The sequence below is a fragment of the Prosthecobacter sp. genome (assembly GCF_044222565.1).
GTDB lineage: Bacteria > Verrucomicrobiota > Verrucomicrobiia > Verrucomicrobiales > Verrucomicrobiaceae > Prosthecobacter.
In genome coordinates, this window is the sequence record NZ_JBGANA010000003.1 from 343,759 (window position 1) to 459,101 (window position 115,343).

The window sequence follows — 115,343 nt, forward strand, 5'->3', positions numbered from 1 at the left end:
GTCGGTGAGGGATTCAAAGAAGTCGCTCTGCTCCTCGCAAAGGGTGACGATGCTGCCGAGGCGGGCATAAGCGTCGGGCTGCTGCCAGTGGAGGCGATGCCAGGATGGGGGCTGATGAAAGCAGACGATGAGACGCTTCTGCAACTCTTCGGGTGCATTGCAAAAAGTGGCGCCGAGCTGGTTCTCTCCGGCGGAGAGAAGGGCGAGAGACTCGGGATGATCACGCAAGAAACGCAGCACCTTCACTGCGGCGATTTCGTGGCGGACACCGACGAAGGGGCTGGGGGCGGGAGATGAAGAGCGCTCAAGACCGGCGATGCGGCGGAGCTTTGCCACCATGCGCGTGAGCGTGCCGGGAGGCGGCGGCTCAGCGGGCAGGGGCAGGTCAACCACCTCGGCGGGGTGCTGGGCCTTCAAGGCGGTGAAGAGGGCGTCGAAACCGCTGACGGCGGACATGTGGCCCCAGGTCTCACGGACATAACCGAGATGGGAGATGAATGAATTCATTTGGAAGAGCGGTTGAAGGCGGAGCGCAGATCGCTGCGCCAGCAGGTGTTCATTTCCTCGACGGCGGCGACGGCCTGACGCGCGCCTTCCTGAACGGCGGCGCGGTCGTCGATGTATTTGTGGCAGGCGGCGGTGAAGTCCGCGCTGGAGTCGGTCATTTCCAAGCCTCTGCCGACGTAGTCCTCGATGCCTTCACAGGCGATGGAGGTGCCGATGGTGGCGCGACCGTAGGCCATGGACTCGATGGTCTTGATCTTCAGGCCCGTGCCAGCCTGCATGGGATTGATGGTGAAATCCACGCTGTCGTAGAAGCTGCGAGTGGAGGACACCGGGCCGAGAAGCCTGCCGCCTGCGAACGGAGTTAACGCGCGGCAGATGCCACCGGCGACGTGAAGCTCAGCGGAGGGGGTGCGGGCATGGACCTGAGGCCAGACTTCATTCAGGAACCATGTGAAGGATTTGACGTTGAGCGGGTTGTCCGAGGACAGGTAGCCGATGCGAGGAGGGCCGCCTGCCGGAAGCTGCAAGGGCTGGGTCTCGCTGATGTGGCCCACGGTGAAGACGGCGGCCTGCTCGCCAGCGAGGGAGCGGAAGAAGCCCGCCTCCTTGTTTTGGATGGCCAGAATGCGGTCGGCGCGCTTCAGGGCGTGGGCTTCGTCCGCCTCGTGGGTGGAGAACCACTGATCCGCGATACCAGCTTCTGCCAGACGCTGGTTTCTGTTGGAAAAAACATCATGAGTGTCCAGGATGCGAAGGCTGCCGGGGAAGCACTCGAGGAAGGCTGAGTGGAAGACGTACTCGACCAGAACGACGTCATATTTTTCCCGGCGTTGCAGTTTTTTGGCTTCATCCATCCAGCGATGTTGCATCCAGCGGTCCACGGAGACGTCGGTGCCCTGGCGGAGGTTTTTGTCGCTGCCGTTGAGCTTGTTCCAGCGGCGTTGGAGACGCTCACCGATGGTGTTTTTCCCAGCAAAGGCGAAGTCCCAGGCCCAGCGGTCCACGCAGGGCAGGGTGCCCGCCTTTTCCTCAGGGGTCATGTTCACCCCGGCGAAGTGGAGCTCAAAGCCAAGCGACTTGAGCTCAGCAATCAGGGATTTGACCCGAGCGCGGTTGCCCAGGAAGGGCGGGCCGCAGCCCACTTCCGAGATCAGCAGCAGCTTGGAACGGTGGTTCATGAGTGCGCGTCCGGGGTGTGGCGATCAAGCGGCTTTGGCAAGCAGAGCGTCGATCATTTCGAAGTTCTTCAAGGCGAGGGCCTTCTGTTTGACGGAACCCTTTGCCGCCGCCGCAGCATAGGCCTCGCGGTTCTGCCAGGCGTTGTCGAGCTTGGCAAAGGCGGAGGGGACATTGAAGAGATCTGAGACGGGGATCACGAGATCGGAGGAGTTCAGGGATGATCCTTCCATGACGGCGGCGGTGATGCCCTCCGCCTTGATGGAGTAGCCGACGGGGACGGTGCAGCGGCCAGTGGAAAGACCGGCGATGGCGGCATGCATGCGCTCGGCAACGACCATCTCACTGCGGGAGACGAGGCCTTTGAATTCGGCGGCGCTGAGATCTTCTGCAAACACGCGGACGCGGCGGTCAAAGCCAAGCTCGCGAGCGATCCAGGAAGAGACGACGCGGTCATCGGCACCGGGTTCCTGCACATGCGGGATGATGGCGACGCGCACGTTCCACCGATCAAGCATGAGCTTGATGAGCTGCACCCATGCCTCACGATGCGCTTCGTAATTGTTGCCGGTCCAGCCGCAGATGGATTCGCTGATGGAGAGGGCGACCCAGGGGCCTTCGCTGGCAGGCATGTGCTGATCAGCGATGGTGGTGTCGGGGTCGAGGAGGAATGCGGTGTCCGCGGTGACGGGCAGGCGATCAGCGGGAGAGCCGAGCTTTTCAGTGAGGTAATTGCGGGAGCTGGCTTCGCGCAGGGTGATGAGCGAGGCGTTCTTTTCGGCTTCGTTCCAGATGGCGGCGTCTTCATCGCATTTGAAGCGACCGACGGACTGTCCGATGAGCGCGATGGGGACGTCGTTTTGCAGGGCCCAATGAACGGGCGAGCAGAAGTGATTCAGAGAGGCGGTGCCGTAGTCCGAGCTGAAGAGGTCTCCGCCGCTGACGATGACGAGATCCGCCTTGTCGAAGGGCATATCGAGATCGGGTTTGCCGGGTTCTGCCTTTTTAGGTGCGGCGGGTTTGAGGAATTTCTGAGAGGCGCGCTTGGCGACGAGCTGCATCAAGGTGGGGCCGGTGGAGCCAGCGGGCTTGCGCCAGCTGCCACTCTGCAGGTAAGAGTCCTGCACGTAACTGACACGGGAATCGGGAAGGCGAGCCGAATCATAAGCGGGCGACCAGGTGACGATTTGAATATTGGCGTCTGGATAACGCGAGGTGAGCTGGTTCACGGTGGGGCGAACGAGCGCCTCTACACCCCGATTGCGGAATCCGGTCACGCCGGTGATAATGATGTTCATAGGGATAAGAGTGGTGGTTGAAGGAGATCAAGCCGCTGTCAGAGCGGGACGGGGAGCCTTTTTGATCGCACGCATGAAGGGCAGTTCGATGTAGCGGTAAGACAGGGTGGCCAGACCCAGGACGAGAGGGAGGCTGATGGCTCCGGTGGCCAGGAAACAGGACTGCCAGGTGTGAATGCCGAAGTGCCGAACCGCTGCCCATTCCACAAAGATGATCACCGGATTGTGCAGCAGGTAGATGCTGTAAGAGATGCTGCCGACGAAGAGCGCGAGGGGGGACTCCAGCGTCCGTCTGGCGAGCTTGTTCAATAGGCCGGTGTTCCCTGCGTCGCTGTCAATCATGTAGCATAACACGAAGGTCCAGACCACAAGAGGCAGCGCATCTCCGATCACTTCTTCGAAGCCGATTCCGAGCAGCTTTACCGCATGGCCACGGGCGAGCAGCAGGGACAGCACAAGGGCCACGGGAAGGAGGGGGACCTTGATGAAATCCTGAAGGCGGGCCTCCAGGCAATACGAGCGCAAATGGTAAGACAGGATGCCGAGCAGGAACCACTCAATGTTGAAGGGAAGAAAGGCGCCGTGGGTACTCCATGGCAGACCATTGGAGGGCGGAAAGATGAAGCTTCTGAACAACATCACCGCGAAGACGCCGAGGCAGACTTTGACCAGGTGCCTGCGCAACGGCTGCAAAAGGTAGCAGAGAAGCGGAGCGATGAGGTAGAACTGAAACTCGAGGGAAAGGCTCCAGGCAACCCCATTGAAGGCAACCGAGACGTAGGGCAGGACGGAGTTTGGAACGACACCGTTCGTCATCGTGAAATCGCATGCTGCGTAGGCGATGATGTTGGAGTCAAATGCCTGCCAGCATTTGTTGAAATAGGAGAGAAGGTCCTGATCAAAAAAAGCGGGCCACCAGGTGGTGAGCAGTTCTCCGCGCATGGGATGAACAATGATGCCGAGGAGCACACCAAAGAACAAAACCGGGTAGATCCTGAAGAAACGGCGGCGCACATAAGAGCCGTATGATTCAGGGCGCTGGTGGACGAGGAGAGCGATGACAAAGCCGCTCAAAATCATGAACAAATTCACCGCGTGATGACCGCTGGTTAACAGGCTTATGACGGGAAGTCCCAAAAGGGGATGGCCGCTGAACTGAAACAAGTGAGTGACGACGACCCACATGGCCAGATAGCCGCGAAGGCCTTCGAGGGCTTGGATTTTGCCGCGCGATGAGGATTCAGACATGACAGTGTTCGGGGTTACGGCAGGAGCTTGCGGCGCATCTCCAGAGAAGGGAGTTCGCAGGCGTCGCCACTCTTGAGCGGCATGAGGTGGCGCCAGCGTGCGACCCTGCGATAGATGGCGTCGCGGACGAAACGGGGGACGACGGTGGCGAGAGCGGCGATGTCCGCCCATAGGGAGGTTTTGCCGAGGACGTGGAGGACGGCGTCCGAGCGCTCCATGACCCTGCCATCGTCAACGACGATGATGGTCCACTCGGCGCGCTGCTCAGGAAGCTCGATGCGGTGCTCGCGGGCGGTCATGCCATTGAGGGGGGCGAAGCGGATAAGTCCGGCCTTGTCTGCCTTGGCCACGTGGCGGATGAAGCCGTCGCAGAGGCCGCAGGCGGCATCGTAGAAAACGAGCAAAGGTTTGCCGGACTCGGTGGCGGGCTGCCACTTGCGGTCCACATACCAGCCCATGACAGGAAGAAGCAGGAGAAGCATGTTCTGCCAGAAGAAGATGTTCATGGTCAGAAGAATCGAGGCATGGAAGAGCCAGAGGGAGAGGACGATGGGCCAGACCAGGCGGCGAACCAGGACCGCGAGAGGGGCGGCGAGCTCCAGAATGGTGGCCATGGGGAAGGCGACTTTGAGGAAGAGCTCGAAGAGGGGCTGGTGAAGGAGATCGCGAGCGAGGCTGAAGTCCCAGAAGTTCCACTTCGTGCTGTGCTGGAGGGCGTAGAACGTCATGGCATTGGTGCCATAGACGCGCCAGTCTGAGGTCTGCAGGCGAGCGACGCCGATGAAGAAATAAGTCAGCAGGATCATGAAGCAAAGACTGCGCAGGAGGACACGGCTGACGGTGCCGGCATCCTCCAGAGGAGTATTTTTCCAGAGCAGCGAATTTAAAGAAAAGGCGGCGAAGGAGTGACTGCTGAGGAAGAAGAAGAGCACATGAAGCCCCAGAAGCTCCTGATGATTGACATGACCGCCGAAGCCACGTGCGATGCCGTGGAAAAAGGTTGTGCCAAGCAGGGCGAGGCCGGTGACGAGCCAGGCCCTGCCAAGACCCAAGAGCCCGAGCAGCAGGACGACACCATAGGCGAGGGAGAAACCATGGAGGAACGAGCCCTGAAGCATGGAGTGAAGCCATGAAGCAGGCAGCCAGGCCAGGACACCACGCGGGAGAAAGGCCGCCGCGGGCATGGCGGCAAGAGCCGGGACATTGTCGAGGAGGAGGTCCGCCAGAAGAATGGTATAAACTAATACCCTGGCGATACCGAGGTGGGCGGACGTGCCTTGTTTAAAGATCATGGCTGGTCTGGGGAGCAGGTGTAAACCCTTTTGCTGCCTGGCACAGCAAAGGCGGCGGGAACGACGGTGCCCGGCTGAAGGGGGAGTGTGCGCTTCCAGAGCTCGATGCGGATCACCTGCTGCTGAGGATGCAGCTGGTTGTGACGCACGAGAATTCCTTCAGCAAAAGCATCCAAAGCGCGAGTGACCGCAGGGTCCGCCGGCTGATTATCAAGGGGGAGCTGATCGCCGAGTGCGTGAGTTTTGGAGAACAGAACCACGGCATTTGTGGTGAGAAACAAGTGGGCGGGATTGATCTCGACAGGCTGTCCCGCAGCAGTGATGCCGCGCCAGTCATAGAGGCTTGCAGAATCCAAGGAATGGGTGAACCCGGCAAACATGGCCCAGCGGGTGAAGGGGAAGGGCTCGTGCTTTTGAGGATACTTGTATTGATCGCGCGTCGTGATCTGCGCGGTGGCCTCGACCACGAAGAGGGCGGCGACTGCGATGATGACAGGATGAAAACGGGAGAGCTGACCGCGAGCCTTCTGCATGGCGGGATGACGCCAGAAAAGGAGGAGAATGCCGAACACAGCAACGGCTTCAGCGACGAGCTTGGCGTTTTCGAAGATCAGCATTTTCATAAGAAAATCAGGCGGCGATTTTGGTTTCGATCTCGCGGACGGGCATTTTGTAGGCGCACCACATGTAGGGCGCGCCTTCGACGGTGACCTGCGCGTAGCCGACGGCGTGGACGAGGGTTTCCTGCTTGTTGCTGGCGAAGATGGCCAGATTTAAAGAGTAGATGCCGTGGGCGAGATCGACGCGGTCGATGGTGAGAGCGAGTTCGGAACTGCCTTCGGGGATTTCTTCGAGGTGTGCTGAGAAGTCTGCCTGACCGGAGGTGGTGCCGGCGAGGTCGATGAAATTGACGAAGGCGATGCCGACGGGCAAACGCTGCTCTGACTTGACGCGAAGCTTGATGACGAGAGAGGAGCCGGCCTGCACCTTCATCTGAGCGGAACTGTCGTCGAAGGTGACGGACTGGATGGAGTCGTGCGTCTGCAGGGTGCACTGGTTGCTGGATTTGGCGGCCTGCAGGTTGTTGTAGCGGTCGATGGCTTCGTTGGTGGTGCCGTAGTAGAGGCTGCGTCCTGATGCCATGAGCATGGCGGCGGTGCAGATGCGGGCCATCTGGCTCTGATCGTGCGAAACGAAGATGATGGCGCAGTCGCGTGCGATGGAGCCGATGCGTTTGAAGCATTTGGCGCGGAAGGCGGCATCTCCCACGGCGAGGACTTCATCGAGGATGAGGACATCCGGCTTCATGGCGGTGGCGACTGCGAAGCCGAGACGAACCTGCATGCCGGAGCTGTAGGTCTGGACGGGGGCGTCGATGAATTCGCGGATCTCGGCGAAGTCGATGATGCTGTCGAGCTGGGCATCGATCTCCTTCTTGGTGAGGCCAAGGATGGCGGCGTTGATGTAGATGTTTTCGCGACCGGTGAGAATGGGATTAAAGCCGGCACCGAGCGCGATCAGGGCGCCGACGCGGCCGCGCATGGTGATGGAGCCGGAGTCCGGCTTGATGAGGCCGTTGAGAATTTTGAGCAGGGTGGTCTTGCCCGCGCCGTTGTGACCGATGAGACCAAGGCACTCGCCACGGCGGAGCTGGAAAGAGACATCATGGACGGCCCAGAACTCGCTGGGGCGCAGATCGTCTTCATTTGGCAGCGCGGCGGCTGTGTTGGAAGTGGTGGCTCTCTGCCATGGGTTCATTTCGGTGAAGACATCCTTGATGCCGTACCAGAGGGAGCGCTTGAGATCGCGGCAGAATTTTTTGGAGACATGCCGGACATCGACCAGCACATCGTCTGACCGGGCGGGCGCTAGGGCGGCGGCTCCGGAGGAACGGCTTGCGTCCAACGGTTTCTCAATGGGAGTGGTGGTGGTCAGCATGACGGTGATGGGGGGGAGGGTGCGAGCAGCGGCGTTTGAGGGGGACCCAGTTGCGGCGCAACTGGGCTACTTTAACCACCCATGCGGGCGATGAGGTGGGGCATGGCGAGGCGGAAGGCGATGAGTCCGGCGAAGGCCACGATGAGGGAGGCGAAGGTGATGATGGTGAAGGGCAGGAGCAGAGTGAGATCCTGGCCAGAGAGGGTTTCGCGGGCGGTGACCATGAGAGGGGAGATGGGATTCCAGGTGGCGAGCATACCAGCGAGGCCTTCCGTCCTGGCAGGATATACCACCGGGGTCAGGAGCATGAGGAACTGGGCGAAGATGGGGATGCTTTTGGAGACATCTCCATAAAGGGTGCCGATGGGGGCCATGGCGAGGCCGATGGCGCTGCCGCAGAGGAGGAGGCCGCCGAGCGCGACGGGGAAGAAGGCCAGGGTGGCATTTACTGGCACCTGCCACCAGATCATGACACCCACGAGCAAAACCATGCGAACTGCGAAGTTGAAGAGCACCATGTAGAAGCCTGCGAGCAGGATCGCCTCACGCGGGAAATTGATTTTGGCGAGCATGGATTTGGCCGCGTTGAGGCTCTGCACCGGCCCGGTGACGGCATCCACGAAGCCCTGCCAGAGGAGTGTGCCCATCATGGCAAAGGCGGGGTAGGGGATGCTGCCGGTGTCGATCTCGACGATACCCTGGGAATTCAGGAAGATGAATGTCAGGGAGGCGACGAGCGGCGGCAGGAAGGCCCAGACGTAGCCGAGGCAGGTCTGGCGATACTGCGCGCTAAGATCACGGACAAACAGACGCCAGGCGAGCTCGCGTCCGGCCATGATGTCTGCGAACAAGGCCTTGAAGAGCTTGAGGGGACTGCCGAGCAAAGGCTCGGGTGAGTAGGTGCGTTCGGCCAAGGGCATGGTGATAGAGCATGGGTGTCCCATAATTTTTTGATGAGTGAGCGAGTGGTAGCGCGATCTGCCGTTTCGCGGAGATCTATTGAAATCGACCCTGTCGAGCTGAGGGACTAGGCCTTCAGTTCAACCGGCAGCGGTTTGCCGATGCTGTACACTTTGAAGCCGATCTGACGGAGCTTCGCGTGGTCGAGCAGGCTGCGGCCATCGAAGATCCAGGCGGGTTTCACCATGGACTGATAGATGGCTTCGAAGTCGAGCTGACGGAATTCATCCCACTCGGTGAGGACCAGCAGGGCATGTGCACCTACGGCGGCCTGAGCTGCGCTGGTGGCGAACTCAACGTTGCTATTGGTGCTTTCGATGCCGAGGTCCGCGCAGATCTGCGCAGGTCCGACTTTGGGATCGTAGATGGAGAGATTGGCGCGCTCCTCGAGGAGATCCTGGCAGACGAAGATGGCGGCGGATTCGCGGGTGTCGTTCGTGTCCTTTTTGAAGGCGAAACCGAGGACGCCGATGCGCTTGCCAGTGACGGTGTTGAAGAGGGTGTGCAGAACGCGTTCCGCGAAGCGATGCTTCTGCCAGTCGTTCATCTTGATGACCTGGTCCCAGTAGGCGGCGACTTCCGGAATGCCGAAATGCCCGCAGAGGTAGACGAGATTGAGGACGTCTTTCTGGAAGCAGGAACCGCCGAAGCCGACGGAGGACTTGAGGAACTTGGGTCCGATACGGGAGTCCGTGCCGATGGCGCGTGCGACTTCATCGACATCGGCGCCGGTTTTTTCGCAGAGGGCGGAGATGCTGTTGATGGAGGAGATGCGCTGGGCGAGGAAGGCATTGGCGACGAGCTTGGAGAGCTCCGAGGACCACAGGTTGGTGGTGAGGATGCGCTCGCGGGGAACCCAGTTGGCGTAGACGCTGACGAGGGCCTCGACGGCGGCGAGGCCGCCTTCTGTCTGCTCGCCACCGATGAGGATGCGGTCCGGCATGGTGAGGTCTGCGACGGCGGTGCCTTCGGCGAGGAACTCTGGATTGGAGAGCACCTGATGCTTCAGGCCTTTTTCACTGGAGGTGAGAATGGTCTGGATGGCCTCTGCGGTGCGCACAGGAATGGTGCTCTTTTCAACGATGATCTTCGGAGTCTCGGCGACTTCCGCGATGGTGCGGGCGACGGATTCGACGAAGCGGAGGTCGGCGGCGCGGTGGGCACCGACGCCGAAGGTCTTGGTGGGGGTGTTGACGCTGACGAAGATGATGTCGGCGGCCTTGATGCCCTCTTTGACTTCGGTGGTGAAGAAGAGGTTCTTGCCGCGTGAGCCGCGCACGAGGTCGTCCAGGCCAGGCTCATACACGGGGAGTTCGTCTGAATTCCAGGCGGCGATACGCTGGGCATTGAGGTCCACCACATCGACGCGGATGTGGGGGCACTTGGCGGCGATCATCGCCATGGTAGGTCCGCCGACGTAGCCGGCACCGATGCAGCAAATTCTCATAAGGGGTTTAGAGAGGGTAAATTAGTTAAGGGTCAGCTTTTTGAGCGGGGCTTTCATCGGGCGGGGCTGTTTGGCCGCCGGGCCGGAGAGCAGTTGCGCGAAATAAGCAATGGTGCGGTCCAGACCTTCGGACAAGGGGATTTTAGGCTCCCAGCCTAAGCGGGTCTTGGCGAGCGTGATGTCCGGCTGGCGCTGCTTGGGATCGTCCGCAGGGAGGGGGCGGAAGACGATCTTGGATTTGCCGCCGACTTTGGCGAGGACGAGTTCGGCGAGCTCGAGCATGGTGAATTCGCCGGGGTTGCCGATATTGACGGGGCCGGTGAAGTCATCAGTGTCCATGAACTTCATGAAGCCGGCGATTAGATCGTCCACGTAGCAGAAGCTGCGGGTCTGCTGGCCGTCGCCGTAGATGGTGATGTCGTTGCCTTTGAGGGCCTGGACGATGAAGTTGGAGACGACGCGACCGTCGTCCGGGAGCATGCGGGGGCCGTAGGTGTTGAAGATGCGGACGACGCGGATGTCCACGCCGTTTTGGCGGTGGTAGTCGAAGAAGAGGGTTTCGGCGACACGCTTGCCTTCATCGTAGCAGGAACGGGGGCCGATGGTGTTGACGTGGCCCCAGTAGCTCTCGGGCTGGGGGTGGACTTCGGGGTCGCCGTAGATTTCTGAGGTGGAAGCCTGGAAGACCCGGGCCTGGAGGCGGCGGGCGAGGCCGAGGACATTGATGGCGCCCATCACCGAGGTCTTGATGGTTTTGATGGCGTTGTATTGATAGTGGGGAGGGGAGGCGGGGCAGGCGAGATTGTAGATCTGATCGACCTCCACATTGATCGGCTGGGTGATGTCATGACGCATGAACTCGAAGTTCGGGTGATTCATGAGGTGGGCGATGTTCTGCTTGCGACCGGTGAAGAGGTTGTCCGCGCAAATGATTTCGTTTTCCTGCTCGAGGAGGCGTTCGCAGAGATGGGAACCGAGGAAACCGGCTCCGCCAGTGATGAGGATGCGCTTTTTCATGGGATTAGTTCGAGTATTTAGTTATTTAGGAGAGGAAGGGCGCTGGAAGGCGGTGCTGGCCGGGGGACGAGGCGGTTGATTTACCCGTTGAGAGGCTAGAGTTAAAGCACAACTTCATAATCAGCGGTGGCTTGTTGTAACGTTTCCTGAGCAAATTCAATCAAGCTGCCGCCATTGGTTGAGGCTGTGCTCCCCCCGGCTTGCTTTTGAACTTCCATAAGCATCCGTTACCGTTAGAAGAACTCCACTCACTGACGGTTCAGATGTCGCTAAGGGTAGTCTTAGTGCTGGTCAGGTTGACCGCAGGGGAGGGGTGGGGGCAGACTGGTGCATCACCAACCTCATCTCCATTTTTCGCTTTATTGCGCTCGCTTCAGTTGCGTTGCTTGTGTGTGTATTGCCCGGGTCCAATGAGAAACTGCCGGGGTCCACCCATTCCCTCCTGGCATGGATGGCGTGCGCAGGATTTACGTGCTGGGTGATCGCGAGGTGTCTTGAATGGAAAGCCCCCCGTACGCACGAGAAAGCGGTGTGGGGGATCGCAGCAGGGATCGCGGGGTATGGATGGGTGATGACGTGTTTTCCGAGAGCAATGGCCGAGCGAGCTACGGGTGCGATCCTGGAACTGGATCAAAGCTGGTGGATGGCGTTTGGGACACTGGATCAAACAGCTTCCATTCAAGCCATGATTTCCATATCGATTGCGATCATGGTTTTCATCATGGCGATGGATTTTGCGTCAGAACGGTTGGCACGGTATGTTTTGGCGCTGGCCGTGACGGCGGCGGGTTTTATCACCGCAATTGCGGGACTTTGTCTTCACTCATCGGGAGAGCTGACGGCACTGTGGCAGGTGAAGCATGTGCCGGATTCGGTTTTTGGGCTGTTTTGGTACCACGGCAATGCGGCGGCGTTTTTGAACCTGACCTGGCCGGTGGGCGTGTGGCTGGGGGCGCTGCTGCTGCAACGGGGGCTGAGAAATTTCAAGCAGCAGATGATGCTGTCGCTTCTGGTGGTGGCGGTGATGCTGCAGGTGATCGCGGTGTTTGTGAATGTGTCGAAGATGGGGCACCTGCTGCTGACCGCGGAGATGGTGATGCTGGTGGTGTCGGGACTGCTGGTATGGAAGCCGGACATGGCGGCGCTGCCGTTCGGGAACTGGAGGACGCTCTTGCTGATCTTGATCGGCCTGGGGCTGCTGGGAGCGGGGGCGTGGCTGAGCGGCGCCGGGGCGGGGCTGGAGAGGTGGAATGTTTTTGCGACACGGCATTTTGATGATCCTGCCAGGAGACATGCGGCAATCATGGCACTGCAGATGGGGTGGGACCATGGGTGGACTGGGACGGGGCCGGGGACTTTTGAATGGGTCTCGGTGCATTATTCGGCGCTGGATCCGATCCTGGCGCCGGGGAGATGGCGGCATGCTCACAATGACTACACGGAGTTTTTTGCCGAATGGGGATGGCCGGGGGTGATGTTCTTTGTGCTGCTGCTGGCGTTTCCTGTGAGGCGGTGGTGTTTGACTCTGCGGCAGGTGTTTTCAAAAAATCCACGGCTCGGGATGTCATTCCAGCGCAAGGCTGGACAGATCTGCTTTACGGTGGCGATTGTTTCGACGCTGCTGCATGCGTTCGTGGATTTTCCACTGCAGATCGATGCGACGCGTCATCTGTTTGCGGTGATGATGGGAATGGTGATGGCGATGACGACATCGTCCGCGCCCAATCCTTCGAAGAGGGAAACACCAAGGCGTGAGTGGCTGACGCAGGCGGAGATGGGCGAGGATTTGAGCAGGCCGCTTACCACATATCTGAGGGTGGACTAAAGGATTGCTGATTGGAATGTAAGGACTGCGATTCTGGAATTTATAGTTGCTGCGGGGGAAGGTTGCTGCATGCAAGACGCCCTTAATCAAAGAGTCAGTGGATGGACCCCCTTCTTTATCCTGGTGGATGGAATTGCGACGGCGAGCGCCTATTTCGGAGCTTTTGTCCTTGCCCAATTGCTGCCGCCTGACAGCCTGAATCTGGTGCTGGCGCCGCCTTCCAAAGAAGGGGTGCTGCTGGCGCTGGGCATCATCGGGCTGCTGCTGCACACGCTGATCTGGTCCCGAGACGGCCACTACATGTTCCAACTGCTGAACGGGAGGATGCTGAGAATCTGCGCGGCACAGATTTTGTTCGTGGCGCTGACGGTGTTCTTTTACCTGGGGATCTGGCGGAACTATGACATGTCCCGCAAGCTGATGCTGACCTTCCTGGCACTGCTGGGGCCATGCCTGCTGGTGGGGAAGGTGATGTTCATGAAAATGCTGCGTGCTATGGGGGCAAGAATCCAGCCGAGGCTGCGGATTCTGGCCGTGTGTGACGAAAATGGTGAGGCTGCGACCCGGCAGTGGTTCAGCAACAAGACGCTGCTGGGCATTCACCTCTGCGATGTGCTGGCCATCGAGACGGACGCGAGCCAGGAATCGTTCCTGGAGCACCAGTTGGAAGAGGCGCTGAAGCGTGATCGTCCGAATCTGCTGATCTGGCGCCTGCCCACGAACGCGGCACGCACGGAGAGGATCCGGCAGATTGCAGAATCGCACGGCACACATCTGGCGGTGGATCTGCTGCCGATCGTGGGGGAAATGGGAGCGGTGCAACTGATGGAGTACTCGCAGATGAAGCTGGTGAGCCTGCACAAGCATCCGCTGGTGAGTCCGGCACACCGTTTCCTGAAGCGCACGCTGGACATCTGCATCAGTCTGCCGGTGGTGGTGCTGGTGCTGCCCTTCCTGTGCCTTGGCGTGTGGCTGGTGCACCGGTTCTTCTCTCCCGGCCCACTGTTCTTCAAGCAGTCGCGCTCCGGGGCGGACGGCCAGATGTTCAAGATTTACAAGTTCCGCACCATGACGGTGAACCATGGCCGCGAGAGCGTGCAGGCCCGTGCCAATGACTCGCGCATCTTCACCGGTGGCGGGCTGATGCGGAAGCTGAGCATCGATGAGATGCCTCAGTTCCTGAACGTGCTGTTTGGAGACATGTCCGTGGTGGGGCCCCGGCCGCACATGGCGGAGCACGATGCGTTGTTTGCCCTGGAATGCAGCCAGTATGCCCTGCGCCACACGGTGAAGCCTGGAGTGACCGGCCTAGCCCAGGTGCGTGGTCATCGCGGACCGGTGGATAACTCCAGCGAGATCAAGCATCGTGTGACTTCGGACATCGAGTACTGCCAGAACTGGTCGTTCTACCTCGATCTGGAGATCATTGCCCGGACCTTTCTGCATGTGTTTTCGTTTCATGCGAAGTCCTGCTGAGGAGTGTGCGAGTGTTTCTGTTGAGTGAGTCAGTCAGTGGTGAACAAGAACAGTCCAGCTGCCCGCAGCTGGGCTGTTTTGTTTTTGGACCTGAGCGAGCATACAACCTCACTCCCCGATCTGGACCCACAAGTGGCCTAGGGCTTTCTCTCCGCGGGTGTTGGTGTGCTGGACGGTGACGATGTAGTCGCCGGGTTTGGCGAAGGTGTGGTTGGTGATGGCGTAGCCGTCTTTGGCGAGGGCTTTGGCGTTGCCGTCGGACTTGACGGTGACGGGGGCGGTGCCGTCGCCAAAGTCCCAGGTCTCGCCACCGGCATCGCGGAAGGTGCGGACCTTGAAGGTGATGTCCTGGCCGGGCTTGAGGTTCATGGTGGGGAAGAAGCTCGGGTGGATGGCTGGAGGGATGTTCACGAGGTCGTCTCCGATGACCTGCACGATGGCAAAGTCGTAGCTGGTGTGGCCGGCGTCGTCGGTGATCTTGAGGATCTCGCTGGTGCTGCCGGGTTTCGTGTAGGTGCGCTCAAAGGTGGCCGTGTTCTGTTTGGTGCCGTCTGAGAGCGTCCACTCATAGCTGGCGATCTTGCCGGAGGCGGCCCAGGATTTGGAGGCATCGAGCGTGATGGTCTCGCCGACACGGATGAAGTGATGCGGGCGCGCCACGGCGATGACGGCGGGCTTTTGCTCACGCAAGTAGCTCTGCCAGGCGAAGGCGTAGGCGTCCTGCGTGCCCCACTTGCCGGAGGGCAGGCGGCTTTTGATGCCGAAGTGCAGGTGCGACCAGCCGCCGCTGGCGCCTTCCTTGCCCAGCAGGCCCATGCGCTGGCCCATCTGCACGCGGGTGCCGGGCTGGATGGCGTCATCAATGCTGTGGAAGTGGCTGTAGCGGTAATACCAGCCGCGTGAGTCGAGCACATAGACGACGTCATAGCGCGGACGCACGGGCGTGAGGGAGTAGCCGTCGAGTGTCTTGTCGCGTGCGCTGACGACGAGGCCATCGGTGGCGGCGACGACTTCCACGAGGCCTTCGCAGCCGCCGAAGTCGAGGTCGTTGTGGTAGTAGATCTTTTTGCGATCGGGCTTGTCGCCGCCATCCACGTAGGTGGGCTCGTTGGAGAATTGAGTGCTGGTGGCAAACCAGCGCTGCTTGAGCGGATAGACAAAGGTGCCGGGCTCGATCCATGGCGAGCCCGCGGGCCATAGGCGCAGGCGTGCATCGGCCTCCAAGCCCCAGGAGTCCTCGCTGCTGTTCGCATTGTAGCCGCGGGTGATGGGGCAGTCGATCTGCACACCGCCGACCGATTGTGGCAGGTGGTAGGTGGCGCTGGTGAGCCAGGCCTCCTTGCCATTCACCTCCACCTTCACGCGGGCCTCGCGCACGGCGTGGGCCATGGAGTCGGTCTTTTCCTGGAGGTCGAGCAGCTTCACTTTGGCGATGCTGCCGTCGGCGAGTTTGACCTCGGCGGCTTCGCCGATGCGGAGGTCCACGGCGCGAAGGGTGGGCTGGGCTGTGGGCTCGGGTGGCGCGGCATGCAGCGGTAGCTGGCAGAATGCGGTGGCGATGAGGGCCAGAATGGGACGTGATGTTTTCATGGAAGGTGGCAGTTCAAAAGGGGCTCGCGCGGTCAGGCTGTGACATGGGCGAGCGGTTGGCTCTGTGAGCAGGCATAGAACGCACTTCGCGAGGCGGCTTTATTCCGCGTCAGTGTCTTATCCGTGTCTTTGTTGCTGACCGCGGGATGATTGCAAAGCTATGATGGCGTTGCTAAGAGTACGGAAAAAGATGATCGGCAACCTGCGCAAGCAACAACACACCGCACGAGTGATCGAATGGGATGCGGACAAGGGGTATGGGTGGCTGAAGTTTGAGGACAAGCGACTGTTTCTGCATCGCCGGGATTTTTCCCGGTGGCACCATGTGCCGAAGGTGGGGGAGGAGATCCGCTTCACCTGGGGGCTGGATGCCAAGCAGCGTGCGTGCGCCCAAAATGCGGTGCAGGTGCGTGAAGTGGCTGCGGTGAGCGTGTGGGCGCTGCTGGTGCTGGGAGCGCTGCTGGTGGCGCCTGTGTATGCTTGGCGGCAGACGGGCTGGGAGATGTGGATGCTGGCGGCCTACGTGGGCGTGGTGTCAGTGATGACTTATGCGGCGTATCGAAGTGACAAGCGGAAGGCGCGCAAGAATGCGTGGCGCACCCCTGAGACGATTCTACATCTGCTGGAACTCGCTGGCGGCTGGCCGGGGGCGTGGGTGGCGCAGCGGAGGCTGCGGCACAAGTGCTCCAAGAAGTTTTACCAGTTCGAGTTCTGGCTGATCATCTGCCTGCACCAGTTTGTGGCGTTCGATTCGCTGCAGGACTGGAAGTATTCCCAGTTGCTGAAGCGGGAGCTTTTTGAGGATCATCGGACGCCGAGTGCGATGCGGAGGGGGTGAACCAGCAACGGGCGGATGTGTGGATCGTGAGATTTCGAGATGGCGGGGCGTTCTTGCCGAGGCGGGGCATATTGCAGACGCTGCTGGGGGACGCTGGGGTGCAGCGGAGTGCTGGCTTTGCTTTCCCATTTGCCTGCGGTAACCCAGGGTCGCCTCGCTGAGGCTCGGCTGACCCTGGGCTGTAATACGCAGCCCCTTCAGGGCTGGTGTGAAGTGAAAACGATGCTGGCGGAAGGCGATTCAGCGGTTCAAAACGCGACGCGAAAAGCACTGGGCTCATCTCGGCGGAGCGAGATGGCTACTGTACCTTCAATCCCAGATAGGCCTTCGCATTCGAGTAGCAGATGTTTTTGATCATGCTGCCGACGAGGGTGTCGTCGTTGGGGATGAGGCCGGATTCGATGTCGGTGCCGAGGAGGTTGCAGAGGGTGCGGCGGAAGTATTCGTGGCGGGGGAAGCTCATGAAGCTGCGGCTGTCTGTGAGCATGCCGATGAAGCGGCTGAGGAGGCCGAGATTGCTAAGGGCATTGATCTGCCACTCCATGCCTTCCTTTTGATCGACGAACCACCAGCCGGAGCCGAACTGGACTTTGCCGGGCGTGGTGCCGTCTGCGAAGTTGCCGGCCATGGTGCCGAAGACGTAGTTGGCATTGGGGTTGACGTTGTAGAGGACGGTCTTGGGCAGGGCGTTTTCGGTGTCGAGGCGGTCGAGGAAACGGGAGAGGGTTTCGGCTTGTGGCCAGTCGCCGATGCTGTCGCAGCCGACGTCTGCGCCGATCTCGCGGGCGAGGCGGCTGTTGTTGTTGCGGACGGGGCCGAGGTGGAGCTGCATGGTCCAGCCGCGGGCGGCATTGAGGCGGCCGACGTGGAGCATGATGTTGCTGGCAAACTGATCCTGTTCCTGGGCGCTGGCGGCGGTGCCGGAGCGGGCTTTCTGGAAGATGCGCTCGGCTTCGGAGTCGCTGACGAAATTGGCGTGGCAGTAATTCAGGCCGTGGTCGCTGAGGCGGCCGCCGACGCTGTGGAAGAAGTCGTGGCGTTGCTTGAGGGCATCGAGCAGGGTGGCGTAGCTTTTGACTTCGATGCCGCTGGCGGCGCTGAGCTTGTCACACCAGGCGTTCCAGGCATCGGGGAGGTGGACGGCGAGTGCTTTGTCCGGGCGGAAGGTGGGATAGACGCCGACGTCGAAGCCATCCGCGGCGCACTTTTGATGGTGGGCGAGGTCGTCGATGGGATCGTCGGTGGTGCAGAGGGCTTTGACTTTTTGCGAGTGGAGGATGCCGCGGGCGCTCATCTCGGGCTTGGCGAGGGCGGCCTCGGTCTGCTCCCAGATGGCGGGGGCGGTCTTTTCATCGAGGAGGGTGTCGATGCCGAAGTAGCGCTTCAGCTCAAGGTGGGTCCAGTGGTAGAGGGGATTGCGCAGCGTGTGGGGGACGGTTTTGGCCCAGGCGAGGAATTTGTCGCGAGGGGAGGCCTTGCCGGTGATGAACTCTTCGGGGACGCCGTTGCAGCGCATGGCGCGCCATTTGTAGTGGTCCCCTTCGAGCCAGATTTCGAAGAGGTTCTTGAACTGGCGGTCCTGCGCAATGTCCTTGGGCGGGAGGTGATTGTGGTAGTCCAGGATCGGCTCGTCCTTGGCAAAGGTGTGGTAGAGGCGGCTGGCGGCCTTGGAGGAGAGCAGAAAATCGTCGTGGATGAAAGACATTGCTGTTTGTCGGTTGGTGGTGACGTGCCTACACTGGCAGGATGATGAAAACACGCAACTGGTTCGCGCTCCTACCCGCTCTGGCCTTGTGCGCGTGCAGTACGGTGAAATTTTACACGCAGGCGGTCGGCGGGCAGACGGAGATCTGGCGGAAGTCGCGGCCGAATGACAAGGCGCTGGCGGACCCGAGCGTGAGCGAGCACGTGAAGCAAAGGCTGCGGCTGATCGAGGAACTGCGGGCGTTTGCGGCGAGCGACCTGCATCTGCCGACGAAGAGCTTTGGGAAGTATTGCGACCTGAAGCGGCCCTACGTGGTGTGGGTGGTGTATGCGGCGGAGGAGTTTTCCAGCGAAGGAAAGACGTGGTGGTATCCGCTGGTAGGGAAACTAAAGTATCGCGGCTTTTTCAATGAGAAGGATGCGAAGGTGGAGGCGGAGCGGCTGAAGAAGCAGGGGTATGATGTGTTTGTGGGTGGTGTGGAGGCCTACTCGACGCTGGGCTATCTGGCGGACCCGGTGCTGAACACGTTTCTGCATCGCGATGAGCCGGAGCTGGCGGAGCTTATTTTTCATGAACTGACGCATGCGAAGGTGTTCATCCCCGGGGACACGGATTTCAACGAGGCCTTTGCCACGGCGAATGCGCAGGACGGGGTGCGGCGGTGGCTGCGGTCCAAGGGGGACCTGAAGAGGCTGCGCGAGTACGAGGAGCACCTGAAGAAAAACATGCGGGTGATCGACCTGATGCTGCAGACTCGTGAGAAGCTGAAGGTGGTGTACGGCGACACCTCGACGGATGTGGCTGCGAAGCGCGTGGCGAAGCAGCGTGTGTTTAAAGGCATGCTGGAGCAGGCGCTGGAGATCAGCCCGCACAAGCCGACGCACATCCACTACCTGCCGAAGACCTGGAACAATGCCCGCATCAACACCGTGGCGACGTATTACACGATGGTGCCGGGGTTTGAGCGGCTGCTGAAGGAACAAGGCGGCGACCTGGAAGCGTTTCATCGCGAGGTGGCCGGAATGCGAAAGCTGAACAACGAGCAGCGTATGAAAATTCTCGGCACCCGTTCTTCGACTTCATCATCTTCTTCAACTTCCCAACATGACTGACCATCGCGCGATCCATTCCTTGATGTTTCTTTTCCTGCTGAATTTCTGCGGCGTGGCAGTGGCGCAGCCGTCAGCGAAATGGACGGAGGCTTTTCCGCCGCACAAGATCGCGGGGAATTTGTACTATGTCGGATCGGCGGACCTGGCATCCTATCTGATCGCGACGCCGGAGGGGCACATCCTGATCAACAGCAGCCTGGAGGAATCAGTGCCGCTGATCCGTGCGAGTGTGGAGAAGCTGGGGTTCAAATTTACGGACATCAAAATCCTGCTCATCAGCCATGCGCATTCGGATCATTGTGCGGGCAGCGCGGAGATCGTGAAGCAGACGGGGGCGAAATACTGGGTGATCGAGCAGGATGCCGATGCGGTGGAGAATGGTACCACGGAAAAGCAGCGGCTGGGGAAGGGGGATTACAGGCAGTTTCCGCCTGCGAAGGTGGACCGGCGGCTGAAGGATGGCGAGGAGGTGAAGCTGGGCGGCTCTGTGCTGGTGGCGCGGCTTACGGCGGGGCATACGCAGGGCTGCACGACGTGGACGATGAAGGTGGAAGAGCAGGGAAAACCGCTGAATGCGGTGATCATCGGCAGCCCGAATGTGAACCCGGGCTATGTGCTGGTGGGGAACAAGAACTACCCGGGGATCGCGACAGACTATGTGAAGACTTTTGAAACGCTGAAGGCGCTGCCGGTGGATCTGTTTCTGGGGGCGCATGGGGTCTATTACGACATGGAGGCGAAGTATGCGCGGCTGGGGAAAGAGGAAGGGAATCCGTTCGTGGATCCGGCTGGGTATCTGAGGTATGTGGAAGACCGGGAGGGGGCGTTCCGGAAGGAGTGGGAGAAGCAGAAGGGAAGCAAGTGAAGAGGGCAGGGAAGCAAAAACGTTCGCTCTAATCGGCCGGCGTTTCTGTGCGAAAAGACTGATTATCTGCCTGGATCAGTTTTTCACATCGCGCCGGCCTTCAATCCTGCTTGTTTTGCTTGTTCGGTCACAACGTAAAGGGCATATTAACAGCTAATGCATTGACTCAGAATCCCGCGGTCACCTGCTATGAATTCAGAACCGCTCATCTGTAGACGCCCCCCGGCCTTCTTTCCGGTGGTCTGCGGTGGGTATGCATTGCTTGGGGGCGCTGTCACGCTTTTCGGCTGGCTCGCTAACGTTCCAGGGCTGACTGACTGGGACGGGGACGGCATTACGATGTTTGGCAATACCGCACTGATGGCGATGGCTGGCGGCGCGGCAGTGTTGCTGCAGGCTTCAGGGAAACGATGGGCCGTGGTGGCAAGCCGTATTCTTGGGATACTCATCACTCTGCTGGGGACTGCCACGCTGATTGAGCATCTGGCAGAGACAGATCTCGGGATCGACCAGCTCTTTGTTCGGGCCAAGTGGGGCGACAGAGCCGCCATGGCGCCGGGCCGTCCAGGTCCTCCGGCGGCCATTTCCTTCGCCCTGCTGGGCCTTGCTCTGACACTGCTCTCATGCGGCGCGAGGGCACGCCGTTTCGTTCCCGGCCTCGGCATTTTCATCATCGCGATCGCGGGTTTGTCACTGGTGGGATATGTCTTCGATGCGGACCGCCTGTATGCAGTTTCACGCTTCACGGGCATTGCGATGCAGTCCGCGACGATGATTCTGGCACTGGCACTGGGGATCACCGCAGCGGTGTCTGAGAGGCAGCCCATGCGGGCATTGTTGGAGTCCAGCGCGGCCGGTGCCCTGGCAAGGCGCGCCCTGCCAGGCATTGTGGGCATACCCGTGGTGCTCGGCTGGTGGCGTCTGAGCGGGCAGCGTGCGGGTTTGTTTGACCTCAACATGGGGACTGCGCTGCTGGTGATCTCCCTCATCGCTTTGCTGTGCACCCTTCTGTGGTGGTGCGTCGCCATTGTTTCCGGCCACGAGAAAATCCTCCGGGCCAAAGAGATCGCGCTCATGCAGGAGATCGCCGAGCGCAAAAGGACAGAAAAAGAGCTCTGCCTGGCGGCGGATCAGGCTCGAGAGGCCTCCCGTGCCAAAGACGACTTTCTGGCTGCGCTTAGCCACGAGCTGCGCACCCCGCTTTCCCCGGCGCTCATGACTTCAGCCGCCTTGGAAAATGATCAATCTCTTCCTGACGGCGTTCGTGAGCAACTGACGGTGATCCGGCGCAACATCCAGCTTGAGGCCCGGTTGATCGACGACCTGCTGGACCTCACGCGGATCAGCCATGGCAAGTTGTTGGTGCATCCGGTGCTGACCAATCTCCATGATCTGATCCAGCACGCGCAGAACACCCTCAGCGAGGAAATTCAACAGAAGTGTGTCGAGCTGCGGTTCGAACTGGAGGCGGCAGAAACTTATGTCCAAGCCGACCCCACGCGGCTCCTGCAGGTGCTGTGGAATCTTCTCAAGAACGCCATCAAATTCACGCCAGCCGGCGGATGCGTCACCATCAGCACATACAATCCCGTGCCCGGACGTGTTGCGGTTCGGGTCAGGGATACAGGCATCGGCATCCCTGAAACGGACATCAAAAGCATCTTTCTTGCGTTCAACCAGGGTGGGCTCACGGGCAGGCATCAGTTTGGTGGTCTTGGGCTGGGGCTTTCGATCTCCCGAGCGATCGTGGACGCACATGGGGGCGAGATTGTGGCTGAGAGCGCAGGCTCGGGCAAAGGTGCGGTTTTTACCATGTTGATAGACGCTGCGCCGGGGCCCGCCAATGAACACGCCCCCTATCCAAGAAACGACGTCCAGCTGCTTCCGCTGCGCCTTCTCCTCGTGGAGGATCACCTTGAGTCTCTGAACGCCATGAGCCGCCTTTTGGAGCGAGACGGGCATTTCGTGGTCCGCGCCACAAACATGCAGGAAGCGCTCGCACAAGCGGCCGCCAACCAATGCGATGTCGTCATCAGCGACATCGGTCTGCCAGACGGTGACGGGTACGCTGTTATGTCGCAGATTCGTGAGCGATTTGGGCTGCCGGGCATTGCCCTCAGCGGCTACGGAATGGAAGCCGACCTTCGAAAGTCGAGCGCGGCCGGCTTTGCCGCGCACCTCGTCAAACCGATCGAATTAGCGCGGCTTCGTGAGGTCATCGCTTCGGTAATGAACAAGTTCCAGCCTTCCCAGGATGTGCACGGCTGATAAATGAGGGGTAGCAGATCCGCCCGGATCACTCCCCGACCTTGATGGTCGAAATTCACAGGAACTCGATGCACTTCCGTGTCGGCATGGTTGCCCCCGCTGGCGGGTGAGACCGTCGGAAGCGCAACTTCCGGCGATGAGTTTGGCAAATCGCGATGCCGCCTGAGAAAGCTTGCATCCAGGGGCTGAATGCTGCGATAATCGGGGTTCGTTTTTGATTCCCTTGATGAACCGTTGTTTTGCTTTTTTCGTATTTGTGAGTGCGGTGGGCGCCGCACCGCTGCCTCCGGTGGTGCCTTTTTTGGAGAAGCACTGTACCGAGTGCCATGATGGCGATGTGAAAAAAGGCGGGCTGGATCTAACGGCGCTGGAGTTCAAGCCGGAGGAGAGGAAGAATTTTGACCTGTGGGTGAAGATCCATGATCGTGTGAGCAAAGGGGAGATGCCGCCGGCGAAGAAGACGCAGCCGGAGGCCGGGGAGGTGAAGGGATTTTTAGCGACGCTGAAAACTCCGCTGCGAGGCCATGAGGTGGCGGAGCAGAAGGCCAATGGGCGCACGGTGCTGCGGCGGCTGAACCGCACGGAGTATGAGAACACGGTGCATGATCTTCTGGGAGTGTCCCTGCCGCTGAAGCACATTCTGCCGGAAGACACGCCGCTGCATGGCTTTGACACGGTGGCGGAGGGGCTGCGCTTCTCGCAGCTGCAGATCGAGAAGTATCTGGAGGCTGCGGATGCTGCGCTGGATGCGGCGATCGTGCTGAGCAGGCGGCCGGTGGCGATCAACCAGCGTTACAGCTACAAAAATGAGCAGGGGATTCGCAAAAATCTGGATACGCCGCCAGGCACTCTGTCTGACCCTACCAATCCGAAGAGCGGGCATCGGGTGATGTTTCTGGAGAACGACAAGGAGGTGATCATGTTCACCACGGGCGACTATCTGGTGGGGCTGAAGCAGTGCCGGCTGCCGGGGCCGGGGAACTACCGCATCAAGCTTTCCGGCAACGCCTTTCAAAGCGAGGGGCAGCCGCTGACGCTGATGATCTACAGCAACAACTACAAGAACAAGCGGCTGCTGAGCTACTGCGAACTGCCTGCGGACAAGCCGCGGGAGTATGAGTTCACCACACGGCTGGATGGCAGCGAGCATATCGTGATTAATTGCGACAGCGTGGGCAAGGACCGGAAGGGGCAGAACATTTACAATGTGGGAGCGGGTGAATTCAAAGGCACGGGGCTTGCCATGCAGTGGATCGAGGTGGAAGGGCCGCTATCCTCGGAATGGCCGCCAGCCAGTTTGAAGAAGGCGCTGGGGGATGTGCCGCTGAAAGAGGTGGACGAGAAGCAGAAGAAGTTCCGTGATGGCAAGCCGCTGGGATATGAACTCGCGCCAGCGGATGTGAAGCAGTCGATCGCGAGCGGCCTGAGCGGTTTTGCGGCGCGTGCGTTCCGGAGGCCGCTTGAGCAGGATGAGGCGGCACCTTACATCGCGCTGGCCACGCAGGCGGTGGATGAGGGGCGGAATTTCGAAGAGGCGATGCGGGTGGGCTTGAGGGCGATTTTGACTTCCCCGGCGTTTCTGCTGCTGGAGGAGCATCCGGGCAAGCTGAGTGATCTCGCTTTGGCAACGAGGCTGTCGTATTTCCTCACAAGTTCGATGCCAGATGAGGAGCTCATGAGGGTGGCGGGAGAGGGCAGGCTGAGCCAGCCGCAGGTTCTGAAAGCGCAGACGGAGCGACTGCTGAAGGGACCGAAGTCGGTAACGTTTGTGACGAATTTTGTGGGTCAGTGGCTGGAGCTGCGGAACATCGATGCGACTGCGCCTGACATGAAGCTCTACCCCGAGTATGACATGCTTTTGAAGCTGGGCATGGTGACGGAAACGGAGGCGTTTTTCAGCGAGATGCTCAAGCAGAACCTGCCGGTGGCGAATCTCGTCCACAGTGACTTTGCGATGGTGAACAACCGCATGGCCGAGCACTATGAACTCGAAGATGTTTCGGGAGAACAGTTTCGGCGGGTGTCATTGCCGGCGGGCAGTCCGCGCGGTGGCGTACTGACGCAGGCTAGCGTGCTGAAGGTGACGGCGAACGGGACGGTGACTTCTCCGGTGATCCGTGGCGCGTGGGTGATGAAGCACCTGCTGGGGCAGCCGCCACCGCCGCCACCCGCGAGCGTGGGGGCCATCGAGCCGGACACGCGGGGCACGACGACGATTCGTGAGCAGCTGGCGAAGCATCGCGACAGCGAGAGCTGCGCCTCCTGCCATAAGAGCATCGACCCGCCCGGATTTGCGCTGGAGTGCTTTGATGTGATCGGCGGCTACCGCGAGAACTATCGGTCCAATGAGAAGGGGGCGAATACCAAGCGCAAGCTGCATGGGCAGAACATCTGGCAATACAAGGAAGGCCTGCCGGTGGATGCCAGCGGTGAGCTGGCGGACGGGCGCAGATTTCAGGGCATCGTGGAATTCAAGAAGCTGCTGCTGGACCAGCAGGATCAGGTGATGCGGGCGCTCGCGGGCAATCTGGTGACCTATGGCACGGGTGCAGGCATTCAATTTGCGGATCGCGATGCGGTCGAGTCGATTGCGAAGCAGGCAAAGGCCGAAGGGGCCGGGCTGCGCTCGCTCGTACATGCGGTGGTGCAGAGTCCGCTGTTTTTGAGCAAATAATCCGCGTTTCAATTCGAACTTATCACATCTCATGATCACACGTCCTGCTCTTTCCCGCCGTTCCTTTTTGCATGGTTCTGGTGTCTCGCTGGCTCTGCCGTTTTTGGAGGCGATGATGCCGAGGCTTTCGAGTGCGGCGGCTGCAACGCCACCGAAGAGGATGGTGTTTGCCTGTGCCTCGCTGGGGATCTATGGGCCGTCGTTGTTTCCTAAGGAGACCGGTCGGGGATATGCGCTGACGCCGTACCTTGAGGCGCTGAAGGATCATCGGGAGGATTTTACGGTGCTGTCTGGTGTGTGCCATCCGGATCAGGCGGGGGCGGACGGGCATACGTCTGAAATGACGTGGCTGACTTCTGCACGCGGGCCGGGGCTGGGAGGATTTCGCAACACGGTTTCGATCGACCAGTTTGTGGCGGAGAAGATCGGGCATGAGACGCGCTATCCTTCGCTGGCGCTGAGCACGGCGGGGCAGGGCAGCCAGAGCTACACGCGCAGCGGGGTGATGGTGCAGGCGCAGTCGAAGCCTTCGCAGGTGTTTGCGAAGCTCTTCCTGGATGGCACGCCGGGGGAGATCAATAACCAGATGCGCAAGCTGAAGGAAGGGCGCAGCATCATGGACACCGTGCAGGCTGAAGCGAAGCGGTTTGAGAAGCGTGTGGGCGCGGCCGACAAAGAGAAGCTGGATGAGTATTACACGTCTGTGCGCGAGATGGAGGAGCGCATGCTGAAGTCTGAAGCTTGGGTGCAGAAGCCGAAGCCGAAGGTGGATGCGAAGCCGCCGACGGATGTGGAAAACGAGGCGGACCTCATCGCAAGGATGAAGCTGCTGTTTGACCTGATCCCACTAGCGCTGCAAACGGACAGCACCCGGGCGATCACGGTGCTGGTTCAGGGGCGTGGTGATGTGCCGCTGATCAACGGTGTGACGATGGCGCACCACAACCTTTCGCATCACGGGCAGGATCCGATGAAGATCGAGCAGTTGCAGCGGATCGAGCGTGCGGAGTTTGAGGCGTTGAACGGTTTGTATACGGCGCTGAAGGCGAAGAAGGAAGCCAACGGCAGTCTGCTGGACAACACGATGGTGCTGTTTGGAAGCAACCTTGGCAATGCGAACAGCCATGACTGGCACAACCTGCCGCTGGTGTTTGGCGGTGGTGGTTTCAAGCACGGACAACACCTGGCGTTTGATGCGAAGAACAACCAGCCGATGTGCAATCTGTTTGTGCAGATGATGCAGCGCATGGGTATCGAGGCGGATGCGTTTGGATCTAGCTCGGGGACGAGTTTGCCGGGGCTGGTGGTGTAAGGGAAGTACGATGGACACTCCTGTCCGTCGATCAGCGGCACCGCCAACATTGTGGCGCACTACTCACCACCAATGGGGACGATGGGGGGCCATGCCGCTGCTGTGGCGACATCACTGGATTGGTTGAGGCTTGTGGGTTTTGGAGGGGGCGCTGATCCACAGACGAGGAGTGTCTATCGTACTGATCCAGTCTTACTTCTTCGGACTGTCCTTCTTCGGGCGGGGCTTTGGCACAGTGTCTCTTTTGGGAGTGTCTTTCCTGGGTGGGCGTGGTTTGGGCGGGGTGCTGGAGAGGATCTTTTGGGGAAGGGTGGCTTGGATGATTGCGGGCGGGGAGGGTTCGGCGGAGGCGGACTTCTTTTTGTCCTTGGGGGGCTCCGGCTTCTTCTCTTCCTCTTTGCCGTCTTCGGGTTTCACGGGGGTGCGGACCTGGAAGTTGGTTTCTTTGCCGAGGTTTTTGGTGACGGTGGCGGGGTAGTCCCAGGCGGCTTTGTCGGGAGCGTAGATGATGGTGCGGGTTCGCATGGCGGCCATGGCGGCGGCCTGGGGGATGTCGAGGTATTTGAGGACATTGAGCAGCGCGGGGCCGGTGGCTTCGGGGTCGCCAGAGACGGTGCCGTTGTGGGTGAGGGGCAGGTCGTGGAGGTCGAGGCGCTTGATGCCGTCTTCAAACAGGGAGGCGTAGAGGGAGTCGACGGCCATGTCGCGATGGGCCTGGATCCAGAGCGGTGTCTCGCCAAAGCCGGGGATGGCGCGGAAGGTTTGCACGGTGCGGCGGATGTCCCACACGCGCATGCCATCGAGCGTCTGGCCGAGGAGGTAGAAGCGGCGCAGGCGCTGGGTTTGGGCCTTGGGGCTGCCGGTCCAGGCGGTGGGGCCGACGCCACGGGGGCAGATGTAGGCCATGCCCCATTTGAAATTGGTGAACATCTTCTTTTCCTGCTCGAAGGCGGCATCGTCCTTTGGCGAGCCGGGGAAGACTTCGATGAGCTTGCCAAAGCGTGAGTGGTAGGCGGCGCAGAATTCATCCCAGCCCGCTTCATCCAGCACATTGAGGGCGACGAGATGCAGATCCTCCGCGCGAAGGCCGTCACGGTGGACGATGTAGAGGCGAAGGCGATAAGGAGACTGGCTTTCGAAATCGTAGGCAGTCATGCGGATGCCATCCACCTCGGCGCTGCTTTCCTTTTGAGGATTGACGGAGGCGATGTCCTTGGGCCAGCCGTTGAAGACCTTGTCTTTGAGGCTCTGCATCCAGCTGTCGTTTTGTTTCTCCCAATCGGCGGCATTGGTGGCAGGAGCGGGGGCTTTGGCCATGGGGACGAAAGTTTCGTCGGCCTTGGTGTTGATCTCATCCTTGGGGAGGCCGTCGGTGAAGACGCGGAGGTCGGCAGGCTCGATGGTTTTCTTGGCGCCTTCATCGAGGACGGCCATGGAGTCGGCGCCTTTGAGGAAGCGCTCGAACCAATGGAAGGCGCCGATGTTCAGCGGCTGCAGGTCTTTGTGCGGACCTTCGGCGACTTGCAGGCCGATGTTTCCTTCTTTGCCGAGGAGGGAGTAAACGCGGCGCACGTTTTGGTAGATGCGGAAGACGCCATCGATGGGGAAGATGCTGTCTTTGTCGGTATTAACGATGAGAAGCGGGCGCGGTGCGGCAAGAGCGACCATGCGCTCAAAATTCCAGCGGTAGGTGTTCACGAAAAACATGCAGTCGCAGTGGCCTTCGACACAGCCGTCAATGACTTGGTTCTGCATGTCGGTGACGCCGGCGGTGGGGGCGCTGGCTTTGATGCGTTCATCGAGGGCGGTGATCCACCATGAGTAGGCTCCGCCTCCGCTGCGACCGGTGACGCCGAAGCGGGTCTTGTCCACTTCAGGGCGTGTTTCCAAATAATCCAAAGCGCGGATGCAGCTCCAGGCCTCCAGGCCAGCGGGCGTGTAGCCGCGGGAGAACCACCACCAGCGGCCTTTGCTATAGGTGCCATGGTGCTCGCCGCGGATCTCGCCAAGCTGGACGGTATCGATGATGAGGCAGGCGTAGCCGTGGCGTGCGTACCAGACGCCGTGGTGCTCGTAACCGGTCTTGTTGCCGAGGCTGATGCCGTCCTTGACCACATTGGCATGGCCGCAGACGTAGAGGATGGTGGGCAGAGGCTTTTCGACTTTTGCGGGACGGTAGAAATTGGCGGTCACATAGAGGCCAGGCATGGACTGAAAGTGCATTTTTTCCACGACGTAGCCCTCGCCTTTGACCTCGCCGGTCTTGGTGGGCTGCAGAGGCGTCTTATCTGGCAGGGGATCGAGGCCAAGCATCTCAAACATCTGGCGGCGGTATTCCGGTGCCTGGGCCTTCCAGTCTTCCGCCGAGGTGATGTGCGCGAGGCCGTTTTCTGCCGTGATCTCCCGGGTCTGTTCCGCGAGGTAGCGGTCGAGCAGCCGGTTTCCTGGCGTGTCCGGGGTCTTTTCGGGGTAGGCCGCGAAAACAAGGGTGGGCAGCAGGTAGAGGAGCAGGGAAGGGCGCATGAGAAGAGATGACAGCCAAAACGCGCGGCGAAGGCAAGAGTGATCCTTCTTTTTGAGAACGGGTCCGCAGAAAGGCGAAGAAGTGCAGAAAAAATCAAAACATTGGTTGCATAAAAACTGAGTCGTCTATATTCGCGGCCCCTGATTTTCAGCACCTGCTCGGGTGGCGGAATTGGTATACGCGCAAGACTAAGGATCTTGTGCCGAAAGGCTTAAGGGTTCGAGTCCCTTCCCGAGCACCACTCTTTGAGGTACAAAGAGTTAAGCGGGGTGAAAACTGTCTTGCCAATATCGAGGGTCACGAGTCTGATGGCAATCTGGTGGCATTTTGTCTGGCCAAGAACTCTCCTTGGTTTCGTGTATTCGAGCTCATGGGGTCAGACGAGCTGGAGGTGAATTGGCTTTTAAATGCTCCCACTCCGAAAAAATAATGGAAAGGCGATGCGGGTGATGGGACTGAGTTGCTTTGTATTCGCGATCTCCCCTCCGAGCAGGAAAAAGAAACAGTGGGCAAATGCGATTGAGCGGCAGCCAAAAAAAAATAGCATGAGGTACCCCTTCACCCGGTTTGCTGTATTCTTTGGTGTGCTGGATGAGCTGTTCCATCGCATCCTCCCTTTTGGATGTGTTCTCTACTGGGTTGCCAAGATTGCTTTTGAGGTGTAGCCCACAAACATGAGACGGCTTCCCAGAGATCAGCAGCTTGGCATAAGCATAGCCACGGGGAGCATGGGCTCAACCCCTCTTCCATGACTCAGACCATGCAGAATTGGCCTTAAATCGGGAAAGAATGGTGATTTGTTGTTCTCCCAGCTTGTGGCGTGAAACTGTCGAGGAATCGACTGGTCACATGCATTGAGAAGCCAGGCATCAGCTTCGCCAGACGTTGAGCAGCTTCATCATTCCTGACCTCCTCCAAAACGACTAACGGGTGCAGGTGTTTCTGCGAGCCGTTGGAAATGAGTTATTTACAAGCTGTCTGAAGATTCGTTCTTTCGGCAATCCGATCGACGAGAACCGCGCCCCAAAATAAAAGTTCGCCCTGAGAATCCAACTGACCAAACAGTCAATAAGATAAATAATGATTTGGGATGTCCCGGTGGGCGCTGGATGGCATGAGAAAAAAATGAAGGCGGTCTTGGAAAATTTTCTTTCCATTTTCACTGCCCGCTGGTAAACCGCGAAATATTTCAGTGAAGCTTAAGGAAAATATTTAGCAATGAACCGACTCCGCATTTGGTCTAGGCAATCATGGCTTCTCCATGTCTATCTACTTGCCACATTGTTTCTGCCGCCTTTCCCGGTGGCAAACGCTTACTGGACAAACATTGGAGGTGTCAAAACGGAGTTGGCCAATCCAGAGCAGGGCGACTCTTGGTGGGACCAGGATTCGGACAATGACAACGCGAGCAACGCAGACGAAGTAGCGTTTGGCTCTGATCCCTACTCGCTGGACGGTGATTTTGACGGCCTGGGCGACTACGTGGAATTCTTTTATTCGCAGACTGATCCGTGGTTGTGGGACAGCGATGGCGATGGCTACTCGGACTTCGATGAGTACTACCAGCAGATTCAGGGGTACACGCCGGTGATCAACTATGCAGCATTGCAGGCTGGCACGTATTACAGCTACTCAGATGCTGACGGTGATGGGATCAAAAACTTTGAGGACAGCGACCCGCAGAACAATGATCGAGATGGCGACGGAGTCCTTAACTGGAATGAACCGGCGGGGCTGATGGATGATCCGGGTGTGATCATTGGCGGAAATCAGTATGCAACTGGGACATTGGACAGTGATAACGACGGAACGCCCGATCAGCTTGATCCTTTTCCATACGGCAGCTTCACTTATCAGGGCACTGAGTACGGCGGGTCGTGGAGTGACCGTGACAATGACGAGATTCCCGACCCGGCTGATTCGTTTCCGGATGGCAGCTACTGGTATGAGGGAGTGGAATACGCCGCGCCATTCGTGGACCAGGACGGGGACGCCATACCTGATGTCGCTGATCAATGGCCGACGATTGCGTGGGGATATGTGTACAATGGTGTCATCTACCCTGGGAATTGGAGCGACATGGATAATGACGGCATTCCTGATCCGGCTGATCCAATTTTTTCAGGAACTGGCAACAGTTACTGGTGGCAGGGCGTCGAATATGCAGGCCCCTGGATGGACGCTGATAGCGACGGCATTCCCGATGCCTTTGATCCATTTCCGCAGATAGCGGGAAGTTTCTGGTATCAGCAGGTAGAATACCCTGGATGGTGGTCTGATAGAGACACTGACGGCGTTCCTGATGCCGCAGATTCCTGGCCCGACGACGGTTGGAATGGAGCCCCTCATTACAACTACCTAGGGAACGAATATTCTGGCTACAGCAGTGATGACCGCGACTCGGACGGCATCCCAGACAGCGCCGATGTCTATCCCGATGACCCGACCAATCATGCGGACAGCGATGGCGATGGACTTTGTGACTACGATGAAAATACGCAGTACCACACGGATCCGGCGAAGCGGGACACGGATGACGACGGCCTGTCCGACAGTGACGAGCTGTTTACCACCCATACCGATCCCCTCCAGGCCAGGACGAATCCCAACCAGATCTACAACGACTACCAGCTGGCCGATCAGACAGACACAGACAGCGACGGCATCCCGGACCGGGTGGAACTGTTTTACGCCAGCCAGTCCTATGGCATGAATCCGAACGACCCGGCGGATGCCGGAGGCGACCTGGATGGCGACGGCTACACAAACATCCAAGCGTGGCGCAATGGCTGGAGTCTGGTGGCGAGCATCAACAGCTATGATTACGACCACGATGGCATCTTTGATGTGCTGGAAGATGCCTGGAATGCCGTTTATCCGGGTATCTTGAGCAACAGCACCGCCGCCGACGCAGTCCTGGACTTTGATGGCGACGGGTTGATGAACTTCGAGGAGATCGCCCTTGGTCTCAATCCTGGCAGTCCGAACAGCCGCAGCGCCAGCATACATGACAGTCAGGAGTGGGTCTGGCGGGGTCTGCTGGGTGGCAATACGGGTGGGGTTTCGTTCCATGGAGCCAGGTTCGTGGGTGGCTTGGCGACAGAATCGCGCGTGATGGAGGATGGAAATGCGGATGGTGTGCCGGATGGCTTGATGAACTTTGTGTCGTTCCTCAGCAGCAACCCCTCGCTCCTCACCATGCCGCAGCGGATGGCCAGCGGGGACTACGATGGCGACGGCATGCCGGACTGCTGGGAGCACCGCTTCAACTTCGACCTGCGCAATGCAGCGAATGTGGTCAGCGATCCCGATGGCGACGGTCTCACCAATCTGGCGGAGTGGCGGTTTAAGAGCAATCCGCTCGTGAGGGCGACCAACCTGGATGATGTGTCTGATTCCAAACGCCTGTACGAGAAAACACACGCAACGACGACGGGCGGGGGTGGGCTCATGAGCCGTTACCGGGCGCAGATTGCGCAGGATTTGGGGGCTTCGACCAATTTGAAGAACTTCAATCTGCAGCAGGGAGGCGGGGGTGATTTGCCGGAGTATTTGAATCCGCCAATATTTAGCATACACGCCGAAGAATTGAAAGTAACCCTCAACGATTCAGGTGATGTCCAATCCACGGTGCTAACTGGGTCATCTAGAGATGGAATACTACCTAATAGGCTTTCAGCTACAAGCCCTTCTGGTGGTGGCGGTGGTGATCCCGGTGAGGGAACTCATCTCTGTGACTATCAAGACTGTCATTATTGCGAAGGGGGGTATAACACATGCCCAGATTGTAAAGGCAACAAATACCTGGCATGTCCCGGTCATGAGACGAGTTGCACTCCCACTATGATCGTGGGAACTTGCCAAGGTCACACAGCGCAATGTCCCGGGGACCATATCTATTCATGTCCTGTCATACAGCACTACGCCAGCACGCTCAGCACTGTGTGCGGAATTACTTACGACCATACACATTCACAAGAAGCTGGGTGTTATGAAACCTTTACCGATCAAGAAGGCAATATAAGCTATGGAGATTTGATCTGCACACTGCACGTGCACGAAGATTCCTGCAATGGGTACAAGCCGTTGAGTCATTTGGAGTATGGCTGCGGTCACGGACTACCATGTAATTGCGCCAAATACGGCTGCAGCGGCATCATTTCTATCGATTGCCCCGGACCTAATATATGTCCGTATCTGACCGAGCAGACCTGCACTATCTGCAATGGCACCGGAACCAAAACCATTCCATGTTTCTACAACCCGCTTAGCTCCTGCCCGAATAGACCGCCCTGCACTACCTGCAACGCAACAGGACAGGTGCCTTGTACGAACAGTGACTGCGAGCAGGGACACTTGAAACAATGTGCCTGTAACGTAAACGGCTGCGAATGCTACGGCCTAAACACTGCGACGGACAGTGGCAGATGTCCAAACAACCACATTGGGGAAGGCGGTGGACAGGGGGCAAGGACATATACGACGGAGAAAGGCACCGTGACTGTGGCCTATTTTCCAGGTGGTGACCAGCGATCTTATCAGTTGCTTCTTAATGGTGTGCCAGGAGGGGAGTTTAGTCCGGATACTCAGAGTATGTATATAGATGCTCCAGGCGCCGGAGGCACCATCGACGTTACAGTTGAAGTCATCGAGGACGTCGAGGACGTTGAAATGGCCAAACCGGGCGAGGTGGGGTTTCATGATTCGGCGGGCAGTCGCTATCGCAAGATTGGGTTGAACGGCCTTCCCATACCGGATTCCAAACCGCAGGTGCAGGATGAATCCGGAGAGCGTTCGGAGGAGACTTACATCGATGCCTTCACGCGGCAGTTGCGTCATTCGGTTTCGGACATTTATGCCAATGCCGAGGGCAGTTTGCTGCCACTGGCGGTGCGAAGGGATGTCTCCTCGGAAATCTGGACGCTGCATACCGGGCTGCGGCCAGAGGAAAAGCCGAATCTGCCTTTCGGGCCAGGATGGACTTCGAATTTGTGCTCGCACGTCAAGTTTGAAACCCAGATGGACACCTCCCTGCCAGGAGGAGCGGATGCGCAGTCTGTGGCCGACTGGCTGCTCAATTCAAGCTCGCAAAAACACATCGCCACCGTGGTGGACGAGCAGGGCGGCAGCATGAGTTATGTCCTAAAAAGCCCTGGTTTATGGATTCACAGCGGCGAGGAGCAACTCGACGCCAAGACGGCAAAGAACACTTTTGATGGCACGATGCTGGTCAAAAAGTTCGGAACCAAGTGCTTCTATGAGGACGCGGGCATCCAGCAGATCATGCCAGCCAGCCGCGTGGGTGGCAGCAACATCATGATGCATGTGCATTATTCACGGTTGCTGGAGGTCTGGGATCGGGAGGGGAACCGGCTGCGCTACGAGTATGCGGGGCCGGGCACACTCATCCCAGAACGCATTTATGACCCTGAGCGGCCAGGGCGCTGCATTCAGATCCTGCAGGAAAACGGCCGCGTGGTGGCGGTGCGGGGTCCGGACGGCCACACCGTCAACTACAACTACGCCGGCCTTTGCCTGGACAGTGTGGAGCGTGGCGGCACTTCGGTGCATTATGGCTACCAGCAGACCTGGGAAGCCGCCGCCAATGGCAACACGGATCTCAACCACCGGACCAACCACATCGATGTTCAGTCCATCACCGACGAACTGAACCGCCAGTATGTTTTCATCCGGGATTTCGATCACAGCCGCCTGCTGACGCATTACACTTTGCATCCGATGCCAGGGCTGCCCCGTGTCCTTACGGGAGTGACCACACCTGCGGGCACCATGCAGCTGACAGCCTCGTGGGCGGGGAACCGTTCGATGGTCCTCGGAGGCGACAATGTGTATGCGGACTCCTCCATACGCACCTGCACTGCGCTGGATGGCACCGTCACCACCTACAATTTCGGGAACCCGCATGTTTATGACGCGCGGCAGGTGCATGCCATGGACATCAAGACCGCCAATGCGGTGACAGTGACTTACCTCTCCCTGGCCATTACGCAGTCGAAGAACGGGCAGTCATTCGGCACGGAGACCTACACCTGCGATCCGACTGCCGGGTATGCGCTGGCTTCGGCGACGGACCGCAGCGGGCACACCACGACCTTTACCTATGGGCAGGACGGTTACGATGATCCGTTGACGGAGACAGATGCACTGGGGAACGAGCCAGACGCACAGGGGAACACAGACCCGCAGGGCCACACCAAAACCTTCACCTACGATCCTGCAACCCGCGTCATGACGAGCATGACGGACGCTTTGGGGACGACAACGGAATACACGCTGGCGCCCAGCAGCACCATCACACGAGATGGCGTGGACATCACCGTGCAGGGGCTGAAAACGGCGGAAATCACCACCGGTGCGGATGGCAACCGCCGTGAGACGCATTATTCCTATGATCATCCGGTTTTTGCAGGGTTGGTGACTTCGCAGACGACGGTCTCGCCGAATGAAGCGGCGATGCCGTCCAGTGTGACAACGACGACGCTGGGCGCGCAGACGGACGCGCAGGGGGCGAACACGGGGTGGTGGGCGGAAACCACACAAACCACCACTTCCGCAGCCGGTGGAGACGCGCTGATGAGCAGCACGACCGTGCATGACCTTTCAGGGAACAAGCGCAGTGTGATCGATGGCCGGAATTTGGTGACCAACTTCGCCTACGATGAGCACCTGAGGCTGATCCGGGTCACACATCCCGACTTGTCAGAGAAGCATCTGGCCTATGACGACCATGGCAATCTGATCAGCGAGACTAACGAGAACGGGGTGACCGTGAATCATCACTATGACAACCTGAACCGCCGCAGAAAGACGAAACTGCACCTCAGCGATGGCACCGACATCGTGACGACGACCCACTACAATCTCCGCAATCAGGTGGTTTGCCAGAGCGACGCGCGGGGGAAGGTGACAAGGCACACCTATGATGACGCGGGCCGACTGGTCACCACCGATGACGGCGGCTTCGCCACGCAGTTCTACTACGATGGCAACAACGGCGGCACGGTGTTTGACACCAGCGGCATCAAACCCAATCGCACCACGGACCCACGCGGGACCGTGACGGCGGTGGAGTATGATGCGCTGTACCGCCCAACGACGCACACGGTGACTGCCACGGGCATTTCGGCGGTATCCACGACCACCTACGATGCTCTCGGGCATCCGATCACTGTGACGGATCCGCTGGGACGGGTGACGACGAATGCCTACAATGGTCTTGGTGAATTGGTGCAAGTGACCCATCCGGACGGCAGCACGGTTCACACGACTTACACGCACCATGGCAAGCCCTGGCAGGTGACCGATGAAAACGGCAAGACCACCACGACGACGTATGACGCCGCAGGCAGGCCGGTGATGGTCCAGGCACCTGAAGTCGATGGCGGAGTGGCCACGCATACCACGGAGTATGACGCGGCCAGCAATGTGATCCGAGTGACGGATGCGCTGGGACGCGAGACCGAGACCGAGTATGATGTGCGGAACCGCCCCATCGCGGTCTATGCGCCCACGGTGTGGGATGCGCAGGCGATTCAGTTTGTGCGGCCGACCAGCACTACGACCTATGACGCGCTGGGCCAGGTGCTCACCGTCACGGACCCGCAGGGGCATGTGACGTCGAAGTTTTATGATGAGGCCGGCAGAAACTGGAAGGTCGTGGCTCCGGTGCTGGCGCCGAACACAGCGGGCCCGACGACGACCACGACCTTTGACGCCGGTGGGCTGCCATTGACCGTCACCAATCCGCTGGGGCAGACCATGACGAACACCTATGACACCCATGGCCGTCTGATCATGACCGTGGATGCTGCAGGCATTACAAACAGCTTTGACTACGATGCCGCCGGGAACCGCACCAGTGTCGTTGATGGCAAGGGGCAGACGACGACGTTCGTCTATGATGGCCTCAATCGCCTCGTCTCACAGACTTTCGCCAATGGCGATACCACGAGCTACACCTACAACGCGGTGCAGAAGCTCAGTCAGAAATCGCCGCGGAATATCACCACGAGCTACACTTATGACGAGCGGGATCGGGTCACGGCCACAAGTGCGCCGGGTCTGAACCGCAGCTACAGCTATGACAGCGCCGGGCACCTGCTGGGCGTCACCGAGGCGGAAAACGATGCCGCCAATGTCAGCTACACTTACGACGCGTTGGGCCATGTGCTCACTGAAACTTCCTGTGGCGTGCAGCACAGCTACAGCTATGACCTGGCCGGCAACCGCGTCCGGGCGGATTACGGCACCGGGCGCAGTGTGCAGACCAGCTATGACGCGCTCAACCGGCCCGAAAGCGTGGTGGAAGGGGACCGCGCCACGCGTTACGGCTATGACCTCGGCGGGCGGGCGATCCTGCTCATGACGGGCAATGGGCAGGTGACGCGCAATAGCTACGATGCGCTGGGCCGCCTCACCAACCGCACGCTGTATCGCACCCTGGCCATGAGCACCGGCGATGTCATGGCGCAGTTTGCGTGGCAGCATGATTTGCTGGGCAATGTGACCAGCCAGAGTGAGACATGGCCCGGCGAGCCGACACGGTCCGGCGTCCGCACGACCGGCATGACGTACGATGCCAACAACCGGCTCGCCACGGAAACGATCACCGATCCCACCTCTGCCGAGACCAGCACGGCCTACACCTACGACAACGCCAACAACCGCGTTCACAAGCAGGTCACCGGCGGCACCGATCCCGGCATGTGGAATTACAGCTACAACTCCGCCAACCAGCTCACCTCCTGGGAGCAGCTGGATGGACCGGCTGGGAACACACGCAAGAGCGCGGTGCTGGCCTATGACGGGTCCGGAAACCGCATCTCCCAAAACGTGACCGATTTCACCGGTGCCAGCGACACCGGCCTCAATCCGCCCACCGCCGCAGGTGGCCTCACCACCTACCAGTGGGATGCGCAGGACCGCCTGAGCAGTGTGACGCTGCCCAATGGCCAGACGCACGCCTACGACTACGATTACCGCACGCGGCGCATCGCCACGCACAAGATCGTTGCGTCTGTGCAGCAGGAGATGACGGCGATTGTGTTCGCCGGAGGGTTGAGCCTGGCGGAATTCCAAACGGGCAGCAACACCCTGCCTGCGACGCCGACGGTGGAGTACACGCGCGGCCCAGACATGGGCGGCGGGGTGGGCGGCATGCTTTATTCGATCCGCAGTGGCGTCCCCAAATACTCGCTGAGCAACGGGCGCGGGGACATCGTGGCGCAGGCGGACAGCAGCGCGACGCTGACGTGGACGGCGAGCTACGAGGCGTATGGCCGACGTACGGCGGAAACGGGCAGCAACGCGGACAAACAGCGCGGCAACAGCAAGGACGAAGATCCGACGGGACTCTTAAATGAGGGGTTCCGGTATCGGGATCTTGAGACGGGCGTGTGGCTGAGCCGCGATCCGGCGGGGTTTGTGGATGGCCCGAATGTCTATGCCTACGTGAAGCAGAACCCTTGGACGAGTTGGGATCCTGAGGGACTGTATGAAGAGGGGCCGCAAGGCATACGGTACTCAATCAATAACAATGGGTATGTCCACATCATACAGTGCGATGTCAAAAATCCTGTCTTTAAGGCTGCCGTAGAAGCTGAATCCAACAGGAATAATCCTGCGCACTATGATCGTGCAATGACGAGGTTTGCGGGACTGTGGCACCATTATGGGATGAACAAGAACCCCATGTACACGGTGCATGAATTCTTGAGCGATGCCCGCAATATAGAGGAGTCCTGCTATCGTCACGAGTTGTTGGCTGCAGGCTTTAGCCTCAGACCTTTTGATAGGGGAGGGCAGTTTCGTTATCGCGGTTCTCCACAGATTCAGGTTCCATATAGAGCAGACGCTAAATCTGCTAGTCCTGGTGGAGCTTCGGCACAAAAGACTCAGCAAACAATGGGGATGGTGCCGCAGCAGGTTCAACTGCAACAGGCCCAAGCGGGAAGACCACCTTGGCCGGCCGGCTTTAGAACAACAGGGGGGTACTCCGCAGCAGAGCTTCTCAAAGCAAATTGCGTGAGTGACGCGGCAAAAATACAAAATGCAATCGGAGGTGAATTATTGTCAATTACACCTCAAAGAAGCCCTCAATTGGGAGCTGTAAACTTGCCGAATGGCGAGAGATTAACCGGATGGTACATGCACCAAGCTGTCTTGAAAAATGGGAATGTCTTTGACAGGATCACTGGACCAAAAGGAATGCCGATGGATAAATATAAGCAAATGTATGAACACGCTGACGCGATCAATTTCACGCCGATCAGAAAAAAATAACAAATATGAAAATATTGCAGCTAGTCGTGGAGCGACCTGGGATGTGGGGGGTAGAGTCCTTGAGAGATTTTGTCATCTTTGTCTCAGGTTGGAATATTGCGAGACAAGAACTTGGACTGGCGGATTTCTTTGATGGTTTTCAATCCTGGCAAACAAAAAAACTTAACAGTTCCCCTGGCCTTGCGTGGGCTCGCAATGTCGTGGATTACTTTGGAAACGATGTCCGGGAAATTCGTTCTTTTATGTCTCTAGTGGAAGAATTTCGCGAAGAAACGAAAAATGAAGGTAGTGACAATCAACAGCAACGTCGAGAGCGGCGAATCGGGGGCGGTGTGCAAAAAGTTGATGAACAGCCTCCAAGAAGAAGCAAAGTCCGTCGTTCGCGGGCATAGTGGGTCTTCAAGCCATCCCCGGCAGAGGAGCGGCGCGCGCACCGCGCGCTGCCGCTCTCTCAGCCGGGGAGCCAGCTTTGAAAAGTCACAGGCAGCCCGGATGGGCGGCATGTGCTGGGTAAAAAAAAGATGCCAGGCATTTAGTTGATTGACCGCACCCATTTTCTGCTCACATTCCCTCCCATGAAACCCGCTCAACCGTCTGATTCCCAATCTATTCCGCTGGAAGAACAGTTGGTCGGGGTGAATGCGAAAACTGGACTCTATCCTGGCGCGCGTTCTTGGTCGGGTGGGAGGTTGCGTGTGCTGGGGAAAGGGCCGCTGGAGTCGTATTGCTACCATGTCATGTCCCGCACCTGCGGCGGTGAGGTGTTCTTTGATGAGGTGGAGAAGGAGGCGCTGCGCCGGGTGATCTGGCGCATGGCGGAGTTCTCAGGGATCAAGGTGCTGACCTACTGCCTCATGGGGAATCATTTTCATCTGCTGGCCGAGGTGCCGCATCGGGTGACGTGGTTGCAGCGGTTTGAGGGGGCGGATGGGGAGGCGAAGCTGCTGGAGCATCTGAGCATTCTCTACAGTCGCGCCTACGTGGGCTTGCTGCGCGATGAACTCGCGGATCTTCGGGAGCGTGGCATGACAGTGCTGGCGGAGCAGAGGGTGGCGGCGCTGAAGAAGCGTTTTTGCGATCTGTCGTTGTTTGTCAAAGAGGTGAAGGAGCGCTTCAGCCGCTGGTTTAACAAACGGCGGGGTCGCCGTGGCACGTTGTGGATGGACCGCTTTAAAAGCGTGCTGGTGGAAGGCAAGGGTGAGCCGCTGCGCACGATGGCGGCTTACATTGATCTTAACCCTGTGCGTGCGGGGCTGGTCAAAGATCCGAAGGACTATCGCTGGTGCGGGTATGCGGAGGCGCTGGGCGGCAGCCGGAGAGCGCAACGCGGACTGTGCAAGGCGCTGGGCAAGCCGGTGGACGGCTGGAGGAGCGCGGGGGCGGCGGAGGCGTATCGCTGCCTGCTGCATGATGAGGGGCGGGAGGTGAAGGATGCGCAGAATGAAAACGTGGTGAGGCGCGGGGTGACGGTGGAGTCTGCGCGTGCAGTGCTGAAGGAGAAGGGCAAGCTCAGTCCTGCGGAACTGGTGAGGCTGCGAGTGCGGCACTTCACCGATGGCGTGGTGCTGGGGAGCCGGGAGTTTGTGGAGGGCATTTTCGAGGCGCAGCGGGAACGGTTCAGTCCGAAGCGGAAGGCGGGGAGCCGACGCATCGCGGAGTCTGACACGCCCTTCTACACGCTGCGTGGGCTGCGGATCGGAGCTGTGGGGTAAGGCACCGTATGGTTGTAAGGCTGAGGGCTGGGTCGCGGGCTGCTGGGTCGGCTGGCATTTTTTAAAACGGCATGAGCATGGGCGCTTTTGGGGTCTCCTGGCGGTTTTTCAGGGACCTCGAAACGGCAAAACCGGTTCGGTGAGGTTGGTGGGGCAGGTCACGTCCTAAGATGACCTAGGCTGCATCCATGCCGAATTTATGATTTTCACCTTCCTATGGGAGCCGGATTTGTGCTAATCAAATGGATCTGTGATGAAGAACGAACCCACTCAATCCAAGGAGACGCAACGTCCTCAAACTCTGCCGGTCATCAAACTTCTGGGCCTGGCCACGGCTGCCGCGGGAGTGCTTTACCATGGCTGGATCGACATGATGGGTGGAGGGTGGCTCATCTGGCTGGTGCTCGTGCTGCTGATGCTGCTGGAAGCCGGTGCGGCTGAATCGCGCGCGGTCGCCTGGAGCCAGGCGCAGGCAATGGTGGGGCGTCTTCTGGGACCTGCCATGCTGCCTTTTTACGGCGCTCTGTGCCTGCTGCTGGCTGTGGGGCCTTCCTACATGCGTCAGGCTCCGATATTTGCACTGCCCGCCAAAGGTTCCAGTTTCGTCGATGTCTCTGGCAGCACGCGATCTCCAAACAAACCCGGAAATTTGAATGGTGGCGCACCTATCCCATCCTCTCCTCCAAGGCCGATATCTTCCTATGGCACCCCACCTCGTCCAGCCGCGATGCCGGTCCCTACGACTGCCAGCAAGCCCGCAACCACGCTTCCTCAGGTGACCAAATCCGGGGTTCCTTCAGCTACGGCGGCACCCGCTCCTGCATCGGCTTCTCCTAAGCAGCCAGCTTCACCAATGCCCGCCGCGGTACCTGCGACGCCGTCCGGGATGAAAACTCCGGCGGTCTTCCAAAGACCCCCTTCCATACAGCCCAGCGGATCAGCCCGACCAGCACCAGCAGCATCGCCAGCAACCTCACCTGTCTCGGCACCAGCGGTTCCGAAATGAGCCTGTTTTGCCAACTGGCTGAAGGCGTGGAAAGTTATGATGCCGATACGGTGTACGTCGTCTTTCTCACCATCGGAATCGCAAAGTAGGTTGGAGAGTAATTTGAATGACTGCGCAACCCAATCATTCGGAACTGACGTCTCCTTCCTTTGCTTGGCATCACACGCCAGGAGCCACAGGCCTTACAACAGCGTCCAGAACGAAAAGACGGTGAATGGGGTGCCTCACTGGTGCAGTTTCGGAACATACGTATCAAGCTGCTTGGGGGAGGGGAATAGCGTGGTTGTCAGTCTTTGCCTTGGCAAGGAAGGCTTGCTCTGACCATCAGGTGAGAAGTCTATCGACCTCGGACTGGAAAAACCGCAACTGGCCTCCAAGCAGCCGCTTGGGATTCAAATGGTGCTGTTTTACGTAACTATGGAGGGTGGGGCGGCTGATTCCAAGGTGCTTGCACACTTGTTCGCTGGTGCAGTTCACATACGTATCGAGTTGCTTTGGGAGGGGAGTTTTTGGTGCGGTTGAGCCGGCAGGCCTATGGACCAGTTGTTCGCAGTTATTCGGAACACGCGGTTAATGGCAGTACGGTTGAACTTTTGCGGGATAGTCAAGTTGGAACCATGCAACTGCGCTGGGTTCCAGTAGATGACAACCTGTTTTTATGAGGCCTGCGTCCGGATGCTGTCAATTTGCGATGCTGGCACTCCGTCGACGATGGTCCCATTGAGCATCACATGATCATCGTCTGTTGACCCGGCGTTGCTGTCTGGATGATAGGCGATTACCGTCATGCCGGTTTCCGCAGTAGTAAACCCATGGACTGCATTCGGTGGAATGACAACCAAGTCTCCCACCCTCAGCTGCATCTTGTCAGTTGCGCATTTGCACACCCCGCCGCCTCTTACAACCAGGCCGACTCTGACAGAGGGGTGGGTGTGCATGGTTTGGTCTGTGCCCTTGGGAAAGTAAAGAGCGTTCAAACAAGCGCTGCCGCGACTTACTGGCGCAATCAGAAGAGAGTCCATGCATCCATCTATATATCGCAGGCGCCCGTTTTCCTCGATCGGACCTCCAAGGAGGAAAATTGGAGCTTCTCCAGAGCCGCCTATCAATATACCCGTGCCACCAGAAATCTCCATCTCAGGAGGCCCGGCGAAGAACATGCCTGCAACAAGGTCATAGGTACGTTGCTGTACGGTCAAACGAGCTGGTCCTGACAAGACATAACCAAACACATGATCACCAAGTGGCTGTTGGAGGGCAATTCCCTTCCAAGGCATCAAGTGCGTCTTGAAATGATCGTCCAGTGCAATGCTTTCCCATTGATTCAGAGGAGTAATAGAGACGGAATGTAGTCGTTGATCTCGTTCATTCATGTGGGGGATGTAACAGGTTCATGCCGAGGATTCCTCGGGAAGCAATTTGATTTGAGACCACACATCGTAAATCATCTATATTTTTGAAGCGCCCCCAGCTTTGCTGGGGGACTGCCAGAGTTTGACAGTTCCGGGAGTCCCCGGATGGCTGGTGATGCGTGACGGCTCAAAGTTGCACAAAATCAAGCAATCCAATGGAACAATAAAATCTAAATCCTACGAAATGGGAATGTAAATATTACGCGGTGATTATCCCGAAGTTTCGGCGCAAGGTGCCCTACACGGAGCTGTGGCCATATCTTGGGGAGGTGTTCAAATCGCTTGCGGAGCAGAAAGAATGCCAGGTAGAAGAGGGGCATCTGATGCAGGATCATGTGCACATGTTGCTAAGCGTGCCGCCGAAGTATGCGGTGTCGCAGGTGGTGGGCTGCATCAAGGGCAAGAGCGCGATTCATCTGGCACGGACCTACGGTGGGAGACCACGCAACTTCGTGGGGCAGCACTTCTTGACTAGGGGGTGCTTCGTCTCAACGGTGGGGCGCGATGAGACGGCGGTGCGAGCGTACTTCAAGAACCAAGAGCAGGAGAATCGGCGTCTTGAGCAATTGAAGATATTCAAAGGGTAACAGTCGCCTTGAGGCGACGCCCGGACCAAGCCAGCCGCTTTGAGCGGCCAAGATATTACAAGCCCCGGGCGTTGCGCGGGGGCTGACTCATAAACCCAGAACCCAGGTGGAAAATCAAGCCAATGAAAACGCTCAAAACGGCGTTCGCCGAGGTTGGCATAGACGGACAAGGTCGTTCCGATCCAAGGTTATAGAACGATCGCTCCCCCCTGCCTTTTGCTATGAGGCAAGAGAAATTCCGTGAATGCCCTCTCTGCGGCGAAGGCAAAATATTTTCGCGGAAGAGGTTGTCTGGCTAGAACTCTGTTTCAGCGAAGCCGCTCAACACAACTCTCCCTTCGCCTGCGGCCACCCGTGCATGCGCTTCTGAAATCTGTTCCCAAGGCAGAACCTTGTGGGCCGGGACGCGCATCTGCTGGCTCTCCCAGGCACACTTCGTCTCTACGCCGCACTTGGCAAGCTCTGCCGTGGTCATGTCATAGACGACCATGCCGGCCATCGTCAGTCCCTTGGCATAGAACTGTCCCACAGAGAAACTTGCCCGGGCATTGCGTCCTGAAGCGATGATCAAATGTCCACCAGGGCTTAGAAGACGGACTGCACGCTCCACGGCAGGGTTCCGAGACAGATCCCACCAGACATCCAGGCCTGAACCAGCAGCCGTTTCCAGCCGCGCTTCTAAGCGCTGATTCGTCCTCAGCAGCACCGTGTCCGCACCAGTCTCCTCACACCATTTCATCCCTGCCTCGGTTCCCGTGACAGCGATCACCCTTGCGCCAGCAAGCTTGGCCCACTGCACCGCCATCGTGCCGACGGCCCCGCTGGCTCCGTCGATGAGGACGGTCTGTCCCTTCGTCACGGGGCAACGACAGCGGAGCCCATAAAAGGCTGTGACATTTGGCAGCCCAAGTGCCGCAGCCTGCACAAAGGTCATCTCTTCGGGGATTGGAGCAACCAAGGCGGCGGGTATGGCGATTCGTTCAGCGGTGACTCCTTGCCGTCCCGACGCACCTCCCTGCAGGGTGGTCCACACACGGTCTCCAACCTTGCAGAGTGCACCACACGGTGCCTGAATCACCACACCGGCTGCGTCGCAGCCCAGGACGTACGGAAAGTCTGTTGGGGCAGTCACCGCCCCGCTGCGAATATAAGTGTCGATGGGATTGACGCTCACGGCACGGACACTGATCGTGACGGTGTCTGTTGCGGTTTCAGGTTCCGGGAATTCGCCGCGGACGATGCCGGACGGACCGCATGGGCTGTGGATGAAAGCTGCTTTCATAAGATTGTGGACCAGGGTGCAAAGGTGAGATGAGTGGATGTAAAACAAAGGCGGAGAGGGATGTAGACCGCCTGTCCGCCGGAGCTGAGTCTCGCACAGGATCCGCGAGATGCGTGCTCCGGCGGCAGGTGGCCGGCCAGCTGGTCAGGCCACCTGTGGGGACGCCGCCGAAGCACGGAACAGCGAATACTTCTTGGTCACCTGCTGCATCGTCTCGGCATCGCCAAAGAGTACTGCCAGCACGTAGTCGATATCTTCCCCCTTGGCTGCAGCGGTCTTCTGAAGTTGATCTTCGGCGCTAACGCCGAACATTTGCCCCACAAAAGAGTTCACCTTGAGTCCAAGTTCGAGCGCAGCATTGCGGGCCTTCCGGACCTGGTTGCTGTTATCAGCCTGAAGAATCACAAAAGGATGGTGGCTGATGGCAGGATGGCTGCCTCCGTCGCCATCCATGTAGTTGAGGAAGCAGGTGGATTCCGGGTCGCTGATCACGCTTGTAATCCCGGCGGAGGTGTGAGCGAGGGCGTTGAGTATTTCGTGGAGGGGTTTCTTGCGATTGATGATCGCGACAAACTTTTTGTCAGTCTTTTGGTATTGCATTGTTTTGGTGATGAATTGGCGGCCCCTCGCTGGCCGCCAGATTTTGGGTGGGGTAAAGCCGGAGGCGAGGACTCCGGCAGATTGTTTACATGCCGATAGCAAGCACTTGCAGGCCCGGGTGATCGACAGGCTTGTGGCCAGTGTTCAAGGGAGGCAGTGCTGACAGCGCAAGGAAGACGGACTCCATGGCTGCTAAGAGAGACGTATAGGTGGGGACGGTGACCTCGCCCTTCGCATACTCATCAGCGGCTCGGTAGCGCTCCAAGGGCCAGAGCTCGACACTCTCAGCCGGCGTCGTGTGATGACGTCCATGCAGTGGCAGCGAACCGCAGAGGATGAAACCTCGAATGAACAGGTCACGGGTGAAGACCTTCAAAAGGAACGGCACCACATTCTCAATACCGGTCCAGGGAGTGAACGGGAAGCGATTCAGCAGCCGGCGATGTAAGAACAACTTCGCGCCTTCGCCAGGCTTGCGACGGGCGAGCCAAGTATGCTCGCTGCAAGCCTGGAGAGTCATGCTCAGGGGGTAGAGCAGCCACACAGGAAGCGCCCACAGCAATCCGTAGAGCGCCACAGGCAGCAGGTTTCCGACCATCATGGACGAGCCGATGACAGCGGCACCACGCAGAAGCAAGAGGCTCCAGGCCGCCGCCAGCCTCCAGCGCAGGCCTGCAGGAGGCATCTCAAACAAGTTCTGACGAAGGCGTGCGAGGTTCCAGTAGATGGCCACTTTGGGGATCAAGATGGCCTTGAACAGCTGCCTCCAATAAAAGTCCAGCGGCTGTCCGGGCGTGAAACCAAGCAGATCAACGAACATGCGTGCGTCAGCATCGAGCAAGGTGGCAAACGCGCTGCCGTCGTGATGGTTGAGGTGCTCGGGCTTGTACAGGTGGAAGGGCTGGGTGCCCAGCAGAATGGTGATCCACTCTGCGATGAGCCTGCCCGTCTCCTTGTCCTTGCACAGTTTTCCATGCGTGGCTTCATGGACAATCGTCGTCTGCATCACACGCACGCCTCCGCAGAGAAGCACGAATTCGGCAATGACGGTCACGTAGATCCAGAAGATCCACGCGAGGAGTTGCAATGCTGGTGGCAGCACCTGCACCGTCGTCATCAGGTATTCCCAGTGGATGGCGATGCCGCTCATCAAGAGGATGCCCAGCGAGTAGCAGGCAAGGTAGCGAACCACTTCGGTCACATTCGTGGGTTTGAACAAGGGCTGATCGCCCGGCCGGGCGATGCCGTGAAGCAAGGTGAAGAAACCCTGCCAGATGGGGTTGAGCCACCCGATGAAGGGTGGGAGGTCAGGAATCGTATTCCTTGGGAGAACGACTCTGGATGTGGTGGTGGGGTGCGGTTCGTCCTGGCGGACTACATCGGCTGCCCCGTCGATGCTTTCGATGGATTGCATTGGATGGGTGTGTTGCTTGACGTTGATCCGCCAGCCCCAACCACGAGCTCCACTTTGATGATTGACCACCCTACAGGGATGGGCGATCATCCAGCCAACTTCCGTCCAAAGAAGCATCGGCTGTGAGGTTCTCGCGGTCGAGGGGTCGTCTTGGTGTTGAATCGCCAAGGCGGCTCTGACGGAGGATTCATGTTTGACAGCATGGGCGAATCCAAACCCACACCGATGACTTCACCACGCTTGGATGCGTGAATCGGTCATGCGATGAAGATGGCACAAATAAAAAAGCCCTACCACCCAATCAAAGCTGTCAACTGGGCATCAAGGGCCGGCGCTTTGACAGCCTCCTGGCCGGAGGTGAACTTCAAACAGCCCCATTAGAAGTTTTTTCAGTGTTTTTGTCCGTCAAATTGACAGCAGTGTCGTCTGCTCGTCACAGCTTTTTCTCAGCCCATTCTTTTTTCCAGTTCGAAATAGTCTGTTTGCTCACTCCGAAAACATCGGCAATCTTTTGCAAAGAAGCCGTGGTCGGATCAATGCCTTTATCCAAGAGCACTTCGTTCATTTTATCTAATGAACTAGGCTTCGGGGGGAACAGCATGCCATTCACGTTATTCAGCTCTTTGGTTGGACTCTTTTTTGCCTCTTTGATACTCGTCAGCAGTTCAGTCACAGTCTGGAAACCCAAATTCGTCACATGATCGTCAGTGGGCGGTGGGGAACCTTGCACATAACGAGACCACAACACATCGCGGTAGGCCTTCAGCTCTTCTTTACGACTAGTCAAAGGAGGAAGTTCGAACTCTTGGTACTTGACTTGCTCATCATGAAGGAAGCTATCCATTTTGTCACAGGCCACGATCACGCGCCAGTCACGTCTATAGTGTCCGTGCTCATCCCTTGTGCCGGCGAGCCATTGGGCAATTTCTTTCTCGGTGGTCGGATGGCGAACATGAAATCTCCGCAAAACCAGCCAGCGTTGAGCCATCACATGTGCGTTTTTCAAGTCGAATGGGTAAACTTTTTCAGGTCTGTGGCAGTCAAACACCACCGTTGGATTTTCCAGTCCTGCATGCTTCTTGGCTAACTCAAACAAGGACTTCCGTTCGAGCTGACAGCCTCCCGCGATTACAAGCGTCAGGTTCTTCTGCTGGCATACCTCCAGACACTCTGCCAGCTTTTTCACCTGCCGGAAGATGGAAACCCTGACTTTGATCTCGTCCAGTGGTAACGTTAGATCGTCTGAAAGCGGATTGGGATGAAACGGATCGTGATGAAACGGACTGGCATGAAACTCGCCAGTCCTTTTCGATGGACGTAATAGACCCGCCTCAACGTCCCGCAGTTGCATGCCTAGACATTCAGGCGAGATCTCTTTTTCTTTGCCTGGTTGCTGGTTTTTTTCAAGATTCAGATATTCCCGCAGATCTTCCAGGGAATCACGGCAGTCGCAATGGCGGAGCCAAGCCTCAAATTCAATGTTATCACTCACCCCGCACCAAGACTTTGAGATGCGGGCGACGAGCTGGCTGACCGAGCTTTCATAATCTGCAACAGCCGTTCGGGAAGCTGCGACTCCCGAGGGAAGCTTCTGCAAGGTGGCGATGGCGCCCAGCTCAGCGGCAAACGTGCGCAGTCCGTCAGAACCGAAAGTGGAGTGAACGACCACCCGCAAATAAGGCAGCGCCATGAGTTCCGGAAGCAACGCCAGACCGTCGATTCCGCTCGGCCCGTCAGCAAACCGTTTCGTATGGGGCGTTAACAAGATACGGATGAATTCGTTTTGCTTGCTGAATGCCAACTCCCCGGCATTGGGTGTGTCTGGCGGGATCCAAACTAGGTCGAGAAAGCAGATTGTTGGAAACTTACTTTCCATCTCGATATGACCCATGATCCAGTTACTGACCTTTTTCACCTCAAACGTTTTTTCATAGGGGATCACCTCCCATTTAATCTTGGTAGATGCCCGAAGTGAATCACAGAGTACTTTTCTGTGGTGGACGTTGTCTTCGACAACGAGAGCCTTTAAGGTTGGTCGCTCATCTCTCACATTACGAGAGTTGCCCTTCTTTTTATGAGTGTCAAACCTAAGATGATTGATCCACCCAAAAAAGCGGCGGGGGCACCAAAACTGGACAGTGCGGCATTGCCAGTCACCGCTCCGGAAATGCCCATCGCCAGAGAGATCACGATGCCTACTGCGAGAGAAAGAGTGAGCCCCATCGGGGACGGCCTTTTAGAGAAAACCGCGTGACACATTGGCACAATCATTGAGGAGGCAATGGCCGCATCCGTGAGAAATACAGGAAGCAAGCTGATTTCGCTGGCCATCACTCCTACGCCCACAGCCGCAAAAACAGCGGCCATGAGCCACGACTTCCGAATCGAACTCCGCGTTGGCTTGGCTCCCTGCTCACTATGGATGTCTGCTCCTGCTACGGCGGAAATGGAACTGAACGAGGCATCCAATGTGGTTATCAATCCATTAAAGACAATTAAGGCCAGGAGAAACAATCCCAAAGATTTCCAGGGCAAAATCGCCAGTACGGAGGTGACCGCAATAGTATCTGGCGCAAGGCTGTGCAGATCCGCCACACTTGCGGCCAGCCAGCCTGGAACTGCCATGCAAATGGGGACAACAGCAAACAACACAGCCCCAAGTTTTAAAGCCCGCTTTACTGGGTCCCCCTTCCGGACGCTGCACAATCTCTGGAAGAACATCATGTCGCCCATCGGACCGCCAATCAGCCCCAGAGCCATCGCGACGCCACCACCCATTCCCATGGCCGCCCATTGAAAGGGATTCCATGAAGCTCCGCTGGTCCCCGAGAGACCGTTAACGAACTGAACTTGAGCTGGCTTGAACACCAGGAGCATGACTGCCAGTCCAACGCAGCAAACGATGGTGACCAGCATCTGGCTGACTTCGGAGCGCACCGCCCCCCGGAAACCGCAGAGCACGACGAAGCCCACGCAGGCGGAATCGATGAAGAGAATGACCCAGTTGATCTTGGCTGCGTCCATCGCCTCAGATGCGGAAAGCAGCATTTTGATCGCGATGTTGTTCTCAACTACGGCGCACAACTGAAAAGCCAGGGTTTGAATGATGAACAGGTTCCTCACATTGCGGGACCCGCCGCTCCGTTCAGAAAGAAAACCTGGCAGCGTATAGCCGCTGTAGGATTCCCGCACTCTTGATGCGATGGGTATCAAGGTGAAAAACGTGAGAATGTTGGGGACAAGGAACCAGAACAAGGCCTGAACGCCACCGCTGAAGGCCAGCTGAGCCGAGACAAAGATCGCGGGACCCCAGATCCAGGAAGCGGCGATCGAGTATGCGGCGCTCGTGCTCGTGATCTCCCGATTGGCTGTGTAGTGGTCCTCCGCATCGAGGGTGCTGGTCCGGCTCGTCATCCTTCGCCAGATGTGAGGAGCGAAGGGCAGAAGAGCGGCAGCCAGGGCTGCGTATATAAGGCCTGTTGTGTTCATGATGGATGACTTGCGCTTTGTTTTGCACCAAATTTTGTGATGGGTCTTGCCTGCAGCAGCCAGATGCCGTCCTCTGCGACGGACCACTCAATGTCGCATGGCGTTTCAGCAATTTGATCGATCTGGATGCACATGTGGAAGAGCTCCGTGAGCGTGCCTTCGGGCAGTTTGGCACGCGCCGGGTTTTTGACTGGGCGGTGCCCGTTCAAGCCTATCTGAGCGTCCTGGCTCCCAGGCTGGCGCTCGCACACTTGCAGCGACTCCCTGTCCACGAGCAGCCGCTCGGGAGTCACGGAGCCGGACACCAAGCTCTCCCCCAGCCCCCAGCACATCTCCACCATCATCTGGTTGGACTCCGGGGAGGTGGGATCTCGCGTAAACGTCACGCCGGATATTTTTGCATCGACCATTCCGTGGACGAGTACGGCATGGGAAGCCGGATCCATGCTGACACGCTTTTCCTGACGGTAGCTCACTGAGCGCTCAGAAAGCCCGGACGCCCACACACGCCTGACTCCCGCAACCAGCTGCGCCTCCTGTACGCCGAGGACCGAGTCATGCAGTCCGGCATGGCTGTTTTCCACCCCGTCTTCACAGATACCGGAACTTCGTACGGCGGCTCCGAACGGGAAGCGATGTTTGCTAAAGTTGAGCAGCAAATCATCCTCCATCTGGGCGGGGAGCGGCAGTTCCAGCAACATGTGGCGCATCTCTGCATAGGCGCTGTCCGGCGCTTCTCCCTGGCGAACGAGGTCTGCCAGGGCGGCAAGACCGGCGTGACTGCTAATCATTGTCCGCAGCGCCGTGGTGGTCGCCACAAATCCATCTGGCACCTGAAATCCCAGCTTTTGCCATCTTGCAAGACTCGAGGCCTTTCCTCCGCAGAACTCTGTATTCTCCGCCTGCTGCAAAGGAACAATGGCGTTCATGTGAGACGAACCTCCCCCCGGGACGCGTTTACATGGACTTCCTGGCCGTCCTGAATCACGGCAAGCGCGCGCCTCACGCCGACGACGCAGGGCACATTTAGCTCCCGTGCGATGACGGCTGCATGGCAGGTGACGCCACCATATTCCGTGATGATGGCCGCCGCCCTCCGCATGAGGGGAACATAGTCAACGGTGGTCATCTGGGCGACGAGCACCTCGCCGTCCGCAAGGCGGCTGAAATCAGCTGCCGAACGTATCAAGCGGGCTTTGCCCATGGCCTCTCCCACGGACGCACAGGTGCCGTGCAAGGCGCCCGTCGCCGCCGTCGCAGCCGTCTCCTGCGGGGCCATGCGCTTGCGAAGCAGCTCCGCCACGTCTTCGACGGCCAGTTCGTGACAGCCCCTTGTTCCATCGGAGCAGTAGCCATAGTAGCTCTCTCGTTGTTTCAGAGCCGCGGCAAGCGACGCAAGCACCGCCGCAGGATTTGACGCCTCCAACAGCTGGGAAATCTCAGCATCGCGCAGGGACTGCCTAAGCTCCTCATCGATCCCGAGCACCGCGTCTATCTGGCGTGCAAGCGGACGCTCCATCCTGGAGAGGTACCCTTGAAGATATTCAGCCTCGTTCTTGGCATAGATGGCCGCCTGAGTGATCGCGATCAGCGCTGTCTCACAGGGGGATAGGTCAAGGGTATTGATGGCCGCTTGGGCGTTCGCGGTTCGGGACATCCGGCCTTCTACGGCTTTGGCCGCTGCAATTTGAAGTTGTTCGACCGACTGCGACTGACAGATCTGGGTGAGCTGCGTAGCATAGTGCCCGCGGTTCCACTCCGCACCGCGAAGGAACACCGGAAGCCATCCGTGGTCGGCGGTGAGCTTTTCTATCTGCGCTGGACACGAGAGATTGATGGCCGCCCGTAAAGCTTCGAGCTTGCCGGAAACCTTGGCCTGGACAACCGACTCATGCCCGAGGCAGCACACAGCCGCCTCCTGCAGGGCGCTCCTCTCCTTTTCAAGGGAACTTTCAGGCTGATCCGCCAGAATAGTCGTGAGAAGAAGGGAGTGTGCTGTCGCGTCGGGGCTTCGGGCGGTGATTAGCGCTTGAACCCTGCCCGCCAAGATCTCGGCGCAGAGTATCCCAAACTGGTTGTATGCTCCGAGCTTCTGGCGGAGCCCGCGAATGTGGCGATAACGCTTGGACAGCTCCTGGGGCGGCAGCTCCTTGATGTCCCCGTGCCGGCACTGTTCGGTGAACTCACTTGCCAAATCTCGGATCCCGCGAAGACGTACTAGAAGGATGTGTGCGGCCATGGAGTCTGCCAGCAGGGTATCAAAGTGGCCGTTCAGCTTGTCGGCCAGACCTACAGGTCGGTACAAGTGCTGGTGCCAGCCCGCAATGAAAAGATTAAGGTGTCTCTTTTCCATGCCAAAAAGCGCATGAAACTCGCGATTTGCGGTTTCTCCCTGCCATATCTCGGAGTCATTGATGCCAATGTCCGGCCAAGCTCCCACTAGTTCCCACTGATTTTGATCAATATTCTGTGTTTCGGGCATTTCGTGGTTAAAAGTCCACTCTGATCCAGCCCTCACAATGCCTGTTTGGGTGTCAACTTGACAAACCTGCTGTCAAGTTGGACAGGGATAACACATAGCTGGCGGAAATACTGGCAGACATTTGAGTGGGCTTCGGGTTAGGCGCTAGCATGGCAAGACCTTTCTCCCGCAAATACAATGATTGTTCTTGAGTGCACTGACTCACTTATCCAGGTCGAGTGCGATTCAAGCAGCTTGGGGCAGGGGAGTAGCGTTTGGATCGAATGATCCGGGGATGGCGTCATTAACTGCGCTCGGCTTCCACCCTTCGGCTGAGCAGGGAGGGCTGCTAGCCATGTTGCTTTCTCTCCTGCGCGGCCTTCATCAGGCCGCCTTTTTTCCTTGAGTGCTTTTGATTCGTTTCATCCAGGTAGACTTCTTTTGATCAAATTCACGAAGGAAGTTTGTTCCGTGCAATGAGGCGGTCGAAAGGTTCAAGGGGAGCTTTTGCCCCACGTCATCTTTATATCCTTTCCATGTTGCAAGCAGCGTCTCGATTGCGAATCTGCGTCTAGGAAAAAGCACTTTTTCAAGGAACTCTTCGGGTGAAACGTCCTTTCGTGCGCCAGCTATGTCTCGAAAGCGCTTCGCAAGGCACTCAATTTTTTCGCGCTCATCTTCTGAGAGGGCCTGCATCTCATCCCATCGACGACCATAGAATTCTTCAGTCTTCTGCACTTTCTCATGTCGAGCCTTCCTGGAAGCATGGTCCAAGGCACTGTGTGTGTATTGCAGCAGTCTGGAGGCCATTTGAGCTGCGTGTTTCAAGCGGTCCGGTAATAAAAAGCTCGTTTCAATATGGGGCAGTAAGTTGAACCCGGTTCATGCAATAGGACGCAAGAGGGGAGCTGTAGTGCTTGGTAGAGCAAGGGATTGACGAGTGTGCAAGAGTCACCGTGATGGTGAACCTGCCCATTGAGTATTCTGACAAGCCGGTGACGCCTTTTGGCGGCATGGTGCTCCTCAAGCGCTTTGTCGACCAGTGCGGCATCCGGGAACATCTGGCCACACTTGACCTGCCTTCAGGCGGGTCGAACCGCGCCTACGATCCGGTGCACATCATTGAGAGCTTATGGCTCGGGATCTGGACGGGGGCCAGCCGTTACATCCACTGCGACTGGCTGCGCCAGGACCAGACGCTGGCTGCCATTTGGGGCTATACGAACCTGCCCAGCCAGAGCACCTACAGCCGCTTCTTTGGCAAGTTCTCCCAAGCACTCAACACGGCGGTGTTCCCGCCGTTGCAGAGATGGTTTTTTGAGCAGATCCGTGTGGGGGCGTTGACGGTGGACTTTGACAGCACGGTCATCACGCGTGAAGGCGGCCAGGAAGGCTCGGCCAAAGGTTACAACCCCAACCGCCGAGGGCGCAACTCGCATCATCCTCTCATGTCCTTCATCAGCCAGACGCGCATGGTGGCCAATGCGTGGCTGCGTCCGGGCAACACGGCGGCGTGCTCCAACTGCGTGGAGTTCATGCGCGAGACTTTTGATGAGGCGCTCCGGGGTGTGAAGGTGGGGCTGGTGCGGGGCGACAGCGGCTTCTACACCAGATCCACGGCATGAAGGACTGGGTGGAGGTCTGCCCCGGCATCGCAGTCAAGGAGTGGCGCCACCAGCCCGCTGATCCCAGGGCCAGAGCGCGCCGCCACATCGTGGTGCGCAAGCAGATCAGCCGCCGCCCTCTCGCCGGAGGCAAGCTGCTCTTCGAAGACCTGCCCGACTACCGCTTCAGCCTGTATGTGACCAGTCTGGACCTGCCGCTCGATCAGATTTGGAACATCTACAACAGCCGTGCCGATTGCGAGAACCGTATCCGGGAATTGAAGCAGGACTTTGGCCTCGAGGCGTTCTGCCTGCAGGACTTCTTGGCCACCGAGGCATCGTTCCGGTTCATCATGGTGGCCTACAACCTGATGAGCCTGTTCCGGCATTTTGGGCTCAACAGCCACAACCAGGCCGCGCTGTCGACACTACGATCTCATTGCTTTGCAATAGGCGGCTGGATCAGCTAGCACGCTCGCAAACGGGTGCTCAAACTCTCACTGCCACGGAAAAAACGCCCTTGGATGGATGCCATCCTCCTCAAGCTCCGATCCCTCGCAGCTTCTTTCGCTTACTCTACTGCATAATCCGGGTTGAACGCGAGCTTCGCTAGCTCAATTGATTAGGTTTCATCAGAAGTCATAAAACAATTGCCGAGTCTAGGAAGCTTTCCGCATCACGGATTCAGGAGAAAAGGTGATGATTCAGGACGATCCTTCGGTTTCTGGCATGATTTGCCAGTAGGCCTCGGCTTGTTCTGGCCTCACAAGGTTTTGATAATGAGCACGCACTACGTTGGGGGAGTTGCCCATCTCATCTGCCACTCGGGCGACATTCTTGGTCTGTGCCAGGCGATAGCTGCCAGAGCTGTGACGAAGAAGGTTCTCGTCCCATAGCACTCCCGCGGTTTTTGATGCTGCACGGAGGCGACGACGATACACAGTTTCCGTCAGTCCAAGAGGTGTTGTGCTGGTGCCAGCATCCAAGAGAAGCCATGCGACCGCGTTTGGTGCAATCTCTACAGTTCGGCGGCGATTGGTTTTGGTGATTTTGCTGGGCAATTCGATGAATGGGGACCCAGTGTCCAAGTGAATGTATTGCCAAGTGAGCCGCTCTGACCTGCACGCCTAACGCCACAGAACGCCTGTAACACGAGTAATGGGCGCAGTTCGGGTGCAGCGGCTTTAAGCAACGATTTTAGTTGTCGGGAAGTGATGATGGCATGGGCAGGGCAAATGATCTTGGGTCGCCCTATGTTTAATGTTGGATTTGTGGAAATTTCACCCTGCCTGAGCGCGCACGAGAAAATGCTGCCAATGACGCGCTTGTAATTGGCGAAGGAAACAGGGCTTATGCCAAGTCCATGAAGCCAGCATTCGATCTCTACGGATGTAACGTCCGCCGCGATACGGCCGCCGAATTCGGTGCTGAACCGGGCCAGCCTAGATTCCAAGTCTGCCAAGTGGCGGAGAGAGCTGCCTTTTTTCTTGGCCTGAGAGAATCTCACCGCAATGAGCTGATGAACTGTGCTGGTATAGGACTCCCGTTCCTTGACCTCAATTCCAGCGTTAACAACATCCATCAGCGAAATGTCTTTGTGGCCGTCTTCAATCCAGGCTCTGAATCGGATCAGAGCCGCTCGTTCTTCGTCGGCAATGTGAGAGTGCCGTGCTCCGTGGCTAGCAAGGTGAGCTTTCCGTTCTGCTGCGAAGGACTTGGCCTCGTGGCGTGTGTGGAAGTAGGTCTTCCGGCGGACAGAGGCCCCCATCCGGCAGTCGCTCAGGGTGTGACACCACGAACTGATACCGTGGATGGGTGACTGCTTTGATGGAGACGCAACCGCGCATTATCGCATTCTACCGCGACTTAAAAAAGTCGAAGAAAAAGTGGATACAAAATGGATACAAAGCGGTTCTGTGATCGCTTTAGCTGGGAAAAAATGGAAAAACAGCGGCTTTGTAAACCGCAGGTCGTCGGTTCGACCCCGACTGCTGGCTCCATCGTGAGAGGGCGCCTGCGTTATGAATTGCTCAACTGCGAGATCTTCGCCACGCTGGCAGAAGCAAAAGTGATGGGCAAGGAATATCGCCGCAGCAACAATGAACAGCGATTGCACTCGTCGCTGGGTTCTCAAACCCCGGCGGAGTTTGCGCGGCGTTGCCTTTCGGCCGACTCCACTACGCTCGGTCAACCGAAAGGCAACGCAGTTTCCCCAAACTAAACACAACACCCAAACCAAGCCGTTGGCCACTGCCAGACTCTCATAGAAACTGGCTCAAACTCCGGGGCATATCACATGGCCTAGCGTTTGGATTGGGGCTGACACGCACTATACAAAAGTGCTACCAATTTTTGATGGATTACTATGAGGATGGTGATAAGATTTTCCTCTTTGGATTCAGCCGTGGGGCCTACGCAGCACGTGCGCTGGCGGGTTTAATTCGTCGTTGCGGATTGCTTCGGCCGGAACATGCAAATCTTGTTGGCTCAGCCATCTATTCCCATAAGCACCGCACGAATGATTGCTTGCTCGATTCGTTCAAGATGCCTTTTTCTCGGCCCTACGCCGTTCATTTTATGGGTTTGTGGGACACGGTCAGTTCGGTAGGTTGGGTGTGGAATCCAATCAAGCTGGATTACACCCGTCATAACCCTAACGTGGCCATTTTGCGTCACGCGGTGGCGGTTGATGAGCGAAGAGCTTTCTTCCGGCAGAATTTGTGGAGGTCTTCCCTGAACCAAAGCGTGAAGGAGGTATGGTTCCCGAGCACCACTCTTTGAGGTACAAAGAGTCACAGAGAAGAAGGCTCAATCACCGGCGTGCCAGGGCCTGCAGCGCTCGGTTGAGCTCGGCAAAGACCACTGGCTTGATCAGGTGCGCGATGAATCCAGCGTCGCGGGAGTTTTGCTGGTCTGCCTCAGTGCCGTAGCCGCTCAGGGCGATGCCTTTCAGTCCGCGCCGCTCGCGCAGGAGATGCATGAGTTCATGGCCGGTGCCGTCCGGCAGGCCGAGGTCTGAGATGACGCCATCAAATTCGGTCCGGCAGGCCTGCTCCAGCGCATCCGCCTTGGTGCTGACACCGACCACGGAATGCCCGGCGCGCGCGAGCAGGCGCGAAAGCACCTGCAGGCTCGGTTCGTGATCTTCCACCAGCAGCAGGCGCAGAGGAACATCGAGCTGAGTTATGTTCGGAGTGCCGCCGCCGCCTTCTTGCTGGGGGACAGGAGCTTCCTGAGTGGCATCCGGAAGGCAGACGGTGAAGCAGGCACCGAAGCCCGGACCTTCGCTGCGGGCGTCCACGGTTCCGCCGTGGAGGGTGACAACCGCTTTGGTGATGGCCAGGCCGAGGCCCAGACCAGCGAAGCGCGAGTCCCGGCTGGCAGCACCCTGCTCAAATGGCTCAAACATGCGTGCCTTCACCTCGGCATCAAAGCCCACGCCCTGGTCTTCGATCTCGATGCAAAGCGTGGTGCTGGAACCCGACGGAGATGAAAGGTTGCGCGAACGAATGATCACAACCCCATCCTCAGGAGAAAATTTTACCGCATTGCGCAGGATGTTCCAAAAGACCTGCTGCAGCCGTGTGGAGTCGCCATGCAGCTGTGTTTGGAGAGCTTGCAGCTCGAGGGAGACCCTGACGTGTTTTTCCCTGGCCTCGTCCTGAACCATCTCCACCACATGGAAGAGAAGGGAATGGACGTTGCACGGCTCTGAACGCAGCGAGAGCTTTCCATGGGTGATGCGGGTGATGTCCAGCAGGTCGTCGATGAGGCGGGATTCCAGGGAGATGTTGCGTTCGATCATCCGGAGCTGCTGGCGCACATCGTCGGATAGAGATACGTCCTCCTGCAAAGCGCACGCGGTCATGAGCACTGGGGTCAGCGGGGTGCGGAGCTCGTGGGACAACTGGGCGATGAAGGCGTCCTTGGCCGCGGAGGCGGCGCGCGCGGCGTTCTCACTTTCACGCAGCACGGTCTCCACCCTGCGGCTCTCGGTGATGTCAAAAGTGGCTCCGTCGAAACGGGTGGGTGTGCCGTCATCGTCGTAAAAGCTGCAGCCGATGGCGCGGATCCACTTTATGCGGCCGTCCTGCGGACGCACGGTGCGGTAGTCGATTTCAAATCGTTCCTTGGAGGCAATGGAGTGCTCGATCCTGCGGCGGGTGCGCTCCCGGTCGTCCGGGTGCAGCCGTTTATAGAATAGGTCGATGTCCACCGAGGCGTCCGGCGACAGCCAGAAGTGCTCTTTGACCACGCTGTCCCACTCCAGGGTGCCGAAGGGAAGATCACAGAACCAAAAGCCCACCTCGGCGACATCCTTGACGATCTCAATGCGCTGGCTGGAAAGACGAAGAGCCTCCTCGGCCGCCTTGCGTTCGGTGATGTCCTGCACCGTGCCGCGAAGGCCGACGATCTTGCCATCGGCGTCGGTCACGCGTTCGCCGCGGGTGGTGACCCAGATTTTTTTGCCAGCACACAGACCCTCAAGCTCAAGCGTGTACCCGACCCCGCTCTTCAGTGTGTCCTGCACGGCAAGGTTGAGTTTCTCCCATGCCGCCACCGGGTAAAAGGTTCCACGCTGGCCGGTGAAAGAGGGCAGGGGATCCGTGGCAGGATTCAGACCGAAGATGCGGTAGAGCTCTTCGGAACCCGAGGCGGCATCGCTGCGGGCATCCCAGTGCCAGCTACCGATGTGGGAGAGCTGCTGGGCCTCCTGGAGCTGGCGCGTCTGCTCCATCAGCGAATGCTCGCGCAATCGACGCTCGTTGAGCTCGCGCTGCACCTGCTCGCGCGAGCGGTGGAGCTTTTCTCCGAGAAAAATAACTGCGGCTGAAAGCACGGCAAAGGCGGAGGATCCCACCAGCCAGGGAGCGGAAAAAGAAAAGCCACTGCGTGGGGCTACCAGCAGGGTGGAGACGATGACAAATCCAATCGCCGCAGCCGCTGTGGCAGCCCTCCAGCGACAGAAACCGACGGCCACCACCACGCCCACGATCAGCGTGATGTATGGCAGGCGGTTCCCCAGCCAAGGCGAAAGAAGCAACCGCACAGCGATTGCCGCCAGTATGATGGACATGGCAACACCGAAGGACTTCAAAGATGCTGTGGCACTTTTTGGTGACATGTGAAATCAGCGGTCCTGGGCTAAATGGTTGAGAAAAAGCAGCCTAGCGGGAACAACCAGAGCGGCAAGGTGTAATGCCACTACGCTTTGCGCTCCGGCAGAGGCGCATGAGGATGGGATGGCTTTAAGAATAGACACAGCCGGCTGCTTTGCGGGTGCGAATTAAAGGCACTTGTGGACACCATCCAGCCTTCTCCCACGAATGCCTCGCCCTGCCAGCCCCCAGCCGGTCTGTGCGCTCTCGCCACGGATTTTGACGGCACTCTCGCGCATGACGGCAAAGTGAGCGAAACCACCCTGCAAGGCGTGCTGCGTCTGAAGCAGGCGGGTTACCGGCTTATCATGGTGACGGGCCGTGAGTTGAACGACCTCATCAGTACCTTTCCGGAGATCCACGTGTTTGACCTGCTGGTGCTGGAAAACGGAGCGGTGCTACATGAGCCCGCCACGGAACGGACGGTGGCGCTGGCCGCTCAGCCTCCGCCGGAGTTCATCACGCGGCTGGTTGCCAAAGGCATGCCGGTGCAGGTTGGGAAGGTCATCGTGGCCACCTGGGAACCGCATGAGACGGAAGTGCTGGCGGCCATCAAAGAGCTGGGGCTGGACCTGCAGGTGATCTTCAACAAAGGAGCGGTGATGGTCCTGCCCAGTGGCGTGAACAAGGCGACCGGACTGCGCGCGGCGCTGAGCGCCATGGGGCTGGATACCGCGCAGATCGTGGGCGTGGGAGATGCTGAAAACGACCACGCATTTCTCGACATCTGCGGCTTCTCCGTGGCGGTGGCCAATGCGCTGCCGTCCATTCGCCAGAAGGTGCGGCACGTCACCGCCGCAGATCATGGCGATGGTGTGGTGGAATTAATCGACTGCCTGCTAACCCCTCAAATCATCCAAGCATGAAAGTCCTGATGATCGATGTCGGAGGAACCAATGTGAAGCTGATGGCCAGCGGGCATGAGGGGTTTCGCCGGTTTCCCTCCGGGCGCGGTCTCACGGCTGCAAAGATGGTGGAAGGCGTGCTCAAAAATACCTCGGACTGGGAATACGAGGTGGTCTCCCTCGGATTTCCCGGTCTGGTACGGCACGGCAAGATCGCACGCGATCCGCTCAACCTCTCCGGCGGATGGATGAAACATGATTTTGAAAAGGCCTTCGGCAAACCGGTGCGAATCGTGAATGACGCGGCCATGCAGGCGCTGGCCAGCTACGAGAGCGGGCGGCTGCTGTTTCTGGGGCTGGGCACCAGCGTGGGCGCGACCTTGATAGCTGATGACGTGGTGGTGCCGCTTGAGATCGGCATCATTCCGCTTTCCAAGTCGGAGGTGTTTCTCGACCGTCTGAGCAAGAAGGCGCTCGACTCTCACGGCAAGCGCCGATGGCAGAAGGCGGTGAATCGTGCGGTGTATCTCCTGCGTGATATCTTCTGGCCGGATCACTTTCAGCTGGGCGGTGGCAACACCAAGCACCTGGATCCCATTCCCGAAGGATGTGTGGCTGGAAACAATCAAGACGCCTTTCGCGGCGCCCTGCGCCTCTGGCCGGGAACCGACATGCTGGCGGAAACTCAGGCCACGACGCTGCGCATCGTGCGCACGCCGCAGGAAGGCCGCAGCACCGAGCAGGCATAAAGGCCTGCACCATTCACCTGTGGCAATACGCAGGAAGAAAGCGTTGTTCACGCCGCGGAACGCGCCTGCCTGCCCAAGCGTAGGATCTCGGCAAAGGGGGTGAGACCTGCGGCTGTTTTTTCGAGCGCGTCCGCCAGCAGCGTCCGGCTGCCCGAGGCTTTGGCATGCTGACGGAGAGCGGGTTCATCCGCTCCGTGCTGAATTAGACTGCGCGCCTCACTGTCCAGCCGCCATAATTCGAAGACGCCCAAGCGGCCATCAAACCCGGTGCCGGCGCAGACATCGCAGCCGATGGGTTTCCAGAGACGCGTGGGTGCGACCATGCCGTTTTCGCTGAAGCATTCCTTCTGTGCATCGGTGATTTCCGTTTCCACGCGGCAGCGTAAGCAAAGGCGGCGCAGCAGTCGCTGCGCCACGCCGATTTCCAGCGCAGCGCTGATCTCCCAGTTTTTCACGCCGTAGTTTCTCAGCGCGGTCACTGCGCCCACGGAGTCCCGCGCATGAAGCGTTGAAAGCAGAGCCTGACCGCTGCCGGCAGCGGTGATGGCGGTGTGTGCGCTCTCGGGATCACGGATCTCACCGAGCAGCAGAAAGTCCGGGTCCAGCCGCAACATGGCACGGATGGCGTCTGAGAATGTCAGGCCGCGTTTTTCATTCACCTCGATCTGAGTGATTCCATCCATGAGGTTCTCCACGGGATCTTCCAGGGTGACGATGCCGCACGGCCGCCCCTGAAGCTCACGCAGCAGGGAGTAGAGGGTGGTGGTCTTTCCAGAGCCTACCGGTCCGCATACCAGCAGCATGCCCTGTATTTCGGACAGCCATTGACGGAGGTGAGACTGCTCTGGTCCGGACATGCCGATCTCGTCCAGCCGCAGCACGGTGCGCAGACCATCCAGCAAGCGAATGCCCAGCATCTCGCCATTCGGAGTGGGCACAACAGTGATGCGCAGGTCCAGTTGCATGCCACTGGCGTCCATGCGGGCATGCCCGTGCTCGGGACGCGCCAGCGCAGACGTGTCCATCTGCGCCAGGACCTTGAAATACGTGACGATGTGGCGGCCGGAGACGGCGGGCACAGCGGCCACATCATGCAGCAGACCGTCCACCCGCATGCGTATGCGTGTTTCCGCAACGGCTGGTTCTACATGCAAATCCGAAGCTTTCCATTGCACTGCGTCCGCTACCAGAGCCATCGCAAATTCCTCCGTAAACGCCAGGTCCGCCGGTGGTGCATGCTGTTGCAGGAGCTGGTGAAAGCGTTTTGCGAGCCGCGGCTCGATCTGGCGTTCGTTGACGGGGACAGCTGCGTGTATCATGGCCGTGAGGTGGGATGACAGGACCTCAATCTCAGCGCACTTTCAAGAGTCGCAAGCTGACTTGCCGGAGTCATGGGGCGGCCCTTTCGGGATCTGAGCACGCCATGTCTGCAAGCTTCGTGGATGAGGGTCTGCATACGGTCGAGGCGAACTCAAACCGTGCGCAGACTCGTCCATTCCGTCATTTTCACCTCGCCGCCGCAGCGTCTCTGCATCAAGCCGGCTGCATCAGGAAGATGTCGGCGTCTGGATAAGTGGAGGCGGCCTGAGCTGCCAATTCCGGATCTCCGATCACGATGACGGCGGTCATGAGAGCGAAAAAGGGCAGATGCCCGCGCAGAGGCAGGTAGCGCACACCGGAGGGGTCGTCCTCCATCTCCTTCTGGCTGGAGCGCGCCACGTAGGCATAGCCGTCCTGGCTGAGATGCCTGGCGAGGGCCTTCACCTCCTCTTGCGACGGCGGGGAATACGGGTGCTTTTTGGCTGCCTCCGGGTCGATGATGAGGAAATTGCGATATGTGGACTGCGGTTGCGCGGCTACAGCGGCGCGATTGGCGAAAACTTGGAGGGGCTGTTTCATGCGGTGTGAGTGGATGAGGCCGGATGCGCTGGGCATCGGGGCCGGGTTGCGTCCGCGCCTGCGAGGAGGAAGGACATGGCATGGGGAGAGCACTTCAAGCATTGGCATGGGGGAGGTCTTGGGGGCTTGGGTGAAGGGCGGCCGCCCCATCAGCGGGCGGTGTCACGATTGCTTCGCACTTGGGAGGCTCTTGGACGGGTGCAAAATCTGAAGAGCGCTTTTTCAAGGCACAGCGCGGCGGTGCCGCCTCTTCACTCGGCGGTCGATCCTATGAGCAAGTCGCGGAGCTTAATGTGCACCATCACATGATCTGAATGGCAATCACCAAGCCACGGGATGCCGCAAATGCGTATTCATGTCAGAGTCTCCACTGTCCGCACGCGGCAGACGCTGATCATTCCTTTCCCAACCTCCATCCCAAGTGCCATGAACGATCCCCAGACACCTCATCCCATCGAACTCTGCTTCCAGCAATCGCTGGAGCAGGCGGAAGAATTCGTGCGCCGTGAGCCAGCCAAAGTGGTGGGGGCCGCGCTGGCCGCTGGCCTCCTGCTCACCATTCTGCCTGCACGGAGCATGAAGAGGCCCATTGCCTCCCTCGGTTCCTTGCTGCTATCTCCCGCGCTGATCGGCCTTGGCCTGATCAAGGTCTTTGAGATCTGCTGCCAGACTACGGCGTGCAAAGAATCGTGCCATCGTCTTCCTCCTCAAACTCCGTAAGGTCATTGCCTCGCAGGCATCGCTTCGCCCATCTGTATTTCATGGCGAAGACTTGGCTGCATGAAGGATAAATCCATCTCCTCACTGCGTGCGGGTCTGAAGACGATCCTCATTCCCATTCTCAATGAGAGGGAGTGCCAGAACTGTCGGAAGAAATGTGGCAGTGACTGAAGATCATTCCGGTGAAAAGCTTGGACGAAGTGCTCGCGGTCCAGCTGGAACCAGTCTCAGAAAAAGCATCAGCGCATGAAGGCATGCGTTCTCCACGGGGGTTACGGTGGTGGGGCAGGGCAAAGCCTTCATGGCGGGCAGGGAAGGAGTTAATGTTTCTTCGCCAAGATACTTTCGCATGGCCGGTTTTGTCTCTCCGCTCAAGTATCCGCCGCTGCCCTGAGCAGCGAATCCGGCGGAAGAACCTGATGCGTCCAACCACAGAGGACAGAGCCAAACAGAGCGTCAATCCCGAATAGCAGTGACGAGCCAGCCAGCACCGGGCGGCTGCTCCGCCCGCGTCGCTCCCCTGGGTTCATTCATCTTGCTTCCGATGTCTCGCGCAAAAGTTCATTCTTCTCATTACAGGCTTCGCGTGACGCTCATCGTCATGACGGTGTTCGCCGCACTCCTCTTAGTTGGCTATCACTGGCTGGTCACCACCGCCCAGGCCACCCTGCGGCAAAAGCTGTCAGAGCGTGGTTTGAGCCTGACTTACAGCCGCGAGTCGTGGTCTATCCTTGGCGGGATCACGCTCACAGATGCGGCGCTGCGCAGTTTGCCAGCCAATGATCCCTTGATCGAAATATCCGAGCTGCATGTGGACGTTCTGTGGCGCGACATCTGGCAAACGCACACCGCCGTCACCAGCTGGCACGTCAAGGACGGCACGCTCACTCTGCACGACCAAGACGGCGCGGTGAAGTTTCAGCATTTCACCACTGACGTGTCCCTGCGCGAGAACACAATCGAAATCGCCCGGATCAACACCGACAACGGTCCGGTCTCGATGGCGGTGAAAGGCAGCATCATCACCGCAGCCAGCAGAGACTCTCCTGAAACCAAAGTGCCGTTCAAATTGAATCTGAAGCCGGTGCGCTCGGTGCTGGCCATGCTGAGCTTCAAACCCGGCGGCGGCACGTTTGCCATCACCGGCAGCTTCAGTGTGGATCTACGTCCTGCCGCGGTGGCTTGGAGCGCGACTCTGCACGGCTCCGGTGCCAAGCTGGAACTGCAGGGAGTGCCCATGCAGCAGGCGGATGCCGAGGCATCGCTTTCCCAGTCAGAGCTGAAACTCTCTTCAAAGATCACCTTTGCCCAAGGCACTGCCACGGTGGAAGCCACTCGCGCAGGCTGGGGTGAACAACCGCTGCTCCTCTCCGGCACGGTGACGGACACTTCCGGACACAAAGACACTTTCAAAGGACAGGAGATCGGCAAAACAGGCACTCTGACGATTTCAAATCTCAGTGGCAATGCCAATCTGGTCGAGCTGGCGCATAACATCCCAGCGCTCTCCGCGACACTGCCGCAGGACGTCAAGGTCACCAGCTTTCCCGACATCGTTTTGCAGGACTTTGTCTTTCACGCGGGCGGGCGCAAGCCGGAGTGGACGCTCGGCTCATTGCGGCTGCGCAGCGCTGCAGCTCTCGTGGTCACCGTACGAGAGCATCCGCTGGTCATCGAGCATCTGCAGGGGAAGGTGTCCTATGATCACCACGCCTGGCATTTCGACGATTTGAAGGGGAGCCTGCTCGGCGGCAAGTTTGCGATCACCGCCAGTTATGATGGCAAAAAGCTGAGCGATGCAGATGTCACGCTGCAGTCTCTGCGCCTCGAAACTCTCGTTCCGTGGGTGGGCAAGCTCAACGCGCGCCTGGAGAATGCCGAGCTGACGCTCACCTACCGCGGTATCATTGGCAATGATCCCAGCAATTCCACAGGCAGCGGCACGCTGGACTTGGTCAAGGCACCCGTGGTGCACGTCCCTTTGCTGGACCAGGCCTACCATCTTTTTCCCCACATCTTGCATCGCGAGCATCCGCACGATACCGGTGAGGTACGCGCCAGGTTCATCATGAAGCAGGGCGTCGCAATGGTGGAGCCCATGAAGGTTCTCGGCCAGTCGATCGTGGTCACTGCGCGCGGTACGGTGGACGTGAACAAGCGCACGGTGGAAGGGCATGGACGTGCCAATGTTCGCGGTGTGGTGGGCGTGGTCCTGGCGCCTGTCAGCGTCGTGTTTCTGGAGATGCAGGTGCGCGGGCCCTTTGATGACATCAAGGTTGCTCCGCTGGGAGTCATCGGCGCCGCGAAAAGCGTCCTCCACAATGCTGCGAAGCTCAGCAGCCTCGTTCTCCGCGAAGGCGTCTCCGTGCCCTTCGAGGCGCTCGGCATGTTCAGCAAAGAGAGGGGCAAAGCTGCCGAGTGAGCCTGACTTTCGGTTCAGGTTTTGCCTGACGCGGCCGTCATTGCTATACGTGACGGAAGGGTGACATTCATTTACCTATGAATTCGTCTTCCGGCAGCATCCCGAGTGATGCCACAATTTCCCCGGACGGCCTGTTGTCCGCGATCATTGACTCCTCCGATGACGCCATCATCAGCAAGAATTTAAAAGGGGTCGTGACGAGCTGGAACCAGGGCGCGGAGCGCATTTTTGGCTACACTGCCGAGGAGATGGTCGGCCAGTCGATCTTGCGCCTGATCCCCGCTGAACGTCAGAACGAGGAGCGGCAGATATTGGACAAGCTGTGCAACGGAGAGCGCGTGGACCATTTCGAGACGCAGCGCATTCGCAAAGACGGTAATATTGTGGAGGTGTCCCTGTGCATATCTCCTGTGCGGGATGACGGAGGCTTCATCGTGGGCGCCTCCAAGATCGCCCGTGACATCTCAATGCAAAAAAAGGCGACTCAGCTGGCCGCCACGGCCATGCAGGAATCTGAACTTCAGGGCCGCATGAAGGACGAGTTTCTTGCCACGCTCTCCCACGAGCTGCGCACCCCCTTGCAGGCCATCCTGGGCTGGACCCAGATCCTTCTCTCCGGCCACTGCGAGCCGGAGGAGGTTCGGCAGGGCATTGAGGTCATTGACCGCAATGCCCACGCTCAATGCCGCATTATCGATGATCTGCTGGACATGAACCGCATCCTCTCCGGGAAGGTGCGGCTGGAGGTGCAGCGCGTGGAATTGATTCCCTTGCTCGAAGACGCCATCGAGAATGCCAGGCCCGCCGCCAACGCCAAAAACCTGCGGCTGCAGTCGGTGTTTGATCCTGCAGCTCAGCCTGTGTTTGGAGATCCCAACCGCCTTCAGCAGATCTTTTGGAATCTGCTGAACAACGCCATCAAGTTTACAGCATCGGGCGGTCGCATTCAGGTGCTGCTCACCCGAGTACACTCGCACCTGGAGGTTAGCGTGAACGACACCGGTATTGGCATTGATCCCGATTTCCTGCCCCATGTGTTTGAGAGGTTCCGTCAGGCCGACGCATCCTCCACCCGTACTCAGGGCGGACTGGGCCTCGGACTCGCCATCGTCAAACATCTGGCCGAACTGCATGGCGGGACCGTCAAGGCTTCAAGCGCTGGCAGAAACCAAGGCAGCACCTTTACACTGATGCTGCCCATGGTGGTGATCCAGCCGGAGACCGAGGCCGGAAGCCGCCACCCCGCCTCATCTGAGCGTTCCAGTTCCGCAGGAAACGCGCCGCATCTTGACGAGATTCGTGTGATGATTGTGGATGATGAGGAGGACTCCCGCAATCTCCTCCAGAAGATGCTCGCCAAAGCCGGAGCGGTTGTCACCACTGCCCGATCGGTGCAGCAGGCTCTCGATCTATGGGGCCAGGCTGCTCCAGATGTCTTGATCAGTGACATCGGCATGCCCGACAGGGATGGCTATTCATTAATTCGAGAAATTCGCCAACTCCCTGCCAGCCAGGGAGGAAATGTTCCAGCCATCGCATTGACGGCCTACACGAGAACGGAGGACCGCATCAAGGCCATTGCCGCGGGTTTTCAGATGCACATCTCCAAGCCGGCAGATTCTGTTGAACTCATGACCGTGGTGTCAAGTCTGGCCGGGAAGCCCCAATTGGCCTAAACGCAGACGGCGAGTGCAAAAAAATAGCGCTGCACTAGAACCCTCACGCAGTGCAGGCATGGGCGTGTAAAGCATTCCTTTAACACTGCAAAAGATAAAGCTCGTACCTCAGGCGCTCAGTGTTTAGCAATGAACAAGCTGAAGGCTGATGGATGAATTAACTCGGTTTCGCTTTAATGGCCCCGATTTTTCAGCCCCGGGGGTAAAGACTCTTTCTGGGGAATGCGGAAATCACGCTCTCGCCATCTCCCCCCGGCCCCCGCTCCACCAACCACACATGAATCATTCAAGTCTCTTTACGTCCTGGCTGCGTCGCTACGCAAAACGTCCGGTGACTGCAGTTTTGATCGCTCTCCTTCCCCTCTGCACATCGCAGGTCAAAGGCGCGACTTTTTACTGGGACAGCGATGCGTCAGCGGCTGGCAACGCGACCACTGGTGCCGGACTCGGAGGCTCGGGAGCATGGGACACTACGAGCACGAACTGGTGGAACCTGACCAGCGACGTCCTCTGGCCGAATGCAACCGCTCCTTATGACACTGCTATTTTCACGGGCGCGGGGGGCACCGTGACTTTGGGCGGCGTCATCAACGTGGGATCACTCCTCTTTAAGACGGACGGCTTCTCTCTCACCGGGGACACTCTCAATCTCGGCGGCCCTGCCACCATCTATGTCCAGGGCTACAAGCGAACCACGATTGACTCACTCATCACGGGGGCCAACGGGCTCGCAAAAACAGGAGACGGTTCCCTGGTGCTGAGCAACAACTCCAACAGCTTCAGTGGCGATATCTCGGTTCAGCAAGGCCAGCTCGTCATCACCAATGGTTCGCAGCTCGGAACAGGTACCACCGCCATTTCTATCACTGGCGTCGCGCAGACTGGAAATCCCGGATTTTCCGGCGGTGCCCTTGTGCTCCAAGGAACTTCTTCTTCCATTTCGGCTCCCGGCATCACCTTGAACCGTGAAGTCTCCATGTCCGGCCGTGGTCCCGGTGTGGTGAACAACTCCGGCGGGCTTGTCAGCATCGGATACAACGATTTGGCGGGCGGCCTGACCCTCGGCTCTGCTGCAGGTGAAAACAGGGCGTGGGCATCTTATGGTTCCACCACTGTCAGCGGCGGCATTTATCTCGGCATCACCGGCCAGGGGCAGATCCTGCAGGGCAACGGCAACTGGATCATCAGCGGCATCGTCTCCGGCTCGGAAAACTCCGCCGATCGCTTCATCAAAACCGGCCAGCTCATTGGCACCACGCTCTGGCTGCAAAATGCGGGCAACAATTTCACCGACGCCCTCCGAGTTGACTCGGGAACGGTGCGTGTACAGGTCAACAGCGCCCTCGGCCAGAATCGCGGCACAGGTCAGGTGGACTTGAACAACGGCACGCTGGAAATCCGCACCGACGCTCCAGCCGGGTTTGCCTCGCGCACTGTTCGCATTCGCAACAACACCACTGGTACCATCTTCGTCGATCATGATATCACCGGTCCTCTCGGAAATGGAACCTCCTTGATCAACCAGACCCTGGGGCTGGGTGGTCTCATTCGCGACGCCGGCGGCAACATTGCCAACATCACCGTCAACGGTCGCAACGGATACAACACCACCATCACCGTCGCCACTCCCACCGCGGCTGATTATCGCGGCATCACCTTGACCAACAACTCCAGCGGTGTCCTCACCCTTACGGGTGGCGATGTCTGGAATGCCAACAACGCCGCGGCGAGCACCTTCACCGTCACCGGCAACAGCGACACCGTCATCACAGGCAGCATCCTCGCCGCCACGGCGGACAACATGGTGACAAAGGCCGGCACAGGTTACTTCACTTATGGAGGCTCCGCCGGCACCTATCTCGGCAGCACCAATATCACCGGCACCATGGCCATCACCACATTCGGTGCCCTCAATGCCGCGACCGTCTCTCCCATCCAGTTGAACAGCGGTGCTCTCGATTACCGAGGCACCGGCGCAACCACAGGCAAATATCTCAACCTCTCCGGCACCACCGGCTTTGGCATCGTCCTCGCCAATCAAGCCAGCGGCTCCCCCCTCGTCTTCACCGCACCCATTGTTGAAGCCGGCGGCAACGGCAACAAAACTTTCTTCCTGGGTGGTGACAGCGCTGCCAGCATTATCAACGAAATTGGCGGCCTCATCGCCAACAGCACTGGAAGCACCACATCGGTTTCCAAGGTCGGTTCCGGCACATGGTTGTACGATCCCGCTGCCTCGGGTTATCTCGCCGGGGGTTCTGCTGCCTGGGCCAGTGGTGGCGGTGCCGGTTCAGACACCTTCGTGGTCAGTGGAGCCACCGGCACCATCGCCGTCGGTCAGGCTGTCTCCGGTGGCAACATCCCAGCTGGTTCCGTCGTCACTGCGGTCAACGGCAACACCATCACCATCAGCAATCTCATCGGCACAGCGCTTGCTGCTTCCACCATCACCTTTGGTGCGACGACCAATTTCGTCGGCAACGTCACTGTCAGCGGCGGCACCCTCCAAGTCCGGCCCACATCCGCGGCTGGGAATGGTTCTGATGTGATCAACAACACCAGCCAGGTCGTCTTTGGCACTGACGCTCTGCGTAACAATCAGTGGGCGGGAGGCACCTTTGAGTACCAGGGCTCTGCTACGGCAGGCGCGCTCGTGGAGCAGGTCGGTGCGCTCACTCCGACCGCAGGTGCTGGCTACGTGAAGACTACCGCCAATGGCGGCACTCCCACGCTCAACTTCGCCTCCCTCGGCACTCGCGGCGCCGGTGCCACCTTGAACTTCAATCCGGATGCCGGAACCTCCATCACCTTCACTGCAGCCGCCGGTTCTTCCGGACTCTTCGGGGGCTGGGCCACCTATGGCTCCGCGGGCACGGACTTTGCCGCCAGCGTCAGCGCGGGTGGCGCTGTCACCGCCCTCACCGGTCAGGCCGAGCTGCCCACCAGCGGCGGTGTCGCCGGTACAAACTACCAGAGCACTGGCACCCCGCTCTCGAACCTGTCCGCCGAGAGCATCAACTCCCTCAAAATTGTCAACGCCCAGACCATCACCCTCGGGGGCGCTCTCACGATCGCCAGTGGCGGCATCCTTTTTGACAACTCCAATGGAGCGGCCACCATTCAGAACAACGGAACCGCCGCAAACACTCTGGGTGCTTCCGCGTCTGAAGTCATCATCATCACCAATGGTACTGCAGCTGGCAATCTTCTCACCAACGACACTGGCAACGCGCTGACCGTCAGCGCTGTCATCAGTGGAGGCGCCGGCAGCCTCACCAAGGCCGGCAGCGGCGTCCTCATCCTCAGCGGGGCCAATGCCTACACCGGCACCACCACCATCAATGAAGGCGGGATCCAGCTTTCCGGCAGCGGTACCATCGGCGGCACCAATGCGTCCCTGACCATGCGTCAGAACACTGTGCTTGATCTCAATGGCGTAAGCATTGGCTCTGTTTCCGCCAATGGTCTGAACGTCCTCAATGGCGCCGGCACCATCATCAACAACGCCGCCAGCGGCACCGCCGTCCTGCGTGTGGGGAACAGCAACGGCAGCGGTCTCTTCAGCGGTCTGATCACTGACGGCACGTCCGCCGCCATCAGCCTTTCCAAGGCCGGCACCGGCTCTCTAACGCTCACCGGCGTCAACTCCTTCTCCGGCGGGGTCAGCATTCTCGGCGGCACCTTGGTCGTCACCAGCCTGGCAGATGGCGGTGTAGCCAGCAGCATCGGCAACTCCAGCAATGACGCTGCCAATCTCGTGTTCAGTGGTGGCACACTTCAATACACCGGCTCCAACGCCTCCATCTATCAGGTCACACAGACCCCCTCTGTCAGCATCGACCGCCTCTTTACCCTCGCGGCCAATGGCACCATCGATTCCTCCGGTCAGTTCGGCAACAGCGTGCTCGCCACCGGCAATCGAAACGACGCCGCCCTCATCTTCCGCAACCAAGGGGACATCGCCTTCAGTGGTGCTGCAACCGCCCGCCTTCTCACCCTCCAGGGCAACTCCCTCGGTGACAATGAACTCGACGTCCATCTGATCGACAACGGCGCCGGTGCTCTTTCCTTCACGAAGGGGGGCAGTGGCCTGTGGATTCTCAATCCTCTCACCTCCAACTCCTACACCGGCACCACCACCGTCAGCGGCGGTGTGCTTCGCGTAGCTTCCTCAGACTATGCTGTTCAGGGCCTTTCCGCCAGCAGCCCGCTGGTGATCAATGGTGGTGTGCTTGAGACCTCTGGCACCTTCTCCCGTACGCTCGGTGCTGCCGTTGCCGGCAACGGTACCACCGTCGCCATCACAGGCGGTGCATCCGGTTTCTCAGCCGCCACTTCAGACCGGCTCGTCGTCAACATCGGCGGCGGCGGTCTCACCTGGGGCAGCTCGACTTTCAATCCCTCCTCTCTTGTCCTGGGTTCGTCCACCGCTCTCGGTGAGACCGAAATTACCAACGACATCGCCATCGGCTCCGCCACGCGCACCATTACCGTCAACAACAACGGCAACACTGGCACCATGGTCACGGCCGGCATCCTCTCTGGAGTCATCAGTGGTGCAGGCACAGGTGGTGCCGCTCTCATTAAGAATGGCAACGGCGTTCTCATCCTCGGCAGCAACAACATCTATACCGGCAGTACCCGGGTGGATGCCGGCAATCTCATCGTCACCTCCATCGGCACCGGTGCCAGCAGCTCACTCGGTGCCAGCGGCGCTTTCATTTACAACGGCTCCGGTGGCGGGGACCTCAGTGCTCTCAGCTATGTTGGATCCGGTGAGACTGCCAACCGTGACCTCACCTTTCAGGGGGGGAATTTTAACGGCAACCGCGTTTATCGCCTCGACTCCTCCGGCTCGGGCGCCCTGGTCTGGAATACCGGGGTGTTTACCAACACCACCCGTGGCGATACCGTGGCGCGCGTTGTGACCCTGGAGTTTCGCGGCTCGAACACTGACAACAATCAGTTCAATCTCGTTCTCACCAACAGCACCAATGCCACCTTTGGCAACGTCCTCGGCATTTCCAAGAGCGACGGCGGTGTTTGGTCCATGAATCCACCCACGCCGAACACCTTCACCGGCAGCATCAGCGTGGTGGGAGGTCTGCTCGGCCTCACGAGCAATGCGATCGGCAGCGCCTCCTCCATCCTCCTCAATAACGGCGGCATCTTCGCCTCCGGCGGCCCCCTCACCACATCCACCGTCGTTCAGGGAAACAATTCCACAGGCGAGGTCACCGGTGCCTATGACATTACTTTGAATGGCGGCGTGCAGAAAACAGCCGGCAACAATCAGTGGACGCTCAGCAACAACATCGATGCCGGTTCGCTCCTGACCATCAATGGTAATTTCAGCAATCTAGAAGCTGGCGGAACTGCGGCCACCCAGACCATCAGCATCCGCGGCACGGGCTCCACCATCTGGAACGGTGCAATCACTGAAAATGCCGCAGCCGGTGGCAAAATCGCGTGGGACATCCGCATTGATGACAATGCCTACTTCAAGTTCGAAGGCAGCACTGCCAATACCTATACGGGCTCCACGTTGCTGGGGCAGGGGACTCTGATCCTCAGCAAGGCCTCAGGCGTCGCCCAGTTCGGTTCCAGTTCGCAGTTCATCTTCGACGGAGGTGTCCTAACCGCGGATCTTCCCCTGACTGGCGCGGACAAGATCACCACCAAGCTCACTCTCGCTGGAGATCAGGCCACGATCACCGGCACCAACAGCATTGAGTTTTCCGGCGTCGTGGAAAACAACGGCAGCAACCGCCTCCTGCGCAACGAACTCTCCGGCGGTGCGACTCTGACACTTTCCGGCACCATCAATCTCAGCAACGACAACACCGGCCGCACCCTGACTTTGCGCGGCTCGGGCTCCACCCTCATCAGTGGCACTGTCGCGAATGGCGGCACCGCCGCCGGAAATCTCTCCTACTCTGGGCTCGACACCCTCACCCTCACCCACGCCAACACCGCGACGGGGGCGCTTACGGTCAATCGAAACAACATCGTGCTCAGCGGTGCGGGCACGTGGGCGGGCTCCATCACCTTGAGCGCCGGCGGCGTCATCACTCTGGACAACAGCGCGGGCAGTGTGAACCGCCTCGCGGATGCAGGCGCAGTCACCGGCCAGGGCGGTACTTTGAACATCATCGGCGCTGCGGGTGGCACCACAGAAACCACCGGTGTGCTCACCATCAACAGCGTCCAGACCTTCATCACCACCTCGGGTGGCAATGTCGGACTTACGTTTGCCTCCGTCAACTTCGCCAATTCCGGCTCTACGTTGAATCTCAGTGGCATCAGCAGCCTCGGCACAAACAACACCGTCAAATTCACCACCGCCCCCAGCGGTGGCACCGTGGTGTACAACAATGTCATTCCCCGCATCCTGCTCGGCACCGACTTCGCCAAGTATGACGCCACCAATGGCGTCGTCGCTCTTGCCTCCGCCGATTACAACCTCGGCAACAACCTCAATACCGCGGCTGCCACGGACACCATCGGTCTTACCGCCTCCAGCACCCTCGTGGCGTCACGCACCATCAATGCCATCAAGATTGACGGCACGGGACTCAGCGTCGGTGGAAATACTGGCGTCCGCCTCACCGTGACCTCCGGTGGACTTATCAACACGGGTGGCGATAACAGCCTTGATGTTCCATCCATCACCTTTGTGGGCAACACTCCCGTCATCCAGGTGCAGTCTGGCACCACCCTTACCGTGAACAGCACGCTCATTGGCACCGCCAATTTCGTCAAGGTGCAGTCCGGCACTCTGGCGTTCAACACCCCCAGCTTTGTCACCGGCACCCATAACCTCCTCAATGGCACCACCAAGCTGATCGCTAACGGTCTCAACACCTTCTTCCCCGGTCAGCTTCTCAATATCAATCAAGGTGCAACTCTCGATCTCAATGGCGGTGTGCAGTACATGGCGCAGCTTTCTGATCCCGGCATCCTGCCTGACACCGGCGGCGTCATCACCTCTAGCATCGGTACTGGAACGATCGTTTCAAACATGAATCCTGGCAGCGCCACCCTGGCCACCAGCATCAATGGCAGCGTGAACCTTGCGCGTGTCGGCGGCAACACCCTCACTCTGGAGAGCGCGAACTCCTACAGCGGCTTCACCGTCATGATGGGAGGCACTCTGCAGCTGCAGGATGAAGCGACCATCCTCAACACCACCAGCATCGAGCTCAATGCAGCGGCCCTGCTGCTTAACAACAACAGCAGCCTCCAGCGTGCGCTCTACGACCGCGTGGGAGACAGCACCGCCATCACCCTGCGTGACGGCACCGTTTCCTTCACCGGCAAGGTTTCCGACCCCTCCTATGAAGTCTTTGGCGCTCTGACCTCCGCCCAAGGCGCAAACACCATCACTGCCAATGTGGGTGGCACCGGAACCGCCGGCGCACTCGACTCCGCGGACATCACCTTTGCCAGCCTCACACGCAGTGCCGGCACCACCATCAACTTCACCGGCTCCGCTCTCGGCCAGCAGGGGAACAACGCGGCCATTTTCTTCACCACTCCGCTGACCACCAATGCCAATGGTGCGCTTGGTGCCTGGGCCATTGCCAACTCCACTGACTATGCCGCCTACAATTCAGGCACCGGCATCGGCATCGTCGGCCAGGGCGGTTACACCGGTTACTCCGGCGCCTTTGCATCCGGTGAGATCACGGACATTCCCGCCTCTGCGGCCAATGTCACGCTTCTTCCCTCGGACACCACCACCACCGGCATGCTGAAGATCTCCGGTGCTTTCACCAATGACATCACCTTTACCGACAGCTCCTCCATCCTCAATCTCGAGCAGGGCGGCCTTCTCCGCAGCAATAACAACAACGCCACTTCCATCGGCACCCTGGCACTGCGTGGCACCCTCACCGCCGGCGGCACTGAATCTTCCGGCACTCGCGAACTCGTCATATACAGCGCCGCCACTGGCACCGCAAACTTCACTGGCGGCGTCACCACTGCCGGCTCTTCCACCATTACCATGACGAGCACGGTCGGCCTCAGCCCCGGCATGACCGTTACCAATGCCAATCTCCCCGCCGGCACCTACATCGTGTCTGTTGTCGATGGCACCACCGTCACCGTCAGTCAGAATGCCAGCGCCTCCACCACCGGTCAGACCTTCGTCGGTGGCGCAGCGAATGTGATCATCAATGCCGTCATCGCGGACAATGGCTCGGGGAATTCCGTGCAGCTGATCAAATCCGGCGCGGGCATCCTTAATCTCTCCGCCAATAACACCTACACCGGCGGTACCATCATCGACCAGGGCACGGTCAATCTCATCGGCACCGGTGTCGTCATCCCCGCGGGCGGACTCCTCATCAACAGTTCCACGCTAGTCTTGAACACGAACGCTGGCCAGATCGATCCCTCCAATACCGTCACTCTGCGTCGGAGCTCCACCCTCACCTTGGCGGGCAGCAACACGCTCAATGCCCTCGTCTTTGACAACAACGGCGGCACCACCAATCCGGTCGTCACCATTGGTGCTGGAAATACACTCACGCTCACTTCAAACACTCCTGTTTCGGTCGCCAACAGCAACGCCCTCACCGTGCCCACCATCAATCTGGGCACCCTGGCTCTTGCGCCCGGGGCAAATACCTTCGACGTCCAGGCTCCCACGGTGAATGGCGTGCTTTACTCCACCATCAATTCAGCGCTGAACATCACCTCCGTTGTCACCGGCACCACCTCCAGTATCGTGAAGAACGGCACCGGCATCATGCAGCTCAGCGGCCAGAGCACCTTCAACGGTCTCACCATCAATAATGGCGGCATCCTCATCAGCGGCAACAGCACCGGCACCATCGGTGGCGCCGGCATCGCCAGCGGTCCTCTCGGTCTCGGGTCCGTCACCGCCGCATCCGGAACCACCCTGCTCGTGGACGGCAGCCGCACCATTGCCAATCCGATCTCCTTTGCTGGCACTCCCACCTTTGACAGCACCGCCACCACCGTCTGGACTCTCACGCTCAATGGCGCCCTCAGCGGCGCTGGCCTTGGCAGCACACCGACCATCCAAATCAACAATCCCTCCCTCACCGTCGCTCTCCTCGGGGCCTTGGGACCCATGACGTCCATCAGCAAAACCGGTCCCGGCATCCTCATCTTCAATGCCACCAACTACACAGGCGACTTCAATGCCTCCGCACTTGGAAATCCCAGCTCCGTCTCCCTCCTTACCGATGGCGATGGAACCGGCAAAGTGCAGACCCTGCTCACTACGAGCAATGTCACCTTTGATCCCGGCATCGTCCCCACCATTGTCGTCGGACGTGCCGGCGGCACCCTGCCTTTCAACCTCGCGGTGAACAAGATCATCGCTCCCGCCAGCGTGAGCTCGCTCGGCGGTGGTGTCACCATCACGAACAACAACGGCTACGGCCTGCAGGTGTCGGACAACATCGCCTTCACCGGCACGCCGACGATCTCCGTTGCCAACGCATCGGCATCCAATGTCATCCAGGGCCTTTACCTCACTGGCAATCTCACCGGCACTGGTTTCAACAAGTCCGGCGGTGGCACTCTCGTCATCGACAACGCCGCGCCTTCTGGCAATACCTTCACCGGCAATATCAACATCACCCAGGGTGTGGTGTCCGTGGCTGCTGCAGGCGAGCTTGGAAATGCCGCCAATCTCATTGTGCTCAATCCTTCCACCGGCACCTCCGCCTTCCGCGCCACCGGCACCTTCGCCACCTCCCAGGTCATCCAGCTTGCCAACACCGCAAACATCCGTGCCATCGAAGTTTCCTATGGCAACACACTCACGCTGAACTCCGCTTTTAATCTCAACGGCGCCACCGGAGCCACCGCCGCTTTGAACAAACAGGACCTCGGCACCCTCATCATCAATGCCTCCAACCCCGGCTGGAGCGGGCAGATCAACATCACCGAAGGTGCGATCCTCATCAACAACCCCGCCCTCGTCAGTCCTCTGGGCACCGGCACCATCAATGCCTCCACGAGCAATGTCATCGGCTCCGCCCTCCAGCTTGCCGGCGGCGTCACCATCAGCAATCCTCTCACCCTGCAGGGCACCAACAACGTGCTCAATGCCGGCATCAATTTCCAGGGCGTCATCGACAACGTCTCTGGCACCAATACCTATGCCGGTGCCATCACCCAGGGCTTTGATTCCACCATCGGCGCACGCGCGGGCAGCACGCTCAATATCACCGGTGGCATCATCGGCGCCGCCCACCGCCTCCAGTTTAATGCCGAGGGCGACATCAATGTGACCACCGTCTCCCTGACCAACCTTCTTTGGGGCATGGACAAATATGGCGCAGGCACTCTCACCTTCAGCGTGCCGATCGTTCCACCCACCAGCAGCAACGGCATCCTCGTCCACGCCGGCACGCTCGCCCTCAATGGTACCGCCACGATGACGGCCACCACAGGTGGCAACATCGTCTATAATGGCGCCATCCTCAGGCTCGACAACAGCGGCACGAACACTGACAACCGTCTCGTGGGCAAGTCCCTCCTGCTCCAGGGCGGTCAGCTCAATTTCATCTCTAAAAACTCCACGGAAACCGCGGGAGCCTTCACCAGCGATCAGGGCTCCAACGTCATCAACATCAGCGGCACCGGCACGGCTGCGCTCACCTTCGCCACCCTCACCAGCAATGCGGGCAGCACTCTCGACGTCACCGGTACCTTTGGCACCGCCACGAACTTCCTCAAGTTCACCACCGCCCCTGGCCTGACGCCCGCCACCACCGGCATCCTCAATCGTGTCACCGTCAATGGCAGCGAACTCGCCACCTACAGCGCGTCTCTCGGCGTCATTGCCTTCACCGGTTATTCCGCCGCCACAAATATCCTAAGTGCGGCCACCACGCAGACCTTCAAGGCCACCACCTCCACGCTGAACTCCCTTACCGGAAATCAGACCCTCAACGCCCTCACCATCAACAACACCGCCGCTGTCGGTGGCCTCGGTGGAAATCCCCCGGCCACCCTTACGATCACCAGCGGCACCATTCTGGCGAATGGCACCGGCGGCGCCTTCCTCAATGTCCCCGTCGTCGCCTTCGGTGGTGAAGCCATCATCCACGTCCAGAGCGGACAGTCCCTCACCGTTAACAGCGGCATGAGCGGCTCCGCTGGCATGTCGAAAGACCTTCCTGGGGAACTCGACATCAATTCCCAGCAGTTCATCATCGGCACCACCTACATCAATGAAGGCACCGTGAAGCTGACCACCTCCGGCATCACCAACCCGCTCCTTTACAATCAGGGGATGGCCCTGAACTACGGCGGCACCTTCGACCTCAATGGCAGCAACCAGTTTGTCGCAGGTCTTTCCAGCGCCACGGCGGGCGGCGGCAATGGCATCGCCGGTGGCACGGTCATCAATTCCGGCTCCACCCAGTCCACCTTCACCATCAATGGCAACACCAACTTTGCCGGTGTCATCTCGGGCAATATCTACCTCAACAAGACCGGCACCGGAGCGCTCAACCTCCAGAGCGCCCAGACCTACACCGGCGATACCTTCATCTCTGGTGGCACCGTTACACTCAATGACAACGGCGCTCTCCTGAACACCAACTCCATCACCATCAACTACGGCGGCCTTTCCCTCTCGAATGGCAACCTTTACAACGTTGATGACCGCGTCAAGGACACCGCCACCATCACCATGGCCGGTGCTTCGCTCACCTATGGTGGACGCCAGCAGATGAACACTTCCGAGACTCTCGGTGCCGTATCCATCATCGAAGGATTCAATTTCATCAGCGCCGCCAATGGTGGTACCAATGTCAATTCCTCCGTCCTCACACTCGCCTCCCTGACGCGCGCCGTCGGTTCCACCGCCACCCTGCGCTTCAATGGCAACGGAAACTCAGTGGGCGCCATCGGCAGCACTCCGAATATCATCATCACTGCGGCTCCCACTCTGACGAACAATATCCTCGGCCCCTGGGCCATCGTGGATCGTGAGTGGGCCAGCTATGACGCCACCTACGGCATCGGCCAGCTTAATCAGAATGGCTTCGCGGGTTATGCCGGCAGTTCTCTGAACTCGGGCCCTCTCGACACGGACAACGTGCGCTTCACCACCACCGGCACCACCACGCTGCTTGGAGACACCACTGTGTACACCCTCAATTTTGCCTCACAGAACGCCGCCACCATTCTCGACCTCGGCGGCTTCACCCTCGCCATGAAGGGCGGCGGTCTTCTCCTCGCGCAGGGCACAGACAATGTCGATTTCACCATCCGCAACGGCAGCCTCACCAGTGGCGCCGTCAATGTGGCCAGCGACTTCTACATCACCCATGCGAACTTCGGCGGCACCAACCGCACTATAACTCTCAACGCACCCGTGGTGGACAATGGCACCGGTGCCGTGCGCCTTATCTTCACCTCCGGCCAGATTGAAGGCGCAGGCGTGGGCAACACAACGATCAATGCCGTCAACACCAACACTGGCGGCACCATCCTCAACAGCGGCAACATCATTCTCGGCGCCACCGGTGCTCTCGGCACCGGCGGTCTCACCGTGAACCAGGCCATCCTCACCCAGACTGCCGGCAGCGTCATCCCCGCCAGCAACGTTCTGACTCTCGGCGGCGGTTCTCTGGTCAACCTCGCCAGCCAGGCCAACACACTCGCGGGCATCACTGTCAACAACCTGGGTGGCGCCGCCCCCACGGTCAACCCCACCGGCGTTCTCACCCTCACCGGCGGCATCAATGTCAGCACGGTCAACGCGGGCAACGCCGCGGTCATCGGCACCGGCACCCTGGACCTGAATGGCGCGGGTTCCTACGCGGTCAATCTCGGTGCCGCCATCATCAATGGCGTCAACGTTGCTCCCTGGCAGGCCTCGTTGAACATCAATGCACTCATTCAGAATGGCGGCATTACTAAGACCGGAGACGGCCTCCTTCAGCTCAGCAGCAATCTGAGCACCTTCTCCGGCGGCGTCAATGTGATGGCGGGTGGTTTGATCATCGGAGCCAGCAGTGTCGGGTCCAACCTCGGCGATACCCTGACCTCCGGTCCTCTCGGAACTGGAGCGGTGACCATGGCGGCAAACACATCGCTGCTCGCCTCGGGAGCCTTCTCAGTCATCAATGACTTTACGTTCATGGGAGACACGGTGTTCAACGGCACCAACAGCCTCACCCTCAACGGCAACACCACGCTGCCCTCCACTTGGAACGTCACCGTCACCGCGCCGCAGATGACCGTGAGCATTGGCAACGTCATCAACTCCCTCTCCACCGATGTTGTCAACAAGTCCGGCCTAGGCACCCTCATTCTCGGCAACTATAACGGCACCATCAACATCGCCGGAGGCCTCATCTTCCTCGCCGATGGCAACACGCTCGGCACCGTCGAAACCATCAGCCTTGGTGGAAATGTCACCCTCACCGCGGACACCGCCGTCACTGTGAACCGCTCTGGCGGCGCTCCTTTCGCGCGCAACAAGGTCCTGCAGAAGGTCAATCTCACCAACAACGGCAGCATCCTTGCCATCAACAACCTTAGCGGGTACGGGCTCGAGTTCACCGGGTCCATTTCTCTTACAGGCGCCTCCCATTTCTCCGTAACCAATGCCACGGCCTCCAATGTGGTGCAGGGGCTCATTCTCAGCGGCGTCGTGTCGGACACTGGCGGCTACTCCTTGGTAAAGTCGGGCGCGGGCACCCTCGTGCTCGACAACAGCGGCAACACCTTTGGCGGCCCCGGCGCCACCATCGATGTCCTTAATGGCGTTCTCTCCGTCAGCTCGGATGGCGCCCTCGGCAACGCCGCCAACACCATCACTCTCGAGATCGACAGCCAGACCGGCACCGGCTTCCGTGCCACATCGTCCTTCTCCACGAACCGCACTTTCCTGCTCAACGCGGCAAACAACGCCTTTGAAGTTACTCAGAATAATACTCTGACGCTGAACACTCCCTTCTCCCTTTCCGCCGTCACCAATACGCTTAACAAGAACGACAGCGGCGTCCTCGCCATCAATGCCAGCAACTCCACCATGACCGGTGCCATCAACATCAATGGCGGCGCCATCATGGTGATGCAAAACAACGCACTTGGATCAGGGTCCATCACCGTGACTAATGCCATCGGCTCGGCCCTCCAGCTCTCCGGCGGCGTCACGGTCTCCAATCCCATCACGCTTACCACCAACAGCCAGACCTCCGGCATCAATTCCGGCGGCAGCATCCAGAGCGTCTCTGGTATCAACACCTACTCCGGCCTCATCACCCAGACCTCCGGCAATGCCGCAACCTACGGCGCTGACGCCGGTGCCACACTCAACATCACCGGCAACATCGTCACCGGCAACACCTCCTCCTTCTTCGCAGGAACCGGCGGCCTCATCAATCTTACCGGCGTCATAGGCAATGGTGCTGGTGGATCTGCCCTTACCAAGATCGGCGCAGGCACTCTCGCTGTTATTGGCAATCAGACCGGTTACACCGGCGCCATCACCATCAATGCGGGCACGCTCAGCGTTTCCGGCAGCGGTGTGAAGCTCGGCGCCACCGGAGCGATCGCCGTCAATCCCACCGGCACTCTCTTCATTGACGACACCGGCACCGCCACGGCAAACCGTCTCGGCGGCCGTGCCCTCACGCTCAGTGGCGGCACCTTCTCCTACCTGGGCAATGGCGTCACCTCCACAGAGAGCATTGGGGCGCTCACCCTCAACCGTCCTGCCAACACCATCATCTCCAACAGCAACGGCGGCTCCGTCACGCTCACCTTCGCCAGTCTGGCAAGCAACATCGTTACTGGGGACAGCTCCGTGAACTTCATCGGCACGGGGACCGCGCTTGGCTCCGCCACCAACAAGATCATCTTTACTGCTGCGCCTACGCTTACTAACAGCATCATCCAGCGCGCCACCGTGAACGGCTCCGACTTTGCCACCTACGGAGCCAATGGCATCGCTGCCTTCACCGCCTACAATGCCGGCAGCACCACGAACATCAACAGCGTCACCGCCACCACTGGTACCGTCGATGTCAATTCGGTCATGACCACGCGTGACCTCACTGCAAGCCGTACCTTCAATGCCCTGCGCTTCAGCGATCCTTCCGGCGCTTCTGTTGGCTCCACTGGCGCGGCCTTCATCACCGGCGGTACCACGCCTGCCGCCCTGACCCTGGCTGCGGGTGCCATCCTCGCCACTGGAGGTGGCAACAATGTTCTCGGCGTGCCTGTCCTCAACAACGCTGCCGTGCAGAACTTCTACGCCGTGGACTCTGGCACCACTCTCAACATCACCAGCGCCATCGTTGGCACTGTGGGCTGGGTCAAGGCCGGGTCAGGCACTCTTATCTTCTCGCCTCCTGCCAGCCCCATCGCGGGCCGCGGTGCCAGCACCATCACCGGGAACGCCAGCATTGAAGCCGGCACCGTCATCCTCAACGGTGGAAACAACACCCTCGTTGCCAACCAGAACCTCCTGGTCGGCCCCGGCGCCACGCTCGATCTGAACGGCAACTCCCAGTTCATCCAGATCCTCTTCTCAGACACCGGCGGTGTCGAGGGCGCTGGCGGCACCATTACCGGCGGTGCTCTCTCCGGAAGTACTCTTGCCATCAATCAGGACAACAATGCCCGCAACTGGGCCGGCTACCTCACCGGTGCCATGAGCTTCCTGCGCTCCGGCCAGAACACCCTGACCATGTATTCAAACAATGACTATACGGGCCTCACCATCATCGGCGGCGGTGCCACCACGCTCAAGGATGGCGGCCAGCTTTCCGGAACCTCCGACATCCAGATCAACTATGCCACGCTGAACATCGACAACACGGGCAGCAAGGAATTGCTCGACCGCGTCAATGACGCCGCCCCCATTTCTCTCCGCGGCGGTACGCTTGCCTTCTTCGGACGTGCTCAGTCTGCTTCCACTGAGACAGTCGGCAATGTCACGCTCGTGAAGGGCGCATCCTTCATCAACTCGACCATTGGCGGCACAGGTGTCAACTCAGCGGACCTCACTCTCACCAGCCTCACCCGCGCGGTGGGTGGTGGCACGGTGAACTTCACCGCCGCCACCGGCGGCCAGGTGGGAAGCAGTTCCCGCATCCTCATTCCCACCATCAATGGCATCTCCACCGATGCCGTCGGCGGCGGCCTCACCAATGGCATCATCGGCGGCTGGGCGGTCATCGGCACGAGCGACTTTGCCACCTATATCCCCGGACTCGGTGTTGCCGCCATGGGGGCCAACGGTGCGCTCCCTTACAGCAACACCACCTCGATTCCAAACACTCTTAACATCGCCGGTGTTACCGACAACATCAGCATCAACGTGGCCGTCACTGGCAACGTCCTCACCGTTACCAATGACACCACCATCAACAGTCTTCGAATCGGCAACATTGCCGCGCAGACCATAGATATCGCTGCGGGCAAGACCCTCACCCTCTCCAGCGGTGGCCTGCTCTTCTTCAGCACAGCGTCCCAGACCATCGGCAGCGCGGTAAACAAAGGCAGCCTCACAACCTCCGGTCCTGAGCTGTTCATCTACACCCAGGGCACCGGTCCGCAGATCATCAACAGTTCCATCACCGGCTCCGGCGTCATGCTGGTGAAAAGCGGTGCAAACACGCTCACGCTCAATGGCACCAACACCTACGACGGCGGTACCACCATCAATCAGGGTGCCCTCACGCTCGGCCTCAGCAGCAGCATTCCGCTGGCCGCCAATCCCCTGAACGGCCTCATCCTGAACGGCTCCACCTTCACGGAAGTCGCCGCGGGTCAGATTGCCTCCGGCAATATCGTCACCCTCAATGGCAGCTCGACCCTGAATCTTGTGGGCAGCAACACGCTCGCCGGTCTTGTTTTCAACGATGAAGGCGGTGGCGTCACAGCCATCCAGGTGGTCTCCAATCAGAATGGTGGCATCCTTACCCTCAATGGCAACATTGTTTCCACCAGCACCAATCCTGCCTCCACTCCCACGATTGCCGGCCGCGTGGACTTCGGCACCAGCAATCGCACGCTCAACATCTCTGCGGCCCGCTTCAATGGCCAGGAACTCGCGGCACTGCTCGCGGACTTCATCCTGCAGGGCGTTGTCGGTTCCTCCGGCGGCATCACTAAAACTGGCGACGGGGTGCTTCAGCTCAATGGTCAGGCTCTTTACACTGGTGCCACCACCGTCAGCAACGGACGTCTTCAGATCGGTGTGGCCAATGGTGGCTCCCGCTACTCGGATGTGACCCTGGCCAGCGGCACCGGCCTTAACCTCAACAGCTTCAGCACCACGCTCGGCTCGCTGGCTGGTTCGGGCTATGTCATGAACTCTTCGGCCACCACCACGGCGGTTACGCTTGCGGTCGGTTACTCCGGCGCATCCAGCACCTTCTCCGGCACCTTCCTGCGCTTCAATGACGCAACTCCTGCCAACCTGAACTTGCTCAAAATTGGCACCGGCACCATGACCTTCGACACTGATGGCTCTCTCAGCACCATCACCGGCAGCCTCACCGTCAATCTTGGCGGCGTCACCTTCAAGGACAATGGCACCAGCGCCTTCCCCTTCGCCACCCTTACCGTCAATGAAGGCGGCACCCTCACTCTGGACAACACCGGCTCCGCCAACAACGACGCCCGCCTCCGCAATGGCAACGTCACCCTCAACGGCGGTATCTTGAACTATCTTGGCGCCGACGCCACGGCCTCCGCCGAGACCGGCACCGGAGTTCTCACTTTGGGCTCGGGCGAATCCAACGTCGATCTCACTGCGGGCGCAGGCGGCACCGCCTTCCTGAAGTTTGGCAGCCTCTCCCAGGGCACCGGCTCCACCTCGATCATCAGCGGCACCGGCCTCGGTACCACCACGAAGCTCCTCTTCAACACCGCCCCCGGACTGACGAACAACATCCTGCCACGCGTTGCAGTGGGCACGGACTTCGCCACTTACAATGCCACCAATGGCATCATCGCCTTCACCGCCTACACCTCGCTGACGGACGTCAACACCGCGGTCGCCGCAAACACGGTCAAAATCGAAAGCACCACCACCACGCGCAACATCACGCTGGCCCGTTCGCTCAATGCTCTCGACATCATTGACAGTGATGTCACCCTTGGATCCACCGGCCTTCTCCTGCCCACGCAGGGCCTCACCGTGGGCAGTGGCGCCGTGATGGTCAATGGCGACAACGCCACCATCAGCACTCCGGTGCTCGCGCTCGGCGCTGAAGGCATCTTCCGCGTCAATGGCACTTCGCTCAATGTCACCAGCAGTATCACCGGCTCCGGTGGCATCACCAAGACAGGCGTTGGCAGCATGACGCTCTCCGCCTTGCAGTCCTACACTGGGACCACGACCGTGAACCAGGGCACGCTCACTCTCGCGGGCGGCACCAATACCATCCTCGTCGTTCCCACTGGCAGCATTCCGGCCGTGAGCAACCTGCAAATCAATGGAGGTGTGTTTGACCTGAATGGCAACAATCAGATCGTGGGCGCCATCTTCAGCAGCAATACCCTCGCCGACATCCCTGGAGAGATCACCAACTCCAGCACCACCACTGCGGTCACCCTCACGGCGGCCATGGCGGCCAGCTCCACCTTTGGCGGCACCATCAGCGGCAATCTCTCCTTTGTGCGTTCGGGCAATACCACCCTCACCCTTGTAGATGCCCAGACCTACACCGGTTCCACCACCATCCGTGGTGGCGCTCTCACCTTGCAGGATGCGGCCACGCTCGCCACCAGCGCGATCACGCTGAACTTCGCCACCATGTCGCTGACCAATGCCGGCCTCAATGCCACACCCAATCCCGTGCGCTTTGCCGCCACCGTTCCCGTCACCATGCAGGGCTCCGTGCTCTCCATCACTCCCGGTGGCTCGGTGGACAACACCACCACCATCAACAGCGTCACCATCCTCGGCGGTGGTGCCAACACCATCACTCCTAACGGCGTCACTGGTGGCACCAACACCATCACCATCGGCAATTTGATCCTGCCTGCCGGCACCGGCACCACGCTGCACTTCAATACCGACCCCGGCCAGCCCACCACTTCCGGTGCACAGGTCTTCCTGACGCAGATCAATGGTGCTGCTCCCGTAAACAACACCTTCCTCGGTGCCAACGTCATCATCAACAACGGTGAATACGGCGTGTACAACACCATCCAGGGCGTCATCCGTCTCGGTGGCACTGCGGTCGCCGGCAATACCGTCCCTGCCTATGCAGCGGGGCTCGCCAGCGGCAACAACCTGCCCACCAACATCTCCAATACCGGCGCGGACGTTGCCATCTCCGCCAATACCACCATTGGCGCCCTCCGCCTCACCGGTGCTGCCACTCGCAATATCACCTTCACCCTCGGCACTGAAGTGCTGAACCTCGCCCTTGGCGGTCTTCTTCGTGACAATAACAACAACGCCGTCAACATCGGCACCACCGCCTTGCGCGGCATCCTCACATCCGGCGGCACCGCCACCACCGGCGTCACCGAACTCGTGGATTGGCACAATCAGAACACCGTTACCATCAACTCCATCATCGCTGACAACGGCCTTGGCAATCTCACCCGCTACGTCAAATCCGGCCCCGCCGGCACAACGCTTACTGCAGCGAACACCTACACAGGTGGCACCGTGGTGGATCAGGGCACTCTGACCATCAATGCCACCGCTGGCGCGGGCACCGTGGTCATCCCTGCGGGCGGCATCACGCTGAACAATGCCAACCTGACCATGAGCACCAATCAGGGGCAGATTGATGCCAGCAATGCCGTCACCATCAACGGTGGTGGCGTGTTGACTCTCGTCGGTACCAATGCTCTCAGCAGCGTCACCTTCAGCAACCCGGGCAGCTCCGCCACTCCGACTGTCGCCGTGGGCACGCTCCTCACCCTTACATCCGCGACGCCCATCACCGTCACCAATGACACCATGAATTTCACCCCCACGATCTCCGGCACGGAGCTCAATCTCGTGGACGGTGCCACCATCTCCACCTCGGGCCTCTCCGCAGATGATCTGATCATCTCCGCCAAGATCTCCACCTCCGGCTCGACCACGCCGCTGGTCAAGACTGGCGCGGGATCGATCGTGCTCAGCAGCAATACCAGCGCCTTCGCCAATGGCTTCAATCTCAGCCAGGGCACGCTGATCTTTGCGAATAGCAGCGCGGGCACGCCTCCGGCTGTCACAGCCGGCCCCGTTGGCACAGGCACCCTCACTCTGGGCAATGGCGTCGCGATCTTGAGCGATGGCACCGCCCGCAACATCGGCAATGCCGTCAGCGTCACTCAGGACTTCACCTTCGGCACGCTCGACACCGTCAGCGCGCGCGCCAATGCTGGCAACTCCCTCACCCTCAGCGGCATTGTCACTCTAGCATCCGGCGCGCACAAGATCACCGTTAACGGCCTGCTCATGACTGGCACCATCACCGGCAAGCTGACCGGAGGTACCGATCTTACCAAAGACGGAGCGGGCGCCCTCGTGCTTTCCAGCACAGCCAATGACTACGGCGGCTCCACCACCGTCAGCGCCGGTCTTCTGCAGCTCGGAGCAGCTGGCGTCATTCCAGATGCCTCCGCGCTGATCGTCGCCTCAGGTGCTTATTTCGACATCAACGGCAAGAATGAAGCCATCGGCTCCCTCGCGGGTGCCGGCGTCGTCACGAACATCGGCGCTGCCGCCACACTCACTGTCGGCAATGATGGCACGGACACCGCCTTCTCCGGCACGGTTACCAATCAGGCCAATGCTCTGAACCTCGTCAAAACTGGCGCTGGCAAACAGACGCTCTCTGGTGCCAACAACTACACGGGTACCACTGCCGTGAATGTCGGCATCCTCAGCATCGGCAGCAATACCGCCCTTGGCACCACCACTGCCGGCACCACCGTTGCCTCCGGCGCTTCTCTCGAACTCCAGGGCGGCATTACCATCGGAGCGGAAGCCCTCAGCATTGCTGGCACCGGCTCCGCTACCAATGGCGCGCTGCGCAATCTCAGCGGTGCCAACACCTACGGCGGCACCGTCACCCTCACGGCGGACGCCACCATCCAGTCAGACGCAGGTACGCTCACTCTGAGTGCGGCCAATGCGGTGACCGGCGCGGCGAGAAACCTTGCTGTCACCGGCAGCGGCGACACCGTGATCAGTGGCACCATCACCACCACCACCGGCACGCTTTCGAAATCCGGCACCGGCGCACTCACCCTCAGTGGAGCCAATACTTTCACCGGCTCCACCACTGTCAGCGACGGTGCGTTGAACCTCAATACCACTGGCAGCAACGCCCTCGCCGGCAATCTCATCGTCTCCGGCGGTGTCGCCAGCCTTCAGCAGTCCAACCAGATTGCCGATGCCAGCACCGTGACTGTTTCCGGCGGCGAATTCGCAGTCGGCACCAGCAGCGAATCCGTCGCGGGCGTGCAGCTGGTCTCAGGCACCATCAGTGGCACCTCCGGCGTTCTCACCAGCACCACCGCCTATGACATGCAGTCCGGCACAGCCTCCGCCATCCTGAGCGGCAGCGTGGATCTGAACAAAACCACGACGGGCACCGTCATCCTCAGCGGCGCAAACACCTACACCGGCAAGACCTCCGTCACTGGCGGCACGCTCAGCATCTCCGCAGACACGAACCTCGGCGCAGTTCCCGGTGCCGTCACTCCAGATCAGCTCACGCTTGATGGCGGCACCCTCCAAACCACGGCGGATCTGACCGTTGCTGCCAATCGGGGCGTTACCATCGGCGCAGCCGGTGGCACCTTCCAGACCGCAGTCGGCACCACCGCCACTGTAAGCAGCGTCGTCACCGGCGCTGGCATCCTCACCAAAGAGGGCGCAGGCACCCTTGTCTTCACCGCCACCAATACCAACGTCGGACTGACCAATGTCAACGCAGGTACCTTGAGCGGCACCGGTGTGGGCGGCGCCTTGACCGTCAACTCAGGCGGCACCATCGACCCCGGCGTGGGTGGCGCGGGCCTTCTCACTGTGGGAGGCAATCTCACCGTCAATGCGGGTGGCACCCTTCTCATGCAGCTCGGCGGCGCCACCTTGAACGATGCGGATTCTATCAGCGGTCATGAAGGTTCGCTCACCTCCATCAGCCCCTCCATCATCAGCGGTTGGGAAAGCGCCAACACTCTGTCCCTGCACGATCGCATCTTCTCCAATGACGCCAGCGCACCGGTCATCAATGGCACCCTCAAGATCGACTCCAACCTCTTGAATGGCTACGCACCTTCCTATGGCGATGTCTTCGATCTTCTAGACTGGACCACACTCTCCAGCAGCATCACCGGCACCACCCAGTTCGACTTCAGCGGGGTCAATCTCGGCGGCCTCTCCTTCAACACTGACCTCTTCGCTAGCAACGGCATACTCGTCGTCGTCCCAGAGCCTGGTCGCTGCCTTCTCCTCCTCCTCGGCCTTGCCTCACTCTTCTTCCGCCGTCGGCGCCGCTACTCCCGCTGATCCCAGGCGAAGGTCCGCAAATCATTGATGGATGGGCGTGGAAACAGTCCGCCCGTCCATCAACTCCCCGCAAAACCACGAGGCTCACGATCTTCGTGTGGTCGGAAGTATCAGCAAAGTGAGCGTTTAAACACGTTAAGATCTCAAGGCAGTTCCGCCCGCTCAAATCATCACGCAGTCCAAAAAATCCGCCACGAACTCGTTCTTCGGATGCTCCCTGAGCTGCTGCGGCGAGCCAATCTGCTGAATGTCTCCCTCGTGCAATACCACCACTCGGTCCGCCAGTTCAAACGCCTCGTCCTGGTCATGCGTCACAAACAGCGTCGTGACCTTTGTCTCCTCATGAAACTGCCGCAGCCACTTGCGCAGCGTCTTGCGCACCTTGGCGTCCAGCGCGCCGAACGGTTCGTCCAGTAGAAGCACCTGCGGCTCCACCGCCAGCGCGCGCGCCAGCGCCACGCGTTGCTTCTGCCCGCCGCTGAGCTGGGAAGGATAGCGCGAGCCGTACCCCTCCAACGCGATCCTCCGCAGCAACTCGTTTACGGATTTGTCGATCTCCTCGTTGTCCGGCCTCGTGGCACGCGACATCACCCGCAGGCCAAACGCGATGTTTTCCGCCACCGTCATGTGATTGAATAGCGCATAGTTCTGAAACACAAAGCCCGCCTTGCGCTCATAAGCGCTGCGATTGGTCACGTCTGCGCCATGAAACTGGATGCTCCCTTCGCCCGCGTCCGCAAACTCGAGGCCCGCGATGATCCTCAGCAGAGTCGTCTTGCCGCTGCCGCTCGGCCCCAGCAGCGCCACGAGCTCGCCTGTCTTCACTTCGAGATCGACGTTTTTAAGCGCCTGGAAACTGCCAAATGTTTTTGAGATGTGGTTGATGTGGATGCTCATGCTGCTCCTCGTTGTGTGGTCGTCAGAGTTTTCAAAAACAGCGTCACCAGCGCCAGCAAAGCCAGCACGGAGGCGACGGCAAAGGCTGGGACAAACTGGTATTCATTGTACAAAACTTCGATGTGCAGCGGCACCGTGTTGGTCTTGTTGCGGATGTGGCCGCTCACCACGGACACCGCGCCAAACTCGCCCATGCTCCGTGCGTTGCACAAGATGATGCCATACAGTAGCCCCCATTTGATCTTCGGCAGCGTCACGCGCCAGAACATCTGAAATCCGTTCGCGCCCAGCGTCATCGCCGCCTCTTCTTCGGCCTGCCCCTGCGCCTCCATCTGAGGGGCCAGAACCCGCGCCACGAAGGTGAAGGTCACGAAGATCGTGCTCAGGACGATTCCCGGCAGAGCGAAGATGATCTTGATCCCATGCTCCTTCAGCGCGGGGCCGAAGAGCCCCTGCGCCCCAAACAGCAGCACATAGATCATGCCCGCGATCACCGGAGAAACCCACAGAGGCAGCTCGATGAGAGAGCCAAGGAACCGCCTGCCACGAAACTGAAAGCGCGAAAGGCACCATGCCGCCGCCAGGCCAAAAAGTGTGTTCAGCGGCACCGTGATCGCCGCCACCTTCAGCGTCAGCCAGATTGCGTGCATCGTCGCCCTGTCATCAAACGCCCCGGTGAAACCCTCCCAGCCCTTGCGGAACGCCTCCTGAAAAATGATCACCAGCGGCAGCACAAACATCAGCCCCATGAATGTCACTGCCGTGCCGATGATGAGACCACGCGTAAAAAATGAATCCGCCGTCGCCTTGCGCGGCCTCGTGGTCCGGATGTGTGTCTCAATGATTGCTGCCATAAAAAAATACCAATTGCTCTGCGTCGTCTCTAAATCGTCCTGTGTGCGTTGGGCTCTGCTGCATCACTGCCTCATCTGCCCGTCCTCTTCCGGCTCCACTCTGTGAGTAAATTTGAAACCACCAGAATGGTGAACGACGCCGCCAGCATCACCACGCCGATCGTCGCCGCTCCGGAGTAATCATACTCCTCCAGCCTCATCGTGATCAGCAGCGGAGCGATCTCCGTCTTAAACGGCAGATTGCCCGAAATGAACACCACGCTGCCGTACTCACCCACAGCACGGCCAAAGGCCAGCGTCATGCCTGCGAGAGTCGAAGGTAGCAGGGCAGGGAAGACCACCCGCGTCATGGTCTGCCATCGATTCGCGCCCAGGCAGGCCGCAGCCTCCTCCACATCCATGGAGAGATCCGCGATCACCGGCTGCAGCGTGCGCACCACAAACGGAAACCCTACAAACGTCAATGCGATGGTGATGCCCAGCGGCGCGTAGGCCGCCTTGATGTCATGATGCCCCAGCCAGGCGCCGATCCATCCGTTCGGCGCATAAAGCGTCACCAGTGCGATGCCCGCCACCGCCGTCGGCAGCGCGAAGGGCAGGTCCACCATCGCGTCCAGCAGCCGCCTCCCTGGGAAAGAATAGCGCTCCAGCGCCCAGGCGGTGATGAGCCCAAACACCGCATTCACCAGTGCCGCTGCAAAGGCGGTGCCAAAGCTCAGCTTCAGCGATGCAATCACCCGCGCCTGCGTGAGTGTGTTCACCACATGCTCCCAGCTGCCACTTGTGGCTTTCCACACCAGCATGGACAGCGGAAAGAGCACGATCAGGCTCAAATACGTGATGGTAAAGCCGAGTGACAGCTTGAACCCAGGCAGGATGTGACGTGGTCGGGACAAGAGTGTGGAGGATCGAGGTTGCTTGAGTGAGGAGAGTCAGCAGGAATGCGCCTCATGAAAAGAGGCGCATTCCGGAAAGCCGGCAGAGGGTGCCATCAGGTCACTTCTTCTGGTAGATCTGGTCAAAAATGCCGCCGTCGTCGAAGTGCTTCTTCTGCGCTTTGTTCCAGCCGCCGAAATCGCCGTCGATGGTCACGAGGTTCAGCTTCGGAAAGCGCGCGCTGTACTTCGCCGCTGCCGCCGCATCACGGGGGCGGTAGTAGTTTTTGCCAATGATGTCCTGCGCTTCAGGTGTGTAGAGGTATTCCAGGTAGGCTTTGGCCACTTCTGCAGTGCCCTTTTTCTCCGCATTCTTGTCCACAACGGCCACGGTGGGCTCGGCGAGGATGCTCAGGCTCGGAACGATGATCTTCGTCTGCCCGGGGAACTCGCGCTGGATCAGCCACGCTTCGTTTTCCCAGGAGAGAAACACATCGCCGATGCCGCGCTGCGCAAAGGTTGTCGTCGCGGCCCGTGCGCCCGTGTCCAGCACCGGCACGTTTTTGTACAATGCGGAGATGAACTCCTTTGCCTTCGCTTCGCTGCCCGTCTTCTTCAGTGCGTAGGCCCAGGCCGCGAGATAGTTCCACCGCGCACCGCCGGATGTCTTTGGATTCGGAGTAATCACGTTGACGCCCTCCTTTACCAGATCATCCCAGTCCTGGATGTTCTTCGGATTGTCCTTGCGCACCACAAATACGATCGTGCTCGTATACGGCGCGCTGCTATTTGGAAGTCGCTTCTGCCAGTCCTTCGCGATCAGCCCAGCCTGCTGCCCGATCACGTCAATGTCTCCCGCCAGCGCCAGCGTCACCACGTCGGCCTCCAGGCCGTCGATGACCGCCCGCGCCTGCTTGCCCGACCCGCCGTGCGACTGGTCGATGCTGACCTTTTTGCCCGTGGTTTCCTTGTAGTGCTTTGCAAACGCCTTGTTGAATTCCGAATACAGCTCCCGCGTGGGATCGTAGGAGACATTGAGCAGTTCAAAATCCGCCGCGTGAGCCGTGAAACTGAGCAGCAGGGTGGAGAGGAGTGGGAGGTATGTTTTCATGATATAATAAGATAGTATGTTGTGGTAGTCAGTTGCAAATAAGCCTGGACACGTTTTAGAAGAAGCGGCGGCTGAGCTGGAAATAGGCGAAGTTCGTGTGGTCCCGGTGCAGCTGTGACTTCACATAGCCACCCGATTGGAAATAGGAGTAGCCTACGGTGATCTCCGTCTTGGCATCCCATGCGTAGCGTGCGCGGATGTCATATTCGTTGCCGAGGAAGTTTCCGCTGGCACCGCTCTTGTCCTGCACCTGGATCACATTGCCCACCGAATAGACATCCGTCGCACTGTCCAGCCAGTAGGCGCTCCAGTTCATGTCAAGGCGCAGATTGTGCCTGGGCTTGATCTCCAGCCGCACGGTGGGCGTGCTGATGTTTTGATAGGCGATGTAATCATTCGCCGACCACGCGCGGCCAAAGCCGTAGAAGCGCTGAAAGCGGTTGTCCTTGTTGTCGTTGGGGTTGTGGTCGCCGCTGGCGTATCCATAAAAGAGGCTCAAGCGGGGTTTCCATGGCTGGGAGGTCCAGGTGTAGCCTACCTCAAAGGTGCCTGCATAGGCTTGGATGCTCCGGGTTCCGTTCCTGCCCGTCTGATAGGTGAAGCTGAAATCATAATCCAGGCCGGTGGTGCCCACCACGCCGTAGGCGCGCAGACCTGGCGAGTGCACCTGATAGGTGGTGATGCCAGGCAGGGGAGACTGGTTCATGGCCAGGTAGTAGGGCTCCAGTGTCACAATGTCGGACCAGCCTCTCCAGTGGCCGATCACTCCATACACCCATTGCTTCGGCACCGGGCTGTCCCAGGCGTACTTCTGCCGGTTCAGCGCCTGCACCGCCAGCAGATCCACCTGCCAGTCATTGCTCTCCTGGCCCAGGCTGCCTACAAATCCTTTGAAGGTGTTCGCCGTGTTGCGCCATTCGTTGTTGGCGAGGAGGCGGCGGTCCAGGAATTCGAAGTTGTGAATTCCGTAGCGCACGCTGAGCGGACGGATGTTTCCGATGGCGTCGTGTCCGAGCATGTTCTTGAAATACAGCTCGCCATACAGGCGGGTGATCGCGAACTCGTTCACATCGCGGTTGTCACGTGCATACTGGCTGTTCTCACGCCGTGAGTCCTGCATCTCAAAGGCAAAGCGGAACGGGTCCAGGATGTCCTTGATGCCAACGTAGGCCCGCGTGCGGTGCAGCAACGGCTGGTCCAGCGATGCATTCACGCGCCGGATGTCGTTGTCCCGGTACTCATAGCGGAAGCGGTAGTCGAGGCCGATGTCCAGCCACTTCGTGTTCAGCAGGGAGTCGATGCCAAGTTCACTGGCATTGCGCGCGAACTTCGGCGGATCCGTGTCCCGCGTGGTTCCGAAGCTGAGGGGATTTTGATAAAAGGTGCCGCGTGTGATTTTCTTTGGCTCTGCGGCTGTGGCAGCACCTGCTGCTAGAAGCAGCAGGATTCCGGTCTTGAATGCCTCGTGAATTCCGACCTTTCTCCGTTGGGTGTTTTTTGTCTTCATGTCTGGCGTGTTCGGGTTTGTATTGTGGGTGTTGATGTCAGGGCGAGCATGCCAGCGGCGTGGCTCGATCATTATCTGACAAAAATATATACGGCAAGTAGGAATTAAAATTTTTAATGCACAAGAAGTGGCGTTGCGGCCTGGCGCGGTCTGCGCCGAAGCATCAGAACACCGGTGAGTCCCGGCAGCAGCAGCATGGCCCGTGTGGGCTCAGGCACGGCTGCGAGCACGCCCAAGGACAGCGTTCCATCGGAATACAGATGGCTCCAGTCCCATTCCAGCCCGATGCCGCTGAGGTCCGGCAGGCCGCTCACATTTCCCTGCTGCTCGCTTTCTGGAAGATTGTCAAAACGCGTGCTCACGCTGGTCCAGTCGAAAAGCTTCCACGTCGATCCCGCCGTCCACGCTTCGCTGGTGGCTGGCAGGTTGGTATGAATCTCCAGCGTCGCACCTGCAAGCGTGATCGTGCCACCATTGAAGTCGATCAAGTCATTGTTCCCCGCCTGTGCATTCAGCGCTCCGCTCGCACCACCATCCGTGATATCGAGCACGATCGCTCCACTCAGCGAGTATCCCGCATCTGCCCGCAGCATGAGCATTTGCGCATCATTCACGCCCGCTTGTCCCGCAAAAAGCGTGCCGTCTCTCTGCAGCGTCACCGTCCCGCTGGTTCCCAGTGCGCCGCTGCCGCCGAGGCTCGCACCGCTGCCGATGATCACGCTGCCGCTGCCCGTGGCAGATCCCGTGCGGTTGTTCAGCACCAGTGTGCCACCGCTCACCGTGGTGCTTCCGCTGTAGGTGCTCGCTCCTGCGAGAATCCACAGTCCGGCATCCTGCTTTACCACCGCCACTGCATTGGTGCCGCTGGTTCCTGCGCCTGTGTTGTTGGTGATCGCGCCCTGGATCGTGTTTTCATTCGTGTTGCCGCCTCCGAGGCTCAGCACCCGCGCCGTTCCGGCTCCGGTGGCGCCCACCGTCACGGCGCTGTTGAACGTGCTGGCAGTAAATACCAGCGCCCCGGTTCCGTTGCTCAGGATCGTTGCGCCGCCAGTAGCCGCGGCCCCCGTGCCGCTGCCGATCTGAATGCGCCGGTTGCTGCTGTCCCCGCCGCCGAGGTAGCTCAGCGTGCCGGTGTTTGCCGTGCTGCCAAAACGGATGATCCCCGACGTGGCGTCCTTGTCCCCGGTGCCGAGGGAGCCTGCCACCCCGATGTTTCCGAGTGAATCGATTTCCGTCACGCCGTTGTTCAGCTGCGTCTGTCCGGTATAGACGTTGTTTCCTTCCAGTCGCAGTGTTCCATCGTTGCCCTTCACCAGGCCAAAGCCTCCGCTGATGACGCCGGACACCAGCACATCCACCGCCGCGTTTGGGCTGTTGTTCACTGTGAGCGTGCGGTCGGCTGTTAGCACCAGGTCCGTGGAGATCGTCGCTTGTCCGTTTTCAAATCCTGCGCTTCCCACATTGTAGGTCAGATTTCCGCCGGGGGTAAAACTGCCTCCCGCAAGGCTGCTGACGAGGTTGATGGTCTGCCCGCCCACCGTCGTCGCAACAGCGCCCAAAGTCACACCGCCGCTGACACCCGCGCTCGTTTCTCCCACATCCACCGTGCCTGCATTGATCGTCAGGCTCGATGAAGTCGAAACGCTGCCACTGCCATTCAGCGCCAGGGTGCCACCGTTCACAATGGTCGCGCCCGTGTAGCTGTTGCCAGCCGTCAGACTGAGCGTGCCGCTGCCTGAATAGATGAGACCATTCGCAAAGGCGTTGCCGTTCACCACCGCGCCGTTGATCGTGACATTTCCCGTACCGGTGATCGTGCGGTTCCGCGCCGCAGTGTCCACGTTGACGTTGAGCTGAAATCCGCCCAGCACCAGCGTTGCGCCGCTGCCTGTTCCTTGATTCACCGTCAGGATGCGTGTGCCGCTGATCGAGTTCCACTGCACCTCTCCCATTGTCAGTGTGCTGCCGCTGTTCAGCGTGATGTCCCGGTTCGCATTGCCGATCGTCACGGTTCCCGTGCCAAGGTTCAGGCTGTTCGTGCCGATGAATGCCACACTCCCATTCCATGCCACCGCATTGCTCGTGCTCAGCGTCAGCGCCGCGCCGCTGCCATTGTCCAGCGCGCCTCCGCCCAGTGTCAGTGTCCCAAAGCCGAGTGCATAGTCGCCGTTCAGCACCAGGGTCCCCGCGCTCAGAGTTGTGCCACCGGTATAAGTGTTCACGCCGGAAAGAATCCACGTGCCTGCGTCCGCCTTCGTCACTGCCAGCGTGCCGCCGCCATCCGCCAGCACGCCTTTCCATTCGTTTGCTCCCGAGTTGTTGCCACCCAGGGTCAGCGTCCTCGTTCCCGCGTTTGCATTGGAGACCACACCTGTAAATATCAGTGCTCCGGTGCCATTGTTGGTCACCGACCCGCCTCCCGTACCTGTGGCTGGCAGTGAGATATTGCGGTTCGTGGATGTCCCGCTTCCCGTATAGTTCAGTGTTCCCGTCTGCGTTGTGCTTCCCAGATTGATCGACGTTCCCGCGCCCGCAGCGCTGCTCGTGCCACTGTCCGCCAGCGAGTTCACCGTCAGCGTGCCCTGATTCACCGAGACCGCGCCGGTAAAGCTGCTTGCACCGGAGAGTGTCCACGCACCCGCGCCTGATTTCACCACGGTCAGCGCACCGCCGCTGCTGTCCGTCAGTGCCGCCTGGATTTCATTGGCGCCCGCGTTGCTGCCATTCAGCGTGAATGTCTTCGCCCCCGTGCCCGCATTGGAAAAGCCGCCGGTAAAAATCAGAGCCCCGCTGCCGCTGTTCGTAATGGTGCCGCCGCCCGACCCAGCAGATGCCAGCACAAGCGCACGATTCGTTGTTCCGCCGGTGCCGGTGTAATTTAGCGCGCCCGCCTGCGCGCCACTTCCCAGGTTGATCGTCGTGCCCGCGCCAAGCGCGCTTGCCACACCGCTGTCCGCCACGCTGTTGACAAAGAGAGTCGCGCGATTCACCGAAACCGCGCCCGAGAAGGTGTTCAGCCCGGAAAGAATCCACGTGCCCGTGTCTCCCTTCGTCACCGCCACCACCCCGCCGAGTCCGCCATCTGAAATGATTCCCTGAAAATCGTTGTTTGTGGCGCTGCCATTCAGCGTGAGCGTCTTGCTCCCGGATGTGGCCGCATTGGTCACATTGCCCGTGAGCACCAGCGCTCCCGTGCCGCTCGCGTCGATCGTCGCGCCTCCTGCGCCTGTGGAATTGAGGTTGATCGTTCGGTTCATCGATGCCGCCGCGCCCGTGTAGCTCAGCGTCCCAGTTTGCGCAGCGCTTCCGAAGTTGATGACACCGCCCGCACCCAGCGCGCTGCTCACACCGCCATCGGCCACGCTGTTCACCTCGAGAATCCCCTGGTTGATGGAAACATTCCCCATGAAGGTGTTCACCGCGCTTAGCAGCCACGTGCCGCCGTTTGTTTTCGTCAGTGAAAGCGTGCCGCTGCCATTTCCCAGCACGCTGCGGATCTCATTGCTGTCCAGGCTGCTGCCGCCCAGCGTCAGCACCTTTGCGCCCGTGCCCGCATTGGTGAACGTCCCGGTGAAGACCAGCGCTCCCGTGCCGTTGCTGTTGATCGTTGCCGTGCCTGTCGTGGTGGCCGCCAGGTTCACCGTGCGGTTCGTGGAGGCTGCCGCACCCGTGTAGGTCAGTGCACCCGCCGCCGTGGTGCCGCTGCCGAGGTTGATCACACCGCCCGCTCCCAGCGCGCTGCTTACACCGCTGTCTGCGATGCTGCTCACGCTCAGCGTCCCCTGGCTCACCGACACCGCTCCGCTGAATGTGTTCGTCCCAGACAGCACCGTCGTGCCCGTGCCAGACTTGATGAAGCCAAAAGAGCCGCCGCTTTCGCTGATCGGTCCTTCGATCACAAAGGTCGTTGTGGACGCCGCCGTCACCGTTCGCGTGCCGCTCAGGATCAGCCCCAGGCTCAGCGTGTGCGTATGCGTGCCGGTGGTGCCCGTGGAGGTGATGTTTCCTCCCAAAGTGACGGCATTTCCCGTCAGCGTAAATCCCGTGTTCGTCCCGGCATCATTCGCAAAGTTCAGCGCATTCGTGCCGCCTAGCGTGAGGCCGGTCAGATCATTCGTGTTCGAAAGATTCGCCACGCCCGCCGTCGTCAGATCAAAGACCAGGCTGTCGCCATTGGCGGGCAAGGTGTTGCTGCTGTTCCAGTTTGTATTCACTCCGCTGCTTCCGCCTGCCCAGCTCGTATTCACATCTCCCAGCCACGTCAGCGTGGCCGCGGGTGCGGACAAGGAGGCAAGGGAGAGTGCCAGGACGAAACGTAGGGACAGCGTGTGCATGGGAGTATCGGGGGAAGGGGGCCCGTCGCTCCGTTTCATGACGGTCACGCAGTGCAGGGGGATTCAGCCTTGGGCCTTCCGATGTGTCGGATCAGCACTCATTCTTCCATCCGTCCTCGGACGTTGAAAGAACAAACATATCAAAATAATAGGAATTAAGTGCAGCGTTAAGTCCTATTCGGCAAATAGGATATCGACTTTTTCGCTAAAAATTGACGAAGCTTCTGCCACGCCATCTCCACTCATCGTGCTTCATCGAAGGACCGGCCTCACACCCGCGCGCCCATCAGCACCTTCATCACATCATCCATCGTGATCCATCCGCACATCTCGCCCGCCTGGTTATCCACCAGAGCCGCAATCTCGTGCTGCTCCAGGTACAACGTCAGCAGCTGTGTTAGCGAGGCCCGCCCGTCAATGTGCATCACCGGCCGGATGAGATTCGTCCATTCCGCCTGCGGTGTTTGCAGATTCTGCACAAACAGCTCACGCACACGCACATAGCCGCAGATGTTGATGGCGCTGCCGTCCGGACTCACTGGATAGCTGCGGTGCAGTTTGGGCCCCAGGTCCGCAACATTCTGCGCCAGCGTCTTGCGAAGGTCAAAAATCTTCACCGCCGCATGCGGCACCATTGCCGTTTTCACCAGGCGTGCGCTCAGCGTTGCCGCATGGATCATGATGATCTCCTCGCGGTTGTGCAGCAGCTGCTCCGCGCGTGCGGACTGCACCAGTGTGATGATGTCCATGATCTGGTCGCTCCGGCCGCGCTGCTCGCCTGTACCGTGCTTGAGTTTCTCACAAAATCTCTCCATCAGCAGCACCAGGGGATGGCATGCCCATAGCATCGCCCGCAGCGGCGTGATGATCTGCGGTGCCAGCCGGGCTGCATGATGCACGCCGATGATCTTCGGAGCCATCTCGCCGCCGAAAAGCACCGCCACGCTGATGATGATGGAAAAGACCCACAGCCACTCCGCGCCGTAGATCGCACTGAAGAGCGCGCCCGCCAGCGTGGCCAGACCGGTGTTCGCCAGCGTGTTGAAAAACAGGATCGCCGAGATCGGCCGCTCGATCTGGCTCTTCATCGCCAGCCAGTGCGCGGCGTTTTTCATCCCGCGCCTTTCTTGCAGTTTTAGATCCAGCGGATTCAGCGTCAGCAGCACCGCCTCGCTCATCGAGCAGATGAAGGAGACCGCCAGTACCGTGGCGGAAATGAGGAGTAAAAAGAGAATCATGGTGCATGGGGCCTCAGGGCGGGCCCCTGCCGAGCTGCCGCCTGTTTATCCATGGCAGCGCCGGCACTACTCACAGGTTTGGAGCATAGGACTGCAGCTCGCGGTAGCGCTCCAGAATCGTCTTCACTCCGCGCACCGTCGCCGCCACTTGATGGGGCAGTGGAGCGAGAGCAGGTGTCTCAAACACGATCTCCAGCGGCTTCGGAAACTGCTCCGCAGGGGCGGTCAGCATGCCCAGGTAGCCCTCACGGATGATGCCACGCTCCGCCAGAAAGCCGTCGATCACCTGCGCGTCATTGCGCGGCAGGATCGCAGACGCCTCTTCCAGCGCGGGCAGCAGCAGGTGCTCACTAAGGAAGGAGCCGCCTGCAAATCCATAGAGCCCCTCGCTTTCGCTGTCAGAATGCAGCGAGATGATGCCGTCGTACTTTTCCCGGCGCAGTTCGCTTTCCAGATACTGTACCTCCGGCTCGTCGGACTCGCTCCAGAACTGCCGGTTTAAATCCAGCCCCTTGATGGAGTGCCGCGTGTTGGACCTGCGCCCCGTCGGATTGCATACCGGATAGATGTGCAGCTCATAGTCATGCAGTTCTGCTGGCTGCTCCGAGGCCCAGCGAATCAGCTCAAAGGCCGCCAGTGTGCCCGCCTCTTCATCGCCATGAATGCCGGCAAAGATGGCAAACTTAAATCCATAGCCTGGCTTCTCGGGCTTTGAGATGATTTTTGGGATGAAGGTGCCGCGCTCGATCTCGGCGGTGTCTTCCCGCAGCTCAAAATGGCGGCGGCGTGTGATGGGGCGGGGGATGCTGTCTCCCGAATAAATCAATGATGTGGGGATGGCGGACATAGGATGTGAGCAAAGTTATTTTCCAGCTTGGTTGCGTGCGTCTTCGGCGAGGGCGGTGGAGAGGTAGCGTTCACCGGTGCTGCACCCCACGGTCACGATGAGTCTTCCGGCGTTTTCCGGACGCGCCGCCACCTGCAGCGCCGCCCACACATTGGCTCCCGTGGAGATGCCCACCAGCAGCCCTTCCTCCAGGGCCAGACGCTGCGCGGTGCGGATGGCGTCTTCATTGCTCACGGTGATCACTTCATCCACGATCTCCAGGTTCAGATTCTTCGGCACAAATCCCGCGCCCGTGCCCTGGATCTTGTGTGGCCCTGGCACCAGCGGCTGCCCGGTGCGCGTCTGCGTGATCACCGGAGAGGCCGCAGGCTCCACCGCGATGGCGCGAAATCCTTCCTTGCGTGCCTTGATCACCTCGCTCACGCCCGTGATTGTGCCGCCCGTGCCCACCGCAGCCACAAAAAGGTCGATCTTCCCCTCTGTGTCCTTCCAGATTTCCTCCGCTGTTGTCCTGCGGTGCACCGCAGGATTGGATGGATTTTCAAACTGCTGCGGGATCCACGAGTTTGGAGTCGCCGCATGCAGTTCGTTCGCTTTTTCCAGCGCTCCCTTCATGCCCTTCGTCCCCGGTGTCAGCACCACCTCCGCGCCCAGCAGCGCCAGCAGGGTGCGTCTCTCCAGGCTCATTGTTTCAGGCATCGTCAAAATCAGCCGGTAGCCCTTCGCGGCCGCCACAAAGGCCAGCGCTATCCCCGTGTTTCCCGAAGTCGGCTCGATGATCGTCGTGCCCGGCTTCAGCCGTCCGTCCGCTTCAGCGTCTTCGATCATTGCGCGCCCTATGCGGTCTTTCACGCTTCCCAGCGGCTCCTTAAATTCACCCTTCAGCGCGATCGTTGCGTTCACTCCGGCAGCGATTCGGTTCAGTTTGATCAACGGTGTGCGGCCGATGCTCTCAAGAATGCTTTGATGGTAGGACATGGTGTGTTTCAGAGGTTAAGTTTTTTCGTTCGTCAAAAAGGGTCATGTCAGTCTCACGCCTTACGTGCCAGGGGTGGCACCGTGGGCTCTCCCCCCAGGCGCGTCTTCTCGGTGCTCTCCACCTGTGTCACCCGGCCTTCGTGCACGATGATCTGCACGGAGCCAAATCTCAGCGCGGCCACCTTCTGCCTCACAATTTCGATCCAGGGTTCTGCTTCAGTTTCTTCGGTTTGCCGGGCCATGATGTCGTCGTTGGTGGTGGTTCGTGGGTGCGATCTCTTTCGTGGAAGAGATGCTCAGGTCTGTGCGCCATGTATTATTTTATAAATATACACTGAGCAAGTAGGAATAAAGAAATTTTATCTCCCACCTCTTTCACGCTCCAGCAAAAAACAGAAGCCCCTCCTGGTCGCTCAGTCCTCCTTTTTACCCATCCCTCCCCATACCACCCCTCAAATCATCAATCGTAATTCGTAAATCCTATGCGCCCTGATCCAGCAGCACCGCCAGAAATCCGTCCGCCGGGTCCGCATGCTTGGGGCTTCCCGCCTTTTTCTTTGCGGGCTTTCTGCTGGTCGTGCATTGCTCCTGCTTGCGCAGCGTCACCTCCACCACGTTCTCCAGCGTGTACTTGTCCAGAATGTTCGCGATCGCATTGCGCACGTCGATCATAAGCATGCGCAGTCCGCAGTGGGTTTCATCCGGGCAGGAGCACTTCTCGTACTCCGTCTCGCTCGCGCAGCCGATCGGCGCCAGCTTCCCGTCGATCAAGCGCACGATCTCGCCCATTTTGATGGTCTTCATCGGCCTGGCCAGACGTGTGCCGCCATATTTTCCGCGCACGCTCTCCACATACCCGGCCGTGCGCAGTTCAAATAGAATGGCCTCCAGAAACTTGAACGGCAGGTGCTCCTGCTCCGCCAGTGTAGAGACCGAGATCACGCCCTCGTTCTGGTGTTCGGCTATGCCCAGCCGGATCATGGTGCGTAACGCATATTCGCCTCGTTTGGTCAGTCGCATATCTCTTTGGTAGCTATGCCCTGTCAAACCACAGCGAGCAAGTAGGATTATTCCCGCCAAAACTCACGACGGCCTCCCGCCCGCACATTAGAATCAGGGAAAGCCTGTCTATTTGCCTCTTGTGTATTCGCTCACGCGGCGGTCTCTTCCCACGCATGGCAAAGAGCAGTTCTTCCTTTTCATCTTTTTTGGATGCATGATCACATGAACACGCCCCGTCGAGAATCCATCCTCATCGTGGACGATCAGGAGGAGAACCTCCGTGTCGTTGGCAATGTGCTCACCCTCATGCACTACGAGGTCTTCCTCGCGTCCAATGCAGAGGAGGCCTTTCTCCAGCTCGCCCAGCATTCTCCGGATCTCATCCTGCTCGATGTCATGATGCCGGAGATTGATGGTCTTACTGTCTGCGTCCGCCTCAAGTCCCACCCCCGCTGGGCAGACATTCCCGTCATATTTCTCTCCGCTGACGATGACAAAAACAGCATCGTCCAGGCTCTGGAGACTGGCGGTGTGGACTACGTGACAAAGCCCTTCAACCGCGCTGAACTCGTCTCGCGCGTCCGCACCCAGCTCGCTCTCAAGCACGCACGGGACAGGCTCCGCGCTCTTGCGGAGGACAAGGACGAGATCCTTGGCATCCTCGCCCACGACCTGAAAAACAGCCTCGCCGGCATGAAGCTCAGCGCCGGTCTTCTTCAGACGAAGAACACCGAGCTTCCCCCCGCCTGCTCCCCTCTGGTGGACAATATCATGGACGCCACCGAGCGCATGCTCGCTTTCATGCAGGAGTTCCTCGCCAACCAGCGCGCCGAGCACCTCCAGATCAAGCACATCCCCGTGAGCATCGGCGATGTCCTCGCGCGCGTCATTTCGCGCCACCAGGCTGTCGCCCAGGTCAAAAAGATCACGCTTACAGCGCACATCCCCAAGTTTCCCATTCACGTCACCGGCGATCCCGAAGGCGTCTCCCAGGTCTTGGAAAATCTCGTTTCAAACGCCATCAAGTTTTCCTCTTCCGGCTGCGAAGTTGTCGTCACTCTCGATCATCCCGTCGCTGGAGTGGTGAAGTGCCACGTGCGGGACAATGGCCCCGGCTTCACCGCCGACGATCGCGCCCGCCTTTTCCGCCGCTATGGCCGTCTCAGCGCCCAGCCCACCGGCCACGAATCCTCCACCGGCCTTGGCCTCTTCATTGTCAAGCGTTTGGTGGATGCCATGTCCGGCTCCATCATCTTAGCGGAAAATTGCGGCTCGGGTTCTGAGTTCATCATCTCCTGGCCGCTGGCACATTCCCATTCCTAAACCATTGCGCTCCCGCTTAAACATACAGCGGGAGCCTGATGCGTAAAATAGAGACAGTGCAGGGGAGGGGGCTGTTTTCCATCATGGTGTCATTCCTCCACTCTTTCCCACACCGTCTTTGACAAGTCCGTCCGGCTAATGCGGCGCGATATCATAGTTGTAAACCCATTCATAAAAACCTCTCTTCATTACGACTATGAGAACCTCCTTCTTCTCTCCTGCGCCCGTAACGGCGGAAACTCTCAAAAAAGACGTCCGCATGCTGGCGGATGACACCCTCAAAGTGGCACGCCAGCAGGTCGTGGAGCCCACCATGGATGCAGCGCGTCGTGCCAGAGCCTATGCCAATGACGCACTGCAGGAGACTCGCGACCGCCTCTCACGTCAGGTCACTCAGGCGGAGCGTTACGCCTCCGCTCAGTATGATCAGACGGCTCGCTGGGTCATCACTCATCCTTTGAAATCAGTCGGCATCGCACTCGCCATCGGCGTCGTGCTTTCCAGCCTGTTCTCTTCCAGGCGCTGACCCCGCGCTTTCTTATCTGCCTTTCCGCGCACGGCATGGACGTTGTTTCTCGACGTCCCTGCCGCTGCTTTTTCTTGTGCCCACCTCTTTTATCGCAGCCTAGCCCCATGTCTGTTGTGTCGGATCATTTTCAGCGCCGCATGCCCGTCGGGGCGGAAATCCAGCCCTCCGGAGGCGTCCACTTTCGCACCTGGGCACCGGCTTCAAAAAAAGTCTCCGTCCAGCTCGCTCAGTGGGAGGATCTCGCGGACGCCGTGGAGATTCCGCTCAAATCAGAGGCTGGAGGGTACTGGTCCGCTTTCTGTCCCACGGCGCATGTCGGCATGCATTACCGCTTCTTGCTGGACAGCGGCTCATTCCCGGACCCCGCCTCCCGCTTTCAGCCCAGTGGCCCGCATGGCGCTTCTCAGATCGTCGATCCATCGAGCTATGCGTGGCTCGACGGCGCATGGTGCGGTGTCACGCGCGAGTCCCAGGTCATCTATGAGATGCACATCGGCTCCTTCACTGAGGAGGGCACCTGGACTGCGGCCATGGCACAGCTCCCTCATCTTGCAGAACTCGGAGTCACCCTTCTGGAGGTCATGCCCGTGGCGGATTTTCCCGGCCGTTTCGGCTGGGGCTACGACGGCGTGAACCTCTTCGCCCCCACCCGCCTCTACGGCAGCCCGGACGACTTCCGCCGCTTCGTGGACCGCGCTCATGAGCTGGAGATGGGCGTCATCCTAGATGTCGTTTACAATCACCTTGGTCCGGACGGCAACTTCCTCAAGGAGTTCTCCCCCTGCTACTTCACATCAAGATATACCACGGACTGGGGGGAGCCGCCCAACTTCGACGGCGATAACTCAGCTCCCGTCCGCGAGCTCTTCCTCTCAAACGCCGCCTACTGGATCGAAGAATACCACCTCGATGGTCTTCGCCTGGATGCCACCCAGAACATCTACGACGCTTCAAAAGATCACATCCTCGCCGCCATCACCCGTCGCGTGCACTCAGCCGCTCGCGGGCGCGGAGTTTACATCGTTGGTGAAAACGAGTGCCAGCATGCGCACCTCATCCGCCCTCGTTCGCAGGGAGGCTACGGCCTGGACTCGCTGTGGAATGATGATTTCCACCACACCGCCATCGTCGCCATGACCGGGCGCAATGAAGCCTACTACACGGACTATCACGGCTCCTCCCAGGAGTTCGTCTCTTCCGCAAAATGGGGCTTTCTCTTCCAGGGGCAGCGCTACAAATGGCAGAAGGCACGTCGCGGCACTCCCTGCTTTGATCTCGCGCCCGGAAACTTCGTGAACTTCCTTCAAAATCACGATCAGATCGCCAATTCCCTCTGGGGGCGTCGTGCTCATACGCTCACCAGTGCGGCAAAGCTGCGCGCCCTCACAGCGCTCCTCCTTCTCGGCCCCAATACCCCCATGCTGTTTCAGGGCCAGGAGTTCGCCGCCTCCTCTCCATTCCTCTACTTTGCCGATCACCGGCCAGACCTCGCCGTCCTTGTCGCCAAAGGTCGTGAGGAGTTCCTCGCCCAGTTTCCCAGCATCGCCTCGGAGGACGTTGCCAAACTCATCCCCAATCCGGAGAGCGAAGCCACCTTCCGCCGCTGCAAGCTCGACTTCGCCGACCGCGAAAGAAACAGCGACGTCCTTCTCCTTCACCGCGATCTCCTCACCCTGCGCAGGGAGGACCCTCTCCTCGGCAATGCACAGCGCGGTACCTTTGACGGCGCTGTCCTTAGCGCCTCCGCCTTCGTGCTCCGCTTCTTCGGTCATGATCAAAATGACCGCCTCCTCCTCATCAATCTTGGCCCCCACCTCCATCTCGATCCCGCGCCGGAGCCTTTGCTCGCCCCTCCCCTCGGCTGCGTTTGGCAGACTGCATGGTCCAGCGAGGATCCCCGCTATGGCGGTGGCGGCACGCCTCCCATCGACTCGGATGACAACTGGAACCTCCCCGCTGAATCCGCCGCACTTCTCACCCCCATCTCCGCACCATGAATGCTGAAATCAATCGCCGCATCGATGTCGCCCAGGCCCAGGCAGACAACGCGCGTGAAATCCTCCGTCGTGAATGGCTCATCACAAACGGCCTCGGTGGCTACGGCTCCGGCACCATCTGCGGCATGGTGTCCAGACGTTACCACGGTCTCCTCGTTGCCGCGCTGCCCGCTCCATTCGGTCGCGTCGTCATGCTCAATCACCTCGCCGAGCATCTCCGCCTCAGCGAGGGCCGCTCCGTTCTCATTGGCGGGGAGGAATCTCGCACCGCTGGTGAAAATGGCACCCAGGAGCACTACGTGAAGGAGTTCCGCTTGGAGCATGGTCTGCCCGTCTGGGTCTTTGAGGCCTGGGGTTACACCATCGAGAAGCGTCTCCTCCTCATCCACGGGCAGAACACCGTGCACATCACCTACCGCCTCCTCTCCGGCCAGGATAGCGCAAAGCTCGAGCTCTGCCCCTCCGTGCACTTCCGCCGTTACGAGCACGATGTCGCCGAGCCTTTCGTTTCTGGTTATTCGCTCCTCATCAATGAACGCCGCTATGAGATCGCCACCGCCGGCCTGCCCTACGCGCTGCGCCTTTATGTCAGCGATGAAAAAGCCTGCTTCCGCTATGAAGGCGGCCAGGTCCGCGAGATCGGCTATCAGACCGAGGCAGACCGCGGCTACCACTCCCGCGGCATGCTTTGGACTCCCGGCGCCTTCACCATGGATCTCCGGTCGGACCGCCCCGTCACCCTCGTCGCTTCCACCGAAGACTGGCCTTCCATCCTCGCCATCGATCCCGCCTCAGCGCTCGCTGCGGATGTTGCGCGCCGTCAGCGTCTCGTCAGCGTCGCAGGCCCGCTCGCGCAGTCAGACACTGCGGCGGAGCTCGTGCTCGCGGCAGACCAGTTCATCATTACTCCCGCCGGGCGCGTGGAAGACACCGCTCGTGCCAAGGCCGGTGGCGACGAAGTCCGCACTGTCATCGCCGGCTACCATTGGTTCACAGACTGGGGCCGCGATACCATGATCAGCCTCGAAGGTCTCACGCTCTCCACCGGTCGTCATCACGAAGCAGGCTGGATCCTCAAAACCTTCGCTCACTACATCCGCGACGGACTCATCCCAAACTACTTCCCTGATGGCGAGCGCGAAGGCGTCTATCACACCGCAGACGCCACCCTCTGGTTTTTCCATGCCTTGGATCGTTACGTCGAAACCACGCATGATCGCGCCACGCTTCGGCTCCTTCTGCCCAAACTGGTGGACATAGTGGAGCACCACCTCCGCGGCACACGCTTCGGCATCGGCGTCGATCATACGGACGGTCTCCTGCGCCAGGGGGCCGAAGGCTACCAGCTCACCTGGATGGATGCCAAAGTGGATGGCTGGGTCGTCACTCCACGCCGTGGCAAGGCCGTCGAAATCAATGCCCTCTGGTACAATGCCCTTTGCCTCCTCTCCGGCTGGCTCCGCGCCGAGCAGGGCGAAGACGCCGCACGTTCCTTCGAGGCTCACGCCCAGAAAGCCCGCGACTCCTTCAATCGCCGCTTCTGGTCCCCAGATCGCAAATGCCTCCTCGATGTCGTGGACGGCGAGCACGGCGATGACCCCGCTGTCCGCCCCAATCAAATCTTCAGTGTCTCCCTCCGGCATCCCGTGCTTGATGAGTCGCACTGGGCCGCCGTCGTTGAAAAAGTCCGCGCCGATCTCCTCACCCCGGTCGGTCTCCGTTCACTCTCGCGCGATCACCCAGACTACAAGGCCCGCTACTTCGGCGATCTTCGCGCCCGCGATGCCGCTTATCATCAGGGCACCGTCTGGGCCTGGCTCATCGGTCCCTTCATCGATGCCTGGCTCAAAGTTCACCCTGAAGACCACGCCGGTGCCCGCAACTTCCTCCACGGCCTCATCGAGCATCTCGATGAAGGCTGCGTTGGTTCCATCAGCGAAGTCTTCGATGCCGAAGCCCCCTACACCCAGCGCGCCTGCATCGCCCAAGCCTGGTCCGTCGCCGAAGTCCTTCGCTGCTGGGTCAAAACCGAGCCAACGGCGCCCGACCCTGCTCCACCTCCGGCTGCCGACTCCGCACAGTAACCATCTCAATTCGCAAGAAAGTCGATTGTTCTCATCATCCGCTAATAGAAGAACATCGGACATGGAGCGCTGAATAATCGCACAGCGACGAGAGATCACGACAAATCCTCTCCTCCCATCCACACGCGTGAAACTCAGGCAGGAGCGGGACCATCCTGGTCCCGCAATCCCTTCGCTGGATCTACCATGTTCATTTATGTCCGCATGCCAAAAAGAGAAGAGTCACCCACGTCTTGACCCCGCCCTTCGCCCTCAGATCACAAAATCATTAATCCACACGCTCCCTCACTAACACTCCGAACGGCATCTCCCCCAGCAACTCCTTCACTCCCAGCGCTCCCTCCCGAAACTCCCGTCCCGTAAACACATCCCGATAAACCGTTTCGCCTGCCTCATCCACATGCGGCACCGAGATCTCCGTATCTCCCCACACCGCGCCCACCGGCGGAAATCCCAGCTCCGCCGCATGCCTCGGCACGATCACCAGCATCACCTCATCCCCCTCACGCCGCTCAAACGCCACCACCTTGTCTGCATGTACACCCCGCGCTGTGAGGCCCGCATAACTCCCTCGCGTAAACAGAGTCGGCTTCTCTTTCCGCAGTTTCAGCAGCTGGTGAATCGTGAGCATCTTGATCCTTCCGTCGCGCCAGTGCTCCAGCAGGATCTGCGGCGTCGCGCGTCCCAGGCCGTCCAGCCGTTGCTGCCGTAGCGGGAAGTCCACAGCCCGCCGGTTGTCCGGATCCACCAGGCTCAGGTCCCAAAGCTCACAGCCCTGGTAAATGTCCGGCACCCCGGGACACGTTAGCTTCAGCACCGTTTGTGTCAGAGAGTTGATCGCGCCGGCCTGCTCCACATCCCTCACCAGCAGTGCCACGCTTTGCGGAAAACGGTTCCGTCCGCCCGATGCCAGAATCTCCGCGATGAAATCGCTCACCGCCCCATCCCAGGCCACATTCGGCTCGATCCAGCTGCTGTTCACCTTCGCCTCATGCCCCGCCTTCAGCATGTAGTCCTGCATCCGCTGCACAAACTCCGCGCGGTTTCCCTCGTGCAGACCCTCCAGTGGCCATGCGCCTGCCAGCGTCTGGTAGAGCAGGTATTCCTCGTTTGCGTCCGGTGCCACTTCACCGTCGATCAGTCTGCGATGCTTCCGGTTCATCACCTGCCACCGCCGCACCGCGCGGCTCCATTCCTCCGGCATTTCCGCCAGCGCGGCCACCCGCGCTCGCGTGTCCTCGCTGCGCTTCGTGTCATGCGTTGAGGTTGTCAGCATGCAGTGCGGCAGCGCCGCCTGCCGCTGTTCGTTCAGCCGGTGAAAGGCCTCCAGCGTCGCCCCTCCCGCCACCGGTTCCCCTCCCACCTCGTTCAGCGCCACCAGCCGGTTGTACACATAAAATGCCGTGTCCTCCACTCCCTTTGCTGTGATGGGCCCGGTGCTTTGCTGAAATTTCAGCACAAACTTCCGCCGCAGCTCCTCATCCACTGGGTGCGCATTGTCCTTCGGCAGCAGCAGCACATCCCGCAAAAAGTCAAACACAGACCGCTCCAGCGCTTGATTGCGCCGCCGTGCCAGCGCCAGCGCCCGGCTGATCACTCGCCGGTCTGTCTCGTCTGCTGGCTGCGCCGGATCAAGATACGTCCGATAAACAGGAAAGCACGCGATCACCTCCCTCACCGCCATCGTCAGCGCATTCACCGTAAAGTCCCGGTACCACCGGTGGCTTTCAGAGATGCGGTCCAGCAGCGTCCCCAGCACGTTCACCTCGCTCGCCATCGAGCTTTCCATCACCAGCTTTTTGCTCCGGTACACGATCTCCGCATAGTCCGCATGCGCTCCTGTCAGCCGCTCGTACGCCGCGCTTATCGCATCATCGTTCTGTGCCGGCACCATCATCTGCACCAGTTGGTTGGCAAACTCATACCCCGTCGTGCCTTGCACCGGCCAGTCCGCTCTCAGCTTCTCATCCCTTCCCAGAATCTTCTCCACCAGCAGGTACAGTCCATCGCCTCCGCGCTCGCGCAGCCGCTGCAGGTACTCCTTCGGATACGCCAGCCCGTCGATGTGGTCGATCCTTACACCCGACAGATGCCCTGCGTCAATCAGTTCAAACAGCAGCCGGTGCGTCGCCTCAAACACCTCCGGCAGCTCCATGCGGATCGCCGCCAGCGTGTTCACATCAAAGAATCGCCGGTAGTTGATCTCCTCCGCAGCCACCCGCCACGAGCTCAGCCTGTAAGACTGCTCACCCAGCAGTTCGTCCATCCGGTCAAAATGCATCTCATCTTCAGGATCGTTCCACGCCGCCACCACGCCTAGGATCGCCTCTCCCACCTCCGGCACCTCTGCACACAGCCGCTTCAGCCGCTCACGGATCACCCCGCACTCGCGCACCCGCTCCGCGATCCGGTCCGGATCCGTCTCTGTTCGCGGCGGCAGGTGTTCGATCGCTGTCAGGATGCTCTCCAGCTCCGCCGGTGCCGACGTCAGTTTCGTCACCACCTGCCGCAGCAGCGGGCGCGTCGTGCGTGGTGCCAGCGGCAGATTGTACTCGTCATGCTGGATGGTGAACTCACCATCCGCGAACATCAGTCTGAAGCCGCCTCCCTCCAGTGTTCTGCCATATTGCTCCCCCAGCACCGGCAGCAGCACCTTGTCCGTCAGCTCGCTCTTCAGCGGCTGCCAGTCGATGTCAAAAAATCGCGCATAGGCGGATGCGGGTCCGTTCTTCAGCACATCACGCCACCACGGATTCATCGCATGCTCGATCCCCATGTGGTTCGGCACGAAATCCACGATCAATCCCAGTCCATGCGCTTTCAATTCTGCCGAAAACGCCTCAAACTCCTCCCGTGTCCCGATCTCCGGATTCAGCTCATTGTGGTCATACACATCATACCCGTGCGTGCTTCCCGGCGCTGCCCGAAAAAACGGAGAGGCGTACACATGGCTGATCCCCAGCCGCGCCAGATAATGCACCACTTCCTTCGCCTGGGAAAAAGTAAAACAACGTTGGAATTGCAGTCGGTAAGTAGCCGTCGGTATCACACTCATGTTTCCATGATTCGCCCCCAATCACCCTCCTGGCCGCATCTCTCCTCCTTTATTCAAAGCTCAGCGTTCGGTTTACATCTTTGCAGCATGGCGTCCGGTGCTTGCCGGTTTTCATTCTTCATGATTCATCCTTTGTCACACGGCACCACCAGCACCGGAATCGTCGCCGCTTTCAAAACATCCGCCGTCATCGAGCCAATAAAAAAATGGTACAGCGCGCTGTGATGGTGCGTCCCCATCACGATCAGATCCGCTCGCAGCATGTTGGTTTGATTGATCACTGTCTCCGCCAGCGGTCCCTTCGCCTGCCGTGCCGTTGCACTCACACCCGCCTGGGTGAGATTCCGCAGCAGTTCCTCCAGGCGCCTCTCATCCTCGCGCACCGTTTCCAAAGAGGGCTCCACCGGAATTGGCGGCACCTCTGCTCCGTACGTTGCCACCGGGATCTCCAGCGGCGTCACATGCAGCAGCACCACCTGGCTGCCCAGGGCGGATGCCAGCATCTGGGCATGTTTCAGCACCTTGGAGGCGGCATCGGTAAAGTCCACGAGCGCAACAATCGTTTTCATCGGGTTCCTTTCGTTTGCATTGCTTTCTTTAAATAAATTGTTCCTCAGGGAGGCCCATGCTGCGCGGCGTAGCACGGCGCACGCGGCCCTGCGAAGCGGTACACCTCACGAAAGCCCGCACGCATCAGTGCTTGCGTCGCCTCCTCCGCTTCGATGCAGGCTGTGTTCGTCTCATACAGCACGATCGCCTCATGGTTCTCCACGCCGAGGCATCTTACTTTCTCCACAAAATCACGGCATCGCGTCTCCGGCAGCTGCGTCTGCTCCACCACCTCGTTAGGCAGCACATCGATCAAGGCATAGCGCCGGTTGCGCTCCTGCCATTCTTCAAGCTCATGCAGACTGATCGTTTTCATGGCCGCGTGCGGGTGAGTTTCAGGAAGTTCCATGTGTGATCTTCGACTTTTCCTTTGAAAGCGTTTTCGCTATCATCGTTTCCAGATTCGAGATGTTGATCGGCTTCGTCAGGTGCTCCAAAAAACCCGCGTCCAGGCTCCTCTTCAAATCATGCTCCATGCCATAGCCGCTCACTGCGATCGCCCGCACCGGCCAGCGTTGGTGCAGCTTGTTCATCAGGTCCCATCCCGTCCCGTCAGAAAGCCCGATGTCACAGATCATGAGGTCCGGTGAGGCGATGGAAAACTGCTCATAGGCCGCCGCCACACTGCCCGCCGCCCGCACTTGAAAGCCCTTGCGTTGCAGCACCCGCGCCAGCGCTCGCCGGGTGTCATCATGGTCTTCCACCACCAGGATGCTCTTGCCGCGCACCGTCTGACCTTGGTTCGGCACCACGGGGTCCGTCACTGCAGGTTTGTCCTTGGAGGACGGGATGCGTATCCGGAAGAGCGCTCCCTTGTTGGGTCCCTGGCTCTCCGCCTGGATCGTTCCGCCATGTCCTTCCACCACCGCACGCGTGATCGCCAGCCCCAGTCCTATCCCCGTTGCCGTCGGATTCGGTTTGATCGGATGAAACGTCCCAAACACCCCCGGCAGCCGCTCAGGTTCGATCCCCTGGCCGTCATCGCTGACCTCGATGACCACGCTGTCATGATCATTCGCCGTGCGGATGTTCACATGCCCGTGCGGCTTGGTAAACTTGATTGCATTCTTCAGCAGATTCCAGAACACTTGGTTCAGCCTCGCGGATTCACCCATCACCATCGGGTTTTCCGCCTCCAGCTTGCAGCTCAGTTGGATCCTCTTCTCCTCAAGGCCCTCCTGGCAGATCTCCAGCGCTCCCTCGATG

Annotated in this window: 67 protein-coding genes, 1 tRNA gene and 2 pseudogenes (2 of these 70 only partly in view); 27 read left to right on the forward strand and 43 right to left on the reverse strand. The window is 59.4% G+C overall.

The annotated features are described in order from the left end of the window. The 10 genes from ACILSR_RS05925 to ACILSR_RS05970 all read right to left on the reverse strand — a co-directional run. Window positions 1-507, reverse strand: partial view of a glycosyltransferase family 4 protein gene (locus ACILSR_RS05925; RefSeq protein ID WP_395748812.1) — the start only. 657 nt of this gene lie to the left of the window's left edge; only the first 507 of its 1,164 coding nucleotides appear in the window; the start codon lies at window positions 505-507; its stop codon lies off the left edge, out of view. Beyond that, entirely contained in the window at window positions 504-1,685 is a 1,182-nt protein-coding gene (locus tag ACILSR_RS05930) for a glycosyltransferase (protein ID WP_395748813.1), read from the reverse strand. The genes ACILSR_RS05925 and ACILSR_RS05930 overlap by 4 nt, the downstream gene beginning before the upstream one ends. A 24-nt stretch (window positions 1,686-1,709) precedes the next feature. Beyond that, window positions 1,710-2,981 carry a polysaccharide pyruvyl transferase family protein gene (locus tag ACILSR_RS05935; protein ID WP_395748814.1) on the reverse strand — a complete coding sequence of 424 codons (1,272 nt, stop codon included), beginning with the start codon at window positions 2,979-2,981 and terminating at the stop codon, window positions 1,710-1,712. Window positions 2,982-3,008: 27 nt separating this feature from the next. Continuing rightward, entirely contained in the window at window positions 3,009-4,229 is a 1,221-nt protein-coding gene (locus ACILSR_RS05940; RefSeq protein WP_395748815.1) for an acyltransferase family protein, read from the reverse strand. Between the two features lie 14 nt (window positions 4,230-4,243). Then, entirely contained in the window at window positions 4,244-5,521 is a 1,278-nt protein-coding gene (locus ACILSR_RS05945; protein WP_395748816.1) for a thiol-disulfide oxidoreductase DCC family protein, read from the reverse strand. Beyond that, window positions 5,518-6,144 (reverse strand): hypothetical protein, encoded by a 627-nt coding sequence (locus ACILSR_RS05950; RefSeq protein ID WP_395748817.1) that lies wholly within the window; start codon window positions 6,142-6,144, stop codon window positions 5,518-5,520. The genes ACILSR_RS05945 and ACILSR_RS05950 overlap by 4 nt, the downstream gene beginning before the upstream one ends. A gap of 7 nt (window positions 6,145-6,151) precedes the next feature. Further along, complete coding sequence (locus ACILSR_RS05955) at window positions 6,152-7,459, reverse strand: polysaccharide ABC transporter ATP-binding protein (protein WP_395748818.1); 1,308 nt, start codon at window positions 7,457-7,459, stop codon at window positions 6,152-6,154. A gap of 71 nt (window positions 7,460-7,530) precedes the next feature. Continuing rightward, window positions 7,531-8,379 carry an ABC transporter permease gene (locus tag ACILSR_RS05960; RefSeq protein ID WP_395748819.1) on the reverse strand — a complete coding sequence of 283 codons (849 nt, stop codon included), beginning with the start codon at window positions 8,377-8,379 and terminating at the stop codon, window positions 7,531-7,533. Window positions 8,380-8,486: 107 nt separating this feature from the next. Continuing rightward, window positions 8,487-9,866 carry a UDP-glucose 6-dehydrogenase gene (locus ACILSR_RS05965; protein WP_395748820.1) on the reverse strand — a complete coding sequence of 460 codons (1,380 nt, stop codon included), beginning with the start codon at window positions 9,864-9,866 and terminating at the stop codon, window positions 8,487-8,489. Between the two features lie 21 nt (window positions 9,867-9,887). Further along, complete coding sequence (locus ACILSR_RS05970; protein WP_395748821.1) at window positions 9,888-10,883, reverse strand: UDP-glucuronic acid decarboxylase family protein; 996 nt, start codon at window positions 10,881-10,883, stop codon at window positions 9,888-9,890. 685 nt (window positions 10,884-11,568) lie between these two features. Between ACILSR_RS05970 and ACILSR_RS05975 the strand changes: the two genes are divergently transcribed. Continuing rightward, entirely contained in the window at window positions 11,569-12,708 is a 1,140-nt protein-coding gene (locus tag ACILSR_RS05975; protein WP_395748822.1) for an O-antigen ligase family protein, read from the forward strand. 69 nt (window positions 12,709-12,777) lie between these two features. Further along, window positions 12,778-14,184, forward strand: a complete 1,407-nt coding sequence (locus tag ACILSR_RS05980) for an exopolysaccharide biosynthesis polyprenyl glycosylphosphotransferase (protein WP_395748823.1) — start codon at window positions 12,778-12,780, stop codon at window positions 14,182-14,184. Window positions 14,185-14,292: 108 nt separating this feature from the next. Here the strand turns inward: ACILSR_RS05980 and ACILSR_RS05985 are convergent, their stop codons facing one another. Next, window positions 14,293-15,774: a PKD domain-containing protein gene (locus tag ACILSR_RS05985; protein ID WP_395748824.1), complete on the reverse strand. Its 1,482-nt coding sequence runs from the start codon at window positions 15,772-15,774 to the stop codon at window positions 14,293-14,295. Between the two features lie 190 nt (window positions 15,775-15,964). On the opposite strand from ACILSR_RS05985, the gene ACILSR_RS05990 reads away from it, so the two are divergent. Beyond that, a complete protein-coding gene (locus ACILSR_RS05990; protein ID WP_395748825.1) occupies window positions 15,965-16,612 on the forward strand; it encodes a DUF1294 domain-containing protein in 648 nt (215 codons plus the stop codon). Window positions 16,613-16,910: 298 nt separating this feature from the next. On the opposite strand, the gene uxaC is transcribed toward ACILSR_RS05990, so the two are convergent. Continuing rightward, on the reverse strand, window positions 16,911-18,317 hold the full coding sequence (gene uxaC, locus ACILSR_RS05995) for a glucuronate isomerase (protein WP_395748826.1): 1,407 nt from the start codon (window positions 18,315-18,317) through the stop codon (window positions 16,911-16,913). Between the two features lie 104 nt (window positions 18,318-18,421). Between uxaC and ACILSR_RS06000 the strand changes: the two genes are divergently transcribed. From ACILSR_RS06000 to ACILSR_RS06020, 5 genes are all read left to right on the forward strand, one after another. Next, complete coding sequence (locus ACILSR_RS06000; RefSeq protein ID WP_395748827.1) at window positions 18,422-19,429, forward strand: aminopeptidase; 1,008 nt, start codon at window positions 18,422-18,424, stop codon at window positions 19,427-19,429. Between the two features lie 22 nt (window positions 19,430-19,451). Further along, window positions 19,452-20,294 (forward strand): subclass B3 metallo-beta-lactamase, encoded by an 843-nt coding sequence (gene bla / locus ACILSR_RS06005; RefSeq protein WP_395748964.1) that lies wholly within the window; start codon window positions 19,452-19,454, stop codon window positions 20,292-20,294. A 189-nt stretch (window positions 20,295-20,483) separates the two neighbouring features. Further along, window positions 20,484-22,562: an ATP-binding protein gene (locus ACILSR_RS06010; RefSeq protein ID WP_395748828.1), complete on the forward strand. Its 2,079-nt coding sequence runs from the start codon at window positions 20,484-20,486 to the stop codon at window positions 22,560-22,562. Window positions 22,563-22,788: 226 nt separating this feature from the next. After that, entirely contained in the window at window positions 22,789-25,236 is a 2,448-nt protein-coding gene (locus ACILSR_RS06015; RefSeq protein WP_395748965.1) for a DUF1592 domain-containing protein, read from the forward strand. Window positions 25,237-25,267: 31 nt separating this feature from the next. Beyond that, window positions 25,268-26,548 (forward strand): DUF1552 domain-containing protein, encoded by a 1,281-nt coding sequence (locus tag ACILSR_RS06020; RefSeq protein ID WP_395748829.1) that lies wholly within the window; start codon window positions 25,268-25,270, stop codon window positions 26,546-26,548. A 192-nt stretch (window positions 26,549-26,740) separates the two neighbouring features. Here ACILSR_RS06020 and ACILSR_RS06025 read toward each other — a convergent pair whose 3' ends face one another. Next, window positions 26,741-29,071: an alpha/beta hydrolase family protein gene (locus tag ACILSR_RS06025; protein WP_395748830.1), complete on the reverse strand. Its 2,331-nt coding sequence runs from the start codon at window positions 29,069-29,071 to the stop codon at window positions 26,741-26,743. Between the two features lie 157 nt (window positions 29,072-29,228). Between ACILSR_RS06025 and ACILSR_RS06030 the strand changes: the two genes are divergently transcribed. Next, a tRNA-Leu gene (locus ACILSR_RS06030) sits at window positions 29,229-29,313 on the forward strand. A gap of 127 nt (window positions 29,314-29,440) precedes the next feature. Here ACILSR_RS06030 and ACILSR_RS06035 read toward each other — a convergent pair. After that, window positions 29,441-29,677 carry a hypothetical protein gene (locus ACILSR_RS06035; RefSeq protein WP_395748831.1) on the reverse strand — a complete coding sequence of 79 codons (237 nt, stop codon included), beginning with the start codon at window positions 29,675-29,677 and terminating at the stop codon, window positions 29,441-29,443. A 742-nt stretch (window positions 29,678-30,419) separates the two neighbouring features. Between ACILSR_RS06035 and ACILSR_RS06040 the strand changes: the two genes are divergently transcribed. The 3 genes from ACILSR_RS06040 to ACILSR_RS06050 all read left to right on the forward strand — a co-directional run bounded on the left by ACILSR_RS06040 (window position 30,420) and on the right by ACILSR_RS06050 (window position 41,086). Then, window positions 30,420-39,374 carry an RHS repeat-associated core domain-containing protein gene (locus ACILSR_RS06040; protein ID WP_395748832.1) on the forward strand — a complete coding sequence of 2,985 codons (8,955 nt, stop codon included), beginning with the start codon at window positions 30,420-30,422 and terminating at the stop codon, window positions 39,372-39,374. Between the two features lie 5 nt (window positions 39,375-39,379). Continuing rightward, window positions 39,380-39,766, forward strand: a complete 387-nt coding sequence (locus ACILSR_RS06045) for a hypothetical protein (RefSeq protein WP_395748833.1) — start codon at window positions 39,380-39,382, stop codon at window positions 39,764-39,766. Between the two features lie 183 nt (window positions 39,767-39,949). Beyond that, the gene (locus ACILSR_RS06050; RefSeq protein WP_395748834.1) at window positions 39,950-41,086 is read left to right on the forward strand and encodes a transposase; all 1,137 of its coding nucleotides are present in this window, start codon (window positions 39,950-39,952) and stop codon (window positions 41,084-41,086) included. Window positions 41,087-42,416: 1,330 nt separating this feature from the next. Here ACILSR_RS06050 and ACILSR_RS06055 read toward each other — a convergent pair. Beyond that, complete coding sequence (locus tag ACILSR_RS06055; RefSeq protein WP_395748835.1) at window positions 42,417-42,569, reverse strand: helix-turn-helix domain-containing protein; 153 nt, start codon at window positions 42,567-42,569, stop codon at window positions 42,417-42,419. Between the two features lie 179 nt (window positions 42,570-42,748). Then, window positions 42,749-43,465 (reverse strand): cupin domain-containing protein, encoded by a 717-nt coding sequence (locus ACILSR_RS06060; RefSeq protein ID WP_395748836.1) that lies wholly within the window; start codon window positions 43,463-43,465, stop codon window positions 42,749-42,751. Between the two features lie 206 nt (window positions 43,466-43,671). Between ACILSR_RS06060 and tnpA the strand changes: the two are divergent. Then, a pseudogene (gene tnpA, locus ACILSR_RS06065) lies at window positions 43,672-44,091 on the forward strand (IS200/IS605 family transposase); the annotation flags it as partial. A gap of 295 nt (window positions 44,092-44,386) precedes the next feature. Here the strand turns inward: tnpA and ACILSR_RS06070 are convergent. The 8 genes from ACILSR_RS06070 to ACILSR_RS06105 all read right to left on the reverse strand — a co-directional run bounded on the left by ACILSR_RS06070 (window position 44,387) and on the right by ACILSR_RS06105 (window position 54,165). Then, a complete protein-coding gene (locus ACILSR_RS06070) occupies window positions 44,387-45,421 on the reverse strand; it encodes a zinc-binding alcohol dehydrogenase family protein (protein WP_395748837.1) in 1,035 nt (344 codons plus the stop codon). Window positions 45,422-45,517: 96 nt separating this feature from the next. Then, complete coding sequence (locus ACILSR_RS06075) at window positions 45,518-45,973, reverse strand: DUF2000 domain-containing protein (protein ID WP_395748838.1); 456 nt, start codon at window positions 45,971-45,973, stop codon at window positions 45,518-45,520. 85 nt (window positions 45,974-46,058) lie between these two features. Beyond that, window positions 46,059-47,387 (reverse strand): fatty acid desaturase, encoded by a 1,329-nt coding sequence (locus ACILSR_RS06080; RefSeq protein ID WP_395748839.1) that lies wholly within the window; start codon window positions 47,385-47,387, stop codon window positions 46,059-46,061. Between the two features lie 433 nt (window positions 47,388-47,820). Continuing rightward, window positions 47,821-49,329 (reverse strand): hypothetical protein, encoded by a 1,509-nt coding sequence (locus ACILSR_RS06085; protein WP_395748840.1) that lies wholly within the window; start codon window positions 49,327-49,329, stop codon window positions 47,821-47,823. 104 nt (window positions 49,330-49,433) lie between these two features. After that, window positions 49,434-50,876, reverse strand: coding sequence for a hypothetical protein (locus ACILSR_RS06090; RefSeq protein ID WP_395748841.1), 1,443 nt, complete (start codon window positions 50,874-50,876; stop codon window positions 49,434-49,436). Continuing rightward, window positions 50,873-51,805, reverse strand: a complete 933-nt coding sequence (locus ACILSR_RS06095; protein ID WP_395748842.1) for a PEP/pyruvate-binding domain-containing protein — start codon at window positions 51,803-51,805, stop codon at window positions 50,873-50,875. Before ACILSR_RS06095 ends, ACILSR_RS06090 begins: the two co-directional genes overlap by 4 nt. Beyond that, entirely contained in the window at window positions 51,802-53,358 is a 1,557-nt protein-coding gene (locus tag ACILSR_RS06100; RefSeq protein ID WP_395748843.1) for a PEP-utilizing enzyme, read from the reverse strand. The genes ACILSR_RS06095 and ACILSR_RS06100 overlap by 4 nt, the downstream gene beginning before the upstream one ends. A gap of 363 nt (window positions 53,359-53,721) precedes the next feature. Further along, on the reverse strand, window positions 53,722-54,165 hold the full coding sequence (locus ACILSR_RS06105) for a hypothetical protein (RefSeq protein WP_395748844.1): 444 nt from the start codon (window positions 54,163-54,165) through the stop codon (window positions 53,722-53,724). A gap of 131 nt (window positions 54,166-54,296) precedes the next feature. Between ACILSR_RS06105 and ACILSR_RS06110 the strand changes: the two genes are divergently transcribed. Then, entirely contained in the window at window positions 54,297-54,962 is a 666-nt protein-coding gene (locus ACILSR_RS06110) for a transposase (RefSeq protein ID WP_395748845.1), read from the forward strand. After that, window positions 54,959-55,411 (forward strand): transposase, encoded by a 453-nt coding sequence (locus ACILSR_RS06115; protein WP_395748846.1) that lies wholly within the window; start codon window positions 54,959-54,961, stop codon window positions 55,409-55,411. The genes ACILSR_RS06110 and ACILSR_RS06115 overlap by 4 nt, the downstream gene beginning before the upstream one ends. A gap of 548 nt (window positions 55,412-55,959) precedes the next feature. On the opposite strand, the gene ACILSR_RS06120 is transcribed toward ACILSR_RS06115, so the two are convergent. After that, complete coding sequence (locus ACILSR_RS06120; RefSeq protein WP_395748847.1) at window positions 55,960-56,709, reverse strand: hypothetical protein; 750 nt, start codon at window positions 56,707-56,709, stop codon at window positions 55,960-55,962. 129 nt (window positions 56,710-56,838) lie between these two features. Between ACILSR_RS06120 and ACILSR_RS06125 the strand changes: the two genes are divergently transcribed. Both ACILSR_RS06125 and ACILSR_RS06130 read left to right on the forward strand, forming a co-directional pair. After that, window positions 56,839-57,162 carry an integrase core domain-containing protein gene (locus tag ACILSR_RS06125; protein WP_395748848.1) on the forward strand — a complete coding sequence of 108 codons (324 nt, stop codon included), beginning with the start codon at window positions 56,839-56,841 and terminating at the stop codon, window positions 57,160-57,162. Then, the gene (locus ACILSR_RS06130; protein ID WP_395748849.1) at window positions 57,099-57,722 is read left to right on the forward strand and encodes a T6SS phospholipase effector Tle1-like catalytic domain-containing protein; all 624 of its coding nucleotides are present in this window, start codon (window positions 57,099-57,101) and stop codon (window positions 57,720-57,722) included. The genes ACILSR_RS06125 and ACILSR_RS06130 overlap by 64 nt, the downstream gene beginning before the upstream one ends. A gap of 31 nt (window positions 57,723-57,753) precedes the next feature. On the opposite strand, the gene ACILSR_RS06135 is transcribed toward ACILSR_RS06130, so the two are convergent. After that, complete coding sequence (locus ACILSR_RS06135) at window positions 57,754-60,018, reverse strand: ATP-binding protein (protein ID WP_395748850.1); 2,265 nt, start codon at window positions 60,016-60,018, stop codon at window positions 57,754-57,756. Window positions 60,019-60,240: 222 nt separating this feature from the next. On the opposite strand from ACILSR_RS06135, the gene ACILSR_RS06140 reads away from it, so the two are divergent. Together ACILSR_RS06140 and ACILSR_RS06145 are read left to right on the forward strand one after the other, a co-directional pair. Continuing rightward, on the forward strand, window positions 60,241-60,966 hold the full coding sequence (locus ACILSR_RS06140) for an HAD family hydrolase (protein WP_395748851.1): 726 nt from the start codon (window positions 60,241-60,243) through the stop codon (window positions 60,964-60,966). Next, window positions 60,963-61,694: an ROK family protein gene (locus tag ACILSR_RS06145; RefSeq protein WP_395748852.1), complete on the forward strand. Its 732-nt coding sequence runs from the start codon at window positions 60,963-60,965 to the stop codon at window positions 61,692-61,694. Before ACILSR_RS06140 ends, ACILSR_RS06145 begins: the two co-directional genes overlap by 4 nt. A 47-nt stretch (window positions 61,695-61,741) precedes the next feature. On the opposite strand, the gene ACILSR_RS06150 is transcribed toward ACILSR_RS06145, so the two are convergent. Further along, a complete protein-coding gene (locus ACILSR_RS06150; protein WP_395748853.1) occupies window positions 61,742-63,013 on the reverse strand; it encodes a GspE/PulE family protein in 1,272 nt (423 codons plus the stop codon). 214 nt (window positions 63,014-63,227) lie between these two features. Continuing rightward, the gene (locus tag ACILSR_RS06155; RefSeq protein WP_395748854.1) at window positions 63,228-63,593 is read right to left on the reverse strand and encodes a hypothetical protein; all 366 of its coding nucleotides are present in this window, start codon (window positions 63,591-63,593) and stop codon (window positions 63,228-63,230) included. 426 nt (window positions 63,594-64,019) lie between these two features. Between ACILSR_RS06155 and ACILSR_RS06160 the strand changes: the two genes are divergently transcribed. The 4 genes from ACILSR_RS06160 (at window position 64,020) to ACILSR_RS06175 (ending at window position 90,897) form a co-directional block, all read left to right on the forward strand. Then, window positions 64,020-64,313, forward strand: coding sequence for a hypothetical protein (locus tag ACILSR_RS06160; RefSeq protein ID WP_395748855.1), 294 nt, complete (start codon window positions 64,020-64,022; stop codon window positions 64,311-64,313). A 586-nt stretch (window positions 64,314-64,899) separates the two neighbouring features. After that, on the forward strand, window positions 64,900-66,735 hold the full coding sequence (locus ACILSR_RS06165) for an AsmA-like C-terminal region-containing protein (protein WP_395748856.1): 1,836 nt from the start codon (window positions 64,900-64,902) through the stop codon (window positions 66,733-66,735). Window positions 66,736-66,812: 77 nt separating this feature from the next. Further along, window positions 66,813-68,411 (forward strand): ATP-binding protein, encoded by a 1,599-nt coding sequence (locus ACILSR_RS06170; RefSeq protein ID WP_395748857.1) that lies wholly within the window; start codon window positions 66,813-66,815, stop codon window positions 68,409-68,411. 277 nt (window positions 68,412-68,688) lie between these two features. Further along, window positions 68,689-90,897, forward strand: a complete 22,209-nt coding sequence (locus ACILSR_RS06175) for an autotransporter-associated beta strand repeat-containing protein (RefSeq protein WP_395748858.1) — start codon at window positions 68,689-68,691, stop codon at window positions 90,895-90,897. A gap of 180 nt (window positions 90,898-91,077) precedes the next feature. Here the strand turns inward: ACILSR_RS06175 and ACILSR_RS06180 are convergent. The 11 genes and pseudogenes from ACILSR_RS06180 to ACILSR_RS06230 form a co-directional block, all read right to left on the reverse strand. Further along, a pseudogene (locus tag ACILSR_RS06180) lies at window positions 91,078-91,794 on the reverse strand (sulfate/molybdate ABC transporter ATP-binding protein); the annotation flags it as partial. Further along, on the reverse strand, window positions 91,791-92,648 hold the full coding sequence (gene cysW, locus ACILSR_RS06185; protein ID WP_395748859.1) for a sulfate ABC transporter permease subunit CysW: 858 nt from the start codon (window positions 92,646-92,648) through the stop codon (window positions 91,791-91,793). The gene cysW and the pseudogene ACILSR_RS06180, both read right to left, overlap by 4 nt. A gap of 71 nt (window positions 92,649-92,719) precedes the next feature. Then, window positions 92,720-93,544, reverse strand: a complete 825-nt coding sequence (gene cysT / locus ACILSR_RS06190) for a sulfate ABC transporter permease subunit CysT (protein ID WP_395748860.1) — start codon at window positions 93,542-93,544, stop codon at window positions 92,720-92,722. 100 nt (window positions 93,545-93,644) lie between these two features. Next, window positions 93,645-94,634, reverse strand: a complete 990-nt coding sequence (locus tag ACILSR_RS06195) for a sulfate ABC transporter substrate-binding protein (RefSeq protein ID WP_395748861.1) — start codon at window positions 94,632-94,634, stop codon at window positions 93,645-93,647. Between the two features lie 55 nt (window positions 94,635-94,689). After that, a complete protein-coding gene (locus tag ACILSR_RS06200; RefSeq protein WP_395748862.1) occupies window positions 94,690-96,141 on the reverse strand; it encodes an alginate export family protein in 1,452 nt (483 codons plus the stop codon). A 113-nt stretch (window positions 96,142-96,254) separates the two neighbouring features. Then, window positions 96,255-100,475 carry a beta strand repeat-containing protein gene (locus ACILSR_RS06205; RefSeq protein WP_395748863.1) on the reverse strand — a complete coding sequence of 1,407 codons (4,221 nt, stop codon included), beginning with the start codon at window positions 100,473-100,475 and terminating at the stop codon, window positions 96,255-96,257. Between the two features lie 269 nt (window positions 100,476-100,744). Further along, window positions 100,745-101,713, reverse strand: coding sequence for a CNNM domain-containing protein (locus ACILSR_RS06210; RefSeq protein ID WP_395748864.1), 969 nt, complete (start codon window positions 101,711-101,713; stop codon window positions 100,745-100,747). A gap of 70 nt (window positions 101,714-101,783) precedes the next feature. After that, entirely contained in the window at window positions 101,784-102,560 is a 777-nt protein-coding gene (locus ACILSR_RS06215) for a succinylglutamate desuccinylase/aspartoacylase family protein (RefSeq protein WP_395748865.1), read from the reverse strand. 15 nt (window positions 102,561-102,575) lie between these two features. Continuing rightward, window positions 102,576-103,538 (reverse strand): cysteine synthase A, encoded by a 963-nt coding sequence (gene cysK, locus ACILSR_RS06220; protein WP_395748866.1) that lies wholly within the window; start codon window positions 103,536-103,538, stop codon window positions 102,576-102,578. A 53-nt stretch (window positions 103,539-103,591) separates the two neighbouring features. Beyond that, entirely contained in the window at window positions 103,592-103,780 is a 189-nt protein-coding gene (locus tag ACILSR_RS06225) for a YezD family protein (RefSeq protein ID WP_395748867.1), read from the reverse strand. A gap of 238 nt (window positions 103,781-104,018) precedes the next feature. Further along, on the reverse strand, window positions 104,019-104,558 hold the full coding sequence (locus ACILSR_RS06230; protein ID WP_395748868.1) for an RrF2 family transcriptional regulator: 540 nt from the start codon (window positions 104,556-104,558) through the stop codon (window positions 104,019-104,021). Between the two features lie 204 nt (window positions 104,559-104,762). Between ACILSR_RS06230 and ACILSR_RS06235 the strand changes: the two genes are divergently transcribed. The 4 genes from ACILSR_RS06235 to ACILSR_RS06250 all read left to right on the forward strand — a co-directional run bounded on the left by ACILSR_RS06235 (window position 104,763) and on the right by ACILSR_RS06250 (window position 110,473). After that, a complete protein-coding gene (locus ACILSR_RS06235; protein ID WP_395748869.1) occupies window positions 104,763-105,863 on the forward strand; it encodes a response regulator in 1,101 nt (366 codons plus the stop codon). Between the two features lie 196 nt (window positions 105,864-106,059). Continuing rightward, a complete protein-coding gene (locus ACILSR_RS06240; RefSeq protein WP_395748870.1) occupies window positions 106,060-106,389 on the forward strand; it encodes a YqjD family protein in 330 nt (109 codons plus the stop codon). 107 nt (window positions 106,390-106,496) lie between these two features. Beyond that, on the forward strand, window positions 106,497-108,389 hold the full coding sequence (gene treZ, locus ACILSR_RS06245; RefSeq protein WP_395748871.1) for a malto-oligosyltrehalose trehalohydrolase: 1,893 nt from the start codon (window positions 106,497-106,499) through the stop codon (window positions 108,387-108,389). Further along, a complete protein-coding gene (locus ACILSR_RS06250; RefSeq protein ID WP_395748872.1) occupies window positions 108,386-110,473 on the forward strand; it encodes an amylo-alpha-1,6-glucosidase in 2,088 nt (695 codons plus the stop codon). The genes treZ and ACILSR_RS06250 overlap by 4 nt, the downstream gene beginning before the upstream one ends. 268 nt (window positions 110,474-110,741) lie before the next feature. Here the strand turns inward: ACILSR_RS06250 and treY are convergent, their stop codons facing one another. The 4 genes from treY to ACILSR_RS06270 form a co-directional block, all read right to left on the reverse strand. Then, window positions 110,742-113,528: a malto-oligosyltrehalose synthase gene (gene treY, locus ACILSR_RS06255; RefSeq protein WP_395748873.1), complete on the reverse strand. Its 2,787-nt coding sequence runs from the start codon at window positions 113,526-113,528 to the stop codon at window positions 110,742-110,744. A gap of 125 nt (window positions 113,529-113,653) precedes the next feature. Beyond that, a complete protein-coding gene (locus ACILSR_RS06260; RefSeq protein ID WP_395748874.1) occupies window positions 113,654-114,097 on the reverse strand; it encodes a universal stress protein in 444 nt (147 codons plus the stop codon). Between the two features lie 44 nt (window positions 114,098-114,141). Then, window positions 114,142-114,453 carry a hypothetical protein gene (locus ACILSR_RS06265; RefSeq protein WP_395748875.1) on the reverse strand — a complete coding sequence of 104 codons (312 nt, stop codon included), beginning with the start codon at window positions 114,451-114,453 and terminating at the stop codon, window positions 114,142-114,144. Window positions 114,454-114,472: 19 nt separating this feature from the next. Then, window positions 114,473-115,343, reverse strand: partial view of a response regulator gene (locus tag ACILSR_RS06270; protein WP_395748876.1) — the 3' portion only. Its footprint extends 722 nt past the window's final position; 871 of the gene's 1,593 nt are visible here — the last part of the coding sequence; its start codon lies off the right edge, out of view; it ends in the stop codon at window positions 114,473-114,475.

Excerpts from the sequence above, each read along its gene's own strand:
- ACILSR_RS05930 (WP_395748813.1), bottom strand. The coding sequence starts at position 1,685 with ATGAACCACCGTTCCAAGCTGCTGCTGATCTCGGAAGTGGGCTGCGGC.
- ACILSR_RS05935 (WP_395748814.1), bottom strand. The coding sequence starts at position 2,981 with ATGAACATCATTATCACCGGCGTGACCGGATTCCGCAATCGGGGTGTA.
- ACILSR_RS05940 (WP_395748815.1), bottom strand. The coding sequence starts at position 4,229 with ATGTCTGAATCCTCATCGCGCGGCAAAATCCAAGCCCTCGAAGGCCTT.
- ACILSR_RS05945 (WP_395748816.1), bottom strand. The coding sequence starts at position 5,521 with ATGATCTTTAAACAAGGCACGTCCGCCCACCTCGGTATCGCCAGGGTA.
- ACILSR_RS05950 (WP_395748817.1), bottom strand. The coding sequence starts at position 6,144 with ATGAAAATGCTGATCTTCGAAAACGCCAAGCTCGTCGCTGAAGCCGTT.
- ACILSR_RS05955 (WP_395748818.1), bottom strand. The coding sequence starts at position 7,459 with ATGCTGACCACCACCACTCCCATTGAGAAACCGTTGGACGCAAGCCGT.
- ACILSR_RS05960 (WP_395748819.1), bottom strand. The coding sequence starts at position 8,379 with ATGCCCTTGGCCGAACGCACCTACTCACCCGAGCCTTTGCTCGGCAGT.
- ACILSR_RS05965 (WP_395748820.1), bottom strand. The coding sequence starts at position 9,866 with ATGAGAATTTGCTGCATCGGTGCCGGCTACGTCGGCGGACCTACCATG.
- ACILSR_RS05970 (WP_395748821.1), bottom strand. The coding sequence starts at position 10,883 with ATGAAAAAGCGCATCCTCATCACTGGCGGAGCCGGTTTCCTCGGTTCC.
- ACILSR_RS05975 (WP_395748822.1), top strand. The coding sequence starts at position 11,569 with ATGATTTCCATATCGATTGCGATCATGGTTTTCATCATGGCGATGGAT.
- ACILSR_RS05980 (WP_395748823.1), top strand. The coding sequence starts at position 12,778 with ATGCAAGACGCCCTTAATCAAAGAGTCAGTGGATGGACCCCCTTCTTT.
- ACILSR_RS05985 (WP_395748824.1), bottom strand. The coding sequence starts at position 15,774 with ATGAAAACATCACGTCCCATTCTGGCCCTCATCGCCACCGCATTCTGC.
- ACILSR_RS05990 (WP_395748825.1), top strand. The coding sequence starts at position 15,965 with ATGATCGGCAACCTGCGCAAGCAACAACACACCGCACGAGTGATCGAA.
- uxaC (WP_395748826.1), bottom strand. The coding sequence starts at position 18,317 with ATGTCTTTCATCCACGACGATTTTCTGCTCTCCTCCAAGGCCGCCAGC.
- bla (WP_395748964.1), top strand. The coding sequence starts at position 19,452 with ATGTTTCTTTTCCTGCTGAATTTCTGCGGCGTGGCAGTGGCGCAGCCG.
- ACILSR_RS06010 (WP_395748828.1), top strand. The coding sequence starts at position 20,484 with ATGAATTCAGAACCGCTCATCTGTAGACGCCCCCCGGCCTTCTTTCCG.
- ACILSR_RS06015 (WP_395748965.1), top strand. The coding sequence starts at position 22,789 with ATGAACCGTTGTTTTGCTTTTTTCGTATTTGTGAGTGCGGTGGGCGCC.
- ACILSR_RS06020 (WP_395748829.1), top strand. The coding sequence starts at position 25,268 with ATGATCACACGTCCTGCTCTTTCCCGCCGTTCCTTTTTGCATGGTTCT.
- ACILSR_RS06025 (WP_395748830.1), bottom strand. The coding sequence starts at position 29,071 with ATGCGCCCTTCCCTGCTCCTCTACCTGCTGCCCACCCTTGTTTTCGCG.
- ACILSR_RS06035 (WP_395748831.1), bottom strand. The coding sequence starts at position 29,677 with ATGGAACAGCTCATCCAGCACACCAAAGAATACAGCAAACCGGGTGAA.
- ACILSR_RS06045 (WP_395748833.1), top strand. The coding sequence starts at position 39,380 with ATGAAAATATTGCAGCTAGTCGTGGAGCGACCTGGGATGTGGGGGGTA.
- ACILSR_RS06050 (WP_395748834.1), top strand. The coding sequence starts at position 39,950 with ATGAAACCCGCTCAACCGTCTGATTCCCAATCTATTCCGCTGGAAGAA.
- ACILSR_RS06060 (WP_395748836.1), bottom strand. The coding sequence starts at position 43,465 with ATGAATGAACGAGATCAACGACTACATTCCGTCTCTATTACTCCTCTG.
- ACILSR_RS06075 (WP_395748838.1), bottom strand. The coding sequence starts at position 45,973 with ATGCAATACCAAAAGACTGACAAAAAGTTTGTCGCGATCATCAATCGC.
- ACILSR_RS06080 (WP_395748839.1), bottom strand. The coding sequence starts at position 47,387 with ATGCAATCCATCGAAAGCATCGACGGGGCAGCCGATGTAGTCCGCCAG.
- ACILSR_RS06090 (WP_395748841.1), bottom strand. The coding sequence starts at position 50,876 with ATGAACACAACAGGCCTTATATACGCAGCCCTGGCTGCCGCTCTTCTG.
- ACILSR_RS06095 (WP_395748842.1), bottom strand. The coding sequence starts at position 51,805 with ATGAACGCCATTGTTCCTTTGCAGCAGGCGGAGAATACAGAGTTCTGC.
- ACILSR_RS06100 (WP_395748843.1), bottom strand. The coding sequence starts at position 53,358 with ATGCCCGAAACACAGAATATTGATCAAAATCAGTGGGAACTAGTGGGA.
- ACILSR_RS06110 (WP_395748845.1), top strand. The coding sequence starts at position 54,297 with ATGGTGAACCTGCCCATTGAGTATTCTGACAAGCCGGTGACGCCTTTT.
- ACILSR_RS06115 (WP_395748846.1), top strand. The coding sequence starts at position 54,959 with ATGAAGGACTGGGTGGAGGTCTGCCCCGGCATCGCAGTCAAGGAGTGG.
- ACILSR_RS06120 (WP_395748847.1), bottom strand. The coding sequence starts at position 56,709 with ATGGGGGCCTCTGTCCGCCGGAAGACCTACTTCCACACACGCCACGAG.
- ACILSR_RS06125 (WP_395748848.1), top strand. The coding sequence starts at position 56,839 with ATGGATACAAAGCGGTTCTGTGATCGCTTTAGCTGGGAAAAAATGGAA.
- ACILSR_RS06135 (WP_395748850.1), bottom strand. The coding sequence starts at position 60,018 with ATGTCCATCATACTGGCGGCAATCGCTGTGCGGTTGCTTCTTTCGCCT.
- ACILSR_RS06145 (WP_395748852.1), top strand. The coding sequence starts at position 60,963 with ATGAAAGTCCTGATGATCGATGTCGGAGGAACCAATGTGAAGCTGATG.
- ACILSR_RS06150 (WP_395748853.1), bottom strand. The coding sequence starts at position 63,013 with ATGATACACGCAGCTGTCCCCGTCAACGAACGCCAGATCGAGCCGCGG.
- ACILSR_RS06155 (WP_395748854.1), bottom strand. The coding sequence starts at position 63,593 with ATGAAACAGCCCCTCCAAGTTTTCGCCAATCGCGCCGCTGTAGCCGCG.
- ACILSR_RS06160 (WP_395748855.1), top strand. The coding sequence starts at position 64,020 with ATGAACGATCCCCAGACACCTCATCCCATCGAACTCTGCTTCCAGCAA.
- ACILSR_RS06170 (WP_395748857.1), top strand. The coding sequence starts at position 66,813 with ATGAATTCGTCTTCCGGCAGCATCCCGAGTGATGCCACAATTTCCCCG.
- ACILSR_RS06175 (WP_395748858.1), top strand. The coding sequence starts at position 68,689 with ATGAATCATTCAAGTCTCTTTACGTCCTGGCTGCGTCGCTACGCAAAA.
- cysW (WP_395748859.1), bottom strand. The coding sequence starts at position 92,648 with ATGGCAGCAATCATTGAGACACACATCCGGACCACGAGGCCGCGCAAG.
- ACILSR_RS06195 (WP_395748861.1), bottom strand. The coding sequence starts at position 94,634 with ATGAAAACATACCTCCCACTCCTCTCCACCCTGCTGCTCAGTTTCACG.
- ACILSR_RS06200 (WP_395748862.1), bottom strand. The coding sequence starts at position 96,141 with ATGAAGACAAAAAACACCCAACGGAGAAAGGTCGGAATTCACGAGGCA.
- ACILSR_RS06205 (WP_395748863.1), bottom strand. The coding sequence starts at position 100,475 with ATGCACACGCTGTCCCTACGTTTCGTCCTGGCACTCTCCCTTGCCTCC.
- ACILSR_RS06210 (WP_395748864.1), bottom strand. The coding sequence starts at position 101,713 with ATGATTCTCTTTTTACTCCTCATTTCCGCCACGGTACTGGCGGTCTCC.
- ACILSR_RS06215 (WP_395748865.1), bottom strand. The coding sequence starts at position 102,560 with ATGTCCGCCATCCCCACATCATTGATTTATTCGGGAGACAGCATCCCC.
- cysK (WP_395748866.1), bottom strand. The coding sequence starts at position 103,538 with ATGTCCTACCATCAAAGCATTCTTGAGAGCATCGGCCGCACACCGTTG.
- ACILSR_RS06225 (WP_395748867.1), bottom strand. The coding sequence starts at position 103,780 with ATGGCCCGGCAAACCGAAGAAACTGAAGCAGAACCCTGGATCGAAATT.
- ACILSR_RS06230 (WP_395748868.1), bottom strand. The coding sequence starts at position 104,558 with ATGCGACTGACCAAACGAGGCGAATATGCGTTACGCACCATGATCCGG.
- ACILSR_RS06235 (WP_395748869.1), top strand. The coding sequence starts at position 104,763 with ATGAACACGCCCCGTCGAGAATCCATCCTCATCGTGGACGATCAGGAG.
- ACILSR_RS06240 (WP_395748870.1), top strand. The coding sequence starts at position 106,060 with ATGAGAACCTCCTTCTTCTCTCCTGCGCCCGTAACGGCGGAAACTCTC.
- treZ (WP_395748871.1), top strand. The coding sequence starts at position 106,497 with ATGTCTGTTGTGTCGGATCATTTTCAGCGCCGCATGCCCGTCGGGGCG.
- ACILSR_RS06250 (WP_395748872.1), top strand. The coding sequence starts at position 108,386 with ATGAATGCTGAAATCAATCGCCGCATCGATGTCGCCCAGGCCCAGGCA.
- treY (WP_395748873.1), bottom strand. The coding sequence starts at position 113,528 with ATGAGTGTGATACCGACGGCTACTTACCGACTGCAATTCCAACGTTGT.
- ACILSR_RS06260 (WP_395748874.1), bottom strand. The coding sequence starts at position 114,097 with ATGAAAACGATTGTTGCGCTCGTGGACTTTACCGATGCCGCCTCCAAG.
- ACILSR_RS06265 (WP_395748875.1), bottom strand. The coding sequence starts at position 114,453 with ATGAAAACGATCAGTCTGCATGAGCTTGAAGAATGGCAGGAGCGCAAC.